The 113,479-nt window shown below is 60.7% G+C and carries 108 protein-coding genes and 5 pseudogenes; 62 read left to right on the top strand and 51 right to left on the bottom strand.

Annotated features, from left to right (window positions below):
- Nucleotides 1-128: 128 nt before the first annotated feature.
- The 6 genes from J3474_RS10245 to J3474_RS10220 are packed head-to-tail and all read left to right on the top strand — an operon-like array spanning nt 129 to nt 4,781.
- Nucleotides 129-563 carry a DUF2147 domain-containing protein gene (locus J3474_RS10245; protein ID WP_242528329.1) on the top strand — a complete coding sequence of 145 codons (435 nt, stop codon included), beginning with the start codon at nt 129-131 and terminating at the stop codon, nt 561-563.
- The gene (locus tag J3474_RS10240) at nt 560-790 is read left to right on the top strand and encodes an acyl carrier protein (RefSeq protein ID WP_207094088.1); all 231 of its coding nucleotides are present in this window, start codon (nt 560-562) and stop codon (nt 788-790) included. Before J3474_RS10245 ends, J3474_RS10240 begins: the two co-directional genes overlap by 4 nt.
- Entirely contained in the window at nt 787-1,995 is a 1,209-nt protein-coding gene (locus tag J3474_RS10235) for a beta-ketoacyl synthase (protein ID WP_207094087.1), read from the top strand. Before J3474_RS10240 ends, J3474_RS10235 begins: the two co-directional genes overlap by 4 nt.
- A complete protein-coding gene (locus J3474_RS10230; RefSeq protein ID WP_013837155.1) occupies nt 1,992-3,086 on the top strand; it encodes a type III polyketide synthase in 1,095 nt (364 codons plus the stop codon). The genes J3474_RS10235 and J3474_RS10230 overlap by 4 nt, the downstream gene beginning before the upstream one ends.
- A 1-nt stretch (nt 3,087) precedes the next feature.
- The gene (locus tag J3474_RS10225) at nt 3,088-4,209 is read left to right on the top strand and encodes an NAD(P)/FAD-dependent oxidoreductase (RefSeq protein WP_207094086.1); all 1,122 of its coding nucleotides are present in this window, start codon (nt 3,088-3,090) and stop codon (nt 4,207-4,209) included.
- The gene (locus J3474_RS10220) at nt 4,206-4,781 is read left to right on the top strand and encodes a DedA family protein (RefSeq protein ID WP_207094085.1); all 576 of its coding nucleotides are present in this window, start codon (nt 4,206-4,208) and stop codon (nt 4,779-4,781) included. The genes J3474_RS10225 and J3474_RS10220 overlap by 4 nt, the downstream gene beginning before the upstream one ends.
- Before the next feature lie 104 nt (nt 4,782-4,885).
- Here J3474_RS10220 and J3474_RS10215 read toward each other — a convergent pair whose 3' ends face one another.
- Nucleotides 4,886-5,593 carry a hypothetical protein gene (locus J3474_RS10215; RefSeq protein WP_242528328.1) on the bottom strand — a complete coding sequence of 236 codons (708 nt, stop codon included), beginning with the start codon at nt 5,591-5,593 and terminating at the stop codon, nt 4,886-4,888.
- 489 nt (nt 5,594-6,082) lie between these two features.
- Entirely contained in the window at nt 6,083-6,496 is a 414-nt protein-coding gene (locus tag J3474_RS10210) for a recombinase family protein (RefSeq protein ID WP_013837159.1), read from the bottom strand.
- Between the two features lie 204 nt (nt 6,497-6,700).
- Here J3474_RS10210 and J3474_RS10205 point away from each other — a divergent pair, with 204 nt between their 5' ends.
- Genes J3474_RS10205 through J3474_RS10195 form a run of 3 tightly spaced genes read left to right on the top strand, consistent with a single transcriptional unit; the run spans nt 6,701 to nt 10,901 of the window.
- Entirely contained in the window at nt 6,701-8,383 is a 1,683-nt protein-coding gene (locus J3474_RS10205; protein ID WP_207094083.1) for an ABC transporter ATP-binding protein, read from the top strand.
- Nucleotides 8,380-9,444 carry an efflux RND transporter periplasmic adaptor subunit gene (locus J3474_RS10200; protein ID WP_207094082.1) on the top strand — a complete coding sequence of 355 codons (1,065 nt, stop codon included), beginning with the start codon at nt 8,380-8,382 and terminating at the stop codon, nt 9,442-9,444. Before J3474_RS10205 ends, J3474_RS10200 begins: the two co-directional genes overlap by 4 nt.
- A 23-nt stretch (nt 9,445-9,467) precedes the next feature.
- Nucleotides 9,468-10,901: a TolC family protein gene (locus J3474_RS10195; protein WP_207094081.1), complete on the top strand. Its 1,434-nt coding sequence runs from the start codon at nt 9,468-9,470 to the stop codon at nt 10,899-10,901.
- 171 nt (nt 10,902-11,072) lie between these two features.
- On the opposite strand, the gene J3474_RS10190 is transcribed toward J3474_RS10195, so the two are convergent.
- Nucleotides 11,073-11,690, bottom strand: a complete 618-nt coding sequence (locus tag J3474_RS10190) for a sterol desaturase family protein (RefSeq protein ID WP_207094080.1) — start codon at nt 11,688-11,690, stop codon at nt 11,073-11,075.
- A gap of 201 nt (nt 11,691-11,891) precedes the next feature.
- Between J3474_RS10190 and J3474_RS10185 the strand changes: the two genes are divergently transcribed.
- Complete coding sequence (locus J3474_RS10185) at nt 11,892-12,653, top strand: SDR family oxidoreductase (protein ID WP_207094079.1); 762 nt, start codon at nt 11,892-11,894, stop codon at nt 12,651-12,653.
- Here the strand turns inward: J3474_RS10185 and J3474_RS10180 are convergent.
- On the bottom strand, nt 12,634-14,127 hold the full coding sequence (locus tag J3474_RS10180; protein WP_207094078.1) for an LTA synthase family protein: 1,494 nt from the start codon (nt 14,125-14,127) through the stop codon (nt 12,634-12,636). The genes J3474_RS10185 and J3474_RS10180 overlap by 20 nt on opposite strands.
- Before the next feature lie 358 nt (nt 14,128-14,485).
- On the opposite strand from J3474_RS10180, the gene J3474_RS10175 reads away from it, so the two are divergent.
- From J3474_RS10175 to J3474_RS10165, 3 genes are all read left to right on the top strand, one after another.
- Nucleotides 14,486-15,667: a capsule biosynthesis protein gene (locus J3474_RS10175; protein WP_207094271.1), complete on the top strand. Its 1,182-nt coding sequence runs from the start codon at nt 14,486-14,488 to the stop codon at nt 15,665-15,667.
- 239 nt (nt 15,668-15,906) lie between these two features.
- Nucleotides 15,907-17,940, top strand: coding sequence for an acyltransferase family protein (locus tag J3474_RS10170; RefSeq protein WP_207094270.1), 2,034 nt, complete (start codon nt 15,907-15,909; stop codon nt 17,938-17,940).
- Between the two features lie 211 nt (nt 17,941-18,151).
- Nucleotides 18,152-19,327 carry a diguanylate cyclase gene (locus J3474_RS10165; RefSeq protein ID WP_207094077.1) on the top strand — a complete coding sequence of 392 codons (1,176 nt, stop codon included), beginning with the start codon at nt 18,152-18,154 and terminating at the stop codon, nt 19,325-19,327.
- Between the two features lie 47 nt (nt 19,328-19,374).
- On the opposite strand, the gene J3474_RS10160 is transcribed toward J3474_RS10165, so the two are convergent.
- Together J3474_RS10160 and J3474_RS10155 are read right to left on the bottom strand one after the other, a co-directional pair.
- The gene (locus tag J3474_RS10160) at nt 19,375-19,926 is read right to left on the bottom strand and encodes a hypothetical protein (protein WP_207094076.1); all 552 of its coding nucleotides are present in this window, start codon (nt 19,924-19,926) and stop codon (nt 19,375-19,377) included.
- Between the two features lie 433 nt (nt 19,927-20,359).
- A complete protein-coding gene (locus tag J3474_RS10155; protein ID WP_207094075.1) occupies nt 20,360-20,989 on the bottom strand; it encodes an outer membrane protein in 630 nt (209 codons plus the stop codon).
- 159 nt (nt 20,990-21,148) lie between these two features.
- Between J3474_RS10155 and J3474_RS10150 the strand changes: the two genes are divergently transcribed.
- The gene (locus J3474_RS10150) at nt 21,149-21,451 is read left to right on the top strand and encodes a hypothetical protein (RefSeq protein WP_207094074.1); all 303 of its coding nucleotides are present in this window, start codon (nt 21,149-21,151) and stop codon (nt 21,449-21,451) included.
- 3 nt (nt 21,452-21,454) lie between these two features.
- Here J3474_RS10150 and J3474_RS10145 read toward each other — a convergent pair whose 3' ends face one another.
- The gene (locus J3474_RS10145; RefSeq protein ID WP_242528326.1) at nt 21,455-22,486 is read right to left on the bottom strand and encodes a nucleoside hydrolase; all 1,032 of its coding nucleotides are present in this window, start codon (nt 22,484-22,486) and stop codon (nt 21,455-21,457) included.
- A 141-nt stretch (nt 22,487-22,627) separates the two neighbouring features.
- Nucleotides 22,628-23,665 carry a phytanoyl-CoA dioxygenase family protein gene (locus J3474_RS10140; protein ID WP_207094073.1) on the bottom strand — a complete coding sequence of 346 codons (1,038 nt, stop codon included), beginning with the start codon at nt 23,663-23,665 and terminating at the stop codon, nt 22,628-22,630.
- Nucleotides 23,666-23,848: 183 nt separating this feature from the next.
- On the opposite strand from J3474_RS10140, the gene J3474_RS10135 reads away from it, so the two are divergent.
- Nucleotides 23,849-24,619 (top strand): aspartyl/asparaginyl beta-hydroxylase domain-containing protein, encoded by a 771-nt coding sequence (locus J3474_RS10135; RefSeq protein WP_207094072.1) that lies wholly within the window; start codon nt 23,849-23,851, stop codon nt 24,617-24,619.
- 72 nt (nt 24,620-24,691) lie between these two features.
- Here J3474_RS10135 and kdsA read toward each other — a convergent pair whose 3' ends face one another.
- Nucleotides 24,692-25,522: a 3-deoxy-8-phosphooctulonate synthase gene (gene kdsA / locus J3474_RS10130; protein WP_013837191.1), complete on the bottom strand. Its 831-nt coding sequence runs from the start codon at nt 25,520-25,522 to the stop codon at nt 24,692-24,694.
- 229 nt (nt 25,523-25,751) lie between these two features.
- On the opposite strand from kdsA, the gene J3474_RS10125 reads away from it, so the two are divergent.
- Genes J3474_RS10125 through J3474_RS10105 form a run of 5 tightly spaced genes read left to right on the top strand, consistent with a single transcriptional unit; the run spans nt 25,752 to nt 31,174 of the window.
- Nucleotides 25,752-26,738, top strand: coding sequence for an SIS domain-containing protein (locus tag J3474_RS10125; RefSeq protein ID WP_207094071.1), 987 nt, complete (start codon nt 25,752-25,754; stop codon nt 26,736-26,738).
- A 31-nt stretch (nt 26,739-26,769) separates the two neighbouring features.
- On the top strand, nt 26,770-27,621 hold the full coding sequence (locus tag J3474_RS10120) for a 3-deoxy-manno-octulosonate cytidylyltransferase (RefSeq protein ID WP_207094070.1): 852 nt from the start codon (nt 26,770-26,772) through the stop codon (nt 27,619-27,621).
- 44 nt (nt 27,622-27,665) lie between these two features.
- A complete protein-coding gene (locus tag J3474_RS10115) occupies nt 27,666-28,274 on the top strand; it encodes a histidine phosphatase family protein (protein ID WP_207094069.1) in 609 nt (202 codons plus the stop codon).
- Nucleotides 28,271-29,944, top strand: coding sequence for a beta-3-deoxy-D-manno-oct-2-ulosonic acid transferase (locus J3474_RS10110; protein ID WP_207094068.1), 1,674 nt, complete (start codon nt 28,271-28,273; stop codon nt 29,942-29,944). Before J3474_RS10115 ends, J3474_RS10110 begins: the two co-directional genes overlap by 4 nt.
- A gap of 12 nt (nt 29,945-29,956) precedes the next feature.
- Nucleotides 29,957-31,174 (top strand): glycosyltransferase family 1 protein, encoded by a 1,218-nt coding sequence (locus J3474_RS10105; RefSeq protein ID WP_207094067.1) that lies wholly within the window; start codon nt 29,957-29,959, stop codon nt 31,172-31,174.
- Nucleotides 31,175-31,180: 6 nt separating this feature from the next.
- Here the strand turns inward: J3474_RS10105 and J3474_RS10100 are convergent, their stop codons facing one another.
- The 3 genes and pseudogenes from J3474_RS10100 to J3474_RS10090 all read right to left on the bottom strand — a co-directional run bounded on the left by J3474_RS10100 (nt 31,181) and on the right by J3474_RS10090 (nt 36,328).
- Entirely contained in the window at nt 31,181-31,564 is a 384-nt protein-coding gene (locus J3474_RS10100; RefSeq protein ID WP_207094066.1) for a hypothetical protein, read from the bottom strand.
- A 464-nt stretch (nt 31,565-32,028) separates the two neighbouring features.
- Nucleotides 32,029-32,521: pseudogene (locus tag J3474_RS10095) on the bottom strand (transposase); the annotation flags it as partial.
- 60 nt (nt 32,522-32,581) lie between these two features.
- Nucleotides 32,582-36,328, bottom strand: a complete 3,747-nt coding sequence (locus tag J3474_RS10090; protein WP_207094065.1) for a MobA/MobL family protein — start codon at nt 36,326-36,328, stop codon at nt 32,582-32,584.
- A 520-nt stretch (nt 36,329-36,848) separates the two neighbouring features.
- Here J3474_RS10090 and J3474_RS10085 point away from each other — a divergent pair.
- Complete coding sequence (locus J3474_RS10085; RefSeq protein WP_207094064.1) at nt 36,849-37,718, top strand: hypothetical protein; 870 nt, start codon at nt 36,849-36,851, stop codon at nt 37,716-37,718.
- 382 nt (nt 37,719-38,100) lie between these two features.
- Complete coding sequence (locus tag J3474_RS10080; protein ID WP_207094063.1) at nt 38,101-38,748, top strand: MucR family transcriptional regulator; 648 nt, start codon at nt 38,101-38,103, stop codon at nt 38,746-38,748.
- A gap of 132 nt (nt 38,749-38,880) precedes the next feature.
- Here the strand turns inward: J3474_RS10080 and J3474_RS10075 are convergent, their stop codons facing one another.
- The 4 genes from J3474_RS10075 to J3474_RS10060 form a co-directional block, all read right to left on the bottom strand.
- On the bottom strand, nt 38,881-39,294 hold the full coding sequence (locus J3474_RS10075; protein ID WP_207094062.1) for an antitoxin Xre-like helix-turn-helix domain-containing protein: 414 nt from the start codon (nt 39,292-39,294) through the stop codon (nt 38,881-38,883).
- Between the two features lie 188 nt (nt 39,295-39,482).
- On the bottom strand, nt 39,483-40,064 hold the full coding sequence (locus J3474_RS10070; protein WP_207094061.1) for a hypothetical protein: 582 nt from the start codon (nt 40,062-40,064) through the stop codon (nt 39,483-39,485).
- Between the two features lie 3 nt (nt 40,065-40,067).
- Nucleotides 40,068-40,571: a hypothetical protein gene (locus J3474_RS10065; protein WP_207094060.1), complete on the bottom strand. Its 504-nt coding sequence runs from the start codon at nt 40,569-40,571 to the stop codon at nt 40,068-40,070.
- Between the two features lie 381 nt (nt 40,572-40,952).
- Nucleotides 40,953-41,366, bottom strand: coding sequence for a DUF2384 domain-containing protein (locus tag J3474_RS10060; RefSeq protein WP_207094059.1), 414 nt, complete (start codon nt 41,364-41,366; stop codon nt 40,953-40,955).
- Between the two features lie 470 nt (nt 41,367-41,836).
- Here J3474_RS10060 and J3474_RS10055 point away from each other — a divergent pair, with 470 nt between their 5' ends.
- The 3 genes from J3474_RS10055 (at nt 41,837) to J3474_RS10045 (ending at nt 44,933) form a co-directional block, all read left to right on the top strand.
- A complete protein-coding gene (locus J3474_RS10055) occupies nt 41,837-43,069 on the top strand; it encodes a MucR family transcriptional regulator (protein ID WP_207094058.1) in 1,233 nt (410 codons plus the stop codon).
- 257 nt (nt 43,070-43,326) lie between these two features.
- Nucleotides 43,327-43,578 carry a PilZ domain-containing protein gene (locus J3474_RS10050; protein ID WP_242528325.1) on the top strand — a complete coding sequence of 84 codons (252 nt, stop codon included), beginning with the start codon at nt 43,327-43,329 and terminating at the stop codon, nt 43,576-43,578.
- Between the two features lie 470 nt (nt 43,579-44,048).
- Nucleotides 44,049-44,933, top strand: coding sequence for a 3'-5' exonuclease (locus J3474_RS10045; RefSeq protein WP_207094268.1), 885 nt, complete (start codon nt 44,049-44,051; stop codon nt 44,931-44,933).
- Between the two features lie 63 nt (nt 44,934-44,996).
- Here the strand turns inward: J3474_RS10045 and J3474_RS10040 are convergent, their stop codons facing one another.
- Nucleotides 44,997-45,272: an HU family DNA-binding protein gene (locus J3474_RS10040; RefSeq protein ID WP_207094056.1), complete on the bottom strand. Its 276-nt coding sequence runs from the start codon at nt 45,270-45,272 to the stop codon at nt 44,997-44,999.
- A gap of 223 nt (nt 45,273-45,495) precedes the next feature.
- Here J3474_RS10040 and J3474_RS10035 point away from each other — a divergent pair, with 223 nt between their 5' ends.
- Nucleotides 45,496-45,648, top strand: coding sequence for a hypothetical protein (locus J3474_RS10035; RefSeq protein ID WP_207094055.1), 153 nt, complete (start codon nt 45,496-45,498; stop codon nt 45,646-45,648).
- Nucleotides 45,649-45,704: 56 nt separating this feature from the next.
- Nucleotides 45,705-46,364, top strand: coding sequence for a PilZ domain-containing protein (locus tag J3474_RS10030; protein WP_207094054.1), 660 nt, complete (start codon nt 45,705-45,707; stop codon nt 46,362-46,364).
- Nucleotides 46,365-46,563: 199 nt separating this feature from the next.
- On the opposite strand, the gene J3474_RS10025 is transcribed toward J3474_RS10030, so the two are convergent.
- Entirely contained in the window at nt 46,564-47,172 is a 609-nt protein-coding gene (locus J3474_RS10025) for a thermonuclease family protein (protein WP_207094053.1), read from the bottom strand.
- 376 nt (nt 47,173-47,548) lie between these two features.
- Between J3474_RS10025 and J3474_RS10020 the strand changes: the two genes are divergently transcribed.
- The 7 genes from J3474_RS10020 to J3474_RS09990 all read left to right on the top strand — a co-directional run bounded on the left by J3474_RS10020 (nt 47,549) and on the right by J3474_RS09990 (nt 51,276).
- Entirely contained in the window at nt 47,549-48,316 is a 768-nt protein-coding gene (locus J3474_RS10020) for a thioesterase family protein (RefSeq protein WP_207094052.1), read from the top strand.
- Between the two features lie 441 nt (nt 48,317-48,757).
- Nucleotides 48,758-49,261: a hypothetical protein gene (locus J3474_RS10015; RefSeq protein ID WP_207094051.1), complete on the top strand. Its 504-nt coding sequence runs from the start codon at nt 48,758-48,760 to the stop codon at nt 49,259-49,261.
- A 268-nt stretch (nt 49,262-49,529) separates the two neighbouring features.
- A complete protein-coding gene (locus J3474_RS10010; protein WP_207094050.1) occupies nt 49,530-49,787 on the top strand; it encodes a type II toxin-antitoxin system ParD family antitoxin in 258 nt (85 codons plus the stop codon).
- Nucleotides 49,784-50,080 carry a type II toxin-antitoxin system RelE/ParE family toxin gene (locus J3474_RS10005; protein ID WP_207094049.1) on the top strand — a complete coding sequence of 99 codons (297 nt, stop codon included), beginning with the start codon at nt 49,784-49,786 and terminating at the stop codon, nt 50,078-50,080. The genes J3474_RS10010 and J3474_RS10005 overlap by 4 nt, the downstream gene beginning before the upstream one ends.
- A gap of 191 nt (nt 50,081-50,271) precedes the next feature.
- Nucleotides 50,272-50,475, top strand: a complete 204-nt coding sequence (locus J3474_RS10000) for a hypothetical protein (RefSeq protein WP_207094048.1) — start codon at nt 50,272-50,274, stop codon at nt 50,473-50,475.
- 80 nt (nt 50,476-50,555) lie between these two features.
- Nucleotides 50,556-51,017 (top strand): helix-turn-helix domain-containing protein, encoded by a 462-nt coding sequence (locus tag J3474_RS09995; protein ID WP_207094047.1) that lies wholly within the window; start codon nt 50,556-50,558, stop codon nt 51,015-51,017.
- A complete protein-coding gene (locus tag J3474_RS09990) occupies nt 50,983-51,276 on the top strand; it encodes a transposase (protein WP_207094046.1) in 294 nt (97 codons plus the stop codon). The genes J3474_RS09995 and J3474_RS09990 overlap by 35 nt, the downstream gene beginning before the upstream one ends.
- Here J3474_RS09990 and J3474_RS09985 read toward each other — a convergent pair.
- From J3474_RS09985 to J3474_RS09975, 3 genes are all read right to left on the bottom strand, one after another.
- A complete protein-coding gene (locus J3474_RS09985) occupies nt 51,258-52,040 on the bottom strand; it encodes a sulfite exporter TauE/SafE family protein (RefSeq protein ID WP_207094045.1) in 783 nt (260 codons plus the stop codon). The two genes, J3474_RS09990 and J3474_RS09985, sit on opposite strands and share 19 nt — an antisense overlap.
- Nucleotides 52,041-52,058: 18 nt before the next feature.
- Entirely contained in the window at nt 52,059-54,494 is a 2,436-nt protein-coding gene (locus tag J3474_RS09980; protein ID WP_207094044.1) for a TonB-dependent receptor, read from the bottom strand.
- An 87-nt stretch (nt 54,495-54,581) separates the two neighbouring features.
- Nucleotides 54,582-54,752: a YezD family protein gene (locus J3474_RS09975; RefSeq protein ID WP_207094043.1), complete on the bottom strand. Its 171-nt coding sequence runs from the start codon at nt 54,750-54,752 to the stop codon at nt 54,582-54,584.
- Nucleotides 54,753-55,154: 402 nt separating this feature from the next.
- Here J3474_RS09975 and J3474_RS09970 point away from each other — a divergent pair, with 402 nt between their 5' ends.
- On the top strand, nt 55,155-55,418 hold the full coding sequence (locus J3474_RS09970) for a hypothetical protein (RefSeq protein WP_207094042.1): 264 nt from the start codon (nt 55,155-55,157) through the stop codon (nt 55,416-55,418).
- Nucleotides 55,419-55,675: 257 nt separating this feature from the next.
- Here J3474_RS09970 and tolB read toward each other — a convergent pair whose 3' ends face one another.
- From tolB to pal, 6 genes are all read right to left on the bottom strand, one after another.
- On the bottom strand, nt 55,676-57,019 hold the full coding sequence (gene tolB / locus J3474_RS09965) for a Tol-Pal system beta propeller repeat protein TolB (protein ID WP_207094041.1): 1,344 nt from the start codon (nt 57,017-57,019) through the stop codon (nt 55,676-55,678).
- Nucleotides 57,016-57,549, bottom strand: a complete 534-nt coding sequence (locus J3474_RS09960; RefSeq protein ID WP_207094040.1) for a hypothetical protein — start codon at nt 57,547-57,549, stop codon at nt 57,016-57,018. The genes tolB and J3474_RS09960 overlap by 4 nt, the downstream gene beginning before the upstream one ends.
- An 890-nt stretch (nt 57,550-58,439) precedes the next feature.
- The gene (locus J3474_RS09955) at nt 58,440-58,919 is read right to left on the bottom strand and encodes a biopolymer transporter ExbD (protein WP_207094039.1); all 480 of its coding nucleotides are present in this window, start codon (nt 58,917-58,919) and stop codon (nt 58,440-58,442) included.
- Nucleotides 58,919-59,602 carry a protein TolQ gene (gene tolQ, locus J3474_RS09950; RefSeq protein ID WP_207094038.1) on the bottom strand — a complete coding sequence of 228 codons (684 nt, stop codon included), beginning with the start codon at nt 59,600-59,602 and terminating at the stop codon, nt 58,919-58,921. The genes J3474_RS09955 and tolQ overlap by 1 nt, the downstream gene beginning before the upstream one ends.
- Before the next feature lie 105 nt (nt 59,603-59,707).
- Nucleotides 59,708-59,983 (bottom strand): hypothetical protein, encoded by a 276-nt coding sequence (locus tag J3474_RS09945; protein WP_207094037.1) that lies wholly within the window; start codon nt 59,981-59,983, stop codon nt 59,708-59,710.
- Between the two features lie 30 nt (nt 59,984-60,013).
- Complete coding sequence (pal, locus tag J3474_RS09940) at nt 60,014-60,517, bottom strand: peptidoglycan-associated lipoprotein Pal (protein WP_207094036.1); 504 nt, start codon at nt 60,515-60,517, stop codon at nt 60,014-60,016.
- Between the two features lie 235 nt (nt 60,518-60,752).
- Between pal and J3474_RS09935 the strand changes: the two genes are divergently transcribed.
- The 9 genes from J3474_RS09935 to J3474_RS09895 all read left to right on the top strand — a co-directional run bounded on the left by J3474_RS09935 (nt 60,753) and on the right by J3474_RS09895 (nt 69,795).
- Nucleotides 60,753-62,177 carry an ATP-binding protein gene (locus J3474_RS09935; protein ID WP_207094035.1) on the top strand — a complete coding sequence of 475 codons (1,425 nt, stop codon included), beginning with the start codon at nt 60,753-60,755 and terminating at the stop codon, nt 62,175-62,177.
- Entirely contained in the window at nt 62,177-62,866 is a 690-nt protein-coding gene (locus tag J3474_RS09930) for a response regulator transcription factor (RefSeq protein WP_207094267.1), read from the top strand. The genes J3474_RS09935 and J3474_RS09930 overlap by 1 nt, the downstream gene beginning before the upstream one ends.
- Before the next feature lie 159 nt (nt 62,867-63,025).
- Complete coding sequence (locus tag J3474_RS09925) at nt 63,026-64,654, top strand: sensor histidine kinase (RefSeq protein ID WP_207094034.1); 1,629 nt, start codon at nt 63,026-63,028, stop codon at nt 64,652-64,654.
- Entirely contained in the window at nt 64,651-65,277 is a 627-nt protein-coding gene (locus J3474_RS09920) for a response regulator transcription factor (RefSeq protein WP_207094033.1), read from the top strand. Before J3474_RS09925 ends, J3474_RS09920 begins: the two co-directional genes overlap by 4 nt.
- A gap of 234 nt (nt 65,278-65,511) precedes the next feature.
- Nucleotides 65,512-66,813, top strand: a complete 1,302-nt coding sequence (locus tag J3474_RS09915) for a Tad domain-containing protein (protein ID WP_207094032.1) — start codon at nt 65,512-65,514, stop codon at nt 66,811-66,813.
- Nucleotides 66,810-67,283 (top strand): TadE/TadG family type IV pilus assembly protein, encoded by a 474-nt coding sequence (locus tag J3474_RS09910; protein WP_207094031.1) that lies wholly within the window; start codon nt 66,810-66,812, stop codon nt 67,281-67,283. The genes J3474_RS09915 and J3474_RS09910 overlap by 4 nt, the downstream gene beginning before the upstream one ends.
- Complete coding sequence (locus tag J3474_RS09905) at nt 67,280-67,717, top strand: TadE family protein (RefSeq protein ID WP_207094030.1); 438 nt, start codon at nt 67,280-67,282, stop codon at nt 67,715-67,717. The genes J3474_RS09910 and J3474_RS09905 overlap by 4 nt, the downstream gene beginning before the upstream one ends.
- 350 nt (nt 67,718-68,067) lie before the next feature.
- The gene (locus J3474_RS09900; RefSeq protein WP_207094029.1) at nt 68,068-68,325 is read left to right on the top strand and encodes a hypothetical protein; all 258 of its coding nucleotides are present in this window, start codon (nt 68,068-68,070) and stop codon (nt 68,323-68,325) included.
- A 345-nt stretch (nt 68,326-68,670) separates the two neighbouring features.
- Nucleotides 68,671-69,795 carry a glycoside hydrolase family 76 protein gene (locus J3474_RS09895; RefSeq protein WP_242528324.1) on the top strand — a complete coding sequence of 375 codons (1,125 nt, stop codon included), beginning with the start codon at nt 68,671-68,673 and terminating at the stop codon, nt 69,793-69,795.
- 763 nt (nt 69,796-70,558) lie between these two features.
- Here the strand turns inward: J3474_RS09895 and J3474_RS09890 are convergent.
- The 4 genes from J3474_RS09890 to J3474_RS09875 form a co-directional block, all read right to left on the bottom strand.
- A complete protein-coding gene (locus J3474_RS09890) occupies nt 70,559-70,810 on the bottom strand; it encodes a hypothetical protein (RefSeq protein WP_207094028.1) in 252 nt (83 codons plus the stop codon).
- 34 nt (nt 70,811-70,844) lie between these two features.
- On the bottom strand, nt 70,845-71,198 hold the full coding sequence (locus J3474_RS09885) for a PilZ domain-containing protein (protein WP_207094027.1): 354 nt from the start codon (nt 71,196-71,198) through the stop codon (nt 70,845-70,847).
- A gap of 123 nt (nt 71,199-71,321) precedes the next feature.
- Nucleotides 71,322-72,113 carry a hypothetical protein gene (locus J3474_RS09880; protein WP_207094026.1) on the bottom strand — a complete coding sequence of 264 codons (792 nt, stop codon included), beginning with the start codon at nt 72,111-72,113 and terminating at the stop codon, nt 71,322-71,324.
- Between the two features lie 242 nt (nt 72,114-72,355).
- Complete coding sequence (locus J3474_RS09875) at nt 72,356-72,532, bottom strand: hypothetical protein (protein WP_207094025.1); 177 nt, start codon at nt 72,530-72,532, stop codon at nt 72,356-72,358.
- A 302-nt stretch (nt 72,533-72,834) separates the two neighbouring features.
- Between J3474_RS09875 and J3474_RS09870 the strand changes: the two genes are divergently transcribed.
- The 3 genes from J3474_RS09870 (at nt 72,835) to J3474_RS09860 (ending at nt 76,152) form a co-directional block, all read left to right on the top strand.
- On the top strand, nt 72,835-73,896 hold the full coding sequence (locus J3474_RS09870; protein WP_207094024.1) for a hypothetical protein: 1,062 nt from the start codon (nt 72,835-72,837) through the stop codon (nt 73,894-73,896).
- 157 nt (nt 73,897-74,053) lie between these two features.
- Nucleotides 74,054-75,736, top strand: coding sequence for an SWIM zinc finger domain-containing protein (locus J3474_RS09865; protein ID WP_207094023.1), 1,683 nt, complete (start codon nt 74,054-74,056; stop codon nt 75,734-75,736).
- Nucleotides 75,737-75,957: 221 nt separating this feature from the next.
- A complete protein-coding gene (locus J3474_RS09860) occupies nt 75,958-76,152 on the top strand; it encodes a DUF6771 family protein (RefSeq protein ID WP_242528323.1) in 195 nt (64 codons plus the stop codon).
- A 297-nt stretch (nt 76,153-76,449) separates the two neighbouring features.
- Here the strand turns inward: J3474_RS09860 and J3474_RS09855 are convergent, their stop codons facing one another.
- From J3474_RS09855 to J3474_RS09845, 3 genes are all read right to left on the bottom strand, one after another.
- Nucleotides 76,450-76,695, bottom strand: a complete 246-nt coding sequence (locus J3474_RS09855) for a hypothetical protein (RefSeq protein ID WP_207094022.1) — start codon at nt 76,693-76,695, stop codon at nt 76,450-76,452.
- 292 nt (nt 76,696-76,987) lie between these two features.
- On the bottom strand, nt 76,988-77,569 hold the full coding sequence (locus J3474_RS09850; protein WP_207094021.1) for a hypothetical protein: 582 nt from the start codon (nt 77,567-77,569) through the stop codon (nt 76,988-76,990).
- Between the two features lie 93 nt (nt 77,570-77,662).
- On the bottom strand, nt 77,663-77,866 hold the full coding sequence (locus tag J3474_RS09845) for a hypothetical protein (RefSeq protein ID WP_054948468.1): 204 nt from the start codon (nt 77,864-77,866) through the stop codon (nt 77,663-77,665).
- A 443-nt stretch (nt 77,867-78,309) separates the two neighbouring features.
- Between J3474_RS09845 and J3474_RS09840 the strand changes: the two are divergent.
- Nucleotides 78,310-78,549 (top strand): annotated as a pseudogene (locus tag J3474_RS09840) (type IV secretion system protein); the annotation flags it as partial.
- Between the two features lie 8 nt (nt 78,550-78,557).
- Here the strand turns inward: J3474_RS09840 and J3474_RS09835 are convergent.
- Both J3474_RS09835 and J3474_RS09830 read right to left on the bottom strand, forming a co-directional pair.
- The gene (locus tag J3474_RS09835; RefSeq protein ID WP_242528367.1) at nt 78,558-78,830 is read right to left on the bottom strand and encodes a type II toxin-antitoxin system RelE/ParE family toxin; all 273 of its coding nucleotides are present in this window, start codon (nt 78,828-78,830) and stop codon (nt 78,558-78,560) included.
- 78 nt (nt 78,831-78,908) lie between these two features.
- On the bottom strand, nt 78,909-79,172 hold the full coding sequence (locus J3474_RS09830; RefSeq protein WP_207094019.1) for a type II toxin-antitoxin system Phd/YefM family antitoxin: 264 nt from the start codon (nt 79,170-79,172) through the stop codon (nt 78,909-78,911).
- Nucleotides 79,173-79,380: 208 nt separating this feature from the next.
- Between J3474_RS09830 and J3474_RS09825 the strand changes: the two genes are divergently transcribed.
- Nucleotides 79,381-79,920, top strand: coding sequence for a phage integrase N-terminal SAM-like domain-containing protein (locus J3474_RS09825; protein ID WP_207094018.1), 540 nt, complete (start codon nt 79,381-79,383; stop codon nt 79,918-79,920).
- Here J3474_RS09825 and J3474_RS22700 read toward each other — a convergent pair.
- Nucleotides 79,904-80,278 (bottom strand): annotated as a pseudogene (locus J3474_RS22700) (integrase); the annotation flags it as partial. The gene J3474_RS09825 and the pseudogene J3474_RS22700 overlap by 17 nt on opposite strands.
- A gap of 205 nt (nt 80,279-80,483) precedes the next feature.
- Here J3474_RS22700 and J3474_RS09820 point away from each other — a divergent pair.
- Both J3474_RS09820 and J3474_RS09815 read left to right on the top strand, forming a co-directional pair.
- Entirely contained in the window at nt 80,484-80,825 is a 342-nt protein-coding gene (locus J3474_RS09820; RefSeq protein ID WP_207094017.1) for a type II toxin-antitoxin system RelE/ParE family toxin, read from the top strand.
- Nucleotides 80,822-81,109 (top strand): DNA-binding transcriptional regulator, encoded by a 288-nt coding sequence (locus J3474_RS09815; protein ID WP_207094016.1) that lies wholly within the window; start codon nt 80,822-80,824, stop codon nt 81,107-81,109. Before J3474_RS09820 ends, J3474_RS09815 begins: the two co-directional genes overlap by 4 nt.
- Nucleotides 81,110-81,600: 491 nt before the next feature.
- Here J3474_RS09815 and J3474_RS09810 read toward each other — a convergent pair whose 3' ends face one another.
- A complete protein-coding gene (locus tag J3474_RS09810) occupies nt 81,601-86,019 on the bottom strand; it encodes a hypothetical protein (protein WP_207094015.1) in 4,419 nt (1,472 codons plus the stop codon).
- Between the two features lie 256 nt (nt 86,020-86,275).
- On the opposite strand from J3474_RS09810, the gene J3474_RS09805 reads away from it, so the two are divergent.
- From J3474_RS09805 to J3474_RS09775, 7 genes are all read left to right on the top strand, one after another.
- Nucleotides 86,276-86,497: a hypothetical protein gene (locus J3474_RS09805; RefSeq protein ID WP_207094014.1), complete on the top strand. Its 222-nt coding sequence runs from the start codon at nt 86,276-86,278 to the stop codon at nt 86,495-86,497.
- Entirely contained in the window at nt 86,494-87,639 is a 1,146-nt protein-coding gene (locus J3474_RS09800; RefSeq protein WP_207094013.1) for a helix-turn-helix domain-containing protein, read from the top strand. Before J3474_RS09805 ends, J3474_RS09800 begins: the two co-directional genes overlap by 4 nt.
- A gap of 514 nt (nt 87,640-88,153) precedes the next feature.
- A complete protein-coding gene (locus tag J3474_RS09795; protein ID WP_207094012.1) occupies nt 88,154-89,245 on the top strand; it encodes a hypothetical protein in 1,092 nt (363 codons plus the stop codon).
- Nucleotides 89,246-89,364: 119 nt separating this feature from the next.
- The gene (locus J3474_RS09790) at nt 89,365-89,727 is read left to right on the top strand and encodes a transposase (protein ID WP_176168190.1); all 363 of its coding nucleotides are present in this window, start codon (nt 89,365-89,367) and stop codon (nt 89,725-89,727) included.
- Nucleotides 89,724-90,083 (top strand): IS66 family insertion sequence element accessory protein TnpB, encoded by a 360-nt coding sequence (gene tnpB / locus J3474_RS09785; RefSeq protein ID WP_342743705.1) that lies wholly within the window; start codon nt 89,724-89,726, stop codon nt 90,081-90,083. The genes J3474_RS09790 and tnpB overlap by 4 nt, the downstream gene beginning before the upstream one ends.
- Before the next feature lie 132 nt (nt 90,084-90,215).
- Nucleotides 90,216-91,739 (top strand): IS66 family transposase, encoded by a 1,524-nt coding sequence (locus J3474_RS09780; protein WP_207094011.1) that lies wholly within the window; start codon nt 90,216-90,218, stop codon nt 91,737-91,739.
- Nucleotides 91,697-92,374: a UPF0149 family protein gene (locus tag J3474_RS09775; RefSeq protein WP_207094010.1), complete on the top strand. Its 678-nt coding sequence runs from the start codon at nt 91,697-91,699 to the stop codon at nt 92,372-92,374. The genes J3474_RS09780 and J3474_RS09775 overlap by 43 nt, the downstream gene beginning before the upstream one ends.
- Before the next feature lie 343 nt (nt 92,375-92,717).
- Here the strand turns inward: J3474_RS09775 and J3474_RS09770 are convergent, their stop codons facing one another.
- From J3474_RS09770 to J3474_RS09750, 5 genes are all read right to left on the bottom strand, one after another.
- Entirely contained in the window at nt 92,718-96,362 is a 3,645-nt protein-coding gene (locus tag J3474_RS09770; protein WP_207094009.1) for a DEAD/DEAH box helicase, read from the bottom strand.
- On the bottom strand, nt 96,362-97,255 hold the full coding sequence (locus J3474_RS09765) for an aminotransferase (RefSeq protein ID WP_242528321.1): 894 nt from the start codon (nt 97,253-97,255) through the stop codon (nt 96,362-96,364). Before J3474_RS09765 ends, J3474_RS09770 begins: the two co-directional genes overlap by 1 nt.
- Before the next feature lie 52 nt (nt 97,256-97,307).
- The gene (locus tag J3474_RS09760) at nt 97,308-98,180 is read right to left on the bottom strand and encodes a nucleotidyl transferase AbiEii/AbiGii toxin family protein (RefSeq protein WP_207094007.1); all 873 of its coding nucleotides are present in this window, start codon (nt 98,178-98,180) and stop codon (nt 97,308-97,310) included.
- On the bottom strand, nt 98,173-98,847 hold the full coding sequence (locus tag J3474_RS09755) for a hypothetical protein (protein WP_207094006.1): 675 nt from the start codon (nt 98,845-98,847) through the stop codon (nt 98,173-98,175). The genes J3474_RS09760 and J3474_RS09755 overlap by 8 nt, the downstream gene beginning before the upstream one ends.
- A gap of 366 nt (nt 98,848-99,213) precedes the next feature.
- Nucleotides 99,214-100,554 (bottom strand): DUF6602 domain-containing protein, encoded by a 1,341-nt coding sequence (locus J3474_RS09750; protein ID WP_207094005.1) that lies wholly within the window; start codon nt 100,552-100,554, stop codon nt 99,214-99,216.
- Between the two features lie 597 nt (nt 100,555-101,151).
- Here J3474_RS09750 and J3474_RS09745 point away from each other — a divergent pair.
- Together J3474_RS09745 and J3474_RS09740 are read left to right on the top strand one after the other, a co-directional pair.
- A complete protein-coding gene (locus J3474_RS09745; RefSeq protein WP_041558874.1) occupies nt 101,152-101,343 on the top strand; it encodes a hypothetical protein in 192 nt (63 codons plus the stop codon).
- A complete protein-coding gene (locus J3474_RS09740; protein WP_007014461.1) occupies nt 101,340-101,573 on the top strand; it encodes a hypothetical protein in 234 nt (77 codons plus the stop codon). Before J3474_RS09745 ends, J3474_RS09740 begins: the two co-directional genes overlap by 4 nt.
- A 32-nt stretch (nt 101,574-101,605) precedes the next feature.
- Here J3474_RS09740 and J3474_RS09735 read toward each other — a convergent pair whose 3' ends face one another.
- From J3474_RS09735 to J3474_RS09710, 7 genes are all read right to left on the bottom strand, one after another.
- Complete coding sequence (locus J3474_RS09735; RefSeq protein ID WP_207094004.1) at nt 101,606-102,058, bottom strand: YaiI/YqxD family protein; 453 nt, start codon at nt 102,056-102,058, stop codon at nt 101,606-101,608.
- Between the two features lie 201 nt (nt 102,059-102,259).
- A complete protein-coding gene (locus tag J3474_RS09730; RefSeq protein WP_207094003.1) occupies nt 102,260-103,561 on the bottom strand; it encodes a glycoside hydrolase family 130 protein in 1,302 nt (433 codons plus the stop codon).
- On the bottom strand, nt 103,554-105,890 hold the full coding sequence (locus J3474_RS09725) for a glycosyltransferase family 4 protein (protein ID WP_207094002.1): 2,337 nt from the start codon (nt 105,888-105,890) through the stop codon (nt 103,554-103,556). Before J3474_RS09725 ends, J3474_RS09730 begins: the two co-directional genes overlap by 8 nt.
- Nucleotides 105,891-105,896: 6 nt before the next feature.
- Nucleotides 105,897-106,031 (bottom strand): hypothetical protein, encoded by a 135-nt coding sequence (locus tag J3474_RS22915; protein WP_007014456.1) that lies wholly within the window; start codon nt 106,029-106,031, stop codon nt 105,897-105,899.
- Nucleotide 106,032: 1 nt separating this feature from the next.
- Nucleotides 106,033-106,278: a hypothetical protein gene (locus J3474_RS09720; protein WP_007014455.1), complete on the bottom strand. Its 246-nt coding sequence runs from the start codon at nt 106,276-106,278 to the stop codon at nt 106,033-106,035.
- A gap of 554 nt (nt 106,279-106,832) precedes the next feature.
- A complete protein-coding gene (locus J3474_RS09715) occupies nt 106,833-108,632 on the bottom strand; it encodes a bifunctional diguanylate cyclase/phosphodiesterase (protein ID WP_256437835.1) in 1,800 nt (599 codons plus the stop codon).
- A 151-nt stretch (nt 108,633-108,783) separates the two neighbouring features.
- A complete protein-coding gene (locus J3474_RS09710) occupies nt 108,784-109,782 on the bottom strand; it encodes a GlxA family transcriptional regulator (RefSeq protein ID WP_207094000.1) in 999 nt (332 codons plus the stop codon).
- A gap of 259 nt (nt 109,783-110,041) precedes the next feature.
- Here J3474_RS09710 and J3474_RS22695 point away from each other — a divergent pair.
- Both J3474_RS22695 and J3474_RS09705 read left to right on the top strand, forming a co-directional pair.
- A pseudogene (locus J3474_RS22695) lies at nt 110,042-110,131 on the top strand (integrase); the annotation flags it as partial.
- Nucleotides 110,132-110,833: 702 nt separating this feature from the next.
- Nucleotides 110,834-113,176, top strand: a complete 2,343-nt coding sequence (locus tag J3474_RS09705; protein WP_207093999.1) for an AAA family ATPase — start codon at nt 110,834-110,836, stop codon at nt 113,174-113,176.
- 157 nt (nt 113,177-113,333) lie between these two features.
- Here the strand turns inward: J3474_RS09705 and J3474_RS22690 are convergent.
- Nucleotides 113,334-113,479 (bottom strand): annotated as a pseudogene (locus J3474_RS22690) (integrase); the annotation flags it as partial.

Below are 113,479 nucleotides of genomic sequence, written 5' to 3'. Positions count from 1 at the left end.
CATGGACTGTCCAGTCCCAAGGCGTGATAGTCGCGCAGATGAACAGCAAGCGCGAAGGGTTCGAGCACCTTGCCGAAAGAAACACGCAGGCGTTGTCATAGCAGCGGACGGGGAGCCGGTTCCATCCAATGAAATTCGTGCCGGTTGCCGTGATCATCGGGCTGTCTGCACTGGCGGGCTCCGCAAGCGCAATGCCTTCCCGCGGGATCTTCGGGCGGTGGCTGACCGACGATGGTGCCGGGATCGTCGAAGTGAAGCGTTGCGGCGCATCGCTCTGCGGCACGCTGGTGCGCGTTCTCGATCCCGAGGCTCCGGCCCGTGACGTCAACAATCCGGATGCTTCGCTCAGGGATCGACCGCTGGTGGGGGTGCGGATCATTTACGGCATGCATCCCGATGGCGATGGTTGGAAAGGCGGGCGCGCCTACGATCCAAAAGCTGGCCGCAGTTACCGCGCCTCTGTTGCCCTTGGTGAAAAGGGTCGCCTCGATGTAACCGGATGCATTCTGTTCCTGTGCCAGACCAAGCACTGGACCCGTGTTGCCGAGGAGAGCGGCCGTTGACGAATGAAGACATCATGGCCCTGATTTCGCAGGAAACCGGTCTCGAACGCGAAAAGCTGGCGCCTGACGCCACGCTTGCCACCCTCGACATATCCTCGATAGACCTTGTGAGCGTCCTGTTCGAGATCGAGGACCGCTTCGGCGTCGAGATCCAGCCCGAAGATATTCCCCCCGAATCCACCCTTCAACAACTGATCGACCGGATCACGGCCGGCGCCAAGGCATGATGCACAAAGTCGTCATCACCGGCATGGGGTGCGTCAGCGGTCTTGGCAAAGGTGTGGAGGCGAACTGGTCGGCCTTGCAGGACGGGGCGAGCGCAATTCGGCCTATCCAGCGCGAAGGTTTGGGGGGCATCGCCTCGTGGATTGCGGCGGAGGACAGCGGACCTGTGCATCTCGCATCGGCCGATTTGCGCGCACTGGGCAAGCTTGATCCGCTCTCCCTTCATGCCATCGAAGCTGCGAGCGAGGCCGTCGAACAGTCTGGCCTGCGCGGCCATCCGGTCCTGCACCACCGGACTGCTGTTCTCATGGGGTGCGGCAGCGGCGGCAATGCCACCATCGATACCGCCTATGAGCGCCTTTTCGCCAAGGGTCAGGCCAAGGTCCACCCGCAGACCATCCCAGCCTCGATGATTGCTGCGCCCGCCGCGCAGATCGCCATGCTGCTGAAGGTACATGGGCCGACCTTTACGCTGTCGAGCGCCTGCGCCTCGTCCGCCCATGCGCTCGGCGAGGCAATGCACATGATCCGCAGCGGAAGGGTCGACGTCGCAATTGCCGGAGGTGCGGAGGCGTGCCTGTCGCAGGGATCCTGGACAGCGTGGCGTTCCCTTGGCGTACTCGCACCCGACGCCTGCCGTCCATTTTCCATTGAGCGCAAGGGCATGGTGCTGGGCGAAGGGGCTGCAGTCATGGTGCTCGAAAGCCAAGAGCACGCCGTGGCGCGCGGTGCGACGGTCATCGCCGAACTGGCCGGTTACGGCGCGTCCAGCGATGCCGCGCACATGACCGCTCCGGACGTTGACGGGATCGCAATGGCAATCCGCGCCGCTCATGCCGATGCTGGCGTGGAAGCGGACGCTCCTGCGCTGATTTCCTCGCATGGCACCGGTACCCAGCTCAACGATCCGGCGGAGGCGGCGGCCATGCGGGCGGTCTATGGCACGGCGCTCGATCGCCACGACGTCATCGCGACGAAGTCTGCCCATGGCCACATGATCGGCGCCGCAGGAGCAATGGAATTCCTCTTGGGGATCAGCTGCCTTGTGCACGGCATCGCCCCGCCCATTCTCAATCACCTCGGCACCTCTGCGGACTGCGCCTTGCCACTGGTCCTGTCGCGGCAGATCATCGATCACGAGGTCCTGGTGTCGAACAGCTTTGCCTTCGGCGGCCTCAACGCGGTCCTGATCGGACGCAAGGCATGAGCGCTGTGACCGCCCACATCAATCGCATAGGCACGGCCAACCCGCCGCACGGCGTGCACGATGCTTTCCTGCGCTTCGCCACGGCCGGCCTGCCCGATGACAAGACGCGCAAGCTGTTTGGCCGCATGGTAGAGCGGTCGGGCATCGAGCAGCGTTTTTCGTTTCTCGAGCCGGTGACGCTGCCTGACGGGACGGTCACCGATCGGGACGATTTCTACGGCACCGGCGAATGGCCGAGTACCGCGCAGCGTATGACGCGCTATGCCAGCGACGCGCCGCGGCTTGCTCTCGATGCCATCCTCGCTCTCGATCCGGACATTGCGGCACAGGGCATTACCCACCTGATCGTTGCTTCCTGCACCGGCTTCATGGCCCCTGGGCTGGATCAGGTCATTATCGAAAGAGCAGGGCTGGACCCGCGCATCGAGCGCACCGTCGTCGGTTTCATGGGCTGCTACGCAGCCGTCAATTCGCTGCGCCTTGCCCATCATATCGTCCGCTCGACGCCGCAGGCCCGGGTCCTGGTGGTCACGCTGGAACTGTGCAGCCTCCATTTCCAGCGCACCGCCGACTTGGGCAAGCTGCTGTCGATGCTCCTTTTCGGCGATGGCGCTGCGGCGGCGCTCGTCACGGCGGATGCGAAGGGGATTGCACTCAAGGATTTTCGCGCAGCGACGATCGGGGGGACGGCCGATGCCATCACCTGGGACATCGGCGATCAGGGGTTCGACATGCACCTTGGCGGTGAAGTCCCGTCGCGCATCACCGAGGCGCTGCGCCGGGAGCGCGACATTCCCGAAGGATTGCTGCGCGGTCAGACGCCGGAGGAATTCTCGCTCTGGGCCGTCCATGCCGGTGGACGCACGATCCTCGACGCGGTTGAGCATGGCCTTTCCCTGCCCGAAGGTTCGCTGGCACCCTCGCGCGAAGTCCTGCGCGAATACGGCAATATGTCTTCGGCGACGCTGATGTTCATTCTTGCCCATATGCTCGAGCGCCGGGAGCAGAGGCGGGCGCCGCAGCCCGGCCTAGCCATCGCCTTCGGTCCGGGCATGGCGGCAGAAAGCTTTCGTTTCCAGCTGCTGGGTTGAGATGGCCGATGCGCTGATCCTTGGCGGGGGACTGGCGGGAGGCGCCGCAGCCCTGCTGCTCGCCCGTGCGGGGAAGTCGGTTTGCCTTGTCGAACGCGAAACGGGTCCGCATCACAAGATCTGCGGCGAATTCCTCTCGATCGAAGCCCATAGTCATCTCGCCGATCTCGGTATCGATGCAGCAGCGCTGGGCGCCGTGCCGATCGATCGCGTACGCCTGATCTCGGGCCCCGTACGGATCGACGCGGCCTTGCCGTTCACTGCACTCGGCCTCAGCCGTCATATCCTCGATGAAGTGCTTCTTGAACGTGCGGAGGCAGCCGGTGTCACGCTGGAGCGGGGCGTTCGGGTCCTTGAAATGGTCGGAACACGCGTGCGCACGAGCCTTGGAGAGCGCAGCGCCGGGACCGTCCTTTTGGCGACGGGCAAATTGCCGGTACGGGAGGGCGGGCAGGAGCGCAAGGAAAAGGACTCTGATCGCTATGTCGGCTTCAAGATGCATTATCGTCTTTCGCGTCCGGCGCAGGAGCAGCTTGCAGGCGTGGTGCAACTGACCCTGTTTGAAGGCGGCTATGCCGGCCTGCAGATGATCGAAGGTGGTTGCGCCAATCTGTGTCTTATCGTCAGGCGAAGCCGGCTTTCGCAGATCGGCAGGAACTGGTCTGACATGCAGGCGATGCTGGCATCCCTCCCGCGCGGCGGCGAATGGCTTTGCGAAGCCGAGCCCTTGTTCGCCAAGCCCGTCACGATCGGAAACCTGAGCTATGGCATGGCGCCGGCCTGCCGCCCGGACGACCCGGTATTTCGCCTGGGGGACCAGGCAGGCATGACGGCATCGCTGACCGGTGACGGCATGGCACTTGCCTTGCGTAGTGCCTTCATCGCGGCCGAGTGCCTGCTCGAAGGCAAAGACGCCGCGCACTATCGTCAGCGCCACCGTGCCCAAACCGGGCGCCAGCTAACCCGCGCCATGGCCTTGCAGCGTGTTCTCGAACAACCGGTCCTGCGCACGATGGGCGTCGGCCTGCTCAAGATGCGGCCGGGCCTCCTCACGCGCTTTGCGCAAGGAACGCGTCTGGGCGCGTACCCGAGGCTGCCGGAGCGGGTAATGGTCGCGCCATGACGGTTTCGGCGATCATCGCGCGATACGGGCTCATCGCCATCTTCGTGGGGGCAGGGCTCGAAGGCGAGACGGTCGTCCTCGCAGGAGGGCTCCTCGCACACCATGGACTGCTGAGTTTGCCCGGCGTCCTGGCAGCGGCGGCGGGAGGCTCATTTCTCGCCGACCAGATCTTCTTCTTTATAGGCAGGCGCTACCGGAACCGCGGCAACCTGTCCCAGCTGAGGCAAAGGCGCGGCTTCGCACGGGCCCTGTCATTTCTGGAGCGCCACCCAACCGGCTTCACCCTCAGCTTCCGTTTCATCTATGGTCTGCGCACCGTCAGCCCGCTGGCCATCGGCACCTCGTCCATACCTACCGCCCGCTTCATCCTGTTCAACGGGATTGCGGCCACGACCTGGGCCATCGTCATCGGGTGCATCGGTTTTGGCTTCGGCCACGGGTTCAGCCAGGTGTTCGCGCACCTGCACAAAGACTTGCGCTTCGTCCTGTCGTTGCTTGTCCTGCTGGCCCTTTGCCTGATCGGCGCCGGCGTCCAGAGGTGGAGAAGGCGGCGCACGATCCGGTTGGACTGATGCCCGGGCCAGCGCTGCGTCCTGCCGAGTTCGACCGGACGGTCTTCGGCCGAACGTCCATTTTCGTTCGTGTAGTAGTTGCTCCCGACGACTGGACTTCGTCTTCAGAACGAAGTCGACATTCTCAGGGCGACCTCGTTCTGGTGCGGGACCGGCTGACCCGGCGCAAAGGCTTTGCTTCCGGTGCTCGCCTCAAGGCTCATCAGGGCGTGGGCGAACAGGGCAGGGCCGGCGACGGGCATTTCGAACACGAGGCGGGCGCCTTGCGCTGCACCGGATTCGCCATTGGTCATCCGCATTGCGTCATCCTGCAGGGAATGTCCGCCCCAACCGCCTTGTGCAAACCACCCGCATCGCACGCGCCAGCCGGAGGCGTGTCGCACAGTCGCCTCAAGGCCCGTTTCGACGGTCTTAGTCTTGGCGACGAGCAATGCGGACTCGCGATCCATCCTGCTGGTCATTCCTGCATGTGCGCGCAGCCGAAGTTCGGTGTCTGCACCAATGTCCTGCCAGCCTTCGACGCTGACCTGCCGGGCATGAACCTTCATGCGCGCGTCGGAACCGGGTTCGTCGCCCGGATGCCGAGATCGCAGTGACACGAAATCGAGGCCCCAGCCGGAAATTCCGCTGTCATCCACAAGCCGCCTGGTTCTGGCGCGTTCGATAGTGATCCGATCCGATGTCGACCACTGCAGATCCGCAGGCGCGATGCGAAGCGTTGCAATGCCGGGCAGATTGCTTTCGCCGGCTTGAGCCGGAGGCGCAATCGTCACGGCAAGCAGGCCTGCGATTGTCAGGCTTGGGCGGTTCATTGCGGCCTCCACGATAGCTTGTGCCCTGCGGGTTTCCCTGACTAAACGTCACCGCATGGCAAAATCCGCAGCCCGGATGCTTTTGACCGATGTTCCAATGCAGCTGCACTGGGGGCGATGTGCCGGACGGTCGCTTCGAAGCCGTCATCCGCTAGAGCGACAGACGTCTCGCTTCCAACGGCCTCATCGGTGTCGTCACGAGCAAGACCGCACCATTCCCGCTCCATGCCCGCTCCTTGAACCCACATTGAGTCCCCCAAACCGTTTGCCGGTCGAAGGCCTTCGAACAACGTGTCGGTTTGCAATGTGAGAAGCCAGACCTGATCCATTCGCGCCTGCTTGTTATGGCGCCCCGGTTTGCGGTCCCGCTCGGAGCGCCAGCACTTCTTGCATGAAATCGCTGCGATTTGGATGTTCCACTCACCGCCTTGCCTCGCAAGAGATGGCTGCGCAACGGACGTCCTAGATCCGTCCGGAGGCGGCGCGTGACTAATCCTGCAGCCTGGCTGCTCCCATGCCTGTCTCAGCCTCCGCGCGCTCGCGCTGGACATCGTGACCAAATGCCGTGAAGGCTGCCACGGTGTGAAAGAAGCTGCGACCTTCGGGCGCGGTGGTGTCTATGTCTTCACACAAGGAGCGGAATTCGACCTGCCGTTCGCCCAGCGCCTGCAAGTCGCAAATCAGCGTAATGAGCGAGCGTGACAGGCGGTCTAGGCGCCAGACTATGATCTCGTCGCCGGGGCGGGCGTAGTCGCACATTTCCATGTAGGCGGGCTTGAGCACGGCGGAACCGGATATTCCGTGATCCTCCCAGATCCGCACGGCACCGGCCGCGCGAATGGCCTCGAGTTGGGCAGCCAGGCTTTCTTCTCCTGCGCTTGTCCGCACGTAGCCCAATTTCATGGCGTTGAACTCCTGGAGGTCCTTGATCGATCTTACCTCGCGCTGCAGCGTCGCATCGACGCCGTCAAGGCTCGGCCTCCACTTTGCGGGCTATCGGCGCTGATGTTGCAACTGCGTTATTAAATGTTGCAAGGCAGCATTGGCCTCTTGTCTCGGGCTACAGCTCATCACTAGATGCCAGCAGCATGTTGATGAGGTCGCGAATTGTCCGGTGAGTATTTGGGGCTACGTCAGGCGTCTACGTGGCTCAGGGAAATAGTCGGTCCCGATAAGGGTTATATCAAAGTCGGCATCGTCTACACATTGGCGATCACGCTACTTTCACTGGCGACACCTATTTCGGTCCAGTTACTGATCAATTCGGTAGCGCGCACGGCGTTGGTGGCCCCGCTTTGGATATTGTCGGGCGTGTTACTCGTCCTTCTGCTCCTCGTTGCCGGACTAAGCGCGCTGCGCAGCTACCTCTTGGCGATGTTCGAACGCCGCATTTTCGCACGTGTCGTAGCGGAAGTCACCGTGCGGGCTGTCCATGCGCAGAACCCCTTTTTCGCGGATCAAAGCAAAGGCAGCCTGTTCAACCGCTACTTCGACATGGTTGTCGTCCAAAAAGCGGTGCCAAGCCTGGTGATCAACGCGTTCACGATCATCCTCCAGGGCGCGGTGGGGCTGATCGTGACGAGCTTCTATCATCCCTTCTTTCTCGGATTCAACATCGTCCTGATCGCGACCTGCCTGCTCATTTGGCTGGTGTGGCACCGCGGCGCGATCGCGGGCGCGGTCGGTCTCTCGCATGCCAAGCACGAAGCGGCGCAGTGGCTGGAAGGCGTCGGTGCATCGAACGGCTTCTACAAGTCCGCGCGCCATCTCGATTTCGCAATGGACAGGTCCGAGGCGGTAACGCGAAACTACATTAACGCGCACCGCCGCTATTTCCGCTACAGTTTCGCGCAGACGCTGGGATATTTCCTGGTCTACGCCTTTGCCGCCTCGGCACTGCTTGCGCTCGGTGGAAATCTTATCCTGGCGGGCCAGCTTTCGATCGGTCAGCTAGTGGCGGCCGAGCTCATCCTGTCCGGCGTTTTCTACGGCATCTATCAGCTGGGGTGGTATCTCGACACCTTCTACGACCTGGTGGCAAGCTCGGAGGAATTGTCGCAGATATTTGCCATCCAGCAGGAACCGCTCGGACTCAACGGCCAGGCCCCGCCCGATGGCTCGGTACGGTTTCGCGCCGTGGAACTGGGCGGGTCGCGCTTTGACTTTGCTATCGATAATGGCGAGCAGGCCGTCATTGTCGCGGAGCCCGGTGTCGAAAGCCAGATCGCGCTCATGCTCAAGCGTCATGCCAATCCTGAAAGGGGATTGCTGACAATCGGCGGTAGCGACCTGGGCAGCTTCGACATGTATCTGCTGCGATCCGCCGTAATGGTGCTGAACAGGCCAACAATCGTCGATATCACCATCCGCGAGTACCTGAACCTTGCCGCAGGCGGCAATGCGGATGGCGCTACGATCATGCGGATGCTCGATGTGGTTGGCCTTGCCGCGCGCATCTCCAGCCTGCCTGAGGGGCTGGACACACAGCTGGCAAGTTCCGGATCTCCGCTTTCGATCGTGGAAGTCATGCAACTTAAGGTGGCAACGGCACTGCTGAGCCGACCAAGGGTCCTTTTGCTGTCGCAACTCTATGACATGGTTCCGGCCGAACCACTCCATGAGACACTGAAAATGCTGCGCGAGCATGGCACGACCGTTCTGCTTTTCACCGGCCGGCCTGAGGCGTTGCAACTCGATAGCTGCTTCTGGCTGGGCGTGCATGCGCAGCGCCGCTTCACGGATCGGACTGATCTGGTGCGCTTCTTGCGAACAAAGGAGGGAGAGGCATGACGATCAGTGAAGCGCAGTTGACGCATTTTCGCTCTCTTGCAGGACTCAATCCTCCACGGGTCGTTATCGTCGTGGCATGGCTTATCCTGGTGGGGATCTGTCTCGCGGTCGCCATTCTCTTCGTGCCTTGGCGGCAGACGGCGCAAGGGGGCGGGCAGGTCATCTCCCTTGATCCCGATGACCGTCCACAGCAGGTCTCATCGCTCGTCGAGGGGCGCATTCAGCGCTTCTTCGTGCAGGACGGCCAGCTTGTGAATGCCGGCGATCCGATTGCCCAGGTCGTCGATGTCGATCCCAATTTCCTTGAGCGCCTGGCCGCCGAGAAGGCGGAGATCGAGGCACAGATCGCCGCAATCGAGCAGGCGCGCGCGGTCGCCTCGATCGATGTGGGGCGCACAGGTCAGCTTTTCGCCGAAGGGCTGGCGGCTCGGCGGGATTATGAACAGACGCAGATCAAGGTTGCCGAAGCCAACGCCAAGCTCGCTGAGGCGAAGGCGAAGCTGAAGCAGATCGAGGTGCGGCAGATGCGCCAGTCGGCACAAGTCGTCACTGCACCGCGCAGCGGCCGTGTTCAGAATCTGAACGCGGCGGCGGGAGGCGCGTTGATCTCGGCCGGCACAGTGCTGGCGATGATCGCACCGGAGCAGGTCAGCCGCGCGGTTGAACTCTATGTGGACGGCCGGGATATCCCGCTGGTCGAACACGGGCGACCGGTCCGCCTCGAATTCGAGGGCTTTCCCGCATTCCAGTTCAGCGGTTGGCCGGCCTTCGCGGTCGGCATCTATGACGGGCAGGTTCGGTCGGTCGATCCGACACCGCGCGCTGATGGCCTGTTTCGAGTGCTGGTCGAACCCAGACCCGGGAAGCCGGCCTGGCCGGCCCGGCGCTTCGTGCGCCAAGGCGGGAAGGCACTGGGCTGGATACAAGGCGACAACGTCACGGTCGGCTACGAACTGTGGCGGCAGATCAACGATTTTCCCCTGAATTTCGGGCAGGTTCAGGTGGCTGGGGAAGGTCAGGAAAAGGCTGAGAAAAGCTCGATCGAAAAGAAGAAGAAGTAATGATGCGCATCTTGATCGGCATGATGGCGCTGGTGATCGCCGTCTCACCGTCGGCGGTATGGGCACAGCATGGCAAAGGGGAATTATCGGCGGCGAATTCCGGCGAGCCCCTGACGCTGCAGGATGTGCTTCGGTCATCGGCACGCTCGGCACCTGACATTATCGCGGCGCTTGCGCGCAATCGGCAAGCCGAAGCCAGGGCGCTGTCGGCGCAAGGGGCGTTCGACGCTGTCTTTGCTGTGGAGGCGCGCAGCCGATTGGCTGGCTACTACGACGGCACCGAATTTGCAGGCAAGGCCGAGCAGCCGCTCATGGACAACGGCGGGTATGTCTATGGACAGTACCGCGCGTCTCGCGGAGATTTCCCGGTATATGAGGATAAGGGATATACCAATCGACTGGGCGAGCTGAAAGTCGGGGCGCTCTATTCCCTGCTTCGCGATCGCCTGATCGATGCGCGCCGGTCGGAATTTCGACTGGCAGCAAACGATATCGACATCGCCAGGTTCGAAGCCAAAGCCGCCGGCATTGGGGTCCAGATGCGCGCGGCCGACGCCTATCAAAAATGGGTGGCGGCCGGGCTGAAGCTCAAGGCCTATCAGGCGTTGATGGTCCTTGCACAGAACCGAAGTGCGGGCATCGAACGCCAGGTCAAGCTGGGTGCCAAGCCCGCGATAATTCTCACTGAGAATGAGGCCAACTTGGTCAAGCGGCAGGCCTTCGTGGCAGAGGCCAGGCAGGACTTACGCGCAGCGGCAGTAAAGCTTTCCCTATATTATCGCGATGCGGATGGACTGCCGATCATCGTCGATGAAACGCGATTGCCACGCGATCTGACGGCACTGAACGGGATCCGGATCGACCCTGGTTTCAATCTGGAAGGCCGGCCCGACTTCGCAATCATACTGGAAGAAATCGACAAGGCTGCCGTCAAGATGGCCCTTGCCCGCAACGACATGAGACCGAGGCTGGATCTGAGCGGCGAGTTGGCCAAGGACTTCGGTCCGGAAGGCCTTGGCGGTTCCAGTCGGACGCCGCTTGAAATGATCGTAGGCGTGACCTTCAAGATCCCGCTGCAGAACCGCAAGGCCAAGGGCAAGTTGGCCGAGGCGCAGGCGAAGATCGATGAGCTAACCGTCAAGCAGCAGTTTCTGGCGGAAAAGATAAGAGCCGAAGTAGCTTCCATCGGTATCGAGGTCGAAACGGCGGGCCAGCTTGTCGATATCAGCGAAAAGGAACGAGCGCTGGCGCAAACTCTGGCAGACGCCGAACGACGCCGATTCGAACTTGGGTCAAGCGATTTCTTCCTCGTCAATCAGCGCGAAGAAAGCGCCACGAACGCGCAGGTAAAGCTTATCGAGGCGCACGCCCGGATCGCCGCCGCCAGGGCCGAACTGGCGGCAGCAACGGCAGATGAGGATGCACTTGGACTGACGTTCAACCCGGCATCTAAATGAAAGGCAAAAGCATGCCCACGCGTTAGCAATGCTGCAAGGCGCCGCAGCCGGGAGGATTCGCTAGTAAGTTACTGAATATGCAGCAGAATGTGATCAGGATTGTAGACTATGGCCGTCCACAGCATTGAATCTGCTTGGCGATAATTCGACCGACAGGGTCCAGAGCTACGCTTACTGCGCCTTCTTTATCTCGCGCACGCTGCTTCCGAACATGCGGTCCCAGAAGATCGCCGTGATCGCGTAGTTTCCTTCTTCGTTGACGTGGTGGTGACGCATATGGTGGCGCTTGATCGCCATGCCGATGCGGCCGCGCATGGGCCACTGGTGGCAGGCGTAGTGAACCACGTCGTATCCGACGTAGCCGACAATGAAGCCCAGGAAGAGCCAGGTGCCCGCCATGCCGAGCAGGGCCACGCAGGTTGCCCACACGGCAGCGCTGATGGGCAGGCTGACGAGCGGCGGCATCAGGTTGCGGAGCGGATCGTTTGGGGTGGTGTGGTGATTGCCGTGGACTGCAAAGACCAGCCATCTGATCGGCGCAGCATCGGAATCCCAGTGGAACAGGAAGCGGTGCATCGCATACTCGAACAGCGACCAGACCAGCAGGCCGAGCGCAAAGAGGAGCGCCCCGTAGGCTACGCCTGCCGTGCCCCAACCCATCCATGCAATGAAGGGGAGCGCGATGCTCCAGACCAGGACGAACCCGCGCGGCGAGATGAGAGTGAGCTTCTCGAGCTGCCGGTTCTCGAACAGCTGAACGCGCTGGGGACTGGTTCGAGGATCACGCATCAGACGACTTTCTCGACAGCAATGGGGCTGCGTTGTCAACACTATATGCTGCCATGCAGCATAATTCTTGATTAATCTGCAATGTAAAAAATGAGGCTGGCATAACTTGGAAAAGAACCCTTAAATTCCTGTGCTTGCCGAACAAGAGAGAGGGCCGTGGCTTTTCCCCCGCAAACTGCCGAAAGGGCGTCCGGTCGCCCAATGCGACGCATTCTTGTCACAGGTGCATCGGGTGGATTGGGGCGTGCGATTGCTGCCCACTATGCGCAGCCGGGTGCCGAGCTGCTCTTGTGGGGGCGCGACAAGGAACGGCTCGATGCGGTGGCGGCGGCTTGCCGCGCGGCGGGAGCGCAGGCGAGCATCCGTTCGCTGGACCTGAGCGCCGAAGACGCCGCCGTGGCCGCGCTGATGGCCGAGGACGCGGCAGGGGCGATCGACATCGCCATCTTCGCCTCGGGCCTTGGCGACATTCGGGCGGAAGGGGCCCTTGTGGAGGACCCCTCGCTTGTCATCCGACTGGGCAAGGTCAATTTCGTGGCGCCCGCTGCGATGGCCGCGGCGCTGGCCGATGCCATGGCGCGGCGCGGGAAAGGACGCATCGTCCTGATCGGATCGGCGGCAGCGTTCCACGCGCTGCCCTTTGCGGCGGCCTACGCCGGGACGAAGGCCGGTCTTGCCCGCTTCGCGGATGCCCTGCGCCTGGCGGTGCGCCCTTATGGCGTGGGCGTGACGCTGGTCTCGCCCGGCTTCATCGATACCGCATCGGGGCGCAAGGTGCCCGGGCCCAAGCCGATGATCCTGACGCCCGAGAAGGCCGCCGCGATCGTCGCTCGCGCGGCGGAGCGCAAGCAGGCGCATGTCGTCACGCCGGGTATCTTCGCCCTTCTGCGCTGGTTCGACCGCCTGCTCCCCGCATTCCTGCGTGACAGGCTGCTGTCCTCGCTCACGCCTCCTGGACGATAGCGGGGGCAGTCAGGGCCGCCAGCACGGTATGATGCAGTTCGGCCGGGGTCAGGTCGACCGGCTCTGCAGCGCCGCGCAGCAACTGGCCCTGCGCGTCCATGCGGACGATCACGTAAGGGGTGTGCCGCGCGCTGCCCGGGGCTGTGACCCCGGGAATGCTGGGGCGGTGATCGCCGAAGAAGACGAGCGTGGCGGGCCGGCCCAGCACTGCCAGGTCGTGCAGCAAACGCTGCAGCATGGCATCGCTGTTGCGCACGAGACGCAAGTAGCTTTCGGTCAGCGCATCCGGGCCGGTCGCCTGCTCGGGCGCCCAGGGGCCGTGGTTCTCGATGGTGACCGCGTAGAGCAGGGTGGGCGCCGCGAGGTCACGGGCAAGATCTGCAATAACGTCCGCCATCGCGGCGTCGGTAACGTAGCGACCTTCGTGCGCACGTGGCGGTGCGAAGCGATCCTGGCCGACCAGCTCGGAAAAGCCCCCCGCGGGCATGATCCGGTCGCGCCCGTAGAAGCGCATGTCGTGCGGGTGCAGGAACAGGCTTTGCCAACCCGCGGTCTTCAGCCTGTTGGGCAGCGCGTAGCTGTGTTCGCCCAGCGCCGTGAGGAAGGGATCGTAGCGCCTGAAGCCGAGATCCGCTTCGTCGCGGCCGAACAGCACGCCATATTCGGTGCGCATCGTATAGGCGCCAAAGCCGCTTACGTGCAGGCGCCCCGATTGCCAGGCTATGGCGCGTGCCGCATCGAGAGCGGGCAGGGCGAGTTCCGGATCGCCGAAGAGTTCGGCGGGATCGGCGAAGGATTCGCACTGGACGATGACCGCCACTTCCGCCTCGTGCGGTTTGCGCAGGGCAGCGCCGGGCGCGTCCCCATGTGGATGCGGATGCGGCAGTGGATCGCTGCTTTCGCGCCAGCGCAGCCAATAGAGCAGCAGCGCCGGCAGCAACCCGAAGCGCTGCACGTCGAGGTGAGCATCGGGATGCGGCGTGAGCGCGCAAGGCGTCTTGATCCGCAGGAACAGAGCCAGGGCGGCAAGACTGCCAAGCGCAATGCCCAGTCCTGACAGGTGGATCCACGGATCGGGCACGAACAGCAGCGCAAGGACGGCAAGCAGGACCATCCCGCCAAGGCTCGCCAGGACCCGCTGCCACAGGCTGACGGCCGAGAGATAGAACTGCGGATGGCGAAAGATCGCACCGATCAGGGCGAGGTCGGAGAACAGCAGCGGTTCGCCCAGCATGGCGTTCTTGGCGTTGGAGGCGACTGCCAGCAAGGCCACGATGGCCAGCGCCATGGCCACGGAGACAGCGGCATTCCCGCATAGCGCGAGGAACAGGCCGAACAGGGCCAACGCCATGAGCGATTGCAGGACGAGGCCGGGCAGGCAGCGCAGGGGAATGCCCCCCGCACTTGCCGGACGGGGGCGGACTGCAGCGTCAAGGAGGAGGGAGCCGGCCAGCAGCACGGCAACAGTCAGCATGCGATCTACCTGGCACCGTGCCGGAATGCAGGTCGGGTCATTTCCATCTCGGCTCCACTGCAGGGAGCGGCCTCATAGCGCGGGGTCTTGTTCGTGTCATTATTAGGCGTCGATACAATCGATGACTTTGAATCGAAAGGTTGTCGATCAAGACATGGCAGACTAACGGATGGATCAACTCATTGGGCAATATGCTTAGGTAGATGCAAGGCCAGACGATCAGATCTCCTGAAAAATCAAGGGCGGAGTGCGGATTTTGAAACTGGAGGCGGTGACTCGGGCGCAAGGCGATTCCGGCGTCGTCTTTGTGACCGGCAAGGGATCGCGCCGTCGCAACGTCCTGCTCCTGCAGGGACTGATGGGACCGCTTTTCCGCCGCCTCGGCCAAGGGCTGATCGCTGCTGGGCACGGGGTGTACAAGGTCAACTTCAACGGCGGCGACCGCCTGTTCTGGCGCCTGCCCGGCGGGATCGACTATCGCGGATCGCTGGAGGACTGGCCGGCCGAGTTCGAGCGCCTGCTCGGCGAACTGGCGATCACCGACGTCATGCTTTTCGGCGATTGCCGCGACCATCACATGGGCGCCACGCGCGCCTGCCGCGAACTGGGCATCCCGGTTCACGTCTTCGAGGAAGGCTATGTCCGCCCCGACTGGGTGACGCTGGAGCTGGGCGGGGTCAACGGCCACTCCAGCCTGCCGCGCGACCCGGCCTGGTACCGCGAGACCGCGGCAAAGCTGCCTCCCGTTCCCCCGCATGCGCAAGTGCCGTCCTCGTTTCGCCGCCGTGCGACCGAGGGCCTGCTCTATAACGCCGCGGACGTCTTCACGCGCTGGCATTACCCGCACTGGAACAACCATCGCCCCTGGCATCCCGCGGTCGAAGGCATGGGCTGGTGGCGCAAGCTGCGCCGCCGCAAGGAGCGCGAGGCGCAGGCCGCCGCTCTGCTGGAGCGGATGAAGACCTCCGCCGATCCCTATTTCCTGTTCCCGCTGCAGCTCGATTCCGATGCGCAGATCCGCCTGCATTCACCCTTTGCGGGCATCGCCGATGCCCTCAAGCTGGTGCTGGGATCCTTCGCTGCCCATGCGCCGGCCGGCACGCGTCTCGTCGTCAAGGAGCACCCGCTCGACAATGGCGTGCGCAACTGGGAGCAGGAAACCGCCGACATGGCCGCCCGCTTCGGCATTGCCGACCGGGTCGACTACCTGGGCTGGGGCGATATCGTCCCGGTTGCCCGCGATGCGCGAGGGATGGTCACGATCAACAGCACCAGCGGCACGCTGGGGCTGGCGATGGGCGTGCCGGTAGTGGCGCTGGGTCATGCCGTCTACGACATCCCCGAGATTACGTACCAAGGTGGCCTCGACTCATTCTGGCGGGACCCCGTCGCACCCGATGCCGAGACCTTCGAGGCCTTCCGCCGGGTATTGATCGAGCGCTGCCTGATCCCCGGCGGGTTCTTTTCCGAAGAAGCTCTGGAGAAAGTGGTGCGCCACGCCATCGCCCGGATCGAGGGGCGGCCGCTCCTGCCCGAGTGAGGCCAGGCGGCGCGTAGCGAACGACCAAGTCGGCTGCAAGAAGTCGCATCACGGTAATTCGGTCTGGAAGCAGGCATCTTCCATTGGGACCCGGCGTTCAAATTCCGGGGCAGCGAATTCTCGACGCCCCCGTTTGTCGCAAGCCTTTTCGAGTTAATGAATTTGGCCAGTTGCTGGGAAGACCGCAAGCAAGCGATACCGTAGCCTTCGCAGGCGCCGGATTCTCGAGGTTGAATTTCATGCGAGTATCGTCGAAGACCAGTTCTGCATCTTCGAAGACATCATATCGCCCGGACATCGACGGATTGAGAGCCATTGCGGTGACCTCCATTGTCCTCAACCACGCATTTCCAGATATATTTACCGGTGGGTTCATCGGGGTCGATGTCTTCTATGTGATATCGGGGTATCTGATCACTGGCATTCTGCTCGCAGGCTTGAACGCTAATAAGTTCAGTCTTGCGGAATTCTATGTTCGCCGCATTCGCCGCATCCTGCCGGCTCTTCTTGTTGTACTGTCCATAACTTCGATTCTGGTACTTTTCTTGTTCACCCCAAGAGAGTTGGCGGATTACGGGAAAAGTTTGATCGCGACCGCGGCCTTCTCGTCCAACATATATTTCTGGACGACGACCGGGTACTTCACTCCCGAAGCGCATTTGATCCCACTCTTGCACACCTGGTCGCTTGCTATCGAAGAGCAATATTATGTCTTCTTTCCTATCCTGCTCTGGCTGGCGTGGAAACTTGGGAAAGTTAATCTGTTCCTTGTTGCAGGGTGCGCTTTTTCGCTTTGCCTGAGCGTGACGCTGACCAATGGCCATGCCCTGGCTGCCTTCTATCTGCCGCCGACCCGAGCGTGGGAGCTACTGCTCGGCGCGATTGTCGCGGCACGGATTTTGCCGGCGATTGAACATCGACATATCGCGAAGATCGCGATGCTTGCAGGCGCACTGCTTCTTGCCCTGGGCTTCATCATCATCAATGAGCAAAGCCCGTTTCCCGGTTCGCTTGCCTTGCTTCCTTGTCTGGGAACTGCGCTCATCATTTATGCAGGTATCTCGGATCGCTCCAGTCCGGTGAGCGTGGCCCTTTCCTGGCGCCCCGTGGTCATGATCGGGTGGATATCCTATTCGCTCTATCTCTGGCATTGGCCGGTCATTTCGTTACTTTATCGGCGCTTCGATGGTCTTTCCACGACCATGGCATTGCAAGCCATCGCCTTGTCGGTTGCCTTGGCCTTCCTGTCCTGGTGGTTCGTGGAGCGGCGGTTTCATACGCCTCCAGCGCAATTGGCTTCTGTCGACAAGCCGCAGGGCCGACGGCCATTGACAACGATAGGCTTCGGAACGGCTGCGCTTGCTATAGTGGCCGTGGCGGGGACCGGCCTCATGCAGCTGGAATCTCCCACCGTAGTGCGGGAGCTATATCCCGCCGAGATTGCCCAACTTAACGAAGCGGTCGTTCACGTTTCCTCGCCCAAAAAATGCCGCGAACCGGAGCGAACCCTCAACGACCCCGAATGCCGGATCGGAAATGCGCAAATGCCGGCGACTATTGCCTTGTGGGGCGATTCCTACGCCGATGCCCTGAAGCCCGGATTCGCCGAAGTTCTGCACGATCACTCTGCCTACGGCTTCATCCTGCATTCCTGCCCACCGATTCTAGGGGCGGTTCGGGTCGATGACCGTCGTGAGTATCGGAATTTTGGAGCTAAATGTATCCGGGCGAATCAAAGCACAGTGAAGGCTCTGGAGGATCATCCCGAGATTACTGAAGTGGTCATCTTTGGCCAATTCCTGAACGCCTTCGACATACCGGACAGGCCGGTCTTTCTGGTTCCGGACCACTACAATCCCGCGTTTGCCGATAAAAGAATGGACCAGATAACGGATCGAATAATCGACACTGTCGAAATTCTGAAAGGGATGGGCAAGAAAGTAATCTTGATCGGAACCTTTTACGCTACCCAGGCCCAAGGTGCCGAAGATCTTCTGGCTCGGCGTATGTGGTCATCCAGAATTGATGGCAGGATGAGCGCCGCAATCTACGATCGATATTCCAAACCGATGAACGATCGTTTGCGCAAGATTGCCGATGACAGGATTATTTTCATCGATCCAAAGCCCGTTTTCTGCCGCACAAACGATGTATGCGACTTTCTTCCCGGTGGTAAGCCGCTCCTGATCGATGACGGCCATTTAACTGCCGAGGGTGCAAGAAGGTTGGCCTCCATGATTGCCCAGGCGCTGGAGGCTAAGAGCACAATTTGATTCTTGCACGACATCGTTTTGCGGCGTGGCTGACCGGCCCGATTGTGCCCGTGGCGATCCTCAGCAAACCGAAGCAGCAGGTTTGTGCTCGGCATCGTAGGCCTTGGTTTTCCGCCAATCGATCTTCGACGGCCCCGTTCGCTTCCGAGTAGGTCATTAACAGGAAATTTGCGGATTGGCGGATAGAGGCGGGGAAACCGCGGTGCCTGCCATGTGGATCGATCTCTCTACCCTCTATTTTCTTGCCATCGGAACCTTGCTGCTCAGTGCGGGCATGTTGTTCTGGGAAGGCCAATCGCGGCCGAAGCATCTCAGGGCAATCACTTGCCTCGCCGCCGGCTTTGGGACCCTTGCGGTGGGTTGTGCCTTGGCCTTGGCGCGAGGCCATCTGCCTGGTGCCTTGGGCGCGATCGTGGCCAACATGGTCATGATGGCGGGCTATCTCCTCGTGTTCGAGGGCACTGCAGCCCTTGGCGGTCACAGGCGGCGCGCGATTTCGCTGACTATCCTTATCGCTGTCGGGCTAATGTGGACCCTGTCAGGCGCTCGCGGGCAACACGCCGTATGGAACTATGTCAGTGCCTTGCCCATTGCATTGGTCAGCGGCCTGACGATGTGGGAAATGTGCTGTAACGACAGCTTCAGGGCTTTGCGAGCGCGGCGCGTGGTCATCGCCTTCACGGCGCTCCATACCCTCTTCTATGCTGGCAGGGCATTCGTGTTGCCGGTGCTTGCGCCGATCTTCGGGGCCCCGCTGCTCACCGCAGCAAGCACTGTCACGATGTACGAAGGCGTGCTCTATTCCGTCGGACTGCCCATGGCGCTCATGGCCTTGTTCCGTGAGGAAGCCCACGAGCAGGTCTTGACGGCTTCGCGCACCGATTATCTGACGAACCTGGGCAACCGGCGCTGGTTCTTCGAGGATGGAGAGCGGTTTCTGCACACGTGGGGGGGGGATGGCAGGGTATTTCTGCTTGCGTTCGACCTCGATCACTTCAAGTCGATCAATGACCGCTTCGGACATGCCATGGGCGACGAAGTGCTCAAGCTCTTCGCGCGATTCGCGCGGCGTGCGGTCGGCCATAGCGCCATCCTTGCCCGCATAGGCGGCGAGGAATTCGCTGCGTTGTTGCCCTGCAGGTCCAGCACCGAGGCGATGGCCCTTGCCCAAGGTGTGGTCAGCCGGTTTGCGGAAGCCGTGGCGGATCCCGATGCAGGTCTCGGTGTGCGTGCCACCGTCAGCATTGGTTTGGCAGAACTGGGCGTCGACGGGACAGAGCTGCCAATTCTGCTGTCGGCTGCCGACTCTGCGCTTTATCAGGCCAAGGCGAGTGGCCGTAACCGTATCGTGCTGGCAAAGGCGCAGCCCTTCGCAGTTGCCAACTGAGAATACGCGGCGCTCGCGTGGTAACCGGCCCGCCTTGGGCGGCGCTGTCAGTGCGTCCAGTCGAGCGTCAGGGATTGGAAATGCCAGCGAAGCAGTGCCGGGGTGGCGCCGTCTACGTCGTTCACCCGCCGCAGCACCGCTTCGCCTTCGAGCCGGACGGGGCGACCATTCTTGTCGGTCCCGGTGACGGTCAGGGGAGCGGTGTAGAAGCTCGATCCTGCGGCGCCCTCCATTTGCCCATTGGGTGCGGCGATTGTGATGTTGTCCAGATCCGCGAAAATGGCTGCGAACTCGGCTTCGCTCCACTTCTTCCGGTCCGGCGGACTGAGCATGGACCGGGCTTGGCCATATCGACCGAGCTCTACAGCGCGAACAAAATCGAGAAGAACGTCGCGCGCCCCTCTTTCACCGCGCTCGGCTTCAGGGTTAAGTGCCGGTCCGGCAGGCGGGGATGGCTTCTCGCTGCGATCGGTGGCCCGGCTCGTTGTTTCGCGATCTGGCTCCGCGGTCGATTGCGGAGAGGGCAGATCGCTGCTCGCGTGCCCTGAGCGATCTGGCACGTCTTGGTTCTGCCCGCAGGCCACAAGCGCGAGCGCCATGGCCGTCGCCGCAATATTCCTGAATCCAGGCATGGTTACCTGAACGGATAGAGGAGCCCCGCGGTTCCCTCAGCGTGTCGGCAAAGTCTCCGCGTGATGTTGATGGCCTGCCTATGTTTGCCACGCAGAATATGTGGAACTGCAACCAGTCCCAACGAAATGGTCAGACCCACCTCTGCTGCAGCCCCCCGCGCCTCGATGCAGGAGCAGTCATCGTCCATGGCGATGGACGCTTCGAGGGAGCATCCGATCCACGCGCAGATGGCTGCGCCGCACCGGTCTGAACCGATCTGAGGCCGGGCCCGCCGTGTTCACAGCGGGTGGAACGCCACTAACCTGCACCGGAACTCACCCCGTCCGGCATGGCCGATAAAGCAGATGGCGACGCGAGCCTGTGCCCGCGCCGCCATCGCTGGAGTAGCCCTGTGGCGGTTTACTTGAAGCGCACGCCGATACCGCCCATCACGCGGTGGCGGGCCGAGTGGCCATGGTAGTCCGAGAAGACGTACTGGACGTTGGCGTAGATCGGGGTCGAGCCCTTGACGAAATCGTACTCGACACCGCCGCCGACCTGGTAGCCGTCTGCGCGGTAGTGGTCGTAGACGAGCTGGTTGCCGTCGGCATCGTCGATGCGGCGGCGCTGTTCGCCGTTGACGTAACCGGCCTTGCCGAAGATCAGCAGGTCAGGCGTGGCGAGATAGCCGGCGCGCACTGCGGCGCCCCATTCCTCGAAAGCCTTGTGGCAGATGCTGTTGGTGTCGGGCAGGTCGGTGCAGTTCTCGGCCCAGTTATTGGCGCGCCAGTAGCTGCCCTCGGCACCGATCACGAAACGCTCGCCCATGGTGCCGTCGAAGCCGACCGTGGCGCCGTAGCCGAAATTGGTGTCATGGTTGCCTTCGGACTGGAACCGGTCGCCACCGACGTTGCCCTCAACGCGAATGCCGCGGAAGGTTGTGCCGCCGCCGGTTACTGCCGAGTCCGCGTCGCCCGACTGCGCAAGGGCTGGCTGGGCCAGGACCATCACGGCAGCAGCAGCGAGCGTGGAAGTGAATGTCTTGATCATGTAGTTTTCCCTGATGTCATTTCTGTCATAAACACCGGGCAAAACAGGCAAGCGCATTGAAAGTTCCCGATAAACTGATGAGATTCTCGACATTTATGCTTAACTGAAATTAACCGGCATCGCGAAACCCGCCTCGATCCGACAGATTGCGGAGATCGAATGAACCTCATCGAACATGCCTTCTGGGCCCTGGCGATCCAGGCCGTGGTCGGCCTTTTTACGCGCAACTGGTGGGCCGGCGCGGCTCTCGCCTGCGGCTATTTCCTCGGCCGCGAAATGGCCCAGGCCGAGTATCGCTGGATCGAGCAGTTCGGCCACGGCCTGCGCGCCAACATGCCCTGGTGGGGCGCCTTCGATGGCCGCGTCTGGCCCAAGGCAGACCAGTTCGCCGACTGGATCGGGCCGATCCTCTCGACCTGTTCGCTGGCGTTGGTGATGGGGCGAAGGCGGAAGAGCGACTGATGCCTAGACGGTGGGTCCCATGGCTTTGAACTTGGCCACCATGTCCCGGATCGTGAGAGCGGAATCGACGGTTCTGTAGACCCGCATCGGCCTTCCGCCCGGGTTCTCCTCATAGTGACCGTCTACAGCGAGGCGCGGGGTGGGCTTGAGGATATAACGGCTCGATGCCGGATCGGGCTGGATAGGGGTCATCAACGCGGTCAGCGTCACCAGCGGGCTGTCACCCAGCACATATACCTCGCTGGAAGGGGGCGTGGGGAAGCCCGGAATCTTCGCCAGCGCATCCGCCATGTTATCGAGCTCCCGCTTGAGATGGCCGACCAGTGGGCTGACAGCGGCCAGTTCGTTCAGCTCTGCGAGAGAGAACAGCACCTGGCGATAGACGTCGCGGGGCACTTGCCAGATCTCGATGTCGGATTCGTTGAAGACGATCCGGGCGGCCAGGGCGTCCACAGAGAAATTGAATTCCGCTTCGTCGGGTCCGGGGGGCGGATAGGCAAAACCGGGATGTTCGCGCCCGCCGATCCAGACGAGTTTGAGGCGCCGGCCGATCTTCGGTTCGGCGAGCCAGGCAAGGGCGAGTTCGGTCAGGCTGGCCCCTGCAGCGTAGAACAACGGTTCGTCAGCGTCCTCGCGCATCGCCTCACGCACTATGGCAGCGCTCGCCGGGCTGGGCTTCCAGTCGGAGCGCGATGCAATTGGCAGCTCTGCCCCGACGAGGATCGGCGGCCGCTGGGCAAGGTTCATCACCTCCATCAGTTCCTGCGCCTTGGCCGCACCGGCTGTGGCTGAAGCCGGGCCGCCAAATTTCACGGGCAAATGCGAGGAGACGACCAGCGGGATCGTGGCCGAAGGACTGAGCAAATGATGTGCCAGCTGAAACAGGCCGTCCGGATCGCCGGCAAAGTCGTTGTCGATGATGACACGGGCAATGGCACGCTTTCCGGCAGCAGTTGCAAGCCCGCCGCTTGCCACCGCAGCCAAGAACGCGCCGGTCGATCCGATGAAGACCCTGCGGTTCAGGTGCATTGCCATGGTTTTCCTTTTCCCTGCTTTCAGTGACGGTGTGAATAGACGTCAGGAATTTGCAGGGGAAATAAGGAAATTACCGTTTCCCATAGCTTTGGCCTATGTCGGAGACGACCAACAAGGCATGTCGAGACCCTAGTCCTGCGCTCATGCCCCCGCATCAGTCGGACGGCGATGACCGGCGGGTTTCCAGGGCTGGCCGATGCGGGCTTCGAAGCGGTCCCGGAAGGACCATAGCCAGCCAATGCGCCGTTCCGCGATGCCGGGCAGGCTGAGCAGGTCGCCGCCGAGCCAGGGCAGGAAGGGATTGCGGCGGGCGTAGGACCAGATCTCCACGCGTTCGCCGCTGCTTTCCGCTTTCCCGCGGGCGTGGAAGCCGCCGGTATCGGCCACTACCAGCGTATTGGCGGGCAGGGCGAGCGGTTCGGCCTGACCCAGGCCCATGTCTTCGAGGTCCTGAGGCGTCACACGCGGCGAGCCGCGCGCCGAAAGTCGGTCGATCGCCTTGGCGTCGCGCAGGCTGCGTCGCTTTTCCCAGGCAAGCCGGGCCTCGTCGAAGCGGTGTGAGCCGCGCACGTAAGTGAAGGGGCCTTCCTCGACCGAAACGGGATTGAGGAACAGCCACGCCTTCATCGATGCGTGGAAGCTGTCCGCGTGGACGGACTCCTGCGGATCGGGTTCGTTGCCGCCGCAATGGCTGACGATCGTCTGGATGTAGTGCAGCGGTGTCGTGCGGAAACCGGCCACGTAGTGGAAGAGCGCAAGCAGATCCTTGCGCGCCAGCAAGGCCCGCAAGGCCGGAATGGCTGAAAGCATCTGCGGGTCGATCGCCATGCGGCGGGTGATCGCATCGCCCTGGCGCATCTCGCGCGCGGGGCCTTCATAAGCGAGAAGGGCCGCGCGCAGGGCAGGGAATTCGGCAGGCGGGACGACATCGTGCACGACGACGAAACCGTCGCGCTCAAACGCCTCGCGCCAGTCGGGACGCAGCCTTCCGGCAAGGCGGCGGCGGCGCCAGCGGCACAGCGCATCGGCAAGGCGCACCCGGGAGCGGTGCAGGCCCCAGCGGTTCAGCCGGTTCGAACCGATCAGCGGATTGTCGAGGAAGCTCTTGGCGGACGTCAGCAACTGCAGCGCCCATACAGGGGAGAGCAGGATCGTCTTTGCCTTGGCCCGGACCGTCATGCCCGGTCCATCTCATTGCTGCGCATCGCTCCCCCTTGCCGCCAAGCGAGGGGTGATGGCAAGCCCATCCGGACAGTCCTGCGTCCCGATCGCTCTGGACAAGGCGATTGCGGTCATGGAAAATTCCGCGCGGACGGGTATAGGCCCACTATTGAAACATGATCATCAAAATGGAGCCGGTTCTTGAACTGGAACGAAACACTCAAGTCACGCGGGTGGAAAGTCCCCTTCATCAACAAGTCACTGTTCCAGATCGGCAAAGAACTGCGCCCCAAGATCGACGGTGTGATCATGCGCGATTCCCGGATCCCCGACAGTGCAGTTCAGGACAAGAGCTTCTTTGCCTGGATTCCGCGGCTTGAGGCGCGCTGGCAGGACATTCGCGACGAGGCATTGCGGATCCGCGCAGAGGATATTCCCTCCCTTGGCGACATCTCGTTCGATCACGGCCGCATTGCCGCCGACAAGCGCTGGCGCGCGTTCTTCCTCAAGGGCTATGGCTACCGCATGGAGGCCAATGCGGCCCGTGCGCCGGTCACCGCGGCCTTGCTTGACAAGGTGCCCGGCCTCGTCACGGCGAACTTCTCGGTGCTGGAGGCGGGAGGCCACATTCCCCGGCACTGGGGCATGACCAAGGGCATGCTGACCTACCATCTCACGCTGCGCGCCCCGCGGGAATGGGACAAGTGCCGCATGCACCTGGAGGAAGGCGAAGCCGTCCATGTCCTCAACTGGCAGGACGGGCAGTCCTTCCTGTTCGACGACATGTTCAACCACGAAGTCTGGAACGAGACCGGGGAAGACCGCTATGTCCTGCTCATCCAGATCAAGCGGCCCTGTCGCTGGCGCGGCAACCTGATACAGAACCTTTTCCTGTTCGGCGTGCGTCATTCCCGCTTCGTGCAGGACATCCGCAAGGCGATCGAGAAGGCCGGCGGGCGCGTCGCGGGTTGAGGCGTGCTGCCTGGCCCGGTCCGCTGTTAGCCGCGTGACTTAGGATTGCTTCGCCGGCAGCTGCTTACCCGGTCAAAGGTCCTTGGTGACCGAATCGATGGCCTGGAGCTTTTGCAGCAGGGGCGCAAAGTCGGCGAGGGGCAGGGCATTGGGGCCGTCCGAAAGCGCCTTGTCCGGGTCCGGATGGGTTTCCATGAACAGGCCCGCGACACCCGCGGCGACAGCGGCGCGGGCCAGCAGGGGCACGAATTCGCGCTGGCCGCCCGAGCGTTCGCCCAAGCCGCCCGGCTGCTGCACCGAATGCGTCGCGTCGAACACGACCGGGCAACCGGTGTCGGCCATGATCGAAAGCCCGCGCATGTCGCTGACGAGAGTGTTGTAACCGAACGAGGTGCCGCGTTCGCAAAGCATGAAGTTGTCCGGCTCGAGATCGGCGGCGGCAGCGGCATTGCGCGCCTTGGCGACGACCTGCTGCATGTCGGCGGGCGCCATGAACTGGGCCTTCTTGATGTTGACCGGCTTGCCCGACCGGGCAACGGCCGCGATGAAATCGGTCTGGCGCGCAAGGAACGCGGGGGTCTGCAACACGTCGACCACTTCGGCCACAGGCGCGACCTGCGCCGGTTCATGCACGTCGGTCAGCACGGGAAGGCCGGTTTCGCTGCGCACTTTTTCCAGGATGCGCAGGCCCTCGTCCATGCCAAGCCCGCGGAAGGAGCGGTCGGAACTGCGATTGGCCTTGTCGAACGAGCTTTTGAAAATGAGCAGCAGGCCGAGTTTGCGTGCCACATCAGCAAGATGCTCGGCCACGGAAAGTGCCAGCGCCTCACTTTCGATAACGCAGGGTCCGGCTATCGCGAATAAAGGGCGGTTCGTCCCAATCTCACGGTTGCACAAAAGCATCGCATCGCACCTTAAATATCTGAAACATCTAGATCGGAGCTATCTGGGCAGCTATGCTGCATTGCGGTGTTAATCTCGCCCATGACCCTTGGCCCGGTTTGATTGCGCTGGCAATCCCCAGCGGCTTCAAATATGCTGCGTCCTCGAATAGGCGTCGTGTGCAAGATTAACTTTAAGTAAAGTTTGCTGCGGTAGCTACATTCAAAAGCGGCGGTTTTTTAGGGGCATTATGAAAATCGAAGCTTTGCAGACGCGCTATGCTGCATCTGCGCTCAAGACTCTGGATATCGAGATGCAGGCGCTCACGACCTTGCGTGCTGCGCTGCAAAGTCCGGGTCTCAGCGATGCCGTTGAAAAGGCGATCAATGCCTTTGCCAATACCCGCGGCCGCATCGTCGTTACGGGCATGGGCAAGAGCGGTCACATCGCGCGCAAGATCGCCGCGACCATGCGCTCCACGGGAACCTCCGCCCTGTTCCTTCACCCCGGTGAAGCCAGCCACGGCGACCTCGGCGTCATCGGCCGCGACGACGTTGTGCTGGCCATCACCTGGTCGGGCGAGACCAAGGAACTGAACGACATCTTCCACTATTGCCGGCACTACGGCGTGGAACTGATCGTCGCGACCGCGCACCCCGACAGCACCGCGGGCCGCGCCGCCGATATCTGCCTGCAGCTGCCTGTCGTGCGCGAAGCCTGCCCGAACGAACTGGCGCCCACGTCATCGACCACGCTGCAGCTTGTCCTGGGCGACGCCCTGGCCGTGGCCCTGATCGAGGCGCGCGGTTTCACACCTTCGGATTTCCGCGTCTTCCATCCCGGGGGCCGTCTTGGCGCACAGCTTGCCACCGTGACGGAAATCATGGGCATCGGCGATGCCATCCCGCGGGTTCATCGCAATGCGACGCTGGTCAACGCGACGCTGGAAATGAGCCGCAAACGCTACGGCTGCACGGCAGTGGTCGACGAGAACGACATGCTGGTCGGCGTCTTTACCGATGGCGACCTGCGCCGCTGCATCGTCGTCAACAACCTGTCGGATACCATCGGCAATCACATGTCCACCGATCCGGTAACCGTCCCCGGCAATGTCCTGCTGCCCGAAGCGCTTCGCATCATGAACGACAATTCCGTCTCGGTGCTGTTCGTTGTCGAGGCCGGGAAGCTCATAGGGGTCGTCCACATGCATGACATCGTGGGTGTCGGCATTGCCTGAAGCCGGGCCGACGCCCCGCGATTTTCAATCCATGGCCGATAGCGCAGATCCGGACGCTGCCGATCTCATCGTCATTCCGGCGCGTTATGGCTCCACCCGGCTGCCGGGCAAGCCGCTGCTCCCGATAGCCGGTCGCACCCTGCTTGAACGGGTCGTCGCCGTCGCTCGCGGCGCAGCGGCGCAGGCCGGGAATTGCACAGTCGTGGTTGCGACCGATGACCAGCGCATCGCCGAACACGCACGCGACCTTGCGGTTCGTGCCGTCATGACGCCCGCTTCGCTCGATTCCGGTTCCGCGCGCGCCTTTGTCGCGGCCAGCGCGATGGACCGGGTGCCTGGCCTCGTCGTCAATCTGCAGGGCGATGCGCCGTTCATTCCGCCGGGCGTCGTGGCCGGCCTGATCGAGACCTTGCGCGCGGGTAGCGCCGATGTTGCCACGCCCGTCTATCGTCTGGACTGGGATCGCCTGGATCGGTTGCGCGCGCACAAGCAGACGGCCCCGTTCAGCGGCACGACTTGCGTGCGCGATGCCAGCGGCAATGCCCTGTGGTTTTCAAAGACCATCATTCCCGCAATCCGCAACGAAGCGAAGCTGCGCGAGGCAGGGCCGCACTCCCCGGTCTGGCAGCATCTGGGACTTTACGGCTATCGCATGGCTGCGCTCGAATGGTTCGCCCGCAGCGGGCCGACGCCTTGCGAGCAACTTGAGGGCCTTGAGCAATTGCGCTTCCTCGAAGGGGGGCGGACAATCGCTACGGTCGAAGTGGAGATGCCGCAGCACGCCCTTTCCGGTATCGATACCCCTGAAGACCTGGCCCAGGCCGAAGCCGCGATAGCCCGGCTCGGCGACCCCTATCCCCAGGAACCAACCCTTTGCGAATGATCGCTCTTTGCGCCCGCCGCCGCGTCGGGTAGGCGCCTTGCGTGATGTTCGTGATCGTCCGCCATGGCAACACTTTCGCTGCCGGGGAGACCCCGCGCCGGATCGGTGCGCGCACTGACCTGCCGTTGACCGAGAAGGGACGCGAGCAGGCCCGGGCGCTGGCCGCGCTTTTTGCAGCGCAGGGATGGGTGTTTGCGCGCGCCTTGGTCTCGCCGCTCCTGCGCACACGCGAAACGGCGCAGATCATCCTCGATGCGCAGCATGGCGCTGCGAAGGCCGAGCCCTGTGCGTGGCTGCGCGAAATCGATCACGGCCCCGATGAAGACCGGAGCGAGGAAGCCGTGCTGGCGCGCATCGGCATCGAAGCACTCACCGCCTGGGAACGCCATGCCGCACCGCCGCCCGACTGGCAGGTCGACGCCGAAATGCGGCTGCAGGGCTGGCGCGATCTCTTCGCGAAGCGGGATGCGCAAGGCCCGGCGCTGCTCGTCACCAGCAATGGCGCGGCCCGTTTTGCATTGATGGCCGATCCGGCGCTGGCTGCGGCCATGGACCGGCTCGACAGTCTGAAACTGCCTACCGGCGGCTACGGAGTGATCCGGCGCAGTGACGGGGGCGGGCTGATGCTCGAGTCCTGGGGCCTGCGCCCGTGACCCCTTCGCTGCCGCTGTTGCGCGCCCCGCCATTCCCGGACGCAGACGCCTCTGTCGCGCAAGTCGGCGCGGTGCAGGCGCTTCCCGAGGCCGAGGCCGATGCTCTCCTCTCGCGCATTCGCGCAGCACGTGTCGGCGGCAGCTTCTGGTCGCCACCTGCCGAGATCGCCGCTCCGGCGAGCATGGTCCTGCGCCCGAGGGACCCGGCCGAGATTGCCGAATTGCTGGCGGCTCTCGATCCGGAGCAGCGCAGGTCCGCGCTTTGGCTCGGCAACGGGCTGAAAGCGCTGGACCATGCGCTTGCAGCCCTGACCCGCCGCGAAGGCGGCAGCTTCCGGTCCGAAGTCGACCCCTGGTCCGCGCTCGATGGCACCGGCCTGCTCAAGGCGCATGGCGACGATGAATGGACCGCGCTCGCGGCCATTGCCGGTGTCCCGGTGCAGGTTCTGTCGCCGGGCACTTTCGGCGCTCCCGGTGAGGATGCCGCCACGCTGCGGCGCCGCGCGGCCAAGGCCATCGCAGCCGCGCACTACCGCGATCCCTTCCACGACACCGCGGCCACCCTCGGTGCGACCATCGATCTTCTCGCCGAATGGCGGCGGGTGCTCGAAGGCAACCGCGGCATTGTCGCGGCCTGCGGCATGGCCTGGTGGAAGCGCGAGGAAATACGCCGGTTCCTCTGGGCCCCGGGCCAGAAGCTCAAGCTCGTCTCACGCTCGCGCCGGGCGCTCGCCATTGCCCGCAGGCAAAGCGGTGCAGTAGCGATCTGGCCTTCGCGCATCTCCCCCGGGCTGCTCGCGCAGGCCCGCAAGGACAAGGTGCCGCTGGTGCGCGTGGAGGACGGCTTCGTGCGGTCGGTCGGATTGGGCAGCAATCTGGTCCCGCCGCTTTCGGTGGTGGTCGACCGGCGCGGGATCCACTTCGACCCGACCGCCCCCAGCGACCTCGAGGCGATCCTTGCCACAAGCGCGTTCCCGCCTGAGCTGATCGACCGGGCGAGGACCCTGCGCGAGACCATCGTCTCGGCCGGTATCAGCAAGTACGCCGCCGGATCGGAAAGCGCATTGCCCCCGCGCGAGACGGGCCGCCGCGTAGTCCTGGTGCCCGGCCAGGTGGAAGACGACATGTCGGTGCTCGCAGGCGGCGGGGGGCTGCATTCCAACCTCGAACTGCTGCGCCGCGTGCGCGCACTGGAGCCCGAGGCCGAGATCTGGTGGCGCCCGCATCCAGATGTCGATGCCGGGCACCGGGTGGGCGCCGTCGCCGATGCCGAAGCCTTGCGCCATGCCGACCGCATCGTGCGCGAAGGCGGCATGGCCCCGCTTCTTGACGCGGTCGACGCGGTCCACGTCCTCACGTCGCTGACCGGCTTCGAGGCGTTGATGCGCGGGCGCGAGGTGACCTGCCACGGCACGCCCTTCTATTCCGGATGGGGCCTGACCCGCGACCTGGGCGCAATCCCCGCACGCCGCGGCCGGCCGCTGTCGCTGGATGCACTGGTGGCCGGCGTCCTGCTGCTCTACCCGCGCTACCTCGATCCGGTCACCGGCCTGCCGTGCCCGCCCGAAGTGCTGGTCGATCGCATCGTGCACAAGCACGCGCCGAACCGCCAAGGGTGGATCGAGCCCTTGCGCCGCCTACAAGGGCGGCTCATGGCCGCCATTCGGTAGGGTGAGGGAGCCGTGACGCAGGTGATTCTCGATATATCGCGCCTGATCTCGCGCGTGCGCTACTCCACGCCCTCGGGCGTCGACCGCGTGGAGATGGCCTACGCCCGCGGGTTGCTCGGGCTATATGTCGAGGACCTTGCCTTTGCCGCAGTTCATCCCGCTGGCATTTACGGCCGCCTCCGGCGCTCGGCCGCGCTCGCCTATCTCGACGAGCTGGAGCAGCGCTGGTCGCACCAGGACGACAATCCGCGCCAGCGCTCGCTGCCTTCGGTACTGCCGTGGCTGGCCCGGCTGCTGCCGACGGGCAAGGGCGTAGGCAGTGCCCCCGGCGCCGTGTACGTGCAGGTCTCGCCGCACCACCTGATCAATACCGGCAAGGTACGCGCAATCCTCCGGCGCGAGCAGGCGCGCTTCATGGTCATGGTGCATGACCTGATCCCGATCGAGTTTCCCGAATATGCGCGCCCCGCAGGCGCAGAGCAGCATCGCCGCCGCATGCGGACGGTAGCGGAGCTGGCCGACGCGGTCATCGTCAACTCGGCAGCCACGGGCGCATCGCTGACCCGCTGGATCGAAGCCGAGGGGAACGGCATGGCCCCGCCGCCGGTTCACGTAGCCCTGCTCGGAACGGAACGCCTCGCCCCTGCCGCGCCGGAGTCATTTCCGGACGGGAGGCCCTACTTCCTGTGCCTGGGCACGATCGAACCGCGCAAGAACCACCTGCTCCTCCTGCACCTCTGGCGCCACCTCGCCGAGACGCTGCCGGCAGCCCAAGTGCCGCGCCTGGTGATCGTCGGCCGCCGGGGCTGGGAGAACGAACAGGTGGTGGACCTGCTGGAACGCTGCCCCGCGCTGAAAGGCCACGTCGAAGAGATCAACAACTGCCCCGACACACGCCTCTCCGCCCTTCTGCGCGGCGCCCGGGCGCTGGTCATGCCCTCCTTCGCGGAAGGCTACGGCATGCCGGTGGCCGAGGCACTTTCCGTAGGCACGCCCGCAATCTGCAGCGATCTGGCAGCGCTGCGCGAAGTAGGTGGTGAGATCCCGGAGTTCCTAGACCCGCTGGACGGACCGGGGTGGGGGGCAGCGGTCATGGATTATGCGCAGGAGGGACCGCGCTACGGTGCCCAGATGGTGCGCTTGCAGCATTGGCACAATCCGTCCTGGGACGCGCACATGGCTATCGTTGCGGGGGCTGTCGGCGACCTGTGGAACAGCCCGAGGGCCTGATACCGATCAGGTAGGCGAGCTATTCTGCCGATTTTCGGCCTTGGACAGTCTGATCCGTGAACGGATAATCCCTGCGATCGACTGCGGAGGCGTGGAAGCCATCTGCAAGGCCTCGTCCGCAGTCGTCGTTGCAATGCAAGCCTCCGCTGCGCGGAAGCCATCGTACCAGACCGATTGGTGTTCCCGGTAGTCGCTCCGGAGTTGCTCAGCCAATCGCTCGAGGTTGGCAGTCTGAACGCGCTTGGCGGCCCAGTAGGCGGAATCTTCCCGATGCGTCGCCGCGTGCCGAGCGACGGCCTCGATTTTATCCCTGGACGCCTCGACGCCCAGTTCCGACAAGACCTTCGCGGCAATTATGCGGTCTACATCCCAGATTTGCGATCCTTTCATGACACACCTCCATCCAGAGAGTGCGCTTTCGAACACGAAAGTCAATGCAACCTTGGCGGGTAATCTCGACTCAAGAACGACGAATTACGTACTATTGATAATGCATAGTATCATTAGTGCGCTTGGGTGGTCCGGCTACCTGTGGCAGTTCTTGGCTCTGATGTCAGACCTCGTTTCAGCATCCTCAATTCCTCATCTTGCCGTTCGAGAAGAGGTTCTCGATGCCGTGCAACGCGCGATGTCAAACGAACTGAGGATTTGTCCCTCCTGTTGCCTCTTCGAAGAATTTTACCGAACTACCTGACTGGTCGCGATACATCATTGGCATAATATAGGACGTCGTCGACCTTGGCCTTCAGGTCCTCCGGTTCCTTCACCTTGTAATGAAAATTGGCCAGCGAGGGGATAAGTTTGATCCGCTCTTCTACCTTCTGGTGAGGTGACTTGCCTTCGAGCACGCGTTGTCGTCGCTGGTTGTAGGCTCGGTCGAAGCTGGCCAGCAGGATCTCGATGCGGTTTCGGCGTTTATACTGGCGTTTGTCGTATTGGACGGCCTTGTTCCGGGATTTTCGGCCCGGAATGCAGGGCGTGATCCACTTCTCCTGCAAGGCATCGCGGAACCAGTCAGCATACCGCCAGGCTCAATGCCGTGCGGTGCGCCTTCAAATAGGTCGCGTCGATCATTATCGTCTTGCGTTTGCAAGCCTGGGGCGTGACCAGACCTTCCATCATCCTCAGAAAGATGCCCTTGTCACCCCACCGCTTCCACCGATTGTAGAGCGTCTTGTGCGGTCCATAGACCTTCGGTGCATCGCGCCAGCGCAGCCCGTTGCGGTTCACGAAGATGATCCCGCTCAAAACCCAGCGATCATCAACTCGGGGCTTACCGTGGCTCCTCGGAAAATACGGCTCATGCCGCGCCATCTGTTCGTTCGTCAGCCAGAACAAATCATTCAGATCCAGTCTCCTCAAAGAGCCTGAATAACATCGATCCTCTCATATCAATAGGTTCTGACCCTAACGTTCCATCCCGCGTCTTTGGTGGAGGTAGCCACTGTCGAGCGTCGTGTTGGTCACTCGTTCATAGGCAGTAGCGAGCGCAACTGCATGGTGATTGACGTCTTCACGTGCGTATGGGTTTGCCGCAATGCGGTCAGCGGCCTTTTTAAGTTCGCTCATTGGAGCAAGGTCTCGAAGCAGCCGGGTGAATTCGCTGACCTCTTCTGTGTAGACCTGATCAGGAGCAGGATATTTAAATCGGACTTCGTCCAATGCCTGCTCACGAGTGGCTCCAAATCCTATATCAAAGCGCTCTGGAGCCGGCTTCGCTGCTTCGGCTCGCTGACGTGCTATTGCGAGGCGACGGTTGTTCTCGGCTGTGAAGAGTTCTCTAATCTGCGGGTGGCGATACCAATTCTCGAACAACGTCTTGATTGCCAATGGTACATTCTGAATGATTATTCCGGTCTCACTGATTTTAAGCTTTTGGGGATCCTTGCCGTGCTCTTGGATCCAGCGGCCGAGCCGATTGATTTCATGCCTTTGGAGATCATGGATTCTTTCCAGGCGAGCATGTGTGCGGTGGCCAAATCGCTTTGCGCGCAGGAGCGCTTGCTCGCTAGGATCGAGTGAGGGAACAAGGTAGTGTTGCTGGCCAGCGCGCGTCCTTTCGATTTTGATCGGGATGCGATCTCGTTGGATCCTACCGATGAGCGCCTCCCACATTTCAAGCTCGGCCATTGAGGTGCCGGGCTTTGCCGGCGCCTCCTGGCTTTCCAGTTCGAGAAGAAGTGGATCTTCGATCTTGCGGCGTCGATCCACTTCAGGTGCAGTTTCAGCCGTGGACTGATCCGCGTTTGGAAGATTGGGCGGCCTGGTACGATCCTCATTCCCTACGTCGGCACTGAATGTCATGCCTTCTCCATCTGGCTGGGACGTTTGCTCTTCCTTGCGCAGTGGGCTCAATCCTTCGGGGGTCTTTTGCTGATCGGCCAAGGTGGTGTGATCTTCGCCAATCACGTTGGGCTCTATGGTACCTTTGACGATCGGAACGCCGTCAAGCGTAATAGGCTTGAGAGGGACGCTGGCCTTCTTTGCCTCATGCTCGGAAGCCGCGCTCGCGATCTCGGGCGGCTCTGGGACCGTGCGCGGAGATTGCAGCCCAGATGAGATTTCATCAGCCGGCTTTTGAGCTCGCAGGTTGTTGCCTTCGAACGCAGGAGCCGCCTCGTCGCGAGGGACAATTGCCTCTCGTGTGCCGGGCTCTGAGCGCTCGGCAGAGATGCTGTTTGCTTGTTCGGAGGGTTGAGGAGCTTTGGCCTTTTTGTCCACCAGCTTGTCGCTGTTCGATGCCGAGGATTGCCTTTCGGTAAGGCTGGGCTCTTTTTGCTTATCAGCCTGGACAGGCTCAATCGCAGGCATCTGCTTCTCGGCGTTGATAGCGGTCTGAGCTTCGAGCTTTTTCGTTACGGACCCGTCTTGGGCGTGGGCACCGCGTGCCACTTCATGCGGATGCGCAGCCGCCCGCGGCGCCTGCTTGTGGGCATCTGTCTCCGCGCTGGGCTCGAGCATCGATTTGTCCTGGCGAGCGCGAGCTTGTGGGTCCACTTGCTCAGACTCTGAAGCTTTCTGTGCGTTGACTGGAGTGGGTGAATTGAAGGGCTGCGCAGCCAGTTCATTGATAAGATCAGCAGGGTCGTGACGTGGCCGCGAGGGGTCTCTCTCAATCTCACGGATGACTTTTGCGAGCTTGGTTTCGATCGGACGAATGGCTGCGTCGATCTCCATCAGACGCCGTTCCCTGCGTTCAATGTCGGCAGCTGCTTCTGCGAGTGCAGAGCGATGCGGGGCAAGGGCAGCGTCGATGGTTTCGATGTGCTTCTGTGCGTCCTTCCAGCGAGCCTCGATGGCGAATTTCATGACACGGGTGGTGCCGTCTGCTTCGCCGTTTTCAATGTCTGCTAGAAGGCGCACGCAAGTCTGCCTTGTGCGCATGGCGCGCGACTTGGCCTTAGCTTCCATGGTGTCGAACACCATGATGGATCGCCGGTCTTCGGCGAGGTCTTTGATGATGGCGCGCCGTTCCGTGATGAGCGTGCGCAGCTGGGGGATGAGGGGGTTGCCATAGTCGTAGTAAGAAGCTCTGTCTTCAATGCTGCGCAGAGAGCGCTGCCCCCTCTTCCACTTGGCTTCGCGCTGCTCGGCCTGGCGCTCAATGGAGCGTTCGGCGTCGGACCAGATTGCGATGGCGTTGAGCTGTCCAACAGTCGTGGGAACGCCAATGGCCTCAAGCGCTGCGGCCTTGGTGCCGAGGTGTTCGGTTGGCGTTCGATCGATCCCCATCTCGGTGTACCTGCGGTGGTCGTAGCGACGCTCGATGCCGCGGGCTTTAAGGACCTTGTTGACGATGTCGGCGAAGTCTTTGCGCATTGCGGGGATGAAATCCTTGCCGGAATTTTCCTTTCCTGTGCGCGACCCGTGCTGGGAGACTTCGCCGATTTTGTTCTGACGAAATGGGAAGCGCGTGCGCATCTTTCTGCTCTCAAAATAATGCTCAGCGAACTCGAAGTCCCACATGCCCAAGTCGTGCCGGAAGGTGGCCGGCCGATCGTAGGCAACGATGTGCAGATGGTAGTTGCGGCTATCGTTGTGTGCGTCCGGGGCATGGATGACGGCCGTGTACATCATGCCGACCTTTTGGGGGATGAGATCGTCATCGATTCGAGTCTCCAGTCTGCCCAGACGGTCGACAAAGTTTTGCACGATGAGGGCCCGATCCTCGGCAGAGATTTCGTGCGGCAGTTCGGCAACAAAACGGATCTGGACCCGGCCGCCGCGACCCGACTTGAACTGAAGCGGGGGAAGCGAATGATCGAAGCCTGGGACAAGCATGGCTTGCTGGATCAACTTGCCAGCGCGCTCTGCCGAGACAGGGTAGGGCTCAGCTTCAAATGGCTTCGTCGCAGCATCATTGTTTGACGGAGTTTTGACGTGTTGGCGGAGGGCCTCGGCAACGTTCAGAGTATGAACTTTGAAGCCCGTGGCGATGTCATTGGATGCCAGCATGGCGTCCCACCAGCGGGGCGAGGCTTCGGGGTCGAGAATGATGTGATGCGTTCGCGGTTTGCGCTCGCAGCGCTCGACTGCGCGCCAGAATTCCTGACGCTCGAAAGGGTCGTTCGAGATGTTGCTGAAGACAGATGGAATGCCCTCGGGCGCTGCCTCGCGAAGGCCAAGGATCGAGGCCTCTTCTGCAGTCGGCGTCTCGTTGACGACCGAGGCAATCTTGCGCTCGATTTCCTCTTCGACCAGGCCGAAGGGATCGAGCATTTCGACAGCGCCGGGACGTTCGATGTAGCCGGCGTGATGAGCACTGGCCGAGACGCCTGTGAGCTCTGCAGCGCCATCGCGCTCGATGTACTTCGAGTGCTCGAGAGCAGGCTCCTTGAGCTTGCCGAATGAACCGGGGAGTGGCTTGCCGCCAATGGTCGGCACGGCCTCCTTCGAGATCGAGATATAGGAGAAGTGGAACGAGGTTGACCCCGACGCCGTGCGGGGTCTGTCGACGAGGCAAGTGGGCACCCTGAAGTCGGGTTCGGCAGCCCAGCGGGCGCGCCCACCCAGGAGGCGCTTCTCGTCGCGTTGTTGCTTGGGTTTGCGCTTGCCGATCTGAAGAAGCATTTCCTCTTCTTCCTTGCGACGCAGGAACTGCGCGAGCTTCGAGTTCGCCGCTGCGACGTCGGCGCTGATAGATGTTTTTGCCATATGATTTCCACCTGAGGTGGATGCGACTATCGAAGATTGTGGATGTGCGTGCAAGCACTATCCAGACTTTCCAGACTTGCGATTTCTTCCACAACTGCCTGCCGGAAAATGAGCGTTCGGCTCATTGGAGGCCCCGACCCGAAGGCGTCGATAGCGACACAAACTCGGTCCCGCGAGTTTTGGCGCTACACCCTCGGAGAGCGCATAAGGGCTGTTTTCCGCCAGTTCGTGGTGGAAAAAGCCCGTGTTAAAGTGCTGCGGCACTTTAACGGTATTGCGCCTTCCAGAAAGGAATGGGCATTTCTGGGTTTCTGCCCACACTCTTTCTGCGACTTCTGCATGAAGTCGGGGGTCTGTGCCCAAAATTTGAAGATCGTTTAGGGAGTTTCGAAAATTGGGCACGAACCCTGGGAGGGTCTTTCAAGTGCTTCGTTGACGTTGTGGATCTATGTCCTTAATCCTCGCCATCAGGTCGAGGGTCGAAATCCTTTCGACGATAAATCTATTTTAGGGAAATTTCATGACGGAACCGCAGCACGCGGATGCAACGAACGGCGGCCAGAATGGTCCGTCCGGTAGTGTCGAAAATGGCCAGGAGACGCTTGAAAAGTTTGCGAGGCAACTGGGTGCATTGTTCATTGGCCAAGAGGGCAAGCTTACACCGGAAGCGCAGTCCCAGATTGATCTTCGATCAGATGAGGAGCGGGGCAAAGTTCTTCTGAAACTGGTCTCAGAACTTCGCCCTTCAGAGGTCTCGCCGGGGATCTGGCTGAGATGGCTTGAAGGGGGCGATAGCCCATTCTCCAGCCGGGGTATCAAGAGGCCGGTGAAGCAATCACAGGGGACAGGCAAATCTCTTGCGAGGGGGCCTGCCTCGCTTCGCGTTCATCGCGATCGAGTGGCCAAGGCGAGAGCCGAACTGGAGTATGCTGAGGAGGCTTTGGCCTATCATGAGGCGATGGATAAAAGCCTGTTGGATTGGTGCGTGATGGATCATCTGATCAAAGTGCTTTCGCCCATTTTTGCGATGGGTCCGGCATGGACAATCATGCGTTCTCTCTCCGGTCATATGAGCGATGATGAAGCTAATATGCGAGCGCTGTTTTATGAGGGTGAGGAGAAGCAGGACGAGATAAAAAGGGTGCGTGCTTTGCATATGGAGGAGGCTCGCAAGATGATGGAAGTTCTCGACCGTTGGTCGGGAGATCCGGAATTCGAAGTATCCCTGCGCAAGGCCGTCCTTGGTGTCGTAAACAGCTATGCGGGCTCGGAGGATGATGCATTTGGAAATGGTAGCCGCCGCCGTTCGGAATCGACTGCGCGTGAGACGATAAATCCTCGAGGACTTGAGTCTGCGGAGGACATCATCAGGGGTCTACGCTTCGAATGAAGATGACTGGTTTCGTGTGAGACGAACCGAGAAAAACGAAAGCCCCGGCCGGGTCATCCGGTCGGGGCTTTCTGTACACATGGTGAGCAAAGTTCGCGGGCAGGGGGGCTGCCAAACCGCCTCTTCGATTGTCCGCGCGCGAGGCTGCGATACTTTGCTTTGCCCAGCGCGCGGCAGCGCCATGTGCTGGGTCAGGAGTGCGGTTGGCGCGGTGTCATCCGAGCATCCCCCGAGCGACCTCGCTCTGTTTCGATGTCGATTGCGGGCGCTGGCTCGTTCGCGAATTCAGGTGCGGACGTGCAATGAGATTCTTTGATGGACCGCGTGATCTTCTGCTATGCGACGGGTCAACGAGCCGGTAGATTTTTGAGGAACTTTTTCTATGTCCGCTGACCTTCTGGAGATGAGTGTCAACCTCGTCACGGCACATCTTTCCAGGAATGAGATGTCCGCAGTCGAGGTCCCCGAGTTCCTCAAGAAGGTCCATGACACATTGAAGGAGATGCGCGGCGAGGGCCATTCGGGCGCCGTCAATTCATCGACGGGGATTGCGACCGGGCAGGCGATGTCGGCGCCGCCTGCGCCGCCCGCGATCTCTTCGCCAGAGTCCGAAGCAGGGAACTCGAACAAGGTCGCCGTGAAGCTCGGCAACGATCTGAGTGACCCTGCGTTCACAGGGCTGGACCCATGGCTCTGCGAACGCATCAGCCCGGGTATTGCCGCTCGGCTTAACCGTGATGAGAGTGTTCACCCCAGCATTTTTCCCGACAAGATTATTTGTCTGGAGGACGGAAAGGCGGTCAAGCTTCTGCGACCCTACATCAAGAAGATGTTCGACCTGACCGTGGAAGAATATACCAGCAAATGGATGCTGCCCGACAGCTTCCCCATGACCCCGCCAGCTTACCGGGAAAACAAGCGTCGGCTTGCACAAGCGGCCGGGCTGGGCAAGGCGGTACGCGCGAACAAGGAGAAGCGAGGCCGGTCGAAGATCGTGAGCGAGAAGATGCCTCGTCATACCAACTCGTGATGCCGGGTGACGGCTTTCGTGTATCGCAGGATTGCTGCGACCATGACAGGTCGTGGAGCGGAAGTGCGGGTCGCGCCTCCATCGATGCAACAGGACTCTCTTCTGATCGGCGGCTTCGTTGAAGCCGATCTCCTAAGAGCGTCTTGAGGATTCCAGGACTTCGATAAGCGCAACCAGTCCGGCATCTGAGGCAATGACGAGATCGGCAGGGCTGCGATCGGCAAGCCTTGTTTTTGGGTTGAGCAGATGCATGCGCGCGGCATGCTCGGAGCCGCTGAAGAAGTCCAGGGCAATCAGGTAAGCGCGGACAAGGCGGGCAACCTTGTCGCTTTCGACGGGCGACAGGCGCCCGGCCTTGCGGCGACGCCGGAGCGTGCCTCGCGAGACTATCTTGTAGGAAAAGGCCCAGTCGTTGCGCGCGATCATCCATGAGATGGCATCGAGCGCGATTACGGGAAGGCCTGCCTCCACCGCTTCGGCGATGCCGAGCCAACTGTCGGCTTGTATGTCCAGAAGCTCGGCTACTTCTTTCGGGTCTGGTGTCATGATTGCTCCGGTTTGAAGTTATTGGCAAGGGACCGCGGCACTATGGCCGCGGTCCGGTGAGGGCAGGGGGGGAGGCCGTCATCACGGCAGGGTGAAGCCTGCGGAGCCTTTCGTCCTGTACGCTGTCCACGCCCTCGCCGCACTGGCAGGGCATGACGATGAAAGGGAGCGCGCCGGCTAAAGACCCGTCACGTGTAGAGACCCTGCGAAAAGTCGTCCCACGACAGGAGCGCCAACTCGAATCCATCATCGCAGCACACACCTGGCACGTGTGCACCGAAGCCATTGGCGCCAAGGCGCCGGGGAGGGAGGATCGCATGGACGTGCGGCAAATTACTCGAACCTGACAGGCTGGTGGCATGGAGGATGAGGATCACCGGAACCTGGTACTGTTCCACGAAATAGCTCGCCGCCCAACTGCGCGCCTTCTCCCATCCGACATGCCATCCCAGGTCCTCAGGCAAGTCGATCGTGAATTGTCCAAAGCCGGTTTTTTCGTGGCGCGGTAAGGTGGCATCGCAGCGCGTCAGGAGGAATTCGACATCGATGTACTCACCTGGTGCTCGATGCGGCAGCAGGACATCGTGCCTGAGGGCGACGTGTCCGGCCGGTCTCAGCTTGCCCATGACCTTTGTCTTGATCCCTGACTTGGGCCCGCTGGTCTTCCAGTAGTTGCGAAGGTACCGAAATCTCGGAAATTGAGGATCGGACAGGGCGAAGGTCGAGAGTTCCTCGGGGGCAGAGGGCTTGTCGTTTTGCACGAAGTTCATGGTTCAGGCCGCCTGCGCAAAGGCTAGATTATCGAGGGCAATGTGATCGCCGCTGACGGGCCCTGGCGCCTTCAGCAACCTGAGACCGGTGGGCATCGCCTGGACGAGCGGGCCCTGCATCCCAGAACAGGGGGCGAAGGCCAGCCCGGGATGTTCCTCCCACCATCGATAATCGGTCAGCCAAACCCGGCGTTCATGGAAATAGAAATCGTAGGAACTGACCTCTGCATTGCTGCGCAGCACAATGACATCGAAGCCATGGCGCGAAGCTACATGCTCGCAATGTCCTGCCATGAGTCGATGGGGCAGGGACGTCCCCATCACCAGGAGCCCTGCTTCGCCGAGGAGCAGGGAGCCGCCCGTGTAGGCGAACCGCAAATGTGGCGTAGGGTCGATCGGGCTGCCGATAGCCCTTGCCAGCCTTATCATCTTGCGGCGAATGTTCGGGCTGACAGACGCGAATGCGATTTCTGCATCCTTGAGATAACACACTTCGGTATTTGACATCTTCGTTCCACTAATCGGAGAGGGCGCGCGCCTGCGGGGCCGGAAGACGCCATCTGCCCTTTTTCATTCAAACTGACCCTGCAACCTGAGTTGCCTAAGTGCCTCTTGATCTTCATCATTCTGAGAGTGTCTTTGCCCGCCAAAGGTACTCGGGGCTTGCCTTGCCCGCCTGCTGGCCGGGATGCGGTCTCGCCTCCCTGTCATTCGGCACATCGACGCTGGGCAACGAACCCACGTGTGCTTCACCGGCAGCACGGCATTGCCCGCATGATACTGCGCATGCGCGCAGGAGAGGGGGATCAGCCTTTGCGATGCCGTGTGGGTGTCGTGTCATGGCAATGCGCCGCCAAATCGCGGCGGCCGCCGCGAAGGCCAGGCCGCTCAGGTCAGTTGGCTTTGGAGGTAAGTCCGCAGGAACGCCAGGTCGGAAAGGTTGCCGTTTGCAATCAGATCAATGGCGCTCCGCCCCTCAAGGCCGGGTGCACTATTGGATTTGCGCATCCACTCGTCAGCCCTTTCCGGGACAGGCATGAGTATGTTGATGGCTCTGAAAATACCAAGAATATGGCTGATGCGCTCCAGTACGGCCTGACCTAGCGCCACGCCCTCATCGTTGGCACCATGCATGATGGCTTGCAAAGACCTGAAGTAAGCCGGGCCATCGAGCCCCAGGATTGAGCAGCGCTGCTGTTCGGTCAGGTTCCATACGTCAGCGATGCGCTCGAATGTTCGCAGCCCTGGTCCGCTCAGCTTTCGGCGTTCATCTTCTGGAATCTGAAGGGGGGGATTCGTCATGACCATTTCCTTTTTGCAGGTATACCTTGCCCTACCGCTCCAATACAATTCGAATGGAACAATCTTCAACGCGCGTCGCAAAAGGGAGGCGTGCGAACGGACATTTGAGGCGGGAAGACGCCGATGCTTGGGCGGCCGAGTTTGCGCTGCCGTAACGCGCTTCGATTATCGCAGGCCTGGCACACTTAGTGGCGCATTTATACAAGTCAGAATCGCAAAGCGCCGTTAGCGAGCGTGGATGCGACCCAAAGGGCCTCTATGTCTTTCCAGTACCGGATGAGGGGCCCTGCATATCTGGCGGCAGCCCATTGCGGCTGCCGCAATTTTTTTGATGGCGGCTTGGCCCTCAGATCTGCGATCCGGATTGCCATTGAACAATCGCTCGCGCCTTGTACTTGACGCCAATATAGCTAAAGCGCCGCACAACTGCTACGTTCGTGTAGCTCACTCTATTCCCGGATCGGATCGTCATGGCAGAATTTGACGCGCGCAGTGCTTCTCTCGACCTTGTTACAGCCTATGTGAGCAATAACACGCTCGATGTAGCCCAGTTGCCTCAGTTGCTGGGCGATGTGTTCAAGGCAATCACGGATTTTGATGCTGTGGACGAAGTACAGGCGGCAAGCGCCGCACCTGACTCTGCTGCCAAGGTAGAGCCTGATGTGGCATCAACCGCTGTTTCCAAAGTATCGGCACGCTCCGCCAAGACTACGCCCACGCCCGCCGTGCCTCGGAAAGTCGATGCCGCGCCGGGTTCGGTGCAGTCGAAGCCGGCAGCCGCCGGGGTGCCAAAGCTCGCTGTTTCTATTGCGGAATCGACCCGCGATCCCAATTTCATAGTTTCGCTCATTACCGGTGAGAAGTTCAAGACGCTCAAGCGCCATTTGAGAAAGCATGGCCTGACCGAAGCCCAATACAAGGCGCGCTATGGTTTGCCCGAGGACTACGCGATCGTCGCCGCCTCCTATTCGGCGCTGCGCCGCAAGGTTGCTGTGGGCCTCCACCAGGACCGCAAGGACACAGAAACCAAGACGGAAGCCGCTGCGACTGCGGCGGTAAGTGATAAGAAGTCGGCACTGGCCAAAGCGAAGTCAGGGCTCAAGGCGAAGAAGGCAACTGCCCCCAATGTAACCGGCCCCAAGGCCGCTACAAAGAGTGCGCCGGCGAGCAAGGCTGAGGCTGGACCCAAAGCCAAGGACCCCGAAGCTCCGGCGCAGGTCAATGTAGATGTAGCCAACAAGGCTGCGCCTACCGCCGAGGTTGCAGCCAAGGCGGCGAGCAAGCCGAAGAAGACTGCAACGACGAAGACCGCGAAGACGAAGCCTTCGACCCATAAGCCTGCGGATGCGCCCAAGACCCAGAGTGCTGAGGCGGTGGTGCAGGGCGGCGTAGCGACCGAGAAAAAGGATGGGCGGCCCGGCACGGTTCCGACCAAGTCGGCGGGTAAGGCCAAGAAACCTGCCGCAGTGAAGAAGGTCTCTGCCGAGCAGACCATCGAAAAGGCTGCTCAGTCCAAGGCTCCCGTCGTCGCGGCGGAGCCGGCCAAGCCAGCCGACAAGGCCGTGCCAGGTGCTGCCGCGCCGGTGCCGAAGGCTCCGGCCGCCAAGGCGCATGACAGGGGCGCGGGCGCGAAGGAAACGGTCAGTGCGCCAGCCAAGGCACCGCGCAAACCGCGTCGCAAACTTTCGGTCAAGTTCGACTGATCGATCAGCTTTCAAAAGGAAAGGGGCCTCGGGGGAGGGATCTGCCGGGGCCTCGTCGTGCGAGCCTGGAAGAGCAAGCGGCCTCCGGCATTTGATGCGTTATCGCAACAAATGATGCCTTGTTAACCTCTTATTGGCTAATTTCCGTAAGGAAAGGTGCCGCAAGAGGGATGGGCGAGGTCAACCATATGAACAGGCGGGCGCGGCCTAGCACCTACGAGATGCGCTGGGCATCTCGGCTGTCAATCGACCTTGTGGTGACGGCCGAACATCGCCGCTTGGGTGAGACGAAGCTCAACATCCAGAACATCTCGGCGCACGGCTTCATGGCGCGAGGCGAACTGGCACTGGAGCGCGGAGAGCGCCTTGAAGTCCGCCTCCCCCTTGTCGGGCGCATGGACGCATTCCTGATCTGGTCGCACGAAGGGCGCACTGGCTTCCAGCTCGAACGGGTTATCCGGCACGAGGACCTTCATAAGCTTGTCAGGCAGTTCCCGGCCGAGGCCTGAATTGGCACCATGGGCGTGCCGGGGAGAGTTAATCTGTATCCCCGGAGACAAACGGGAATGATGGCGGCGTCCATGCAGGAGGAATCCGATTTGGGCATCATTTTTCGCCCAGCGCAGACCGATGATCTCGGTGCCATTGGCGCTAGCGCGCCCGATTGCGGTGACCTTTCATCAGCAGCCGGGAACCCACCTTGCTCGCTGAGCAGCGCTCCGACTGGGATGGATGGTCAAGACGAAGGGCAGTGGGCGGCAGATTGCCGTACTTGAATAGGTCACCTAGTCGCGCGGGTCATGGTCCAGGGCGCATGCCAGTCTGACCCCCGCCGTAATTCGACTGAAGAATATGTTCTGAGGTGGTCCTATCGAGGTCAGAATTATCATCGCGCCCGCGGCGTATCACGAAACGGCCATGCGGTGTGTCACGCGGGCGATCTTTTCCTGACTGGCCCATCCCGCTATCACCCGGCATCATGTCGTCAAACTCCCAAGATGCCCTTGAGCGCGCTGCACAATTCGTGGCGTCCAGCGAGGACTATCGTGTCCTGCGCAGACTAAGGCCCGTCACTAGTTTTCAAGCACCGCGCCCTGGCGCTGTGTGCCAGGTTGGCGTTGCCCTCGATGTCGAAACGACTGGACTGGATAGCGAAAGCGACAAGATCATCGAGCTGGCCGTACAGCGATTTCGCTTTGATGAGGCAGGCAGGATCGTAGAGGTAGGATTGCCCCGCGTCTGGCGTGAAGATCCCGATTGTGAACTCGATCCACGCATCACTAAACTGACAGGTCTGACACCTGAAGTGCTCAAGGGGCAGGCCATTGACGAGGAAATGGCGATCGAGATCCTCTCCTCTGCAGATCTCATCGTCGCGCACAATGCGGGTTTCGACAGGCCGTTTGTCGACAGGCGACTGCCTGCCATCGCTCATAAGGCCTGGGCCTGTTCGATGGCCGAGCTGGACTGGCTCGAGTTGGGATTCGATGGGCGGGCTCTGGCACACCTGGTTTCGCAGTGCGGATGGTTCTACGAAGGACACCGCGCTGAAAACGACATTCTCGCGCTGCTATATCTGCTGGGACACGACCTTCCTGGCGGACGAACGGTCCTGGCCGACCTTCTGTCGACGTCGAGATTGGACAGCTATCGCGTGAATGCGGTGGATGCACCATTCGAGGCTAAGGATCGCCTCAAGGCCCGCGGGTATAGGTGGAATTCCACTTTGCGGTTCTGGTCGAAGGAGATTGCGCAGGCTGAGCGGGACAGCGAGAGGGCCTGGCTCGAGACTGACATCTACAACGGCTATGGAGAGCCTGCGTTTATCGCGATCACGGCCTGTGATCGCTACAAGGGCATGTGAGACAACTCGCCGCACTGTGCAGGCCAGCGCCTCGTTTCGCCGGACGAGGCGCTGGAACGATGATTATCCGTTAAGCTTGTCCTTGACCGCCTTGGCGGGCGAGAACGCCAGCTTCTTCGAAGCGGCAATCTGGATCGTTGCGCCCGTCGAAGGATTGCGTCCTTCGCGCGCCGGGGTGTCCTTTACCTTGAACTTCCCGAATGCATTGATGGTCACTTCCTCGCCCTTGGCCGCGGCATCGGCGATGGCGGCGAAGACGCCGTCGACCAGCTTGCGGGCATCGGACTTGGTCAAACCGCTATCGGCGGCAAGGACATCTGCAAGATCGTTGTTGTTCACCGGGACTATTCCTTCTGCGTAATGGGATGTGCTTGTTAGACGTCGCAGAACGCTTCAACCATCCGCGCCTACAGTTTACCCACGATTTTGGCCGCGGATTAGCGCCGGATTGACTGGAGAGTAGGAAAGCTTCGGTCGGGCAGCGGCGGATCGCTTGTAGCAAGCATACGGTGTTTGGCTTATATTGATGACGGCAGGGCGGGGACGGGAAAGGACGGGGCAGTTGTTTCTGGAGCGCCTGTTAGAAATCGGTATTGGTAGCCGTATTCAAACCGGAAATGGCAAGCTGGACAGCCTCGCAGGCCACATCGCAGTGGATGCGAACTGGAATACAGAAATCGATTTTTGGCAAATGGAGTTTGCTAACTTTACTTAATAAAATTATGGACCTAGTGTCCCGCGGTCTTTGCACTTACTGGGGAGCAAGTCGCAATGGGTCGCTCCACGACGGACGAAGATCGTGACGACAATGATCACGACGTTAGCAATTCGGACCGCCGAGACAGTGATCGCACGCGAACGATTTATCGCCTTGTTCAGATCGAGCGAGAGGGCGATGAAGGTTTGGGCCGATGCCGCAATATATCCGATGGCGGCATGTCGTTACGCTTGTCGATGCCGGTGGACCTGAATGATCGGCTGTCGATCGCATTTTCACCGTCGGTAAAGCTCTCAGGGCAGGTGGTATGGACCAACGGCGACGAGTGCGGCGTCAAGTTCGATCAACCCATCGACAGCTCGCAGATCTTGAGCAGCACCTCGCAAGAGGCAAGGGCCGAAGGGGCACGGGCGCCGCGGTTGAAGGCAAATGTCCCCGGCAAAGTGATCTTTGACGATCAGGTGCTGCAAACGGTAGTCCTCGATCTTTCGCAAAGAGGTGCGAAGATCACCCAAGACGGCCGGTTCAAGCGCGGTCTCAGGGTGAAGATCCTGCTCGATTCCGGTTACGAGCGCGATGGCATCGTCCAGTGGGCCAAGGACAATTTTGCAGGCATATTCCTCATCGATCCTTTCAGTGTCGATGATCTGGGATCGATCGAGCGCCTGAAGTTGCAATCTGAAGCCGGTAACAAGGACAAGAAATGCTCCTGATCGCCTGAGGCGTAGCGCAAGGAGCAAGGGTGCCCACGTCTGCCGAGACTGTGCGGGCTTGGGCTGCTTCATGAGACCCGTTGCGGGAACCCTTGTCCAAGCGAGCGCCTGTTCACGATGACAGAGCTCGGGTCCGCACCCACAAACATGGTGACGGATGAGGACCGGCCAGGATTGATCCGGCATTGAAACAGAGGCGTTATCGGCGCCGTCGATAGGGTTCGCAGGCAACTCCATCACCATCTCCGTCCATTTCGGGACGATATCCGGGCTGTCCATAATAGATGGGGGCTGCTCCTGCCGCCCATGCCGCGGCACAGTTGCGATAGAACACGCCTTCTGATTGACGGCGTGTGCCGACCGGACTTTCAGGCATCTGATGCGGGGGAGGGTGCCGGGTCACCGGCGGGGGGTCAAGGTGGGGGTGTGCAGCGCGATAGTCGGATGGCACGTCGAACTGCGAACCCCAGATACCGATGCCCAGCCGTCGCACGCGAGCTTCTGCTTCGACATAGGCCTGACTGAACTGGGGCAGCGCAACGGCAAGCCCCGCCTCAACCATGGCCTGCCCCAAGTCGAGACCATTGACTGTGCAGGTCGCGACAATTCGCCGATAGCTGTCGACGTCGCGTTGCCGGCACAGGACGGTCTTGCCGTTTACAGTACTGGCGAGCAATACAGTCGCGTCCTGGCCGCAGTGCCACGTATCACCTTGGCGAGTGCATGTCTGCTGGGATTCAGGCGCATCAATGCCGTGCAGCCTTATGCGCTCGCCGCCCAAGCTCAGGGTGTCGCCGTCGATCGCCATCGCAGTACCCGTAATGATCTGTGACCAGGCAGCTTGAGGGCACAATGCCGAAAGTACCGTCAAGATGGGCCATATGCACAGTCGCGTAATCGCCAATGTTCTACCACTCCTGCCTGTCAGGCGGATAATCGTTTCAGAAGATGAATGTTCGCTTACCTTATCTGTCGCTTGAAGCGCTTTTGTGGAAGTGGCGGGACTGACGCCAGGGTTCTCGATGCAGCGCCGGTACATCAGGCCGGAAGGTTGGCGTTCACTTCAATGTGGTGCGGAGCCTCAACTCCGGATGGTGCTGCGATTCGCAGCGGCACGACGCAGGCACTGGGCGTATCTCGCTTTGGTAATTTGATCCTGCGGGACAGCTTGATAAAGCGTCGGCATGTACTTTTTCGAGCGACTGGGTCCAACGAGCTTCCGTGCCTCCGAGCATGTTGGCGGTGCCTGGGATCCATCAGAGCAGCATATTGCGCCGGCGCTGGGCTTGCTTGCACACATGATCGAGGCGCACCATCGCACATATCGAGAAGTGCCACTCACAATCGCGCGGGTATCGTACGACATCCTCGGGACCATGCCGATAGGTGTGGTGGAAATCGAAGTTTCGGTGATCCGTCCGGGACGGACAATAGAGCTGGTCGAAGCGCGCTTGTCGCATGCTGGGCGTATTGTTGTTGCCGCGCGGGCCTGGCTCCTTCAGAAATTCGATACCGACGCAATATCGGGTACTGCGCTGCCTGCTATTCCAGGGCCCGAAGCACTCGAGGAGTGGCGGCCCGAAATGATCTGGCCGGGCGGCTTCGTTCGCTCAGTCGAAGCGCGCAGATCCTTGCTGGAAAATGGCCGGGCGGTCACCTGGATCCGGACCGATGCGATGCTGATTTGTGATGAGCACGCCAGCCAGACGGCGCGGGCCCTCGGTCTGGTCGATATCGCCAATGGGCTTGCGCCCAGGGTGGAAATTGAGAGGGTAAGCTTCCCCAACGTCGACCTCACCGTTCATCTCTTTCGTGAGCCGGAAGGAGAATGGCTGGGTTTTGATACCATGGTCTCGTTTGGCGAAAGCGGGATTGGGCTTACGCACAGTGCAATCCATGACAGGCGTGGTCCCCTAGGCACAGTGTCGCAGTGTCTTACGATACGGCAGTGATCTCCGGCTAAGGCGACCGCGCCGAAGGTTTGGCCACGCCGGTCAAACAGATGTCACTGCAAGTATCATTGATTGCCGCGCGCGGGGGAAAGTCCGGGAGATGGCGAGCCAGCTCCGCATTCACCAGCCTCGCCCGGCTGTCTTGCTACAACGCCACCGGATGCAGTTGCTGTCGCAATGACAGTTTGCCCGAGGTGGCAGCGCTGCCCTGCTTGAGAACAGATTCTTTTTCAATGGCTTGCAGCGCGCCTCAAACATGTGTCGGACATTACGGGAACATCGGCCAGGTCCGGATCCGCTCCGGGCAAACTGTCGGAATGACAGATATGACCCGTAAAATCATGGATTCATTGAGTCTTTGTGTGAGGGCTCTAGCCAGATTCGCAAGATTCTGGCATAGACAAAGCAGGAACGAACAAGGATCAGATGGAGCCACTACAGATGGGCAAGACCGCAACCAATGTCGGGCAGATCCTTGACCGCCTGTCCGAAGTGTCCAGTCGTCCGCGCTATGCCTTCGCTGTTCTCAACCTCCTGGCAGAGCAGGCAGGCCCCGGCTCGAAGGTGGGGCCTTTCATCGAGGACGAGACCGAGGTGCTGCCGCTGCGTGCCTGGGTGGGCAAGCGGCTCTCCAGGCTTTCTGGTCGTAGCCAACGCCGCAAGAAGATCGAGCAGCGTCTGCGCGAGGAACTGGCCGACAGGCTGCCTGACGACCTGTTTGAAGCGCAAAAGATCATCGATGCCGCGGTCGAAGAACATGTGCGTGCGACCGGCGCCGACAACTTCAGCCGCGTGGTCACCGAACTCGAGCGGGCAGGGTACGTGGCGCGTTATTACGAAGGGTACCGGACCAATCACGCCAATCGCGGTGGCTCGCGCAATCTCGTATGCGTTCTCGATGCCGATGTGTCGGCCGCGCTGCGTCGGCGAGACATGCTGGTTTGATGGGAGAGTAGGGCCGATATTCTGAATTGCATCCCAAGGGCGCCGTTCATGCACAGCAGGGTTCAGGTCTGAGTGTCCCATGGCGCTTCTACTCTGGCCGGAATGGCCAAGGGCAGGATACCGTGCTGCTGCATCGTGCGTTGAAGCCTCTTGCTTGCAAACGGCTCGCTGGAAAATGCCGGCCTTCACGCCCCACCCGCGCTGACACCCGAGGACACTTTATCAACTGTTGATAATGCGCTATTCTCCTCCCGAAGGAGTCTCGATCATGATTAGCGCGGATCTTGGGCAGCAGCTCGAAAGTTTCGTCACCAGCCTCGTTGCGAGGGGGCGCTACAACTCGAAAAGCGAGGTTCTTCGCGAAGGTGTGCGCCTGATTCACGAAAGGGAAACCCGCTTGGCCGCGCTGGATGCATCGATAGCGCGGGGGCTCGCAGACGCGGATGCAGGGCGCACGACGCGGGCCGATGAGGTGTTTGATCGCCTTGAAGCCAAATATCGCGCCATGGCTTCGGGCGAGGAATGATCGTGCATCTATCGGCTGAGGCCGAATACGACCTTGAGACGATTGGCGACTATATCGCGCGCGACAATCCGGCACGGGCTTTGAGCTGCTTGCAGGAACTGCGTTCGAAGTGCTTGGGCTTGGCCGACATGCCGGAACGATTCCCCCTTGTGCCGCGCTATGAAGCAACCGGCGTGCTGCGGCGCGGTTATGGGGATTATCTGATCTTCTACCGGGTCGAAGCGGAAAAAGTGACTATCATTCACATTCTGCACGGCGCCCAGAACTACAACACGATCCTCTTTCCCACCTGATCGACGCCATAGCGGACGTACGCCAGCCTGGAACCGCTCGCCGAAACCTGCCATTCTTCAGAAGCTATGCCGGCCTAAGCGGCCGTCTTTTCTGTAAACCGGCATGCTCGAATGTTTGCGTTTCCATTCAGATGGAAGCCGATCCAACGTAGATGTTGCTCAAACGCCTCTGGAGTGTTTGAACGCAGCTAATGGCAATTGCGGCTGACAATCCTTATGAAGTCGCAAGGGCTTTTGCTCCCGATTTTGGACGCGCTGAGTATGCGCTCAAACGATCGAAATACTTGCGGGAGAACAAAGAAATCGCCGAAGCCGACTGGGAATCGTTTGCACGTGATCTCGAAGCCGAATTCTTCACCGATGTTGTCGTCAAGGGAATAGCGAAGACGTTATAGCGTTTCTGTGAAAAACCGAATCGTGTCTCTTCCCAAGACCGACTCGCTCTGATTCTGTTGATCCTCTTGGAGGATTGATCATGGCAGCCCCATTACCCACTGAGCTTCGAAATCGGTTTCTGCAGTATTTGGATGAAGGGTTGAGCGGTCGGGCCGCGGCGGCGCGGCTGAAGGTATCGCCGGCAACCGGGTCCCGTTGGTTGCACTCGGCGCGTACCAAGGGACATGTTGAACCTGCGCCCCAGGGGCGGCCCAAAGGCAGTGGCAAGCTGGAGCCCTATCACGAGTTCTTTGTGGAGCTGGTTGGGCAGGATCCCGATATCACGCTGTACGAACTGCGGGACGCATTGGAAGAGGCTGAAGGTGTGCGCGTGCACCATTCCTCCATCGCCATGCTGCTGCAGCGTCTTGGTTATACGTATAAAAAAGTCGCTGGTGGCCAGCGAGCGCCGCAAGGCGAACGTAAGGCAACGGCGGGTCGACTGGTTCGCCAATCGCCTTCCGGCCATGCGCGAGCAACCTTGGCGCCTTGTCTTCATTGATGAGACATCGGTGAAGACCAACATGACCCGACTGTGCGGACGCGCCCCGCGCGGGGCGCGTCTCGAAATGGAAGCCCCGTTCGGGGCCTGGGGCACGCAAACCTTCATCGCCGGCTTGACCCATAACGAAATGATTGCCCCCTGGATCATCAAGGGCGCGATGGATGGATCAGCCTTCGCCGCCTATATCGCGCCAAGTTTCAAAAAAATTGAGCCAGAGCCACCCTTCTCAACCAACATTCACGCCAGTGCCTTGTAAAGGCTGAACAAACTCGTCGCGGTCAGCAGGGCACCGACTAGTGCCAGCAGCAGTTTCGCCGGGATCTTCTTCGCAATGATCGCGCCGAGCGGAGCGGCTAGCAGGCCGCCGAGGATGAGGCCGATCGAGGCGATGGTGAAAGCCTGCAGACCCAACGTCAGGATGAAGGTCAGCGAGACTGTCACAGTCAGGAAGAATTCGGCCGTGTTGACCGTCCCGATCGTGGTGCGCGGCTCGGTGCCCTGCACCAGCAGGTTCGAAGTCACGACAGGTCCCCATCCGCCGCCGCCAGCTGCATCCAGGAAGCCGCCAAGCAGCCCCAGCGGTCCCACGAACCTTGCGGGCCTATGCTCATGCTGGTGGCTCATTTCCCAAGCGCGCCAAAGCAGGTAGAGCCCGATGCCGGTGAGGTAGGCCATGACGAAGGGCTTGGCGATTGCCGCGTCGATACTGGTCAGCAGATAGGCGCCCGCGATGCCGCCGACGACGCCGGGAAACGCGAGGCGTGCGAAGAGCTTCCAGTTCACGTTCCGGTGAAAGACGTGGCTGATCGCCGAGGCGGCGGTTGTGAAAGTCTCGACCAGATGGACGCTTGCCGAAGCGCGCGCCGGTGGCAGGCCGACAACGCTTACGAGCAGGGTGTTGGTGATGACGCCAAAGGCCATGCCCAGCGCGCCGTCGATCAATTGTGCGCCGAAACCGACCCCGATGAACGGGATCATGGCTTCAAGGTGCTCTGCCGTGAGTTCGGGTAGAGTGAACATGCGTGATCCTTTCGCGGGTCAGATTTCGATTTTGACGGTAAGGCCCCAGGTGCGGGGATCGCCGGGCTGGCCAACGATGAGGCCGGTGTTACCGGAGGGCACGGCGAGTTGTTCGAAGTAGCTGACGTCGAACGCATTGCGGACCCAGCCATAGATGTCGAAGCCCGCGTCCGTGCGGAAGCCCGCGCGAAAGTTGGTCAGGGCATAGCCTTTGATCCAGGTGTAGGCCGAAGGGGTGGGGTTGGAGGAGAAGGCGGTGCGGTAGTTGCCGTCAAAGCCCAGATAGGCCTCGCCGTCCCTGCCGAGCAGGGGCACTGGGGCGTTGACTTCGGCGCCGTAGGAAAGCGACCATTTCGATACGCCAGGAAGGCGCTGCCCTGAAATATCGCAGTTGGCGGGGCTGTTGCCGGGCACGCCGGGCGTTGCGATTGGCGTGCCGGTGCCGCCGCCCGAAAGTTCTGGCGGGCAGGGGGCATCGGTGAATTTGCGATATGTCGCATCGGTGTAGGCGCCGTTGACATAGGCGTTGAAGCGCCCGCTCGGGCGCACCGAGAAGTCCCACTCCACGCCTTGCGTGCGCACTTTTCCGGCATTGGCGAGATAACCGCGCAGCACACCCAATTGCCCGTTGGTGACAAGTGCCTGATAGTTGCCGATCTCGGTGCGGAAAGCGGACAGGTTCAGAGTTGCCTTGCGGTCCCAGAACTGCGCCTTGATCCCGGCTTCGTAGTGATTCACCGTTTCCGGCTTCACCGTGGCGGCGGCGAGCAGAGGATTACCATCGGCGTCGCTGGGTACGCCGTTGAGGTTGACGCCGCCCGACTTGAACGACCTGGCATAAGTCGCATAGGCAAGGACATCGGCGGCCAGCTTGAAGCTCAGCGTCAAGTCGTAGCTGAAATTCCAGTCTGAGAATTTCGTCTCAAAGCGCTGCGGCGCAAGCACGCCGCGCTGCGCCGCGATCCAGGGATCGTTCGCATAGGGCCCTGAGAACTGCACGAGCTGGCGTGTGCCGTCAGATGCAGAGCCAGTTACGACCGAATCGTAAAGGCCCTTCTTCTGGTCGTAGTTCACGCGAAAGCCGGGCTGCACGGTAAAGGCGTTCGTCACCTTCCAACTCGCCTGCCCGAACAGGGCTGCGCTGGTATTGTCGAGGCGGATGTCGTTGTCGGCGATCAACCCATCGAGCACGGCGGGAATGCCAGACAGCGCATTGCCCGGATTGAGTAGCCACCTGCTTGCCGCCGGGCCCTGAACCTGGAGGCCCTGTGTACGAACATTCTGGTGGAAGCCGAACAGGCCGAGGACGAAATCTACATTGCCGCCCGATTGCGAATAGCGGAGCTCCTGCGTGTACTGATCCTGCTTCGATGGGTTGTTAGATGCGATCGTGATCGGTAGGCCGGTGAAGTCGCGGTCGTTGGCCGGCTTCCAGTCCCAGAAGCGCCATGCCGTGACCGAGGACAGCGTGCCCGTTCCGGCATCCCATTTGACGCGCAGGTTGACGCCGCCGATCTTGTTGCCGGCCTTGAGCTCGGCATCGACGTCGGTCACGCGGTCGAACGGATTTGTGCTGGGGACGGAATAGTCCTGTGCGACGGCAAGCGCGGAGAACTGGCGGTTCAGCGCGCGCTGCGTTGCGCCGGTTTTGACGTAGATTTGTGCGCAGCACTCTGGATTCTGGGTGCTGACGTCGCCTTGCAGCGTCACGTCCAGTCTGTTCGTCGGGCGCCAGAGCAACTGACCGCGCAGCCCAAGGTTGTCCTGCTCGTTGATCCAGTTTCCGGTCGCGACGTTATAGACCGTGCCGCGCCGGTTTGTGGCGGAAAGCGCCACGCGCGCGGCCAGCGTGGCCGACAGCGGGCCCGAAACCGCCGCCTTGCTTTGCTTAAAGCCGAGGTTGCCGATCGAGATTTCCGCCCGGCCTTCGAAGTCGAAGGTTGGCTGGCGCGTAGTGATGTTGATCGCGCCTGCGCTGGTGTTCTTGCCGTAGAGCGTGCCTTGCGGGCCGCGCAGCACTTCGATTTGCGCGACGTCGAGGAAGTCGAATGTAGCCGAGGCGACGCGCGAGTAATAGACGTCGTCGACGTAGATGCCGACACCCTGTTCGATGCCGTCATTGGTCAGCCCGAACGGTGCGCCTATGCCGCGAATGTTGACCGCCGTGTTGCGCGGGTTCGACGAATAGAACTGCAGCGTCGGCGTGAGCTGCTGCAGGCGGCCGACGTTGAAGGTTCCGGTATTGTCGATGTGCTCGCCCCCGACCACCGAGATCGCGAGCGGTACGTCCTGCGCCGTCTCCGAACGCCGTCGGGCCGAGACGAGGATCTCCTCGCTGTCCGACTGTCCGGTGCCGACAGTTGTCTGGTCTTCATCCGCCGCGTCTGCGGCGAAGGCTTGTGAGGAAATGGTGGAGGCGAGCAGGATGCCCGCCAGTCGTGAATATGTGCGCATGATGCTTCCCTGTTACGAGGGATGCGTCCGGTGGTCCGGTCGGCATCAGGCTGTTCTGGTCTGTGGAATTGGGGTGATTGGGCTGGGTCAGACGAAGCGGTGCTTTTCGGTCACTTCCATCTGGACGAGCTTGCCTTCATGAACAGTCAACTGGATCGCACCGAAGCGAATACTGGCGAGAGCCTCGCGCACCAACTGCAGTGGATCAAAGTCGGGAAGCGACTGCCGCTTGGATCGATCTTTAGGGCCTTCAATCATTTTCCCTCCGCACGAATGGGTATGGCGATGCACGATCGGCCATAACTACTGCTTAAACTCAAGTGTTTTGGTAGACAATAGATTCGCGGCGAAGATTTTGTTTGCTGCGGCGAAGCGTGGGCTGAAGGTTACGGGCAAGTGAACAGCCAACTTTCATTGATCGGTAGGCTCGAGGTGAGGTAAATTGCAGGTTTTGTCCGCGCCAGCCTTGCCTCCGTGAGAGTGAGCCGGCATCCCATCGCTCGAGATGAAGAGGTCAAAAAAATATGGCGGCCCCAGCGAGGCCGCCATTCGAAGCATAGGCTCCATCCTCCACAGATCGAGCCGTGCCATTTCTCGCTTCTAGGTTCACTTTCGCACGACTCTGGTTAACAATCAATTAGGGGGGATGCGCCGGGACAGATGGCAAACTTCAATGCCCGCCAGGTCGCGGCCATCACTCCTGCCGACATTGACATTCTACCCTCAACCAATCTCACGGCAATGGACATAGCTGCGCTTTGCGCATTATCGAGCGAGCAGATAGCGTCATTGACGTTGGATCAGGTGGCGGGCCTGGGCCCCCGACAGTTCGCTGCATTGAGCCCGGACAAGATTACCGGTCTGTCGCCCAAACAAAATGCGGCACTCAATCCCGGAGCCATTTCCGGGCTCAGCGTCAAGTAGATAGCGGTGTGAAGCGACCGCATTTCGAGGTCTTCTCGCCAAAGCAGTTTGCTGCGTTAACATCGAGCCAAGTCGCTGCGCTGGGTCTGGATGCATGGACTGGCGCATCCGCCGAACAGGTCCGTGCCGTAAAGCCTGCAGCCCTGATGGGTCTGACAGCAGAGCAAGTTGAGGTGGTGCCGTCTTCCTGGACAGGTTAGCTACTAACCGCGCAACTCTTGCTAATTTGTTGAAGCGGGAAAATGCGTACGGTCGGTTTATGGCAGGATGGGCCCCCAAGCCGGGTCGGAACCGTCCACCGGCGTCGGAAGGCGCCGCTCGTTGCGGCCAGTGAGGTCGACTTGCCAGATAGTCGCTTTGCCTGAATTGCGTTCAGTCCTGAAGAACTGGACTATTCGCCCGTTGGGCGACCAGGTTGGAGCTTCGTCCTGCCAACTATCGGTAAGATAGCGCAAGTTCTGCCCGCTCGGGCTCATCACCGCGATTTTCAGGTTGCCGACAATGTGCGTAAGGGCGATCTGGTCACCGCGCGGATTCCATTCCGGAGTCGCCGCACGGCCTCCGAAGAAACTGAGGCGCTGTTGGTTGGATCCGTCGGCATTCATCACGTAGATCTGCTGGCTTCCGGATCTGTCGCTTTCGAACACGATCTTGGCCCCATCGGGCGAGAAACTGCCGCCGATATCGATGCCCGGGTTATCGGTTAGTCGCTGGCTCGCCCCCCCGCTCGTTGCAATCTTGTAGATGTCGGTGTTGCTGCCCGTGGCCATGGAATACAAAACCCATTTCCCGTCCGGCGACCAGCGGGGCGCGAAAGTCGGCCCTGCGGCCTCTACCAGGAGACGCTGCGTGTTCCTCGACAGGTCGTAAATGTAGATGCGCGGCCGCCCATTGAGATACGAAAGATAGAGGATTGACTTGTAATCAGGCGAGTAGCGAGGCGTGAGTGCGCTTGCTTGACCGGAAGTCAGGTATCGGTGGTTCGCACCATCGGAATCCATGATGGCAAGACGCTTGATCCGCCGGTTCTTGGGACCTGTCTCCGCGATATAGGCGATTCTGCTGTCGAAGAAGGGACTGTCTCCGGATAAGCGCGCGTAGATCATGTCTGCGCATTTGTGGCCCGCACGGCGCCAGTCGCCGGGCGCAAGAGTCCACTGGGCCTTCTCGATCAACTGCTTCAAGGCCACATCAAAGAGGTAGCAGCCAATCGTCAATTGTCCCTCCCGACTTGCCTGTACGTTACCGTGGACGAGCATTTCCGCGCTTCGCGTTGACCAGAGGGCAAAGTCCGGTTGTGTCACCTGCATCGGTCCAGGCATGGGTAGACCCTGCGGACCAACCGGCTTGAATAAGCCTGCGTTTTGGAGATCAGCGGAAACGACCTGAGCCAGGGCCCGCCCCAGTGCTGCCGTTGTTCCTGCGCTTGTTGCAGTTGCCACATCTGATGCGGTGCTAAACGCGGGTATGGCAATGCCCAGCTCCTGCCATTCGCTTTCGTCGGATACCGACCCAGTAAGGCCGGTTTCTTCGCTGCCAGGCAGGCCCAGCACTGGCGCTGCGAATAGCAACGCGACCGATGCAAGCAGAATTGCCCTCATAGCGATAGCTTTCTGTCAAATCGAAACGTGGCGATGCGTCTCCAGGCTTCGTAATGCTCGGAAGGCAAGTCGAAAGGCGCGGCCAGTTGCACTGCGCGGATTGCCTGTTCAGCATGCCTCGCAGCCTGGGCACTATTGGCCTGGGTCATACCTTCCTGCCGCACGATTCTTGGCGAGCCCACGAGCTGACCATCAGGGCCGAGATTCCAGGCGAGGATCGTGACCAGCTTTTCAGCATCCACACCTTGTGGCGCAGCCCAGTATGGTTTCAATTGACGCGATATCGCGCCGGCAAGAGCAGATTGCACTGCTGGACCAATGACGGGCGCTAGAGTGCCCTTTGCTTCTTCAATCGCCTGGTTTGCAGAAACGCCTTTGAGGAAATCGCTTCCCAGGCGGCTCGCACCAGAGGGGGACTGGGCCGGACGCGCGGCATGCAGTCCATTAAGAAAGTCCGAGCCAACCCGGTTGCCGGATTGCGCTTGTGGTTTGGCGCCTGTTGCTTTGTTCGCCCCATTCGCCTCGGTCATCGGCGCACGGGATAAGGGGCCTGGCGAAACAGGAATTGACGCGGCAGTTTTGCCGGCAGCAAGTCCGCTTGGTCGGGCTTCAGAGCCGGGGGGCTTGGCCTTTGCACTTACAACCGGTGTCGATGGCGCGGGGTTGGCTTTGGCTTTTGGTTCTTGGCTGGCAACCTTTTGCGCTGCTGTAGGTGAAGTTTGCACAGCTGATGGGGGCGAAGACTGCGCTGCGGATTGGCGTGGTGGCGAAACGGACTGTAATTTTTCGGCTTGCTTCGCTGCATCGAGCACAGCGGGCAGTGCAGGGCTCGGTCTGGATTTGGCCGGCAAGGGCGCGGCTGCTTCTTGCATCCTGGCTTTGGGTGCAACAGCCTTCGGTGGCTTGGCAGCCGCTAGCGTGTCGGGTATCGGGTTCGGCTTTGCTTGAGGTAGCGGCTTTGCCAAAGGCAAAGGCTGAGCCAGTGCCAGTTTGCTGGGCGCGGCAGGAACCGGCGGTGGAGCAGCCGCGATGGTCTGAGGTTCAGGAACCTTGGATTGCGCTTGTTTCGGAATTTGCGACGTATGGGGACGAGGCTGATCGGTCCCCGGTTCGAAAACTGGTGCTAGCGGCGCTGGGCTGGAAGTCCGGGCGTCTTCTCGCTTGTCTAATTCTGATTCTGGCGAGGCACCAAGTTCTGGCGCTATCTCTGCTTTTCCTCCTGACTTGGGCTGCGGGGAGGCCGAGCTCAACGCCACGGTATCTGTCAAAGTCACGCTCATGCGCTCCGGCGGGGAATCGATCGGACGCGAAGATGGGGACGAGGCTAACCAGCATACCAAGGTGAGATGCAGCAGGGCGGCGAGGACCAGTGCAAAACGTTCGTCGCGAGCCAGCCGGCTAGGCTCCCGCACACTATGCCTCAAGGTGTTACCTCAAAGGGCTCTCGCGGTGCGGCGCTGTCGCCGACGAGCGTGACAAGCGAAATGGATTGGAGACCGGCACGATTGATCTCGCCCATGACTTCCATGATCCGGCCGTAGTCGAGCCGGCGGTCAGCTCTCAAGGTGACCAGCGGGGGCTCGTCTCGCCCTTTTCGCGACAGATCTGCCAGTCGCTCGGGCAACTCACCTGGAGCCACTTCGCCATCGTCGATGTAGATGCGTCCATCGCGGGCGATGCTCAAGGTCACTTGGTCCTTTTCATCCCCCAGCGCGTTTGCCCTGGTCTTGGGCAAGTCGAGCGGGACGCCCGCTTTGATCAGCGGCGCTGTGACCATGAAAATGATCAGCAGAACCAACATGACGTCGACAAGCGGCGTCACATTGACTTCTGCCATAGGGCTGCGAGCGGCGATACCTCTGCGCGATCGTCCCGCTGCGTTTGAAAGCTTGACTGCCATCAAAGAGCGTCCAGTTCTCGGCTGAGGTTGCCACGAAGGTGCCGGGCAAATCGGCCGAGCCGCATTTCGAAGCGCCCTATGGCATGTCCGAAGCGGTTGTAGGCGATGACCGCCGGGATTGCGGCAAACAGGCCAATGGCCGTGGCCATGAGCGCTTCGGCTATACCAGGGGCGACGATTGCAAGGGATGTATCTTGCGAAGCCGATATCGATGTGAAACTGCGCATTATACCCCAGACGGTTCCGAACAGGCCGACAAAGGGCGCAATCGAGCCAACCGTTGCGAGATAGTTCAGACCTGCGGACAGGCGCTCGACTTCACCTTCTATGGCCCCTTCCAATGCATCGGCAATGCGTTCTCGCGTCGCATCCTTGTCGAGCCTGGAACCGGCTCGCACCGAATGCCCCCACTCGCCAATCGCTGCCCTGAACAGGGCCGCGGAAGGCGAAGAATCACGGGCAAAAGCAAGCGTGCTATCGCTGGTCGTGGCAGACGCGTTCAGAGTGGTTTCGAACGCATCGGAGCGCACGTGAGCGCGGCGATTCTTGAGGACCTGGGCAACGATAATTGTCCAGGTCCAGATGCTCGCGGCAAGCAGGCCGAGCATGATGGCCTTGACGACGACGTCAGCCTGTAAAAACAACGTGATGGGTGAAAGATGAGCGCTAGCGTTCATTTCCATGAACCGTACAGTCCTCGAATTTCAGGGGATGGGGGACATTTTGAACAGGTCCGGGAGGCGGTTTGGGTACCGCAGTGGGACCACAATTAAATACGTATGGACCTGTCAGAGGTGCCACGCGGCATAGATCCCCAGCACGACGCTGATGAGAAAGAGTGCGCCCATTATGACAAGGATCGGCCGGGCTTCCTTGCGCAGTTGCTTGTCGAAGTTGCGCAGGGATTCCTGATGACCGGGCTCGCGTGTCAAAGCTGATAGTTGTGTACGGCTTACCTGGTCAAACAGGTCAACCAGCCTGTCGCATTCCTCGCGGGTGAGCGCGCCGTCCTTTCGCAGGATTTCCCTGGCTTCCAAGAAAGCGCGCTCGGAGCAGCTGTTCATAGTCGATGCCATAGACAGCCCCGGGGTTCCTCAGCGGACGACCATGGTCACGGCTCGGCGGTTCTGCGCCCAGGCCGCTTCGTCAGATCCAAGTGCCTCGGGACGTTCCTTGCCGTAGGACACGACATTCATGCGCGAACGGGCAACGCCAAGCGTCGCCAGGTAATTCATGGCTGCTGTGGCGCGACGTTCGCCAAGTGCCACGTTGTATTCTCGCGTACCGCGTTCGTCGCAGTGGCCTTCGATGGTGACATTGACTGCAGGATACCGGCCAAGCCATGCAGCCTGCCGGCGCAGCGTTTCGGTATCGACATCGTCGAGTGCGTAGGAATCAAGGTCGAAAAAGACACGGTCGCTGCCGGCTACACGGCGCAAGTCGGCCTGGCTGCCCGGGCCGTCGAGATCATCGTAGGCTGCGGGGGCTTCGCCCGGCGGTGGTAGCGAAGACGCTCCAGCAGGCGCCTTCTTCTGTCCGCAGGCCGAGACGGCAAGCGCGCCAGAGAGTAGCACGGCGATGGCAAGCGAGCGTTTCATGTAATTCCAACTCCTGTTGCGGGTCTGTCAGGAGCGTAATCCATTTCGGCCAAGTGGTGATATTATAGGTTTTTTATGCATGGACGGATGGGGGAACACGCGCTCAAAGGAAGCCATGATGTCACAGGTATCCTCCGAACCGGCACCAGCACGCAGCGGTCCTGAGCAATCAAACTCTCTGAGCAGCCTGGGTTTGCCCCGAAACCTGGGCTTGGCTGGCTGGCCTTTGCCTGCCATGATTTTCGTGATCACGTCGATTTTGGCTGTAGCGCTCAAGCCGGTGCTTGACGGCGAAGTCTCATCCGGCCTCATCTTTGTGCTCGGGATCACGCTGGTTGGAGCCTATTCCGGGCTGCTTCCTGCATTGATCGCCACGGTGCTGGCTTCTGCTTTCTTCAACTTTTTCCTGGCAGATCCTGTGCTGACTTTTCGTATGTCGACTGGCAACGACCTGGCACCGCCAGTTATCTTTACCGCCTGTGGGGTCGTTTCCGGGCTCCTGGCCGGCAGGTTGAAAGACAAGACCTTCCAATTGGGTCAGACAAATCTTCAATTAGAAGGCCTTCTCGAAACCAGCAGGATGCTTCAGGCGGCACCTGATGTGACTGCGATCGAGACTGCCCTGTCGAAGTCGGTCCTGGGACGACTGGGGTATCGCGTATCGCTTTACACATTGGAGGGCGGCAGGCTCAAAGCGCTCGCGTTGGCCGATAACTGCGCTGTAAACCGGACGCTGGCTAACGATGCAATCCGCTCGTGCAATCCGGCTGAAGCGGGCACGTGTGTCGCGCTACGCCTTGATGGAAGCCGCTCATGCGTTGGAGCCATGGTCATCGAAGGTGAACGACGCCGCTGGTTCGATCTGGACTTTCTCGAAGCCATGGCGCGATTGGTGGGGCTGGCGCTCGAAGCTGCACAGTTCGCTTCGATAGTCGCAGAAACGCGTGCCAATGCCCGAACCGAAGAGCTCAAATCGGCGCTCCTCTCATCAGTGAGCCATGATTTGCGCACGCCGCTCACTGCGATCAGCGCTTCTGCGTCCAGTCTCATCGAATTTGGTAATCAACTGGACAGCGAAACCTCGCGAAGTCTGCTCCAGGGTATCGTGGATGAATGTGCCCGGCTCAATCGCTTTACGGCCAATCTTCTGGAAATGAGCCGGCTTCAGGCAGAGGGCGGCAAGATTGAAGGTCAGGTTCTTTCGGCCAATGACATCGTGCGGGCGGTCGTTCACCGGCTGCGAACCCGAAATGCGGATCGGGACATTACGATCCTGACAGGTTGCGAGGACGTGCTGGTCATCGCAGATGCCGCGCTTTTTGAACTGGCCCTTACCAATGTTATACAAAATGCTCTGATTTACAGTCCTTCTTTTACCAAGGTCATGGTGACGATAGATTGCGTGGGAGATGTTTGCAGGCTGACGGTTACCGATGCCGGATGCGGGATTCCGCCCGAGGAGCAATGGCATGTTTTTGATCGCTTCTACCGCGTGAAGCGAAGCGAACCTTCGCCGCAGGGCAGCGGTCTTGGCCTTGCGATCGCCAAGGGTTTTGTAGAAGCATTCGAAGGCTCGATCGAGCTCAATTCGCCGATTCTGTCCGGGCAGGGGACGAAAGTGACGATCAGGCTGCCAGTCTTCAAGGAGGCTATACTGTGATGCAGGGACAGGTTCTTCTCGTCGACGACGAACCGGCTCTGGTGTCGGTCCTGCAGCCTGTCCTTGCCGCAGCGGGGTGTTCCGTGTCGGTTGCCATAGATGGCCTGTCCGCCATCAGCGGCGTGATTGCGCAAGATCCCGATGTAGTGCTGCTCGATCTGGGCCTTCCCGACATGGATGGCAAGGATGTCATCCGGGTCATTCGCGAGACCAGCAAGGTTCCGATCATCGTTATCTCGGCGCGTCACCAGGAAGGGGAGAAGATTGCGGCTCTGGATGAGGGAGCGGATGATTACGTCAACAAGCCGTTTGAAATCGGCGAACTCATGGCACGCATTCGTGCAGCAATCCGGCGAGCGCAAACAGTGGCATCGAATGCTCCAACCTTCGAGGCCGGACCCTTGCGTATCCATTATGCCAGCCGCGAAGTTGAAATCGAGGGCGAGCCGATCAAACTGTCGCCCAAGGAGTACATGTTGCTCCATGCCCTTGCTCGCAACGCAGGCCAGGTCGTCACCCACAAGCGCCTGCTGGCCGCAGGTTGGAGCAATGGGGGCGCCGATCTTCAGTATCTGCGCGTCTACATGGGGCTCCTGCGCCAAAAACTCGAGGCCGATCCCTCCGAGCCCGAGCTGATCGTGACCGAGCCCGGCGTGGGATATCGTCTGATCGTTCGCGAGCATGCCTGAGTTTGCCACCCTTCGGCCCAGTTGACGATCGGGTCAATCTACTGTCCCCAGCCGCGTAAAAGCGGGCCGGAGACGGCGCCGGCCAGATGTGAATATTGACTGGCGTAAAACACGTGGCATGCCCTTGTTCCAGTCTCAGGAAGAAGTACCGAACAAACCGTGATCCGCGAGCTATTCCAGCATAATTCTGGCCGAGTGATAGCCGCGAGTCGTCTGGCTCTGGCTATCCTGTTCGGAATCTGGGTCTGGTTCGATCCGGAACAACCGGTTCGAGACGCTCCTTTGGGAAGGACTCTCTTCGGCGGCTACCTACTCCTTTCAGCAGCTCTGCTCATCGTTTCATGGAAGAGCTGGTGGCACGAATTCCGGCTCTTTTTTCCAGCCTTCCTGCTCGATTGCCTGGCGTTCCTGACAGCGCTTTACTTTACCCAGTCGCATGACGCCGACCTGGTCAGCCCCTTCACAACTTTCTTTGCTTTCATTGTCCTGACTGCCGCTTTCCGCTGGCAGTGGCCTATAGCCTTGCTCGCATCGCTTGTCCTGAGTGGGGCCTTCCTGGGTCTCGGGTTCGTGTTGAACTCTCTTGGTCTGGACATAGACCTCGTCAAGTTCGTGCGCCGTGCCAGCTTTCTGGCTATGCTGGCAGTGCTGCTGGCTTGGTTCGCTCGAGAACGCAGGCAAGTCCTCGTTGCGCGTTTCGAACTGGCTTCCCCGGGCCTGGGAGAGAGCCCGCCACGCCAGGCCTTGGCCTATGCGATGGAATTTCTTGGAGGTTCAGGCGCAGCCCTTACCTGGGCTGGAACCGAGGAACCTATCACCCGAATGCATGTCGCCGATGCGGCGGGGCACCGGATCGTCAATCTGGCTCCTGGGTGCTGTGAACCTCCCGACGAAGGCTCTGCCACAGTGTTCGATATGCGAAAGCGACGCGCGCTAAGCTTGGAAGCAAATGACAGGCTAGAGGCGCAAAAGTTTGCCTGGGACCTCAATCTTGTGAGCTGCTTGCACGTAGAGGAGGGACTATTCGTTCCTCTTCAAGGCCATACGGGTAGGGGACAGCTCCTCGTGCATGGAATTATCGGTATGGGTTCGGACCATGTCATGCTTGCCTCGAGAGTGGCGCGTGAAATTGCCCGTGCCTTCGACGAGGAAGAACATGACAACGCGGCGCGAGAGATTGGGTTGGCGCAGATCCGGTCGAGCATCGCACGCGACTTGCACGACAGTGTTGCGCAAACCCTGGCGGGCACAATGTTCAGGTTGGAGAGCATCAGGGGCTCTTTCCATCCAGACGATCACGCGCGTCAAGAACTCAGTTCGATCTGCGCAAGCCTCAGGGACGAGCAGTTGCACGTGCGCAGCGTCATAGAGCGGTTGCGAAATCAGGAGAGTTGGCCAAGTCAGCGCAATTTGACCGAAGAAGCAGCAGAGCTTTGTGTGAGGCTGGCGAAGCATTGGGGAATTGAGGTGCGGGCTGTTTGCGCCGACGCTGCCTATTACGCGCCTGCCTGGCTGACCCACGAGATACAACAAATGGTGCGCGAGGCCGTGGCAAATGCTGTCCGACACGGATCTGCGCGCTATGTGGAACTGCGGGTCTCGTCTAGTGCAAGACACCTCATCCTGATCGTTTCGGACAATGGCCGGGGTTTTCCAAATTCAAGTTTGCCGACGTTGCCCAAGTCGCTTTCGGAACGGATCGACAACCTGAACGGAACGCTTGCGGTGTCCTCCCGGCGTGGTGAGACCCGCGTTGAGATATCCATCCCGCGCAAGGCCGGCATATGACCAGTATCGTTCTGGCAGACGATCACCTTTTTCTGCGCGCTGGTGTCGAGGCCGTGCTTGGCAGGCTGGGCATGTCGATTCTGGCGTCCGTCGATCATGGCACTGCAGCATTGGCGGCCATCGAGCGACACGATCCCGACATTGTGATCCTCGATGTCAACATGCCCGGCATGAATGGCATCACCGTGCTCGAGACGATCCGGGCCCGCGGCGACAGCCGGCCGGTCATTCTTCTAACTGCGGATCTGGACGACACGGCGCTGCTGGCAGCCGTGCGCGCAGGGGTAAATGCGATCGTGTTCAAACAGGGTGAAGGCAGCTCGCTACAAGATGCCATTGCGTCGGTCATTGCCGGCAAGCGCGCAATCGATCCCACCCTTTTGGATCGGGCGCTGACGCTCACCACGACTATGCCCCGCCTTTCTCCTCTGGAGATGCTGAATCAGAAGGAGCGACAGATCGCCGAAGCCGTGGCGCTTGGCATGCGCAACAGGGAGATCGCGATTGATACAGGTATGAGTGAGGGGGCTATAAAGGTCTGCCTGCATCGCATTTATGAAAAACTTTGCATCGATAACCGCACCGAACTCGCGGCTATGGTCCTTGGCGGGAAAGGCAAATAGTGATTTTGTCGCAATACGTTCGACGGCTGCATAAAAGTCTCACGGCGCTTCATTTCCGGCCCATGCCGTGTAACTAAAGTTACAAATGTCCGTTACTTTCGATTTTCCGATTTAATACGGACTTATAATATCATTCTTATACTTCGCTGATGTGGCAGGGCTCTTCAAAGGGGCCGAGATGTAGCACAGACTTCACTTCTGCGCTCCTTGCAGTGCAGCAAGGAGGGGCGTTGTATGAACGAATCGGCTTTCAAGGCACTGGCAGCTCTGCGGGCAAACTTCAGCGGCAATGTCGCGGTGATAGCCGCGATTGCCATGCCTGCTCTCATCGGCGGTGCGGGCCTCGCGGTCGATACCGCGCAATGGTACTTGTGGAAGCGCGAATTGCAGCATTCTGTCGACCAGGCCGCGATCAGCGCTGCATGGGCTTTGTCCAACACAGAATCGAGGTCGACGTACAAGACTCGTGCGCAGCAGGAATTCGATGCCAATGAGAACATCACAAAGAGCTTTGCAAGCAAGCCGGATGTGAACCTCGCAAATTATGCAGGGGGCACGAGTAACAGTGTTATCGTTGCTGCATCGGCATCCAAGAGACTGCCTTTCAGCAGCTTCCTCACAAACAGTGGTGTAGTCATACTGGCCAAGGCGCAGGCCAGTTTCGAACGCGGCATGGACTACCATGCATGCCTTCTTGCCACCTCCAGTCATGGTACGGGGCTTGAAATCGGAGGCAATGCGGATGTTCGGGCCCAATGCGGCCTGGCCGCGCTGTCCTGCGACGATGATGCCATCGACATTTCCGGTTCCGCCTTGGTCAAGACCGATTCCATCGCGACCTGCGGCACAGCCAATGTTCCAGCGGCCAACCAGGATGTCGTCAGCGAGCATGTCACGGGACTGAAAGACCCCTATGCCAATCTTTCACCGCCAACCAATCCGGCCAAGCAGACCTATACCTGCCAGAGCGTAGGTACGGGGAAGAACAAGACGACGCAGGCCACGCTCTCTCCAGGCACCTATTCGGGAGGGATAACGGCCAAATGCACGACCGTGCTGCAATCCGGCATCTACGTCATCGACGGCGGCGTTCTTGACCTGACAGCCAATTACAATGTGACCGGGACAAACGTTATGTTCGTGCTCAAGAATGGCGCACGCATCAAGTTTGGCGGGAACGGCAATAATAACAAAGTTGTGCTATCGCCGATGCAGGCATCAGACTTTACAAGCACACCTTATGCGGACAATGCTGAAGACTATGCAGGTATGCTGGTGTTCGAGGATCGAAACAACAATCCGGCTAATCCAGGCCATCAGTTCAATGGCAATTCCAATTCGCTGATCGAGGGTCTGATGTACCTTTCGTCCGGGGAGATCACGGTTCTTGGCACGGCCAATGTCGCCAGCCAGTGCCTTCAGATCACGGCTAACAAGATCCACATCAAGGGCAACGCCTTCCTCGAGACCCTGTGTCCGACCGATGAATCCTCATCCGTCGGATCCTCGTTGGCTACCGTAAGGCTCGTGGCATGAGTGCAAGACACCCTTGGGCTTGGCTCTCCGGCTACGCCATCGCTTCAGACAGGCGCGGCACCGCGGTCATCGAAATGGCCATCATTGCCCCTGTCCTGGTCCTTTTGACCCTTGGCAGTTTTGATGTCAGCGCGATGATCTCACGCCAAAACGAATTGCAAAGCGGCGCGGCGCAAGCAGAAGCTATCGCGCTTGCCGCCAATGCCGGTGCCTCGACGGATACCGCAGCGTTGAAATCGCTTCTCATGTCATCGCTCAAGCTGGGCACGGATCAGGTAGAGATCATCAAGCTTTACCGCTGCGGAACCAATTCTGGTCTGGTCTCGACAGGAACGAGTTGCGGGACCAATGTCGTAGTATCAAGTTATGTGCGCGTTCGCCTGCAGGATGCCTACAAGCCGATGTGGACACGCTTTGGGTTTTCCAAAACGTTCAATTTTAATATCGTGCGCACGGTACAATTGTCATGATGCCAGCTGCGATCATGCGATCCATATTCCAGAACCGGCGGGCTAGTGTTATCGTCGAATTCGCCATTATTGGGCCGGTCCTGATCATGTTGCTGCTCGGGATCCTGTGGACCGGCATCCAGATGCAAAAGTTCAATGCCTTACGATCGATTGCCGCGGATGTGGAGCGCTATACGGTCGTAGAATACCAGAAAAATAACAAGCTCGGCGCGCTCCAGATCAAAGATGTCGCGACATCGAAGGCCGTTCGCCCACCTTATGGCCTCACCGGCGATCAATTGGATGTCGAAGTGACGCAAGTGGCAAGCCCCATGTCAGGGTCAAAGGCCTATAGCCTCAAACTGACATATACGCCCTACGACGATCTGAAGGGCTTTGGCGTACCTGCGATACAGATGCGCTATTCGCAAAGCATCTACGTCTCCGATAGGTGACGTGCCGCGCGAAACGCCGCTGCTCGATCGGCTTGAGTCATCTTCGACTACGTGAATGTTGGTGACGTTGGCACAGCGAGCAAACCAATAATCACGGCTATGGAACGCGTTGCCGAGCCTCTCATTTGCGCGCCATGCCGCTATCGGCGCCGATCTGACGCTACTTGCATTGATTGGAATTGCCCTTTTGCGTCATACCCGCTGGACAGCCACACGATCCGTTGGATTGTGGCACCAGATCACCGGAGCAGACAGGCGCTGGGGTGCCTCCTGACGAGCTGGAGCTGCTGCCCGAACCTCCCCCACCGCTCGTGGTTGTCCCGCCGCTGGTCGATGAGGAGCCACCACTCGTGGAACTGCTTCCGCCACTGGTGGTTGATCCACCGCTGCTTGTTGTGCTGCCACCGCTGCTTGAAGTTGAGCCCCCACTACTAGAACCCGACCCGCCGCTGCTCGAGGTGCCGCCACCGCTCGAGCTGCTTCCTCCGCTCGTCGATGATCCACTTCCGCCGCTTGACGAACCGCTTCCTCCTCCTGACGAGCCGCCGCTGCCGCCCGATTGCGGGCTCGATGCGACGCTCTGGGCCACTCCTGCCATTGCGTTGTAGATAGCATCGCCAAGGCCTGCGACAGCCAAAGCGATCGCGCCGCCCATGATGGCGAGGAGCAATGCATATTCGGCAGCCGAGGCACTGCACACATCCTTGAAGAAGCGCTTGAGCATGCCCGTTCACCTACTTAGGCCGTTCTCGCTTGCGGGATGCGGCCTGAAAGGCAGCTAGACCGAAAGCACCTATCGCAAGATACTGCCCTGGCCGACTTGGCGTTATTATGGTTTCTTTATGTACCTGCATCATTGCATGGCCTGAAGGATTACATCTTCTTGTCGCTGCCGGAGCATCTTGGCGGCCGAAAATGTAATGCCAGTTTGGCAATATCGGCGATCAGTGCGCATGCAGTTGATGCTATCTGTCTGCATTACCTCACTTGGGAACTACGATTGGATGAAAAAGCAACGCTTTGTAAGCGGGGGGATCGCCTTAATTCACTTGGCTGTGCCGCTCGCCGTGTCTGTCTCGAGCAGCGCCGTTTCGGCCAATGCGCAGGTCAATGCGCAGCAAGACTGGCATATGCGTGCAGGTGCTGCCGCTGACTATCTCGACCGGCAGTGGGGCACGGACTCAGGTTGGAGCGCCAGCGAGAACTGGCAACGGTTTCCCATCGTCGACGCGCTGATTGAGTATCAACGACGAACCGGCGATTTGCGCTGGGAAGGGAAGATCAATGCTGCCGTGCGCAACCGCAGCGGTCTTTACCTCAATGATGATGATTTGTGGGCCGTGATTGCTAACGTTCATGCATGGCAGATCGAACATGATCCCGAACTACTCGCCTGGGCCGCCACGAACTATCGTCGTATCGTCACCGAATATTGGGACGAACTTTGCGGTGGAGGTTTGTGGTGGGATCGCAAACGAACCTACAAGAACGCGATAGTCAATGAGCTGCTCATCTACGCCTCGACCCAACTTTATCTCGCGACCAGGCAAGAGCCCTATCGCGAGTGGGCATTGCGCAGTTGGTCGTGGTTCGCATCATCGACGATGATCGGAGCAGATGGCCTGGTGAACGATGGGCTCGACGCGCGGTGCGGCAATAACGGGGCACCACGTTTCACCTACAATCAAGGCGTGCTCCTGGGCGGTCTCAACGATTTGAGCGAGATTACCGGCGATCCGCAATTTCGTGCATTAGCCGTAAAAACGGCGCTCGCTGCGACACGCACCTTAGTGACTACAGATGGCCTGCTGACAGAACCCTTCGACGGTCTCGGACGGGATGGACCGATGTTCAAGGGCATATTCGCGTTCCACGTCGGTCATCTGATCGGGGTAATGCCTGCTGGGGCAGAGCGCGCAGAGCTTCGTGACTGGACACGGCGCAATGGCGAGGCTGTTTGGCGTCTGACTGGGGAGGGTAGCCGACCAATCGATGGCTTGTGGACAGGCGGTTCCGACCAGCATGGCGCCGCAGCACAGGCTTCGGGCTTAGAGATTCTGCTTGCCGCGGCATCATGATCCGCAGGAGAACAGCGCAAGGCCGTTACGTCGAATTGGTACGAACGGAATGAAATTGGCAGCGCTTCACTGCCTGGCACCTTTCGCGCCAATCGGGTATTCCTTGTCCAATGGAGCTTGGCTGGGAAGCAAGCCAAGGTACGCGCCGCCTAGTGCGACAGCTGCTCAACAGAATCGCCGTCTTACACCAGGGAGCGGAAACTCAAATCCAATGGAGACTTTCTAGCAATGGAGGCAGAGGCAAAGTTGCCCGCTCTTTGCATTTTTCTTCGCTTCTTGAACACCTGGGCACCTTCTAACTGCGCGGTGTCTCATGGACTTCTGGCGATTGCGCCGTTATGATCTGGCTACCATCACTGGGCGCCTTTGCTGTCACGCAGATCGATGCCATAGACTTGTATCCGATTTCCTTGCGAACGATGCGAAACGAAAGGCCCGGCTCCCCATTGCCGGGCCTTTCGAGATTCGGTCTATTGGGAGAAAGCAATCGATTCGCAATCGCAAAGACCTGCGCCGATGATGCGCCAATATTGTGCCCTCGCAAAGGGTAATATTCTTGCGTGGATTCATGGCGAGCCAGTCAGCACCGCTGGCGGTGAAATCGATCAAAGGTCACGCTTAAGGCATTCGGCCGCGAGTGATTGAATTTTGAAAACCAACGTAAGATTCAATCTTGCGACTTGTCGCGCCGATCGGTCAACTTGGAGCACAAATGCAAGACCGCGCGCTATGGCGTGCGACATTGTCTTGCTGAAATGGGGCGCTATGACCAATAGAAAAAGGGACATCCTTCCGACCAACCGGTGTCGGGTTGAATGGTCTGCAATCCTCGGCCGTTGAAATAACGACACTCCCAGATACCTTGCACTGAGTTGTTTTTCTGAGTTATCCCGAATTGACCCTTGCTGATCAATATTTTGCCGCCCGACAATATGAGGAGCAAGTCAAGCGCCACGATGATAGCTAGAAAGTAGGAGATTGCCTTGATGCGACCTTCTTCCATCGTGATCCTCATCGATCGCAGCCGCTCCCGGGTTCTGCAAGGTTGCTCAATATTGTGGCAATGGCGGTAGTAATCGACCGAATCGATCTCGCGGCGCCAGTGCCTCGAAGGCAAGACCTTGCGGTGTAAAGCCGAGATGTCGCACCGCAGCTTCGTGAAGGATCTGACTGAATCGCACGCCAGCGCTCGCCCCTCGTTTCCAAACAATCGTACCGCTGACCACGATAAAACGATTGAGGTGGAGTTCGAGTTTCGTCCCAATACAGATTGGGACGCGTAGTGCCTCGATCATACATCCGCCAGAGCAGAGATCGTAGAGAAACACTTCATGGCACCTGTCATCAACCAAACACTTAATCTGTCGGTCGACTACAAATCGCTCGTGTTCACGTTCGTCCATTGCACACCCCCCGATGCTACGGAAGACTTACACCAAGTTTGGTTAACCAAATGTTGTCGCGCAGGTATAAGCGGGGCCCTTGCATCGCTCATTCTCAAAATTATTGGAGTATTTCAAAGAGTATCATGAGGTGAGTGAACCTCCATTTTGGCTAATGATGCTTTGGGCAGTCGAGCGAAGATGCCCCACATCGCAGGTGTCGATACACATGAATACCTTCCCATGGCGGATCTGCTTTGAAAGGTAGGCAGCAGTGAATCCGTCAACGTCATGATCGTCCAGCATGCGGGCGATGGCGCCACCCATCGAGCCGAACACCGAACTTACTCCCGCAAACGACGATATGCTCGATGAAGCCAGGACTGTGGCCGTGCCGGCCAATCCCAGCCCCGGGATGGCAAGCATGGCAATTCCCAATATCGCAGCAGCAAGACCGCTACCGGCAACAGCGACAGCTACACTAAGCTTGCTATGTCCCGGATACCATCTGACGTCACGGTCGATTATCTGGTCGGGCCGCGATAATACTGCAATCGAGCTTGCCGGCACTCCGGCCAGCTCCAAGGCGGTGCGGGCTAGTGGCACATGATCTGAATTGTCGAAAACTGCTGTTAGGCGAAGCCTCCTGATTGCGGCTTCAATCTCCTTGGCTACGCGCAGTGCGGATGCGAAGGCATCGCGCTCGCTTTCTGAGTTGAAAATGGTGCGTAAGCCGGCGGCGCGGTGCAAGCGCACGACGCTTGGCGAAGCCATGTCCAGGGACATGGTTCTCAGTAAATTATCCACTGACGTGCGCTTGAGAAGCTGGTCTGTGCCACGATTGATCCACTGAATGGATTGCGGGATGGGGCGTGGGCCCTCCAGATAATTCAGTGCGGTTAGTTCAAACGGCTTGATGACAAACACGGCTGACATGTTCGCGACCCCCGGAACGCGTTACATCTTCTGAAATTAAATTAGCTAAACGCGTTGAGTCGAACAATAATTCAATTATGTCTCAAATCAGTACATTCGGCGAGACCGCCATGAGTTTACTGGAGGCTTATGATTCCTTAGCCATGGGATAAGCAGACCTTCTGGTCCTGAGGCGTGAAAGCCGGTAGCTGGGTGGCCGACAAGGGGCGAAGGCAGAAAAGACAACTACGCGTCCAAGCGGGTCATAGTCGGGCCGACTTTCGGGTCACAATCAGCGGCGAAAGAAGATCGAGCGACGCCTGCCCCGGGGAACTGGCGGCAAGCTCCCCGATGATCTGTTCGAAGCTCGGAAGATTATCGATGCGGCCGTCGAGAAACATGTGCGTGCCCACCGGGCCCGACAGCTCCAGCCGCGTCATGACTGAACTCGCGCGGGCTGGGTATGTGGAGCGCTATTACGAGGGCTAGCGCACCAATCATGCGAACAGGGGTGCCTCGCGCAATCTGGTGTGTGCTCGACGCCGATGCTGGTCTGACCGGACCGGAGAGCGGGGTGGCTCGCGCAGATTTTCCAATGTAGCAAGCTGGGGCCATGAACCTGTTTGTGCGTGATCTGCCGCTTGCCGAGCGAGACCGACCTTGCCACCTTACTGACATAAACTGCTCGCTTGCCCGTACGCGCCAAGCGGCCGGGTTTTTACGTTGATGGCTGGAGGCACAGATGTCGGAGAATCAACATTGCGCTCCCGTACGGCTGAGCGATATCATCGAAGCCGTCGAATTTGTCAGTGCTTCATCTTTCGATGAGCATCATGCCTATATCTGTCCCCGGACAGGGCGAACCCACCTTGTTTCCGAGTACCTGGATCTTGATGAGGCCGAGGGATTGCCGAATGATCCGGAAGAATGCGGATACCTTGCGGTGCCCCATCGCCGGGATCTCGATCTCGGTAAACCCCTGGCATTGGCATTCGTCGCCGAGGAACTCCCGGAGCTGCTTGATCAAGCTCAGGATATTTTCCGTCGCAAGGGTGCCTTTCGACGCTTCAAGGATCTGATTGGAGCACAGGGCAAACTGGATAGCTGGTATGGCTATGAAGAACGCGCAATGCGGGCGGCGGTCAGAGATTGGTGTGAAGCTCTTGGCATACCGCTTACCGGTGAGGCGCAAGCCGCAGGGCAGGGCGAAATGGCCGAGCCGTGCCTTCATGTTGCCCCTTGTGATGCGTGCGGGAATTGCGTTCCCAGTCTCGAGATGACGCATTTGGGAAGCCAGGAGACCGGATATCGAGATCTTTGCAGTCGTTGCTACAATGAGGAAGTGGCGCGCCTGGGCGGATTGAAGTTCGATCATGTTGCCTTTGAGCCGATCGATCTTTTTGATGGACGCGGCAGGAAGCATCGGTTTCACTTTGTGCTGCGCCATCTTGGATCGATGCTGTCGCTGGCCGCCATCGAGGTCAAAGCTAAAGATGGCACGGGATACGAGTTCGAGGTGCATGGTGCAGCGCAGGCTGATCCATTTGTACTCATGCAGCGTCTTCATGAACGGATGCGCCAAGAGCTTGCGATTACCTACCTCGCCGAGACCGAGTTCGGCCTTGGAATCTCAGAAACCAAGGTCGGGGGGCAAATCACTTGCGCCCCCGACGCCGCGGAGCGGTTGCCCGTTCTCATAATTGATGGGCAAGAGGTCGAATGGGACCAGTTCGGTCGCATGCTCATGACTTTCGAGGGGTGGCGGTTCCACCTCGAAATCCAGGATCCAAGCGAGGAGATCTGAAGGCTATGCTGATGACTCGGCAAGGGCATGCAAGTCACCCAGTCTCCCCTCCCGTTTGCCCCATCACTGCGGCATCAATTGGAACTGTCTGGCGGTTGTTTGATCGCGCAGACGCCCCTTTCCGTGAAGTCACTCACCAAATTGAGCAATCAGCGTCATGACCCAGACCGAGCTTTCCATGTTTGATCAGGACGTGCTCAGGTCCTTCGCTGGTGACAAGGTCTTCGCGCGTGGTCAGGCCTATTTCCGAGAGGGAATGGTCGAACTGCTCGCGATCGAGCCAAACAGGGTAGTGGCGAGGGTTGCCGGGACACAGGACTATGCCGCAACCGTCCTGAGGCAAGCCAGCTCACTCGATGGCGAGTGTACGTGCCCGGCATTTGAGCGCGATCGCTTTTGCAAACATATGGTGGCTGCGGTGCTGGCCGCGGACGCTGCGATCGCTTGCGGAACGGCAGACAGCGTCGGCACGCTGACACGGATCCGTAGCTATCTCAGAGGCAAGGACATTGATGTCCTGGTTGCAATGATCACGGATGCCGCCGAGCGTGATCCGGTGCTGTTTCGCAGGCTTGCCATTGCCGCTGCTGCAGAGACTGCCGATGGTGAAAACCTGGAAGAGAGCCTGCAGGAGGCGGTGCAGGAGGCCTGCGCCACGCGCGGCTTTATCGATTATGCGCGGGCTGGAGAATGGGCGGCGGGTGTCGACGCCGTGCTCGATGCGATGGCTGACCTAGCCTCAACAGAGCACGCCGCGTTGGTTGTGGACCTGACGGATTATGCGATCACTCGGATCGAGAGGGCGATCGAGAATATCGACGATTCTGGCGGGTATTGCGGTGACCTGCTCGAGCGTGCGCAGCAGATACATTTCGAGGCCTGCCAGGCTGCCCGGCCCGACCCGGTCGCGCTGGCCGGCAAGCTATACTTGCGCGAAACCCGCGGCGGCTTCGGCACCTTCCATGGCGCGGTCGCGCAATATGCGGAAATTCTGGGCGATCGAGGACTGGATGAATATCAGCGCCTGGCCCGTGAGGCCTGGGACAAGCTGCCACCAAATATGGGACCGGTCAGGGGAGGGGGGGAGCACAGATACGAGTTGTCCAAACTCGTCTCGATCCTGGATTTTTTCGCCGAGCGAGACAAGGATCTGGAAGCCCGGATCGCGCTTCGTTCCAAGGACCTGTCCTCGCAATGGGACTACTTTCGTCTTGCCACGTTTTGCCTCGAGCAGGGGCTGGCAGAAGTGGCCCTGCGCCACGCCGAAGAGGGCCTGTGGTTGTTCGAAGATGAAAGAGCAGACGAGCGGCTTGTGAACCTGGCAGTCGATCTGCTTCTCAAGGAAGATAGGACTGCCGATGCCGAGGCGCAACTGTGGCGGGCCTTCAGGAAAGCACCCAATCTTGATCTCTACCGGCGCATGCGGTCCCTTGGCGGTGACGAGGCCACGAGGCAAATCCTCGAGCATTTGCAGGATCGGTTGGAAAATTCGTCTGCAAGCCGCTGGTCTTCTCCCGCTGATCTCGTGACTCGCATCATGATCGAGGAGGGCATGTTCGAGGACGCCTGGGCGACCGTGCGTGACCATGGGGCATCACGAGGCGTCAAGGAAGCCCTTGCCCTCGTGAGCGAGCGGACGCACCCGCAAAAGGCGCTTGCGGTCTATGCAGAGCGTGTCGAGGAACTCGTGAGTGCCGGCGACAAGCACGCGTATCGGCAGGCCGCGAGCTTGATTGAGCGTATGCGAACGCTGCATGGTAGTGCCGAACATAGTGCCTATGTCATCGCAGTCAGACAGCGTCATGGCCGCAAGCGCAATTTCATGAAATTGCTCGGATGACGCGGATGCGCGTTCCAGGAGTAAGAATGGCAAGAAGCCCGTGATGCTGGGGCGCAATGCCCTATGTCGAAGTGGCCGATACAAACACGGCGTGAAAGCGTACGGCTCGAGGAAGCCGGGGGGCTTGCCCTGATCAGATGACGCTCCTGCAGGAACGGCGGGGCACAGACCGCTTCAGGGCACACCCGCTAACCGGGTTGAGCTTCCAGCCAGGACCTGCAATGGCATCTGTCATGAAACAGGTCAGCGAGATCATTCTCAAAGTCGTCGAGCGCGCGCCCGAGTGGATCCGCAAGGACCTTGCTGGCGGCGATGCGTCGGCGCGCGTAAGGGCCGAGGAAGCCCTTGCGGCAATGATTGCCGATGCGATTGCCAAGGCGAACCCGCAATATTGCGGTGCTACCCCGCAAGCATGATGTGCTGGCGGATAATGGCCCGACACTCGATGTTCCGGTATGCCTGTTTGTGACCCGGAAGCCTCGTACGTTGGAGCCACCGAGTGGGTCTGGAATCGGCTGTCTCCCTGCAGTGATACAGACCCGGCGAGAACATTGAAAGGCTGGTCGAGGGGCTGCTCTTTCGGCTGAAAGAGCAGCCCTTTCCAGTGCCTGAAATCGCGCAGGGCTTAGATCTTTCCTGGCCCGGATTTACAAGCGTTCGTGGCGAATTCGCCGGTGCACTGATGCTTATCGGCCCGGTTGAACTTGCGTGCTTTAAATGGCGTGCAGCCGTTCGACGTTCGCTCGGTCGGCTACCATCTCGGTGAGCTGGTCGTGCTCGGCGAGGATGCGCTCGATTTCCTGGCGCTTTTCAAAGACGAGCTTGGCAACGCCGGCGGTCATGCCGCCCTCGTCACCGACACGACCAAGGACGGCTGCAAGGTCCTTGAGAGTCGCCTCTTCAAGACTGGCATGGAGACCGCCTTTGGAATCGCGAAATGCAACGCACTGACTGGCCATGAGATGCCTCCTACATGACGTTTGCGGCATGGGCAGCAAACGCAAGCACGGGGCGGATAGTTTGCAAAGTCGATGCCCCGCAACCTGTAGATTGCGCCGTTCCTTGCGATGCGACAATCGCAAAAGCTGCAACTGCACGTCGTGCCTCGAAACGGGACGAGGGCGCCATATCTCTTACCTCTGGGTGCACGCAAGCCGCCCGCGGTAACGCGCTCCTGGCCGTAGAGGGGCTGCGCGAAACGGTTTCCTGGCGGCCATGGGCCCTAACCTATTTTGCCTACCCCTTGGCAATTTAGATTTCCTGCTCCTTGAACGTCACCGTCGCTTGGGGATCTTGGGGGCCTTGGCCGACGCCACCTGTCATCGGACCTACCACGCATGTCTTGGGATCGAACGATCCTGCGGCATACATGGTGACGGGAGTTCCATCGGGGCCGCTGGTCCGAAACTGCACAACAGCTGAGGCCGCCTTCCCATTCTTTGGAACGACAGCCTGGAAATCCACGAAGTCGAAGGATGACGTGCCCGGCGGCAGCGCCGCGCTCACGCGTTGCACGAGCTCATTGAGGAACGCGGCATTCCGGGATCGGCAAATGTCATTCGGAATTGCTGCGTAGAGATTGGCCTTGCGGATGGAGTAGCTGGTGGGCGCGGTGCTCGGGGCAGGGGCCTGTGTGCTCGATCCGCATGCACAAAGCATCGTAAGCAGCGCAACAGGCCAAGCGGCCGCTCCGCGATTTGGCCTTGTCAATCCAGATCGATTGCGCGCGCGCATGGCTGCTTCCTCCCCCTTCGCCCCATATCTTTCAGGATCTTCGCTGGCGCAGTCAATGCAGCAAACGTTGGAGAGGACACGAAGGCTGACCTCGTGCACCAGAGGGTGTACGAGGTCAGCGATTGGGTTTGGTTTGCGGTTTCGACGGAGCCTGTACCATCAGAATGAAAAGCTGAACGATTCAATTCAAGATCAGAGCTGGGACTTGCAAAACGACGAGGTCGGCTCGCCCAGATCGGTGCCCCAGCTTTCCATTTGGTCACGCACGATGCCCCTGAGTTTCTGCAGGCACGCGATCTCGGCTTGGCGTTGCGCCGATACGGCGACACGGCTTGAAATAGCCTGTTCGAGCCGTTCTTCCTCTCTGGCAAAGTATGCGAGGATTTTGCTTTGCATGACGCGAGGCTACCCGCTCGATTGCGATCCGAATCTGGCATTCCAGGCTGTGGGCGCCGTGCTGCACCAGTGCCTGTTGTCAGGATAACCGGGCAGGGTGCCGGTATGGGTCACCCAGGAAGACAGTATCGCCTGCTTCACCTCGGGCTCTGGCTGAGGTCTTGGTGTAAACTCATAAGGATGTCGCGAACGGGTGAGGGACATTCGTTTGCCTCCTTCAATCCAGTTTTTTCCTCTCCAGCGGCCTTTCGCCGCGCAGGAGATGTAAGTCTCCACCCGTTCAGGTCAACTCCTCTGAAGGTGTATGGCTCGCAATTTCATGCCTCGGCTCTGGGTCAGTGCAGCTTCACGCCGTGACCAAGCTGCACCTTGGCGGGGATGCTCGCCTTCCACGTCTTGCAGATGCGCTCGAGCGGTACGCCGCAATCATCGCACAGCGCGGCATCGCCTTCTTCATCCTGACGGCGCAGGTGTTCGTGGGGACCATCGAGTTCAAGCGGATAAGCCTTGCCGGCTTCATCCTCGTGCCGTTCGCCATCTGGAACCGGAACAGCTTCCTCGCTGAGAGCGTTCTTGGTAACGTAGGTTCCTCAGGCATCAAGGTCATGGTGCTCGCCGTGATCGTTGGTATCAGCTCCAATATCTTCGCCGAGTTCACTGCTGCCCTCCAGGGCCAAGAGCCTTGTCCGCCTTACCCGCCGCGCAGCACGCGTTCCTCAAGCAAGGTACGGAAGTCACGGCGGCTATCGGCTACAATCAGCACGGTGATAATCGCGTCATCCGGCAGGTAAATCACGCGATACGGAGGCAGCGACAGTTGGCGGTAGGCACGGATCCCCAGCGCCTCCAGTTCGGGCGGCACGGGACCGCGCTCGGGATATGCGGCCAGTCCCTCGATGCCTTTCACGAGCCGATTGAGAAGAGCCTCGGCTCCATCGTTGCCTTCCGCTCCGCGCTGAACCATGCGACGCCGGTAAATGCCTGAGAGGTCATGCTCGGCACCCGCCGTCAGGCGCACCTCCAATTTAAGTTTCCCCAAGGATCAGCGGCCGCGGATACGGTCGGCCAAGCCTTCCACAGACTGCGTCAGCTCTACCGCCATCTCGTCCCTGCCAAGCGCCAGTAACTTGAGTAGCGCTAGGGTTTCCTGCGTCGCCTCATAGCTGCCGACGTCCTGTAAAACAGCCTTTGCCTCACCGTTTTGGGTAATGACCAATGGCGGTGCACCTTCGCCCAGTTCACGGATCAGGTCGGCGCTGTGCGCCTTGAGGTAGCTGATTGGCTTAATACGGGTTTCGAGGTTCATGTCGATCTTTCGGTCAGAATTTAGTCGGAATATAGGCTAAAGATGCACTTTCCTCAAGGCTTGTGCAGCCTTCGGTAAACGCCGACAAGGACGAACCCGCTTTCGCGGGAGAGTCGCGTGGAGTGAGGTACCGCGATAATGTGAGGCTTTGCGCGGGGCGAGCCCGGTGACTGAGCGTGCGAGTTCCTTCAATTGAGAGGAACTTGCCATGGCTACCATTTCCACCACCGCCCCAGTCACTCCACTGCGCCAGCGTATGCAGCATGACATGATGATGCGGGGTCTTCTGCCCCGAACCCAGGACCAATATATCCGGCATATGTGGCGCTTTTCTGCCTGGCTGGGGCGTCCGCCAGATACCGCCACGTCCGAGGATCTGCGCAACTTCCAGATCCAGCAGCACGAGAGCGGCGCCAGCGCGGGTACGATCAACGGTGCAGTCTCGGCGCTGCGCTTCTTCTATACGGTCACGCTGCGACGGCGTGATCTGGCGCGCGGTCTGGTCGCGACCCGCCGCCCGGACAATGTACGCGAGGTCTTGAGCGTCGAGGAGATGGCTCGCCTGCTCGAGGCCGCACCGGGCATCAAGTACAAGGCGGCGCTGGGCGTGGCCTATGGCGCCGGCCTGCGCGTGTCCGAGGCCGCGTATCTCAAGGTCGATGACATTGACAGCAAGCGCATGCTGATCCGCGTCGAACAGGGCAAGGGCGGCAAGGATCGCAACGCCATGCTTTCCCCGCAAAGGTGAAGTCTAGGACGGTGCCGCGGCGCCGTTCCAGCCATGTCGCCAAGCTCTTTCGGGCTTCTGTCATGATCTCAAACGGCACCGGTCTACCGGTCTTCTGCTGGATGACAGTCGAGCGGTTGTGGATGCTCCCGCCGCTGGTGATATCTCCGATCTTGATCTTCACGAGGTCGCAGCCGTGCAGCTTGCTGTCGAGCGCCAGGTCGAACAACGCCCGATCGCGCAGTCGCTTGTGCTCGTCGAGGTAGAACCGGATGGCCCAGATGTCGCGTGGCTTGAGCGGGCGCTTGGGTCCGACATTCTGACCTGCGTTCCAAGGGCGCCGTTCATGCACGGCAGGGTCTAGGTCTGAGTATCCCATGGTGCTTCTCCAATGGCCGGAATGGCCACTCTGGAGGATACCGGATTTCGAAGCTGCGAATTGCGCGGCTCCTTGCGAAGTTGCATCTGGAAACAGAATATCGCCGAAGCGGCAATGCCTATGCTTTCGTGAGCATCGGAAGGGTGGGCCTGAGCTGCATATGTGTCATTGACATATATGCCATTGGCGCATATATATTCTAGGCATGACCAGCTTGCAGATCGTGGTGGAACTGCCCGAGTTTCTGCGGCGGGCCAAGGCGATCATGTCCGACGAGGACCGTGCTGCGCTCGTGAACTATATCGCCGCCAACCCGGAAACGGGCATCTCGCTAGGTGGTGGGCTGCGCAAAGTCCGTATCGCTCGCGAGGGCGGCGGGAAGAGTGGCGGCTACCGGACCATCTATGTGTTCGGCGGCGTGCAGATACCCATATTCCTCGTCACCGTGTTCGCCAAGAACGAAAAGGACAACTTGACCAAAGCCGAGCAGGCGGAGCTGATCGCGATGAGCAAGGCCTTGCTCGCACGCTATGGAGACCGGATATGAGCGCCTATGACAGCATCAGACAGGGTTTGAACGAGGCACTGGCCTTCGGGGAAGGCAAGGAGACCGGTGCGCGCATCCGCCAGGTGGAGGTGCCCACGGTTGACGTCGCCGCGATCCGGGCCAGCACCGGCCTGTCGCAGGGCGCGTTTGCGCGCAGCATCGGCGTTGCCAAAGGTACGCTGCTCAACTGGGAGCACGGCCGCCGACGTCCCTCCGGCCCAGCTCAGGTATTGCTCGCCATGATCGCCAAGAAGCCTTCGCTGGTCAGCGAGTTGCTACGCTAATAGCTTCTGTCCGCCCGGCGACGCGGAATGCCGCCCTCGCCGCCAAAGCTGACATAGCTCCTGCGGCCGAAGTGCGCCCACCGTTGCCGTTCGGCTCCGGCTTTCCAGCGCCAGGCAGCGGACCTTCAGCTATGACGCGGTCTGCGGACGATCCGGAAAGTCCGCTATTGAGAGCGATGTGGCTATAAGCGGACATCAATGGCTTCCCCGCATACCCGGCCGCGCGTTATGAGACGAAATGGCCGCAGCCGGCATCGAGGAGCTGGGAAAGCGGATCATCGTCTCCAACATACCCCTGCGGCAGCAGTGGTGAGCTTGCTGGCTTACCTTCGACCCTGAACCAGCCCGCTGCGATCCTCTCCACACTCCGCTCGAACGACGTTCTTGCGCTCGGGGCACTGTGGATGCAGGAGATGCTCCTTCCAGACAGATCGGGGAGCCGCACGTGGGGGAGCCGCCGTCCTTATGTTGCGATCAGCCGCTCTATCCGATCAGTGCCACGGCGCTTGATCATGCTTGGGGACGCGCGTGAAAGCTAGTCTATCCTTCCCCGACTTGCTGTCCTCCTTCAGCTGCGCGTTGATCCGCGGCACGTTGATCCGCCAATGATCATGGGTGCGGCGGCTGACCCGGATCCGCGCCGCATCCATCGTGCGGGTCGCCCACCGCGCGCAGGCGCGGCTCGCGGTCGCCATGAACAGCTCGAAGGCACCGAATTGCGCGACGGGGTCTTCCTCGTCGACAAATCTCGTGAGCCAATGCTTGGCTCGCTTGCTCGCGTCATATCGCGCCCGGGCGGCCCTGCGGACCTGCTCCAGCCAGCGAGGCAGCGCGGCCGGCAGGATCCGATCATCCCACAGTGCTTCGGTCGCGGCGTCGCTGTCGAGTTCGCCGGCAAGCACTAACGCGCGCGCGCAGTCATAGGTTGGGCGACCGAACATCGCGCCGATCATGTCGACCAGCTGCGATTGCGCGTTCTGACGGCGCAGACTCGACGCCACTTCGAAGAGCTGCTGATCGAGATGCACCATGCCCATGGCCTCGCCGCGCAGCGGCTCCGTGACGCTGTTCAACGGAAGGTCGAATATCATGAACCGCAGATCGTCCGACTTCACGCTGGAATCGTTCATGCTGGCGATCAGCGCGCGCCAGACGGCTGCACCCGCCGGGTTGCCGACGCGCAGCAGCGCACGGCACAGCTCAATGATCGCCTTGTCAGAGCTGAAGAGCATATGGCCCAGATCGACCCACCCCCTGGCAATGACCGGAGAGAGCCATGCCTCGATCTCGGTAGACCGTTCGGCAACGAGGCGATCGAAAGACCGTCTGTCATCCACGGAATGAGCAAACCCGACGCTTTGGCGCGGGGGGTCGAGTTCGGAGCGCACGCGGCTGCGAACATGATCAGCGAACGCGTCGACATAGCGCGCTTCGTCCGGCCACTGGCGCGCGAGATAACCGAGCAGGAGCGGCGCGATCTCGCTCGGGCGATTATCGCCCGCGATCGGGTCGGCGCGGGCCAGGGCGGCACTGCCCTGAACAGCCTCGTCACCAGCGGCGTCACCTGCCGTCCAGCCGCCATTGCGCAGGATATTGCACAAGGCGTTGTCGGGCGCGTGTTGTGCGACACGCATTGCCGCGGTCCGCACCTCGGCACTCTCGTGACGCAGCAGCGCGGCGACCGGCGGATAGCCTGCCGGCATATCGGATAGATCACCACTGGCCAGCAAGCTGAGCCAGAGCGCCAGCAGGCGGGGCTCGGCCGCGGGATCGAGCACAGGCGAGAGCGCGGCGAAGTCTTCCGCGGAGAAGGGCTTGAGAAAATCGCTGCTGGACTTGAGCCAGGTCGGTCCGTCGGGCATCGCGCGGAAGGCTGCGAGCTGTTCGGCGCTCGTCGCCTCGGCCAGCGCCAGCGCCGCGATGCTCGCGTTTATCGCGGTGCGCCGATCACTGCCCTGATCGGGCGGCATGCGCAGCGTCGACCGAAAGATCGAGGCAATGCCGTTGGTAACGGCCTCGTCATGCGCGACCCAGCAGGCGCCCCATCCGGCGATGATCTTGCTGATGTCGTGCCGGCCAGTGTCGATGCCGGTCGTCCGCGCGAGGTAATCGTTGAGCAGATCGGGCGCCCACCGGGCCAGCACACTGCGAAGCGGCGCAACCATGTCAAATCGGCGGTCGCCATCGGTGGCGATCATGTCCTGCGCCGCCGCGCGCAGCATGGCCTCCGCCTCGCCGTTAAGCCGTGCCTCCGGATCGGTCGCGGCATCGGCCAGGTCGGTGGCATAGCGCAGCGCGATCTCGCCCCATCCGGACTTGCGGTCAGGCGGCGAATAGGTCCAGAGCCATGTGCCGTCCGCGGTGGCTTCTACACTGGACTCACGGCCGAAGCGCCGCGGCGGTCGTTCGCCGTGCGGCCGGGCGGACGGATCGAGCGAAGCCAAGGCGGCCAGCAACCGGTCGGCTGCGGCGCCGGCATGCGGGTCCGCGACGGCGCGGAGCCGGCTTGCCTCGGCGACGATCGCCTGCTCGGCGGCCGCCGCATCCTCGCAATTGGCGCGCAGTAGCCATTCGAAGCGGTCGCGGCGATAATGCATTTCGCGGGTGATCTCGACGACGACCGCATAGGTGGCGAGCGCCTCTGCAAATGGCGCGCGCGGCAGATAGGAGATGGCGCAAAGGAGCGTGTCGGCCACCGAGAGATAGTCGTCGTCGGGTTCGATCAGGACGAGCGGCGGTAGATCGCCGCGGACCGCATTCCAAGCGAGCACGCGCTGCGCCACCGCCGGCCCCGCGACCTCGGCTTCCGGCTCCGTGCCATTGACGACATCGCGCCAGCCGAAGCTCTCGCTTAGCCAGAGCGTCGCGCGTGCCGTGAATGCGGCCATCACGGCGGGATAAGCCTCGGCGGCATTGACCATCCCAGCCAGGTGGACGTTGCGGTCGTCGTGCAATTGCTCGCGATCGCGCCAGACCCGTTCGGTGCGGTCGAGGAAATATGCGGGGTCTTCCGTGATCAGTCGGGTGTAGCGCTTGAGTTCGTTGCCATAGAAATTGTCACTACCAAGCCAAGTATCAAGCAGCACACGGCGCGCGACCTCGCTGCATTCCGGCGCGATCGTCGCGAAGGAGGCCGCGATCCCGATCACGGTCACGCCCAGCTGCAAACCGCGCAGATCGTCGACGAATGCTTCGATCCGGTGCCCGACCGCCTCGGCGGTGTCGAGCGACTGGACGGCGCGCGCCAGCGCGAGGCCCATGGCGATCGGCGCCAGGTCTGGGTTGACCCGGAAGCGGTTGGGTTCGCCCGGGATCGGCGCGAACCAGACGCCGCTGACGATCGCGCTGATCGTGGCTTCGGAACTGGCGACGCCGCTTTCGACGGCAAGCGTCTCGCCAATCTCGCGGCGCAGGACGGTGATGTCCGGGGATGCAGCCGAACGGACGGTCGCTCCGATCTCGGCGATGAGGTTGCGCATCTCTTGGTCGTCGAGACTGGGATAGATGCGGTCCCTGAAATCCTCGTAGACGAGACGCTCGGGGGTGATGTCGCCGCTGCCCGACAGCCGCTGCCAGTGGCGCAGAGCGAGCGCACAAAGCCGCGGCACTTTCATCAAGGGAACGAGCGCAGGATCGAGCCGATCGCGCTTCATGCCTGCTCGGCCGAGGATCTGGTCGAGTTCAGAATCACTAAAGGGGCCGACGGGAACTTCGGTGCAGGCGATCCCGGCACCCTGAAAACCGCCCGAAACGCGCCGCCAATGGTCGTTGCGATCGGTCATGACGAGATCGACAGCGCCGGCCCATGGGGCAAGCATCAGTTCGGAGGCAAGCGTCGCCCAGTCGGCTGCGTCGAAGCGCTCGTTGAGCCCATCGACGATCAACACGATCCGGGTTGCGGTCGCTGCCGCGCACCAGCGCCGCGCGCGTCGCGCCCACCAGGCCGCATCGCGAATGCCGAACACCTGGAAGAGCGCCGATCCTAGGATCTCGTCGGGACTGGCCGAGGCGATGAACCGCGCCGGGACGATGAGCGTGAGCGGCAGGGGCGTTCCGGCAAGCTCGCGGTCCAGCCACCAGCTGAGCGCGGCCCAGGTCTTGCCCATGCCTTCGCTGCCCAGAAGCGCCAGCGGGAGCCTCGTCCCAGCACCGTCCCACCAGCCAGCGATCGCCTGGCGCAGTTCGGGGCGATCGATGCGAATGATCGCGGGATCGGTGAGGTTTGTGTAGCGGCCAATCCGTGCCGAGGCAGCGGGCATGCTGGCCATATGGCCGCGAACATGGTGCGCCACGGCGTCGCGCGCGTTGCCATAGCCCAGCGCCGGCGCGCATAGCTGGCGATGCAGGTCCGCACTTTGCCGGTCGTAGCTGACATGACCGCGCGCGCTGGCCAGGACCCCTTCGATCTCCGGGGTAAAGGCCACATAGGCGCGCAGAATGTCGTCATGCTGGGCACAAAGCATCAGCAGGCCGGGCAGGAGTTCGGCGGAGTCCGGCCAATCGAGGATCAAGACCTCGATGCCCAGCGCCATGCCTTTGGCGATAAGGTTCGAACGATCCGGCTCCCTGACCTCCCGGCTCGCGGCGAGGATCCAGAGTTCGAGATCGGGATGGGCGCTCGCCGCATCGTCGAGCTTGCTGCGGGTTTCGTCGGCGGGCAGCGGAGTCTGGGCGCCATAGCGCTTGGTCTCGACCGCCATCACGTTGGCATGGCCGTCGGCGTCGGTCCGTGCGTCGATTCCGCCCTGTGGGCCTGATTTGGCGAGGGTGAAGCGTTGCCCGGTCTCGCGCGACAGAAGATCTCGCACGAGATTTTCGAAGCTGCCCTCGCCGCTCGCAGGTATGGCCCGCAACGCCGCGACGAGCGCGTTGTCGGGTCCGTCTTCTGGATCCAGTGGCGCAGATACCATGTTAGACTTTCGCCAATCGTTCGTATCTTGCTGAGCGCATTGGAGTTGCTCAGCGCATTCGAGACGATAATGTTAGGCAAGCGGGAACGAAATTGGAACGGAAGATAACGCCAGATCAGGAACGCGATGCCGAAGCGCCGTCCGGTGACCTGTGGAATCTGATGCCGAGTGACAGGCGCATCAATCAACACCAGAAGCGCGACCGCCTCCCGTCCCAAGCCGCTTTGGTGGACGCGCGGCCGCGGATCGTCGCCTGGTGGCAGGAAGCCTGGCTCGAAATCCTGCCCTCGGTGCGCGTCTCCTGCGCGAGGTCGCGGTGGCGCTCCCGGTTGACGCCGTGGAGGAAATGGAGAAGCTGCACGCTCTCGGCGATATTTTCGTGGCACTCGAATGGCGGCGGCTGCGGCAGGACCAGCAGGTGCCGGAATGGACCCATCCGCGTGCGCTCGCCACGCATGATATGGCAGCCACCCGATGATCCCCAAGACATTTGAAGCGATCGAGCGCGTTGATCTCGAAGCCCTAGTGGCCAATCAGGTCGCCGAACGGCGAACGCTGGAGTTCAAGCGCGACCTGCCGGGCCCGAGCGAGAGCGCGCGCAAGGAGTTTCTCGCTGACATCACCTCCTTCGCCAACGCGCAAGGCGGAGACATCCTGTTCGGTATCGACGCCCCGCGTGGCGTCGCCTTGGCGATCGCGGGTTTGACGACCGACGACCCCGACAAGGAACTGCTCCGCTGGGAAGACATCCTGCTGGCCGGTGTCGAGCCCAGGCTGCCGGGCGTCCGGATGCGCTGGATCGACTGCGGCGCGCAAGCCGGCGTGATGCTGATCCGCGTGCAGGGCAGCACGATCGCACCGCATCGTGTGATCCTCGCGCGCAGCAACCGCTTTTATGGCCGTAAGAGCAACGGCAAGTACGAAATGGACACGCAGGAACTGCGCGAGGCGTTCACGGCCAGCGAAGCCTTGCCCACCCGGCTGCGGGCATTGCACCTGGACGCTGTCGATGCCGCGCTGCGCGGCGAATTGCCGATCGGTCTCGGCAGCGACCCCACGGCGATCGTCTCGTTGATTCCGGTCGCCTATTTCCGCGAAGCGCGCGACCTTCCGATTACGGTGGAGACCGCGCTCGCGCCGCACAAGCCGAGCGGTTACATCGACGCGGTCCGGATGATCGAGGGTGTCCTATTGCACACCAATCCAGGCGAGACCAATGCGGTTCGCTCCTATGCGATGACCCACAGGCAGGGTCGGACTGACATGGTCTGGACGATCGGCCGCATAGTGAACGAGCTGCGCAAGGAGGAGATCAAGCTGGTCTGGCCCAAGCGGTTCGAGGACGGGCTGCTTGATGCGGCGAATTCCGGCGCGGCCAAGCTCGCCCAGTTCGGCATCGAGGGGCCATGGGTGGTCCATGTCACGATCACTGGGATCAAGGACTACAATCTTGTGCTGAGTAACGAACATATCTCCGACCCGGCGTGGCGAAGTCAGGCAACACTGCCGCCACTGATGGTGGAGCGCATGAACCGCGCGGCGCTACTACCGCTTCTGCGCGCCTTTTGGCTGGCTTTCGGCGTGGAACGGCCGATGAATCCATTTGGCAGCGATCAGTGAGAGACGGGAGTGGCGCCGCTGGCCTCTGATCCGCGCGGCTAGCAGCGATGGCCTGGAGGGCTTCCGGTCCTTTTGCAATCGGTGGCCGTAACGCGGCGATGCGACTGGCACCGGAAGCCAACGTCCGCTTTTTGAAGCCTGTAGAAGGCCGCTGAATGCCTATATCTGCTTCTCCTGGCACCGCAGACTTCGTAAAGCAATGTTAGCTCCGCGGCTGCGCTCGCCAAAACCTGCCGGTCTGCAATCGGCAACGTTGCGGTCAATTCGATGGGTGAATTTAGGGCAAGGTTCGACGGAGCCAACGTGATCTGGAAACGACCGGTTTGTTGGCGCTTTCGGAATCCATGCAAATTGCGCCAACGAGCACTGGGTGTTCCTCACTAACTGCACGATTGCCGACCACGGCTTCCGGATGGCGCGATCGCGCATGATGTCTTACCATCGATTAGCAATTGCGGCCTTGTCGAAGGCGGCGCGCTATCCCAAGTGACAGAGAGAACGGGAACCTGCAGATTTGAGTCCCAACGATTATGCCCATGAGCTGAACAGGCAGCTTATTTATCTGATCTCGTTTGTGCGGTCAGTAAACGAACTTGACCTTGCCGCTGCGCTCTTGGGCGAGTTTAGAGGCATGCAGGACGCCGGCTGGTCAACCGTGCAGACGGCCCATGAGGCCTTTACAGAGATGCAGGCTCTGGGCTCGCAAAAGGAGCCGCTCACAACCGCACAGTATCGCCAAATGCTCTGCCTCTACACTCACCTTGCGGAGGCGGGTGGCGTGTATGAAAGCCTGATCAACCTTATTGGCGTCATTCAGCTTAAGCCTTACAACCTCTGGCCATTCCAGGACCTTGTGCGTGTCAAGAAATCGCCGGGCCGTGTTATCGGGCCAAATGCGAACGCCATGTTTCGGCGATTGGCTGAACAAGCTGCCGGAATAGGTATGAGCCGGCTGTCCGAACTCCTGGAAATGACGTTTAGGGACGACATTCGGAACGGAATCGCTCATGCCGACTATATCATTGGGCGAGATGGACTTCGGCTGCGCCGGCGTAATGGCGGCAATCCCTTCGTATTGAGCCATCCTGAAGTGAACGAAGCGCTGAACGTAGGAATGATGTTCTTTGATTTGCTAAAGCAACTGCTCGGGCAGGCCGCACAATTCTTCCGTCCCGCACGCACGATCATCGGCCGGTTCAGCTTAAATCCGCCAATGCCATGGACGGTCGAGCTGAAAGAGGACGGGAGCTTTTCCATCAGTGGCAGTTCGCCCGGTCCACGCACTGACGCAACATTCGACCGGCAAGAAAGAATCAACAACCGCTTGGGAGGCCGAGTCATGATGGCTTATGCATGCTCTCCTAGCGTCTGGGGTGATCTGCAGGCCGAGATTAGGGCCCTCGGTTTTGAGGTGCCGATCGTCGAGTTGGATGCGACCCAGCTTGCGGAACTCGAAGTCGCGATTGCACAGCACGGCCTAGGTAAGCACCCGGAGCTGCCCGAAGAAGGGCTTCTGCTGGCCATGCCGCAGGGTTTCTGCCGAATTGCAGATATCGACACATTCCATGCCGAACTTCCCGAAGTCGAAGAGCTTGAGATTTCCTGACGGCGACAGAAACGTAAACGCCGACAGAACCCGGCCTTGTGCGGATCGGGGATGTTGTGAATTTCGCGGGGCAGATGGAGGCCTTGCGAATGGATATTGAGCAGTCAAACGAGCCTTGTATGAGCGATCGCCGGGATGGCGGAGCGGTTGTACGTGTGGAGCGACGTCGGCGTTGGAGTGACGAGGAAAAGCTCGCGATCCTGAAGGAAACGACGCAGCCTGGAGCCATCATGGCGGTTGTTGCGCGCCGCCACGGGATCGGGACCGGCCAACTTTACACGTGGCGCAAGCAACTGCTGAAAGGCGCGATGGCGGGGTTCGTGCCCGTCGAGCTCATGAGTTCTGGGCTGCCAGGCAAGTTGTCGGAGATTGGACGGATCGAGATCAGAGGGAACGGCGGTCTCACGGTTTTGGTCGACAAGCTGGTCGATCGGGCTGCGTTGAAGCTGGTTCTCGAGGTGGTCGGGGAGATCGATCGTTGAGCCTGACGCTTCCGCCGTCGGCGAAGATCTATCTGTCGCTCGCCCCGTGCGACATGAGGAAGGGCTTGGATGGTCTTTCCACGCAGGTTCGCAACATCCTGCAGCTTGACCCATTCTCCGGCGCTGTGTTCCTGTTTCGCGGGAAGCGCGGCGACAGATTGAAGGCCCTGGTCTGGGACGGATCGGGGCTTTGCCTTTATGCAAAACGTCTCGAACGCGGGAAGTTCGTGTGGCCGCGAACCCAGGATGGGGTTGCAGTGAGGCTCTCGGGCGCGCAGTTGGCGATGTTGATCGAAGGCCTGGATTGGCGCCAGGCGATCGTGCACGACGAGGTGGTCGCACCGACCCTCGCGTGAGCGATGAAAGTCTTAGAAAACTGAGGTTTTTCGTAGGATTGCCGGGACGTTTCCGCTATAGTCCCGGGTATGCGGTTCGACCTTGATCGCCTCCCCACAGACCCGGTTCTTCTGCAGAAAATGCTGCGGGAGATGGCTGAGGCCATGGAGTTGGAGCGGGCCGAATTGAAGACGGCGAAGGAAACCGTCAAAGCCCAGAACCTGACGATAGAGAAGCTCGAGCATCGCCTTGCCCGGTTGTTGCGGGTCCAGTTCGGTCGCAGCTCCGAAAAGATGGACATCGCGCAGTTGCGCCTGATGTTCGAGGAGGTCGATACTCCCGCACCTGCCAATGATGATGCTCCGGTAGCAGCAAAGCCGCAGTCGGCACGCAAGGCCAGGATCCGCGCGCCGATCCCCGCGCACATCCCGCGCCAGACGACGGAGCATCACCCCGGTCCATGTGCCGGTGGCTGCGGTGGCCCCGAGACGACGATCAGCGAGGACGTCACCGAGGTCCTGGACTACGTTCCGGCCCGCTTCCGCGTACTGCGGCATGTTCGCCCCCGCATCGCCTGCCGGACCTGCGAGCAAATCCGTCAGGCTCCAGCCATCGATCTGCCGCTGCCCAAGGTCATGGCAAGCAGCGCCGTGCTCGCGCATCTCGTCGTCAGCCGCTTCGCCGACCATCAACCCTGGTACCGCCAGTCGGTGATCCTGCGTCGGCAAGGCGTGCACATCGATCGCGATGTGATGGGGCGCTGGGCTCGCAAACTGGCCTGGTTGATGGCGCCGCTCGGTGAGCGGCTGCTCTCCTATGTCCTCGAAGCGCCCAAGGTGCACGGTGACGAGACGCCGGTTACTTTGCTGGCCGGCGAGGATGGCAGCCACACCGCGTACTTCTGGGTCTATCTGCGCGATGGGCGTTCAAGCGGTGATATGAGCCCGCCCGCCGTGGCCTACCGCTTCAGCACCGGCCGCGGCGGCGAGCACCCCCAAGCCCACCTTGCGGGATATCAAGGCTATCTCCAGGCGGATGGATATTCCGGCTACAACGCGCTCTACCGCGATCCCAAAACCAAGGCTCCGCGCGATGTGACCGAAGTGGGATGTTGGGCCCATGCCCGGCGCAAGTTCACCGACATCCTGGGAAAGACGCCATCATCAATCGCCGCCGAGGCGGTCGTCCGGATCGGCGAACTCTTCGCCATCGAGCGCGATATCAAGGGCGCACCACCTAACAAACGGCGACGCGTTCGCCAGAACCTTGCCCGCCCCAAACTGGCGGCCTTGCGGTCGTGGCTGGAAGCGCAGATGAAAGGCCTGTCTTCGGATAGCGCCTTGGCGAAAGCATGCCGATATCCGCTCAATCGATGGGCGGCAATGATCCGCTATTGCGACGATGGTCTGCTCGAAATCAGCAACAACCTTGTCGAGAACGCGCTGCGCGGGGTCGCTCTCGGGCGCCGCAATTGGATGTTCGTGGGCTCAACCACGGGCGGGGACGCCTCGGCGCTGTTCTTCTCACTGGTCGAAACATGCAAACTTAACGGCATCGAGCCCGAAGCCTGGTTTACCGACGTCATCGAGCGCATCGGCAATCACCCGATCAATCGAATCGATGAGCTGCTGCCATGGCGCTGGCAGGCGCTACGCGATACTGCTCAGGCCGCATGACTACCTCACAGCCTCTCTCCGCCCTGTTCGCTCCCCTCAACTGGGATCCAGATCTCTTGCCGCCATTAGAGATGGACGGCTACCTGACCGGCGTCCTGGTGACGCCCGAGTTGGAAATCGCTGACTGGATTGCTGACTTGTGGACAGCGATCCCCCCTGTCACGGACAAGGCAAGGATCCAGCAAGCTCTCGCTGCCGTTCTGGCACGGTTTAAAGCGATCGAAGCAGACCTCCAAAAGGGATGGCCAGGCTATCAGCCCAGCTTCTGCGAGCGGGGCAAGAAAGCGGACCATGACAGGGTCCGGGGATGGATGAAGGGCTTCTACAAGGCCATGACGATCCATCCGGAATACTGGACGGATATCGCCGACGACGAGCGCACCGCAACGTTCCTTGGCCTAATCGTCGGCTTCATCGAGACGGACGAGCAGATCGAAGAACGCGATGACGCGGACGACATCCGCGATGAACACGCTGAGCTTCTACCACGCGCCATCGTCGGCATGAGATCGCTGGCCCTGCTTCATGATGGCGACGCAAATGGACTCAGGTCCATCCAGGCAAACAAGATTGGTCGTAACGATCCTTGCCCCTGCGGATCGGGCAAGAAGTACAAGCGCTGCTGCGCAGCCTAGACGCCAAGCGTCAAGGCCGGGTTCCGTCGGCGCTTACACAGAAACGTAGGATCGTTCAGACCGTGACCGTCTATCTTACGGCGCTCTTTGGCGATGAACGTAAGGCGGCTTTCATGGAGTCGATTTGAGCCGCTCTAAGTCCGGAATTCAGGCGGCCCGGGCCACCGAATGAGCTCATTTACCGAAGGAAGCAGTCCGACCAGAGCCGGTCGCTCACATCAGTTACGGCGAACGTCAGGTATTGGCGGAATCTGCCGATTAGGCTGCAAGGAGCAGCTGGTCGACAGTGCGACCCATCACCGGTCACTCTTGCAGGTTGGCCTGCTCCTGAAAGTGGACGCGGTCAAGCTGGCCGAAAGGAGCGGACCACGGCCGCCTGTGGTCCCGTGGTCCGCAGTTCGAAGTCGCTTCTGAAAAGGTTTCGACCGTCCGGTTTTCTTGCAGCCGACACAGCAAGTTCAAAGCCGGCGGGATCGAGCCAGCGGATTCTGTCGCCATCCTTTATCGGTATGACGGCATACCGCTGCCGATGCCCCAGCGTCCCGGTGAGTTCGGCGCTAAGCAATTCGGGAGGCGTTTCCGACGCATCCCGCCGGGGCAGACTTGCCTGCCAGCGCTGGAACAGCTGCGGGTCGATGCGATCCTCGCTATCCGGCTCCTCGAGGTCGTCCTCAAGCCAAGCATCGAACTCCGGGCGTCGAGCCGTTGCTGCCTCTCTGGTTCGAGCCAGTCCCTGGGCAAGACAGAAGGCAACGAACGGATCATGGGTGCCCCAGCGCAGCAATTCCCGCGCCCAGAAGCCGAACCATGGCAAGCCGGCGGTTTGTTTCCAGTCCGCTAGCGTCGGGGTTGTCGTAGCGTCAGGCGCGCCATCAGACCAAGCTTTCGCCACGACAGCACCAATTGCGACCCCGAGTCGGAATTCAAGGTTGTCAGCCACGAAGCGTTGCCATGCGCGCAGGTTTTCCGCGTCCGGGCCGTTGGCGCCCGGCTCGTTCATCCACCAGACCAGCACATCGTTCCATCGGTCGAGCAGCGCCCGATCCCCAAGCGTCGGGCGCACCCGGAACCCAAAACCCTTATCACCTTCGAGGAGATTCCCGATTGCCTCGAATAGGTCGACCCGCCCTTCGGCGTCGAGCGCTCCATAGTCGAGAGCGCCAGCGATCAACGCCAGGATCTGCGCCGCAACGGCCTCGAAACGCCGCCCCACCCAAGGCGTGAAGCCATATTGATAGAGCCGCTGCCGCTCGCCAGCGTCCGGATAGATATGCCCGATGATCCCACTGCCGCGACGGATGAACGCCGCTTCCAGCCAAGCTTCCTGAGCGGTCGCAACTGCGGTGAATGTCTTTGCCCATAGCACGCGCAGTTGCTCTTCGGCGCGCGCTGGCGTCATTGCAGCCTCATCGTCGCGTTCATTTTCGGCCAGCGCGGTCAGCAGCACACTGTCGAGTTCGTCCATTGCATCGGCAAGGCGCGATGTCGGATCGCTGGCTCCTGTTCCGGCATCGAAGCTGACGGTGCCGGGAGCCGTTCGCTCCAGCCAACCCATGAAAGCGTCGGGCGCTACTCCCAGCAATTCATTGGCCTTGCGCCAGATTCGGGTTAGCAGGAGCGCCAGCGGGCTTTCCGCCGCATCGGCTTCCTGTTCCTCAGCCAGCAACCGGCGGGTCAAATCCTCATAGTCAGCGGTCCATTCGCGAAGTTGTCGTTCCTGAACGGGTCGGGAGGCCCTCGGCTCCATCGAAGGCGCTGTCGTCGAAATCCGCGTCGGCAATGCCACCAGAGTCATGCCCTCAATACCGCGCGCAGCGCCAGGTCGGCCAGCTCGACCCGCAAGGTTACGAAACTCCGAGGTGGAGAACGGCGCGATGATCGGCTCTTCCTTGACCGGATCCCAGGAGCGCCGCTTGAGCGACGTCAGGAAAATGAGGTCGAAGGGGAGGTTTACGCCCTCGGTCAACGTTGCTGTCGCAACGGTGATCGGACAGATTTTCCTATCAATCATCCCGACCATCAGGCGGCGCAGCCGCTGCGGCATCTGGCCATGGCTGGTGGCGATACCGCGGTCGAGCAGGAACAGTTCGAAGGAATCGGCTCCGCAATAATCCAGGCAGGCGGCGCGGGCCTCGTCGAAGCGGTCGCCCAAGATGCCTTCGGGCCTCTCGAACGCGACGATCGCTTCCCAGGCGCCGAGCGCCAAGGCCTCGCTGAGCCAGCGCATTGTCTGCTCCGGTTCCTGCGCTACCGAAATCAGGATGCGTTGGTCTTCTTGGGCCAGATGCAAAGCCGTCCAAAGGACGCTCAGACTATTGAAATGGTTCAGGCTATTGCGCCACTGCGACGGCAGGAGCGGCATGGGGGCAAATCGCAGCGGAAGATAGACGGGATTTTCCTGTCCGCGCAGATAGAGCGGCTTGCCATTCATCAGATCGAGCAGGATCTGCCCCGACGATCCCGGTGCGGTCTCGAGTACGCCGATCACCTGACGCGTGCTCCGGTATCGGACACCGACGGCCTTGGCATCGGCGTGACCCTCGATCCATCGCGCTACCGGGCCGGATGCGCCGCCCGCAACCGCCGTCAGCGCGATGCGGGTTACCTCGGGACGCTGGGCAAGAATGCGCGAGATGAGATTTTCGAGGCGGAGCGACCGATTGCTGTGGTCGGAGAAGCTGACCGCCGTTGCCTCACTGGCTTCGGGCACGACCTGATGGGCTTCATCGATGATCAGCAGCGAAAGCCGCGCGATCAACAGTTTGCCCAGATAGCGCAGCAGGGCATCGGCTTTCTCGACGGTAGCGATCAGGACCACCGGTTCGGCACTGGTCAGCCAAGCATCGGTGATGCCCCAGTCCGCGCCGCCATAGAGGCCGGTAACGATGACGTCGCCGCGCAGTTCGGAACTGAGCTTGGCTTCCACCTCGCCGGCCAGTGCCCTTGATGGGACGATATAGAGCGCCAAGGAACCAAGCCCATCGCCGGGCGCCTTGAGCAGCAATTCCTTGATCAGGGCCAGATTGGCGACAAGCGTCTTGCCTGACCCGGTCGGGGTGCAGAGCGCGAAACTCGACTCCCGTAAAAGCCGGTCGACCCCGTGCAACTGAGACGTCCAGAGGATGCCTCGGTTGCGGCTGAACTGGTCGCGGGCATAGCGTAGCAGACGACCGGTGCGCTCCGGACGCAAAGCGGCAAGCTGTCGTAGCGGCGTAAAAATAGACGCAGCGACATATCGGTCGGCTACCTGCCGCATCAGGCCGATCACCAGCGCCGCGTCATGGCTGAACAACCGGTTGGCGAGGTCATCCATCGCTCGGAGCTTGGCCATCGCGGGCGCCAAACGTTCATCATCGCCCCGCCGTAGGCTGTCTGCAATCAGGCCGAGGGAGCGCACAAGCTCGATGGTAACGGTCCAAAGGAAACCGGGCGCATCGTCTTCATCGTGCATGGCGGCGAAGAGGACGTTCGCGGCGTCCGCGCCTGTCAGCCCAGGATTGGCTTGCCAGAAGGCACCGCCGCGCTCAACGACCCTGTCGAAATCGGCGCGCAGGAAGGCAGCGTAGAGACGGACACCTTCATGCTCGCTCTCGATCTGATCGAGCAACCCCGACGCCATTGCGGGCAAGCCGCCCAGTTGGTATGCCGCAGCAGCGAGAAGCTCGATCGGTACGATGCCCCGCACATCATCGTCGGCCCGCGCGAGCCATTCGAGAATCTCGCCGGTCCGGCGGTAGCAATCGATCGCTTTGGAAGACTCGCTGCCTTCAATCGTGCTGAATATATGCGCAGCATGGAGCAAGCGGCGCGCATCCTCTAACTGGCTCACGGATTCGCGTTCGCTCCAGCCAATCGCTGGCACCTGCCAAGTGGTTTGCAGACAGCGGACATAAGCGCGGGCTTGGGGCCGCGTGAGCGCATTCTCGATGGCAAGCGCCTGTCGGATCTGTTCGGCGAGAGCGAGCCTTTCCTCGTCGAGCGCCGCCATCAGTCGTCACTCCAGAGAAGGGCGTAAAGCTCATCGATCAAGCTGTCGCCATCTTCCAATATCACCTCGACGACCTGGAGGTCCCGTCCAGCGTTATAGTCGGCGGGCACTTCCTCCCAGCCGACCAAGGTTTCGGCCTGCTGACGTTTGGCAGCGCCGTTGCCGCAGATCACGACAAGGTCGGTGCGCTCCGGCCGTGGCCCGAGTTGCAGCACAGCGCGGTCGATCGACAGGATCGTGGCCGCATGGCCTTCACGATCACGCTGTTCGAGCAGGAACTGCAATTGCCGCAGGCCGTGCGGAATAGCAGTGTCGCGATTCATCTCGAACCAGATGCCCTTGCCATTATGCTCTAGTTCGTCCGTGTCGGGATTGCGCACCTTCTTGCCGTGCAGCAGGGCCGCAACTGCCGATTCGGTCAATGTCTTGCGCCACTTGGCTTCGCCGGCAATGACCCGAACAACTTCGCCGCCGCCATTCAACGCGATGCCGACAAAATCGGTGCCGTGGCGACCATAGATTTCCCGCACGCGCTCCGGATCGAAGCGTAGTGCCCAGAGATATTTCTCGACATCATCATGTTCGCGGAACAGGAAGATCGGCACGCGCCAAGCATGTTTGCCGATGAATTCGTCGTGATATGCTTCTGTCACAAGGCCGGCCATCACTTCCCCGAACAGCCCCCTGAGCGCCTTGGACGGCAAGCAGTTGGGATAGGCGATGGCAGGCGCCGCCGCCCCATCGGGATGAAGACTGATACCGATCTTGCGGTGGAAATATTCGCGCGCGTCGAGATGCGCTGATTCGAAATAGGGACGCAGCGCTGCGATGAGATCGTCATCGATCTCCTGTTTCTGTTCGAGCAAGAGGTGGCCGTAATTGCCGCCACGCACTGATCCATAGGCCTCAAGCCAGGTTTCGAGCGCTTCCTTGGGAGGCGGGCAATTATGCATCGCCCTTCTCCCCGGAAGGAGGCACTAACCGTTCGCACTTTGCGAGAAAGAAACGCTCGCTCCACAGCTCGAGCGATTTGGCTTCGGTGGGGCGCAGGAACCGGCGCACATCCTCTGCCGCCGCTTTCCAGTCGATCATCGCAATCGTGTCGCCCAGCACCTGTTTCAGCCAGCTCATGTCGACGGCGACGCTCTCGTCGCCCGCCCACGGGCCGGCCTGGATCAGCGCGGTGCGGAGCAGCTGCAGATTGGGCGGGGTCCCCTTGGCGACATACCAGGAGAAATCATACCAATCCCTGCCTTTGAGGAAGCCACGGCACAACAGCGCATGGATCTTGAGCGCGAAATTGGATGGCAGATCCTGATGATGAACTTCATGGTCGGTCGGGAAGTCGAGATAGGTCGTGTCCTCGCCTGAACCGGCGGGCGGGTTGACGTCGATTTCTAGTTTGATGCGGATCGTTCGCGGCTTGCCCGGCCCGGCGAAAGACAGGTCGAGCTGGCTGGCAAGCGAATCATTCTTGAGCAGTGCCTGGCGGATCGCGCTCTCCATCTTCGCCTTTGGAAGTGCGTCGAGTTTCAGCCCGAACTGTTCGAACACCTCGACCAGCACCTTGAGATAGGGCGACCAGTCGAAATTCGGATCGGGTTTACGCAGCAGGAAATCGAGATCTTCGGAAAAGCGCGGCAAACCATGAAGGATACGCAGCGAGGTGCCGCCCTGGAACAGCGCGACGTCGAAGAAGTCGCCGCGCCAAAGCGCATAGAGCGCAATCTCCTGGAGGATTTCCTTGACGGCATTCTCCTCCTCGAGTGCATTGCTTGCCTCGTAACGGCGCAGCTTGTCCCGAATGATGTCAATCATGGTTGGAAACCTTCCGGCTCATCGCCAGGGCACCTTCAAGGGCCGTGAGGAAGGCTTTCACCGCCTTGTGCTTGTAGACGCACCTGAGTTTGGCGAAGTCCTTGCGTCCGAGCGAGACCAGGTGTTCCTCGTCGATCCGCAGGCCATGGATGAGCCAGTCGAGGCCGCTCCAGGTTTCCTTGCGCAGGGCGGCGAGATCCATCAGTGCGCGCAGCGGCTGCGCGATGAATGCCGCGTGCTTACCCATCTCCACTCGATCGACAGCGGTCAGGAAACGATAATCGGCGATCGCCAAGGGATGGAAATCGAATATGCCGAAGCCAGTGGTCTCATAATGCAGCGTCTTGCGCCCGGGGGTAACGCTGGCAGTGGTGAAGACACCCTCCGGAATCCAGCCGTGCCAGGCCAGCGCGCTTTCTAACGAAATATAGCTGCCCGGTACGAGGTTCTGGGAAATCGTGAAGGGATGGATCGTCTCGCTGCGATAGCGTTGTCCTAGAAGATAGACCCCGCGCTTGACCCGTAGCAGCGAGCCGTCCTTGAGCGCACGGTTGACGAGGCCATAGCGACGCGCATCTCCGCCGCCCAGCAAGCGCGCAAGCTGGCGTTCGCTCAGGACATGATCGGCGAGGCCCGCCGCGGTGATCTGTTGTGCCAAGGATGACATGAAATTCCTGATACTTCCAAATTATGAAAGTTTCCAGAAATTCTTGGCCCTCTTGGCATAATACGAGAATGTCAGCGTACTGCTACAGGGAACGTCGCGCGATCATACCGCAATTCGGCACGCGCCTGCCGAAGGATCTGAGGGTAGAGCGTCACCCAAGATCGTCGGGTGCAGATCGTGCGGAAGCCGAAAGGCCCTCAAGCGCCGAGTGGAAACGCCACAGGCTGTTCGTCGCCGGAGGGCAACTCTGGAGACAGATGTCCCAGGATCATGGCCTAGTTTGATCAGCGGATCCGTGTCCGCCGGATCGACGCCAACCAATTCTTTACGCCGGTCCAGCAATGCGCCACTAAATTTGACGCCTGATCATCGCCTATCTGCCTTCTTTGCCGCCTTCGCGCAGCCGGGGCATCCAGAGATAATGTCCAGCGTGTCGGAATAGTGAAACGGAATGAAGATCGTCATGCCGGCGGTATCGATGGCGTCATAGGCAAGCGCCCCCACCGCCCTGCCATTAAGTAATGCGGGGCGCTGGAGAATGTCGGAGAGCGGCAAGTCATCGGGGTTGAATATCCTCACGTCACCCGGCTGGCGGGCATAGGCCTCTTCATTATCGCCGGGTCTGCCTGCTGCGAGATCTGTGGCCCGAATCCAGTTGATCGATTCAGCGGTGCGGCACCAGTCGCCGACCATGCTCAACTTATCGTCGGCTATCTTTCGTGTGTAATCGCCATGGATCGAGCACTCCCGCAGCTCGGCGAATGCGCCCATGTGGAATGCGTAAGATTGGGGCCCTGCTATAAGCGGAAGGTTGAAATATCTCTCAACGAGTGGCGGTGAAACCTCCGTCGCACGGAGCAATTCCATCAGCATGCTGTAGAACGTGTAGAGGCCATTGCCCTGATCCGGCGCCATATGGATGGCTGGTTCTGCAACGCTTTCCAACTCGTGATTGTGCAGAAGCCCCTCCCGGTCGGTGCCGATGCCAAAGGTTCCGACATTGAGAACCGTGACCGAGTTGGGCCAGACGCTGTAAGGGTTGTCGTTCGTAAAATCGGAAAGGATTCGCCGGATCTCCGGCTGCTCGATGTCGGTCGCGTAGGCGAAAATCATCCCGAACCCGCGTCGGGACAGCTTCTGCCCTGTGCTCACGATCACGCGCGGTCTCACCGGATTGAGGGTTTTGAATGATTTGATGTTGTCCAAGGCGCTAACCAACACCTTCGCGTTGAGCCGGGATTTGACCTGGATCACCCCATAGACCGATTCGATCGGGAGCACTTCGAACACGCTGTCCCGCCGCATGAGGCTGAAGCTGTCGAGAGGGTCGATCAGCGCGATGTCGATCTCCTGGCTCGAATGCCCCGTCGTGGAAGCGGCTCGGAAACTCGATCGGGAGAGACCGTAGCGTTTCGGAAGAAATCCGTTGTCTTCCAGGAAACCTCGCAAGAGATTCTCGCGAATGGCTCCCACGTCGCGAGGATGATCGACGTCGCCGCTTTCCTCGAATGCGCGTGTCATCCGCGCTTGCGCGTAGGCGAATTCCCGGTCGAGCCCGTGGAAGGTTCGCTCCTTCGACCGCAAGGCGCTGGCACGTTCACTCAGGTCGATGATTGCGGCCCGGGCGTCTTCGACCAACGCCTTGGCCTCTCGGTCAGACTCGATCTGCGCCTTGGTCCGGCGCTTGCGCTTGGGTGTCTCTGCCATGGGTGCTTGTTAAGCAGGACACCTGAAAGAGCGCCAGATCATTCCTGTCGCGCCGATCTCGATCAGGCGTCGGCCACTAACGGAGACGCGATTTGGTGATGTTCTCTCCCTGGGAAATGGACTGCGCCGTCTTCACCTGCTGCCGGATGAAATCGGGCGCCAGTCGGATCGTGGCACTGAATGTCACGTCCTCTTGGACCACCGTGTAGTAGGTCAGCCTTTCTCGTTAAGAGCGGCAAGAAGCTACCGCCTTTGAACGTCGGGTCTTGACGGCCGCTGCCGTTCGGAGTGCCTCGCCGGAACGTCGGGAATGTCCCAGAGCCAGTCCATCACGTCGATGCATCGGCCCGATGAATGTGGGGCAGGTAATAGGGAGCTCAAATTGGGCTCGGAATGTCCGCTCTTCAGGCGGGTGTGGTCCTCACCATACACATGAGGGCGGGCAGGGGTAGGCGCTGTCCTGATCCTGGCACTCTTCGATGCTTGTAATTCCGGCAGAAATCCCCATGCTATTGAATACTGCGCGCATTCGTATTTCGTAGGCGCGCGCGGCAGAGAGGCCATGCGCGCTCCCGCTTACATGACGGGAGGGGTGCTGTGGACCTCAACGAACTATTTTCCCGCCACCAGATCGCGCTGATCCGCGCGGATCGAACCGAAACCTCCAGCGAGCATCGCCGATATGCCGCACAGGCAGACTGCTTCGCTTCGCGACTCGGCGCGCTGCAGCAGCACCTTGGTGCCCGCACACCCCCGCTGGCGGCCGCTCGCGGGAGGCTCTCGCCATGAGCCGGGCGATGAATGTGGCTCTCACCGAAGCCGAAGTCATCGCGCACTGTGAGGGGGCGGACGTCGCCATCAGCGCGATCGAGCCGCTGCCCGCCGGCGGCACCCATGTGGTCACTGTAACCGGCGACGGCGCCGCGATCATGCGGCGCGTGCTCGCCAAGCACCTGATCGAGGGCCGAGTGAAACGTTTCGCTTTCATGCATTCGCGCCCCACGCCGCTTTCCTATTGAACGGAATCCCGGCCGCGGCGCGGCGACCGGCATCAAGCCTGCCGTCGCAGTTTCACCAACGTTTCGTCGAGACTCGACAGGTAGCGTGAGCGGTCGGCATTGCTGAATGGGGGCGGTCCACCCACGATATCGCCACCGACGCGCAGGTCGGCCATGATCGCCCTTGTCGCGATGGCGCTGCCTATCGATGAACTGGTGAATAGCTTGCCGGTCGGAGCGCTGACCGCCGCCCCGAGTTTCAGGCAGCGGTCCGCCAGCACGATGTCCGCCGTGATTACGACAGTGCCTGTGGTGGCATGCTCGACGATCCAGTCATCCGCTGCGTCGAAGGCGTCGCTCACTACCTTGCGCGAAATGAGCGGATCGCGCGGCACGCGGATCGGGCTGTTGCTTATGACAACGACCGGTACCTTGTAGCGGGCAGCAACCCGGTAGGTCTCGTCCTTTACCGGACAGGCGTCGGCATCGATTAGAATCTGGATCATGTCTTCCCATAGCGACACAGCACGCCAATGGCTAAGCGGCACATCGCGCTTTCGTCTGCTCCCGCGTGCGCCGAGTGCAATGACTTGTTTCGCACGGACGCGGCCAAACTGCGGCCATCGCACACATTCGAATCCCAAAACGGCGGAATGAGAGATCGGTGGCGGAAAGTGCCCCTTCACGTAGACCGCAAGATCTGCCTTTCAGTCTTTGAGAAGTTCGAGAAGCCTGGCCGTCTTGATCGTGGCGAAGGTCGAGAAAGCGTCGGAAATGGCATAGGGCAGGAGGATGCGCTCCCCGACTTTCATGCCGCCGCACGAATAGACAACATTGGGAACATACCCCTGTCGCTCGGCAATTTCCGGCTGGACGAGCGGTTCGCGCGAGCGAGCGATCACACGCGACGGGTCCTGCTTGTCGAGGAGGACGGCACCGATCGAATAGTGGCGCACGGGTCCGACGCCGTGGGTGAAGAGAAGCCAGCCCTCGTCAAGCTCTATGGGTGAGCCGCAATTGCCGATCTGGACAAACTCCCACGGATATTTGGGCTTCATGATCACCTCGCCCAGCCCCCAATCGTAAAGAGTGTCGGAGGTGATGAGGTGAAGGCTTTCATTGTCGTGGCGCGCGATCATCGCGTAGCGTCCGCCGATCTTGCGGGGAAACAGCGCCATGCCCTTGTTGCGCGCCGCAACGCCTTTGAGTGGTGCCATCCGAAACGAAAGGAAATCGCTGGTTTCAAGCAGTTCGGAACGAATGCCGCGACCGCTGTAGGCGGTATAGGTCGCATAATAGGTGGTTCGTCCCTCATCCCTGAAAGCCACGAAGCGGGCGTCCTCGATCCCGTTCGCCTGCATATCGGTGACGGGGAAGATCACCCGCTCGGCAATATCGCTGTCGGGATCGAAGGTGAGTTCCAGATGATCGCCGAGACGGGCCGTCACCTCCGGCGTGCCGGCAAGCCGTTCGGGCGGGTCGATGAAGACCGTTCCGTCGGCGGCCAGTACTCCAGACCGGAAGGTCAGGGACGAGATGTGGCCTTCGCCGACCGCGCGCAGGCTCAGAATGAAGCGGCCGCAATCCTCGGCCAATCCCGACTGGTCCGGATGCAGCACGATGCTGGGGTTGAAAAGGGCGGCCGCCTCGAAACTGTATTCATGGAGGAAATAGGCGCCGACGAGTTGGCGCTGCGCTTTCGAAAAGGCCGCGTGGCTGGCAAGGGCGTCCTCCATTTCCGCCGCGCGCCGTTCGAAGATCGCAGGCAGATTTCGGTGCCGGTCGTCGAAGTTCCGCAGCGTTGCGGCAAGCAGTTCCAGCGTTTCGTCCTCCCCAAGGGCGAGGACGCGATCGACGATGTGATTGGCCCGCGTCTTGTCGACGGGGTTCAGATCTCTGGGTTCGACCGCAGGCCGGAACGGGCGAACGACGACGCGCGATGGATCGGGCCGCAGATGGAGCGCCTGCCGATTGAAGAAAGGCGAATGCGGTGTGCCAGCCTCACGCATCGACGGTGCCTATCGGCAGCGGTGTGGTCGCGCGCATGGCCCGTGGTGCTGCGGTCGGGCACCCCGCGTCATCCAGCCGCTTCATATCGGCCAGCCCAAGCAGATAGGACAGCGTCGATTCCGCTCCCCGGTTTTCGTTGGCCCGGTCGGGATGAAGCCCATCGCGGCAACTCCCGGTTGCGACATCGACAAGCTCGACGGCCAGGTCGTTCGCGCCGAGAAACCAGGCGAAGGCACGCTCCGACTCCGCTCGCCACGGGAAATCGGGATCGACGCCCCGCGCCGCGATACAGGCCGCAATCGTTGCACACGCTTCCAGGGGCTGTTGATCGAAAGGCTGCGGCGTACTGCGGGGTGGCTGCAGGAAACCGTGCGATCCGACAGGCCGGAAATGCCCCTGCGGCGCGGTCTGCATCGCAATGAGCCAGTGCAGGCTGCGGAGCCCGGCATCGACGAGATGCGGCGCGCCCGTAGCGCCCCCCGTGACGATCAGGGATTGGGGCAACCGCGCATTGTCATAGCTCAGGCCATCCTCGAACCATGTCCATTCCGGGGTTTCGTTCGCCCGCAGCAGTCCTTCCAGGCGGCCGGCGAGCTGAACCCGCGTCCGCGCAGCCGCGTGATCTTCGGGGTATGCGGCACAATAGGAAACGAGACCGAGCAGGGTGAACGCCCATGCGCGCGGGGATGTGAAGGCTGCCACGCCTTCCAGCGCTTCGCAGAAGAGCCCCTTCGCCCAGCGCGCGCGTCCCGGCGCACAGGCATGTGCGCTATAGGTGCCGAGCGCCCAAAGCGTGCGTCCGTGGCTGTCCTCCGATCCCGCGGGCTCCAGCCATTGCCGGTTGAACCCCATGAAGTTGCGAAAGCGCCGGTTGTCGGGATTCCAGCCATGCTGGATAAAGGCCGCGAATGTCGACGACAGGCGGCCGGCAAGCGGCGCATCGGGTCCCCCGGCAAGGCTGCAGCACAGCAGCAGCGCTCGCGCATTGTCATCAATGCAATATCCATGGTCGCGGTCGGGTATGGCATGGACAGCATGCTGGAACATACCAGTGTCGTCGCACATGGCGGTAAAATGTTCGAGGGCCATCGCCGGGAGCGTTGGATCGAGCAGCGCACACGATATTTTCGGGGCGGGACCGGCGGGCGTGCCCGGCCCGGGGCATGTCGCAAGCCTGCCCTCTCGGCAGGCCGCGCGAAAGCTGGCGGCATAGCGGTGCGCCGTATTGGCCCATGTCATTGGACGGCTGGCGGCATAGGCTTTGCGCCCCATCGCCAGACGCTGCGTCTCGTCACCCAGGAGGGCCGCTATCGCCGGTCCGAAGCCGGCAGGATTGTCGAACGGGACCAGCACGCCCGATCCGTCGGCCAGCAGTTCGGCGGCATGCCAATAGGGCGTGGAGACGACCGGGCGGCCCACGCCGTGCGAATAGGCCAGAGTGCCCGAGGTCATTTGCGATTCCACCAGATAGGGCGTGGCATAGACATCGCACATGGCGATGTGCTCGAGCAGTGCGGGGCGATCGACGAAGCGGTTGATGAAGACGACATGGTCGTCGAGGCCAAGCTCGTGAACGCGGTCCACCAGGCTGTCGCGATATCGCTCCCCCTCTTCGGCGTGCAATATCGGATGAGTCGCGCCCATCACCACATAAACGACGTCGGGGGATCGCTTGACGATTTCCGGCATCGCCTCGACTATCGTTTCGATTCCCTTGTTCGGGCTGATCAGCCCAAAGGTCAGGATGACCCTGCGCCCGGCAAAACCCAAGCGTTCTTTCGCGTCCCGTGACGAAACGAGCGGAACATCGGGAATGCCGTGCCCGATGATATCGATCCGGTCCGGGTCGGCGCCGTAGGTTTCGATCAGTATCTTACGGGCCTTGCGGGCCATGACGATCACGCGAGCGGATGCTGCGATTATGGCATCCATGACCCGGCGCTGCGCCGCGCTCGGCCGGTCGAGCACCGTGTGCAATGTGGTGACGAGCGGAGCGTCGAGCCTGGCGATCAGGTCGAGGACGAGCGCGCCCGCGTCACCGCCAAAGATGCCGTACTCATGCTGCAGGCAAACGAGATCGAACCCTTCGCGGTTGATGAAGTCTGCGCCTGCCCGATAGTCGCCAGATTCCTCCTGCCGGATCGTCTTTCCGACGATTGAAGGAAAGGCGTGGTCAGCACCCGGCTCGCACATCGCGACAATTGTCGTTTCGGCGATCTCGTCGAGCGCCCCGACCGCAAGTTCCAGGTCGCTCGTGAAGGTGGCTATGCCGCAGCGGCGCGGAAGGGCATTGCCGATAAAGGCGATCCGGAGCGCGGGTGTGTGCAAGCCATCTCAGTGCTTGCCTTTCGGCTTGACGATCATCTTTACCGCGGACGTTTCCTGGACCGCGAGTGCCGTGGGCGACTTCGGCTTTGCCACCTTGGGCTTGCGAAGCTCGCGATTGCTGCGTTTTTGTGATTTGGCCATTTCAGACGGCTCCAGCTTGGTTGTTCCGGATCGATAGGTCGGCAGAAGGCCGCAGGTGGGAAAATGCAATCAGCCGCCCCGTCGCATTCCGGGGGAAATAGGGACGGTGGCGATAAGGGAAAGATCCCAGGCACAGGCCGATGGTTTCGATCGTGCGTCCGTATCTATCGATCTCCGTCGGATCGGTCGCGGCGGAATATCGCATCAGCGCGATTTGTTCGTCCTGAAGTAATTGATTGAGGCACATGGCGCGCGCTCCTGCATCAAGCGAGGGTAAAAACTTATCCCTCTGTCACGTGGAGCTTGTTCGAAATCAGGTGATGAAGGCTCTTTAGCACATGGACGAAATATCACTGCACGAATTCAGGAATAATATTTGGAGTTCGGACAGGCGCGGCAGCCGGATCCTTACAATGCGAATGGGGACCCGCACAAAATCCCTTTTTTAATCAGCAATCCTATAGGATAGCTGCGTTTCACCGTTCGCGATCCCTGGAGCTTGGCCGCTATCGGCTCCTCGATCCTGTCGGGGAGCCGATGCGGGCACATGAACATCCGACCGCTTTCGACGATGCCTCCCGAGCCTCTGAACGGCAGGAATGTTGGCGACTTCAGGCAGGAGGCAGGGGGCGCGCGCGCCGGCAGGAGCCGACCAACGCACAAGCCGTTCCGGTGAATCCACAAGAATGTCGGCTCTCGCCGAAACCGGTCACAGTAGGGCCAAACGGCGGCCGAACAGGTGCCGCGCCCACTTCTGCCGGTCGCGAAGCAGTGGCTCGCCACCTTAAGGCGATCGTTGGCTTATGCGGGTTCGGTTCTGCCATCCCCATCGAGCATGGTCAGAAACCGTCGTGCGTCCCACCCTTCACGTATGATCAGCCCCTCCTTGAGAAGCCTTTCGAATTGAAGCTCATCCACAGGGGCGGCAATCAGGTAGCCCTGCCCGACCGAGCAGCCTAGCGCCCGCATGATCGCTCGCTCGGCCTCTGTCTCGATTCCTTCGGCGACGACGCGGATGTCCAGCGCCGCGCCCAGCTTGATAATGCTTTCGACAATGACTCGCTTGGCCGCGCTGTGCGCCACGTCATGAACAAAGCTGCGATCGATCTTGATCTCGCTAAGCGGAAAACGCTCCAGATAGCGCAGGTTGGAATAACCAGTGCCAAAGTCGTCAATTGCAATGCCCACGCCCAGGCGCCGCAATTGCTCAAAGGTTCGGCGGATAGCGGCCGGCTCAGGGATCAACAGATTCTCGGTCAGTTCCAGCGTTAGCCATTCGCCTCGGCAGCCAGTCTCCTCAAGCATCCGTTCGACAAAGGCGGCCATGTCCCGCCGCGTAAATTCTATCACTGACACGTTGTAGGCGAAACGAAACGGCGTGCGACGCCCACGGTTGACCCGCACGGCGTACATCGCGAGCGTGCGCAGGCCCCACGCGCCTATCTCCATTATGGTGCCGGTGTCCTCAGCGACGCTGATGAAACGGGCAGGCGGCTGAAGGCCGAATGCGCCGTGATTCCATCGCAGCAGGGCTTCGGCGCCGACCAAGTCGCCAGAGCCGAGGTCGACTTGCGGCTGGTAGTGGAACAGCAGTTCCTCGTTAGTGACAGCAGTTTGCAGTTCGTTCGCCAACCGGATGCGGTTGTGCGCGTCCCGCTCGTCCGCCGCCGCAAACGGAAGCGGTGGGTGGGCAGGCATGGCCTTGGATCGTTGTAACGCCGCGCCGGCCTGCCGCACTAGCTTAAGCGGGTCGGTGTTACCGAACCCGATCGTGAAGCCAGCGGCGAACTGCACCGCGAGGGAAGCACCAGGAAGGATAAAGCGCGGCCTCAACTGCGCCAAGACGCCGGTGACGACGCTTGAAGCGCGACTGGTGTCGTCGAGTTCGAACGCGAGCGCAAAGCTGTTGGTCCCCGTACGGGATATGGCAACCGCCGGTTGCGTCGCGAGACGTGCGGCTACTGATTGAAGGAGGGCATCGCCAACATCATGGCCAAAACCGCTATTAACATCATGAAACCGCAGAATATCGAGCTTGACGAGCAGCAGGACGGAGTTCGCTGACCCTTCGATTGCCGCGAGCCTGTCGAGCAGACCGTAGCGGTCGAGCAGGCCGGTCAGTCTATCGATACCCGCTGCATGCGTGACATCGCGGATCAGGCCAACGAAATGCGTGAGATGCCCGTCATCATCCCGAAGTGGCTCCAGACGCAGCGCATTGAGAAACATCGTGCCGTCCCGCCGGTAATTGCGCAGTGTCACCGAACAGGAATGCCCTTCCGCCAGTGCGGCGCGGATTTCGGCGATCTCGGGTTGGAGCCGGTCGCTCCCCTGGAGATAGCGGCAATTCTTGCCGATCGCCTCTGCGGCCGGATAACCGGTGATCATCTCGAAGGCCGGGTTTACCTGCATGATCGGCTGTCCTCGCAGGCGCATGTCGGCAATAAGCATACCATCGCTGGAATGGGTGAACGCCAGCAACGATGCAATTTGAGGGACCACTGGCTCGATTGGCCGCTTCTTCAACGGGGGCCACCTAATCGGCGTGAACGAGGAGCGTACCGAGGCCGGGCCTTCGGCGTCTTCTGTTTCACGCGACATTGCGCGGACACGTCCCGAATTCTGACGAAGCACCCGCGCATTCCGGATTTTTTTGCTGCTCTAGGCGTAGCGGATCAAGTTGCATGTCACGGCCTCCGGGCGCAATGATGCGACCCCGGCACAAGCGCTACAACTTCGCTGGAGCGTCATTTCAGGACAAATCGGCGGCACTTTCGTCTTCAGTCGCCTTTCCAGAGCCTGCGGTTTGGAAACGGAGCCGATATTGCAACGGCGCGACTCCGATCCTGCGCAGAAATGCTCGTCTGAGCGTCGTTGTTGATCCAAAGCCAGCGGCATAGGCAATCGCCTTGATCGGATGGGTGCTATCCTCGAGCAGGCGCCGAGCAATATCGATCCGGGTCAATTCGACATAAGTGGCCGGGTTTATGCCTAACTCTGCGCGGAACAGCCTGGCCAAGTGGCGCGGACTGACGTTGGCGACGTCGGCCAGCGCCTCAAGACGCAGGTTCGCGCGCGGACTCTCAAGGATGTGCATTCTTACCCGGTCGATCGGGCCAGCGCCCGCGACTTGCGACGTTAAGGCCTCGCTGAACTGCGACTGCCCGCCGGGCCGCTTCAGAAAGACGACCAGCCGCCGCGCCACCCAAAGCGCCAGCGCGCGCCCATGATCCTCCTCGATCAGTGAGAACGCGAGATCAATTGCGGCTGTCACCCCGGCGGAGCTGAAAACTGGCCCGTCGCGAACAAAAATGCGGTCGGAATCGACCCGAATGTCTGGATAGTCTGCCGCAAGGTGATCGGCATATTGCCAGTGAGTTGTAGCGCATCGTCCCGACAACAACCCGGCATCAGCCAGCAGGAAGGCGCCCGTACAGGTGGAGCCATATCGCCGCGAATGCAGGGCCTGCTCCCGCAGCCACTGCGTGACGTCCTTGCTTGGACGAGCGGGAAGGCCATACGGTCCGACGACGATCAAGGTGTCGGAGGGTTGGCTCACATCCGAGATACCCGCATCGGGCACATATTTCACGCCAGAGGCGCTCTCCTCGGCAATGCCTCGCTCGGTCACCAGTCTAACGCGATAGCTATCGCCAGAGGCCATCTTGCAGTTAGCCTCGAAAAGCGCGTCGCGTATGCCGGCGATTTCAAGCAGATGCACGTTGCTGGGGGCGAAAATTGTAATGAGCACGGCCTGAGCTCCGCTTGGCGACGGCGTTGGAGGCCGCTGCTCACAATAACAAGTAGTCACTATGGCGCGAAATTCCAGAATGGTTCCAATCTATCCGGAGATTTTACCTTTAGATCCCCTTCGCCCAACTGTTCACCAATTGCCAACCCGGCGGCGACGCGTGGACGGTGTCTATATCTCTTGTGTGCATTTCCACTGCGAATGATGGCGGCCTATTCATCCTCAACGCGGTGACCTGCCTGGCGGCACATCGTGGCCGCTGGGGCATACTAACATCGAGAACACGGTCCGATATCTCGGCGTCGACATCGACGACGCACTCACCTTGTTTGAGCGGACCGAAATCTGAGCTTTTACCAGCTCCTCGATCACCTCGGGGAGCTGGTCTAACAGCATGAATGACCGGCCGCTATCAACGAGCAATTTCGAGCAGGCGAACGTCCGGTCTTCAGGCGGCTCCCGTCGGCCCGACCGGCCGCGAGCGAACGGCAGCATTTCAAACTTTTAATCCGGAAGGCGCCGTTCCGGACCCGCCCTTCGGCGCTCTAGAGCGGACCGGGCGCAAGGTCCCACTATTAGCAGTTCGCTTCTGGCGGCAGCCGACCAATCCACGTCATTTGGAACCAACGATATGGACGGCGGCTTGTGACTCTTCGCTGACCTTGGGAAGGTCCGCTTCCGAACGTGAAGAGCGCGCCGATGACGCGGATCCCCGGACGGGAAAGCTGACTCAATGCGACAGTTCGGAACGCCGCCTTATAATGCTGTTGGCGCTGCTTAGGACCTGACTTTTCGCCTTGACCCCATCTATGCATTGCTAGTTTGATCTCTAGCATAAGCTGTGGGAGGCGACTTTGAGTGAACCTGGCGATTGGGTAGATATGCGGCTTGCGGCGGCCATAAAGGCGGCGACTACAAGCGACCATGTATTTCCAAGCGCGGTTGCTGCCGAATTCCGCAAGCTTCTTGCAGGGCCTCTGCAAGAAGCAAGGAAGCCTGCTGAGTTGGATGAGATAGCCACCTTGCTTATCTCTGCAAACCGGGGCTGCAGATGAGGCTGCGCTCCATCAGCCTCCAATGGTTTCGGGGAGCAGCAGAGAGTGCAACGCTCGAACTCGGTGGGCGCTCTGCGGCGATCTACGGGACTAACGGCGCGGGCAAGAGTTCTTTCGTGGACGGCATTGAGGTCATGCTCGGCGGCGGGAAAGTCGGCCATCTCAGCCACGAGTATGCCGGCCGAAACCAAGAGAAGGGGCTGCTGAACACGGTACGCCCGGCTGGGCAGCAAACAGTGGTGAAGATCACCCTGACCGACGGGTCGTCTCAGACGCTGACATGGCAGGCTGGCGCTCCGACGCGGGCCCAGCAAGGCGCGACGGGGATTGAGCATTGGGACTACCGCCGCACGGCACTCCGACAGGAGAAACTGTCAGGGTTCATCCGGGCCACCAAGGGCGACAAGTACGGTGCCGTTTTGCCACTTCTTGGGCTGTCCCATCTGGAGACGGCGGCCGAGAACCTACACAAGCTGGTGAAAGCCATCGAACGACAAGGCGATTTGCCTGCCCTCCGTGCCAAGCTGGACCTCGCGGCCGACCGCCGCAAAGAGGTGTTTGGTGAGCAAACGAATGATCAGCTCCTTGCTCGCTTGGAGCAGCTTCGCCTCATCTACGCGCCGAAGCAGGCTGTGGAGTCTCGAACGAAAACCGTGGCCGATGTGCTGGTTGCCATCGACGACCAGATCGCCTCCCTCAGCGCCGACCAACGGCGGGCAGCAGCGGTTGGCGAGATTGGTGGGAGCGACCTAGAAACTAGCTTAGCGAAAGTCTCGGAGGCTGCGTCAAGGATTGCAGAAGTGGCCGAGCCTCTCATTAAGGAACGCCTCGAAGTTTTGAGCGCCGCAGATGGTTTCGCGTCAGCGGGAGGCGACCTCCAAGGCCGCATCGCTTGCCCGGCTTGCGGCAGGGAAGTCGACGCTGACGAGTTCCGGGAGCATGTGGCCAATGAGCGAGACCGGCTGTCAGCAGCTCAGAAAATGTATGACGAGCATCGGGCGGCCGTCGGGGAAGTATGCGAGGAAGTCGCCCGCCTGCGGACCATTTTCGGAAAGGAGGACTTAGCCGGTTGGCGGACTGGCCTATCAGCCTGCCTTGCTGAGCATGCCGCTTACCTCGCGGCGCTCGTACCTGCCGACCTGAGAAACACGTGCGGTCCGGAAGATATTACGGAGCTTCAGGCGAAGGTTCTGCCAGTTGTCGCGCGGGCGGCCGAGGACGCCAAAGCCTCTCCCCCACAGGTTCAGACTCTGGTGGATCATCAGGGGGAGGGTAGGGTTCTCCAAGCGTCCCTGAAGGCTGGCGCACTGCGGGCGGGATTGAACCGAGCCGACGCCCTGATCAGACTCGTCAAGGAGCTAGAGGCTGGGGTCAGGGAGGAAACTGCGGAGCGGGCGCGCACGACCTTTGAAAGCATTTCCGGTGACTTGCAGCGGTATTGGAAAGTCCTCCAGCCCAATGACGTGATCACGGACGTGCGGCTCGTGGTACCTAAGGATAATGACAAAGCCGTGGAAGTCGCTCTCCGGTTTCACGGGAAAGCTCAAGATAGCCCGCGCCTTACCCTCTCGGAAGGTCAGCGCAACGCTCTCGGGCTCTGCATCTTTCTGGCAATGGCGCACAAGGCTGCGGATAAGGACTGTCCCATTATCCTCGACGATGTGGTCATCAGTTTCGACCGCGAACATCGCTCAAGGGTTGGGGCTTTGCTGCGGCAGGAATTTGCGGACCGGCAGGTCGTCCTGCTGACCCATGACCGAGAATGGTATTTCGAGCTGCAGCGTACCTTGCCTGGAACACACTGGGGGTTCCAGCGGCTTCGACCGTTCACCACGCCGATCTCCGGGATCACCTTCGCAGACCACGGCCTGGACATTAGGGCGGCGAAGGCGCGGGCGAAGACGGAGCCTGAAGAAGCGTTGGGAAACGTCCGCCGGTTGATGGATGTGGCGCTTAGTGAGGTGGCGGAGAGGATCGGTCTAGCCGTCCCGCATATGCGGGGCGATGACAACGACCACCGCACCGCTGGTCAGTTCCTCGTGGCTCTGGAGCGCGCGGCCACCAAATCCTTCCGCAAGAAAGCTGGGGACGCTTACGTTCCTAACGCTGACGCTCTCGCTGCGATCCAGAAGACGAAGCCTGAGCTGGCAATCTGGGGAAACCGAGGGACCCATACTTTCAGCGGCAGCACGACCGAAGCGGAGGAGCTGATCGACGGATGCGAGGCCGTCCTCGAAGCTTTCATGTGTGATGATTGTGGGACCCCGGTCGGCGTTTATGATTCGACAGGAGCCAAGGTCGAATGCCGGTGCGGGAACCTGCAATGGCGGCCGGGGTAGCTCCAAACGTCGAATATCGGTGAGTCCCGTTTCGGAAGAGACACGGATGTCGACTATTGGCATAATCAGCCATTCAGCAGTGAGACCGCGAATGGCGGCCTCGTCCCAAAGGCCCACCAAAGTTGGCTCCCCGCCAGTGGTGCGGGGAGCCAACGGTTCAAATTTCGGTATTCTCGGCGAGGGCAAGCGCGTCTTCCACGTCGATCCCAAGATACCGCACCGTATTTTCGATCTTGCTATGACCGAGCAGGATCTGGACGGCGCGCAAGTTGCCGGTTGCCGGGTAGATGATCGACGCCTTCG

Source organism: Novosphingobium sp. PY1 (assembly GCF_017312445.1).
Taxonomy (GTDB): domain Bacteria; phylum Pseudomonadota; class Alphaproteobacteria; order Sphingomonadales; family Sphingomonadaceae; genus Novosphingobium.
The sequence above is the reverse complement of the archived record's forward strand: the minus strand, read 5'-3'. Positions and strand labels throughout refer to the sequence as shown.

Coding starts and splice junctions, on each gene's coding strand:
- J3474_RS09905 (WP_207094030.1), top strand. CDS start 67,280: ATGATGCCAGCTGCGATCATGCGATCCATATTCCAGAACCGGCGGGCT.
- J3474_RS09870 (WP_207094024.1), top strand. CDS start 72,835: ATGTCGGAGAATCAACATTGCGCTCCCGTACGGCTGAGCGATATCATC.
- J3474_RS09890 (WP_207094028.1), bottom strand. CDS start 70,810: ATGAGGATCACGATGGAAGAAGGTCGCATCAAGGCAATCTCCTACTTT.
- J3474_RS10170 (WP_207094270.1), top strand. CDS start 15,907: ATGCGAGTATCGTCGAAGACCAGTTCTGCATCTTCGAAGACATCATAT.
- J3474_RS09755 (WP_207094006.1), bottom strand. CDS start 98,847: ATGTCATCCTTGGCACAACAGATCACCGCGGCGGGCCTCGCCGATCAT.
- pal (WP_207094036.1), bottom strand. CDS start 60,517: ATGAAACGCTCGCTTGCCATCGCCGTGCTACTCTCTGGCGCGCTTGCC.
- J3474_RS10140 (WP_207094073.1), bottom strand. CDS start 23,665: ATGACGGTCCGGGCCAAGGCAAAGACGATCCTGCTCTCCCCTGTATGG.
- J3474_RS10080 (WP_207094063.1), top strand. CDS start 38,101: ATGTCCGCTGACCTTCTGGAGATGAGTGTCAACCTCGTCACGGCACAT.
- J3474_RS09790 (WP_176168190.1), top strand. CDS start 89,365: ATGAGCGATCGCCGGGATGGCGGAGCGGTTGTACGTGTGGAGCGACGT.
- J3474_RS10055 (WP_207094058.1), top strand. CDS start 41,837: ATGGCAGAATTTGACGCGCGCAGTGCTTCTCTCGACCTTGTTACAGCC.
- J3474_RS10145 (WP_242528326.1), bottom strand. CDS start 22,486: ATGGCAATGCACCTGAACCGCAGGGTCTTCATCGGATCGACCGGCGCG.
- J3474_RS09875 (WP_207094025.1), bottom strand. CDS start 72,532: ATGACGCGGCTGGAGCTGTCGGGCCCGGTGGGCACGCACATGTTTCTC.
- J3474_RS09815 (WP_207094016.1), top strand. CDS start 80,822: ATGAGCGCCTATGACAGCATCAGACAGGGTTTGAACGAGGCACTGGCC.
- J3474_RS09830 (WP_207094019.1), bottom strand. CDS start 79,172: ATGAACCTCGAAACCCGTATTAAGCCAATCAGCTACCTCAAGGCGCAC.
- J3474_RS09835 (WP_242528367.1), bottom strand. CDS start 78,830: ATGGTTCAGCGCGGAGCGGAAGGCAACGATGGAGCCGAGGCTCTTCTC.
- J3474_RS10150 (WP_207094074.1), top strand. CDS start 21,149: ATGAACCTCATCGAACATGCCTTCTGGGCCCTGGCGATCCAGGCCGTG.
- J3474_RS10120 (WP_207094070.1), top strand. CDS start 26,770: ATGGCCGATAGCGCAGATCCGGACGCTGCCGATCTCATCGTCATTCCG.
- J3474_RS09770 (WP_207094009.1), bottom strand. CDS start 96,362: ATGGCGGCGCTCGACGAGGAAAGGCTCGCTCTCGCCGAACAGATCCGA.
- J3474_RS10025 (WP_207094053.1), bottom strand. CDS start 47,172: ATGGCGATCGACGGCGACACCCTGAGCTTGGGCGGCGAGCGCATAAGG.
- J3474_RS10185 (WP_207094079.1), top strand. CDS start 11,892: ATGCGACGCATTCTTGTCACAGGTGCATCGGGTGGATTGGGGCGTGCG.
- J3474_RS09740 (WP_007014461.1), top strand. CDS start 101,340: ATGAGCCGGGCGATGAATGTGGCTCTCACCGAAGCCGAAGTCATCGCG.
- J3474_RS10160 (WP_207094076.1), bottom strand. CDS start 19,926: ATGGCGCTCGCGCTTGTGGCCTGCGGGCAGAACCAAGACGTGCCAGAT.
- J3474_RS09990 (WP_207094046.1), top strand. CDS start 50,983: ATGCGCGAGCAACCTTGGCGCCTTGTCTTCATTGATGAGACATCGGTG.
- J3474_RS10225 (WP_207094086.1), top strand. CDS start 3,088: ATGGCCGATGCGCTGATCCTTGGCGGGGGACTGGCGGGAGGCGCCGCA.
- J3474_RS10210 (WP_013837159.1), bottom strand. CDS start 6,496: ATGAAATTGGGCTACGTGCGGACAAGCGCAGGAGAAGAAAGCCTGGCT.
- J3474_RS09730 (WP_207094003.1), bottom strand. CDS start 103,561: ATGCGTGAGGCTGGCACACCGCATTCGCCTTTCTTCAATCGGCAGGCG.
- J3474_RS09985 (WP_207094045.1), bottom strand. CDS start 52,040: ATGTTCACTCTACCCGAACTCACGGCAGAGCACCTTGAAGCCATGATC.
- J3474_RS09970 (WP_207094042.1), top strand. CDS start 55,155: ATGGCAAACTTCAATGCCCGCCAGGTCGCGGCCATCACTCCTGCCGAC.
- J3474_RS10175 (WP_207094271.1), top strand. CDS start 14,486: ATGGGACCGCTTTTCCGCCGCCTCGGCCAAGGGCTGATCGCTGCTGGG.
- J3474_RS09810 (WP_207094015.1), bottom strand. CDS start 86,019: ATGGTATCTGCGCCACTGGATCCAGAAGACGGACCCGACAACGCGCTC.
- J3474_RS10030 (WP_207094054.1), top strand. CDS start 45,705: ATGGGTCGCTCCACGACGGACGAAGATCGTGACGACAATGATCACGAC.
- J3474_RS09780 (WP_207094011.1), top strand. CDS start 90,216: ATGGCTGAGGCCATGGAGTTGGAGCGGGCCGAATTGAAGACGGCGAAG.
- J3474_RS10165 (WP_207094077.1), top strand. CDS start 18,152: ATGTGGATCGATCTCTCTACCCTCTATTTTCTTGCCATCGGAACCTTG.
- tolQ (WP_207094038.1), bottom strand. CDS start 59,602: ATGGAAATGAACGCTAGCGCTCATCTTTCACCCATCACGTTGTTTTTA.
- kdsA (WP_013837191.1), bottom strand. CDS start 25,522: ATGCTTTTGTGCAACCGTGAGATTGGGACGAACCGCCCTTTATTCGCG.
- J3474_RS10060 (WP_207094059.1), bottom strand. CDS start 41,366: ATGACGAATCCCCCCCTTCAGATTCCAGAAGATGAACGCCGAAAGCTG.
- J3474_RS09955 (WP_207094039.1), bottom strand. CDS start 58,919: ATGGCAGTCAAGCTTTCAAACGCAGCGGGACGATCGCGCAGAGGTATC.
- J3474_RS09960 (WP_207094040.1), bottom strand. CDS start 57,549: ATGACCGAGGCGAATGGGGCGAACAAAGCAACAGGCGCCAAACCACAA.
- J3474_RS09920 (WP_207094033.1), top strand. CDS start 64,651: ATGACCAGTATCGTTCTGGCAGACGATCACCTTTTTCTGCGCGCTGGT.
- J3474_RS09910 (WP_207094031.1), top strand. CDS start 66,810: ATGAGTGCAAGACACCCTTGGGCTTGGCTCTCCGGCTACGCCATCGCT.
- J3474_RS10100 (WP_207094066.1), bottom strand. CDS start 31,564: ATGAAAGGATCGCAAATCTGGGATGTAGACCGCATAATTGCCGCGAAG.
- J3474_RS09845 (WP_054948468.1), bottom strand. CDS start 77,866: ATGCAAAGCAAAATCCTCGCATACTTTGCCAGAGAGGAAGAACGGCTC.
- tolB (WP_207094041.1), bottom strand. CDS start 57,019: ATGAGGGCAATTCTGCTTGCATCGGTCGCGTTGCTATTCGCAGCGCCA.
- J3474_RS09865 (WP_207094023.1), top strand. CDS start 74,054: ATGACCCAGACCGAGCTTTCCATGTTTGATCAGGACGTGCTCAGGTCC.
- J3474_RS10020 (WP_207094052.1), top strand. CDS start 47,549: ATGTACTTTTTCGAGCGACTGGGTCCAACGAGCTTCCGTGCCTCCGAG.
- J3474_RS09855 (WP_207094022.1), bottom strand. CDS start 76,695: ATGGCCAGTCAGTGCGTTGCATTTCGCGATTCCAAAGGCGGTCTCCAT.
- J3474_RS10190 (WP_207094080.1), bottom strand. CDS start 11,690: ATGCGTGATCCTCGAACCAGTCCCCAGCGCGTTCAGCTGTTCGAGAAC.
- J3474_RS10230 (WP_013837155.1), top strand. CDS start 1,992: ATGAGCGCTGTGACCGCCCACATCAATCGCATAGGCACGGCCAACCCG.
- J3474_RS10155 (WP_207094075.1), bottom strand. CDS start 20,989: ATGATCAAGACATTCACTTCCACGCTCGCTGCTGCTGCCGTGATGGTC.
- J3474_RS09820 (WP_207094017.1), top strand. CDS start 80,484: ATGACCAGCTTGCAGATCGTGGTGGAACTGCCCGAGTTTCTGCGGCGG.
- J3474_RS09720 (WP_007014455.1), bottom strand. CDS start 106,278: ATGTGCCTCAATCAATTACTTCAGGACGAACAAATCGCGCTGATGCGA.
- J3474_RS09825 (WP_207094018.1), top strand. CDS start 79,381: ATGGCTACCATTTCCACCACCGCCCCAGTCACTCCACTGCGCCAGCGT.
- J3474_RS10065 (WP_207094060.1), bottom strand. CDS start 40,571: ATGTCAAATACCGAAGTGTGTTATCTCAAGGATGCAGAAATCGCATTC.
- J3474_RS09735 (WP_207094004.1), bottom strand. CDS start 102,058: ATGATCCAGATTCTAATCGATGCCGACGCCTGTCCGGTAAAGGACGAG.
- J3474_RS09860 (WP_242528323.1), top strand. CDS start 75,958: ATGGCATCTGTCATGAAACAGGTCAGCGAGATCATTCTCAAAGTCGTC.
- J3474_RS09800 (WP_207094013.1), top strand. CDS start 86,494: ATGATCCCCAAGACATTTGAAGCGATCGAGCGCGTTGATCTCGAAGCC.
- J3474_RS09935 (WP_207094035.1), top strand. CDS start 60,753: ATGATTTTCGTGATCACGTCGATTTTGGCTGTAGCGCTCAAGCCGGTG.
- J3474_RS09715 (WP_256437835.1), bottom strand. CDS start 108,632: ATGTCGCGTGAAACAGAAGACGCCGAAGGCCCGGCCTCGGTACGCTCC.
- J3474_RS09895 (WP_242528324.1), top strand. CDS start 68,671: ATGCAGTTGATGCTATCTGTCTGCATTACCTCACTTGGGAACTACGAT.
- J3474_RS09885 (WP_207094027.1), bottom strand. CDS start 71,198: ATGGACGAACGTGAACACGAGCGATTTGTAGTCGACCGACAGATTAAG.
- J3474_RS22915 (WP_007014456.1), bottom strand. CDS start 106,031: ATGGCCAAATCACAAAAACGCAGCAATCGCGAGCTTCGCAAGCCCAAG.
- J3474_RS10245 (WP_242528329.1), top strand. CDS start 129: ATGAAATTCGTGCCGGTTGCCGTGATCATCGGGCTGTCTGCACTGGCG.
- J3474_RS09775 (WP_207094010.1), top strand. CDS start 91,697: ATGGCGCTGGCAGGCGCTACGCGATACTGCTCAGGCCGCATGACTACC.
- J3474_RS09915 (WP_207094032.1), top strand. CDS start 65,512: ATGAACGAATCGGCTTTCAAGGCACTGGCAGCTCTGCGGGCAAACTTC.
- J3474_RS10000 (WP_207094048.1), top strand. CDS start 50,272: ATGGCAATTGCGGCTGACAATCCTTATGAAGTCGCAAGGGCTTTTGCT.
- J3474_RS10010 (WP_207094050.1), top strand. CDS start 49,530: ATGATTAGCGCGGATCTTGGGCAGCAGCTCGAAAGTTTCGTCACCAGC.
- J3474_RS10075 (WP_207094062.1), bottom strand. CDS start 39,294: ATGACACCAGACCCGAAAGAAGTAGCCGAGCTTCTGGACATACAAGCC.
- J3474_RS10045 (WP_207094268.1), top strand. CDS start 44,049: ATGTCGTCAAACTCCCAAGATGCCCTTGAGCGCGCTGCACAATTCGTG.
- J3474_RS09705 (WP_207093999.1), top strand. CDS start 110,834: ATGAGGCTGCGCTCCATCAGCCTCCAATGGTTTCGGGGAGCAGCAGAG.
- J3474_RS09750 (WP_207094005.1), bottom strand. CDS start 100,554: ATGGCAGAGACACCCAAGCGCAAGCGCCGGACCAAGGCGCAGATCGAG.
- J3474_RS10085 (WP_207094064.1), top strand. CDS start 36,849: ATGACGGAACCGCAGCACGCGGATGCAACGAACGGCGGCCAGAATGGT.
- J3474_RS09930 (WP_207094267.1), top strand. CDS start 62,177: ATGCAGGGACAGGTTCTTCTCGTCGACGACGAACCGGCTCTGGTGTCG.
- J3474_RS10005 (WP_207094049.1), top strand. CDS start 49,784: ATGATCGTGCATCTATCGGCTGAGGCCGAATACGACCTTGAGACGATT.
- J3474_RS09880 (WP_207094026.1), bottom strand. CDS start 72,113: ATGTCAGCCGTGTTTGTCATCAAGCCGTTTGAACTAACCGCACTGAAT.
- J3474_RS10125 (WP_207094071.1), top strand. CDS start 25,752: ATGAAAATCGAAGCTTTGCAGACGCGCTATGCTGCATCTGCGCTCAAG.
- J3474_RS10195 (WP_207094081.1), top strand. CDS start 9,468: ATGGCGCTGGTGATCGCCGTCTCACCGTCGGCGGTATGGGCACAGCAT.
- J3474_RS09945 (WP_207094037.1), bottom strand. CDS start 59,983: ATGAACAGCTGCTCCGAGCGCGCTTTCTTGGAAGCCAGGGAAATCCTG.
- J3474_RS09760 (WP_207094007.1), bottom strand. CDS start 98,180: ATGATTGACATCATTCGGGACAAGCTGCGCCGTTACGAGGCAAGCAAT.
- J3474_RS10235 (WP_207094087.1), top strand. CDS start 787: ATGATGCACAAAGTCGTCATCACCGGCATGGGGTGCGTCAGCGGTCTT.
- J3474_RS10220 (WP_207094085.1), top strand. CDS start 4,206: ATGACGGTTTCGGCGATCATCGCGCGATACGGGCTCATCGCCATCTTC.
- J3474_RS09980 (WP_207094044.1), bottom strand. CDS start 54,494: ATGCGCACATATTCACGACTGGCGGGCATCCTGCTCGCCTCCACCATT.
- J3474_RS10180 (WP_207094078.1), bottom strand. CDS start 14,127: ATGCTGACTGTTGCCGTGCTGCTGGCCGGCTCCCTCCTCCTTGACGCT.
- J3474_RS10015 (WP_207094051.1), top strand. CDS start 48,758: ATGGGCAAGACCGCAACCAATGTCGGGCAGATCCTTGACCGCCTGTCC.
- J3474_RS10070 (WP_207094061.1), bottom strand. CDS start 40,064: ATGAACTTCGTGCAAAACGACAAGCCCTCTGCCCCCGAGGAACTCTCG.
- J3474_RS10115 (WP_207094069.1), top strand. CDS start 27,666: ATGTTCGTGATCGTCCGCCATGGCAACACTTTCGCTGCCGGGGAGACC.
- J3474_RS10090 (WP_207094065.1), bottom strand. CDS start 36,328: ATGGCAAAAACATCTATCAGCGCCGACGTCGCAGCGGCGAACTCGAAG.
- J3474_RS09995 (WP_207094047.1), top strand. CDS start 50,556: ATGGCAGCCCCATTACCCACTGAGCTTCGAAATCGGTTTCTGCAGTAT.
- J3474_RS09975 (WP_207094043.1), bottom strand. CDS start 54,752: ATGATTGAAGGCCCTAAAGATCGATCCAAGCGGCAGTCGCTTCCCGAC.
- J3474_RS10215 (WP_242528328.1), bottom strand. CDS start 5,593: ATGAACCGCCCAAGCCTGACAATCGCAGGCCTGCTTGCCGTGACGATT.
- J3474_RS10200 (WP_207094082.1), top strand. CDS start 8,380: ATGACGATCAGTGAAGCGCAGTTGACGCATTTTCGCTCTCTTGCAGGA.